The following is a 115,343-nucleotide window of genomic DNA, read 5'->3' on the forward strand; positions in this document are numbered from 1 at the left end:
TTTGAGCCGAAGGCACTCCATTACAAGGAGGAAAAGCGCCGACAAGAAGAAAAAGAAAAAGCCAAAGCGAGTTAGTCTTCGCTTTGACTTTCATTTGGTCCACCAACACTATTTGACATAGAACCGAAATGGTGCATCTTAAAAAACAAGATTTGAAACTGTTTGATTTTATTTATGAAAATCGCCGTGTTTTCTCACTCTGGAAACAATCTGACCTCTCCCAAGACCTCACTATGCGCTGCACGCAAGCTATCTATCAAAAATTATATGGTATCTGGATAGAGAAAAATCCGGACAAAGAACGCCAAGCGGAAAGTGCCAGCCGTATCATGTCCTACCAAATCATGGGCATCATCTATGGATGGCTCATCAACGGGCTGCAAACCGACCCCACCATCATCGCAGACGAATTTATCCAGTTTTATAAAGATCAAGCAAATCATTAATCGAGCAATAATTTATATGAGGACAACTTCGTGGTTGCGGAGTTGTTTTTTTATTTTAAAGTGATTTCCTCCCTTTATTTCTGCAGTAAGTCACTTTAAATTTATTTAAAATGACTTACTCAATATTTTTTGGCCGGAAGTCATTTTAAATAAAAACAAAGTGACTTACTCCTTGAGATTAGGGAGTAAATCACTTTGTTTTGGTTATGCAAGGCGTTTCTTTAGACGCTATTATAAAACCTGTTCAAAAAAGCAGACCCGTTGGTGTTTCGCAAACAACACTCCGGGTCTTAGCGCTTTTTCTCACACTCTATTTAAATCTGTTCAGAAAAGCAGCTCCGACGTCACTTCACGAATAATGCGCGATGGTCTGCGACCATCTTGCGCTTATTCGCTCCAGTGATTCGGAGCTTATCGCTTTTCTTCACACTCTATAAAATTGTATCGCCTTCGCCGTAGCTTGAGCGGCCTGCTTCGATGATTGCTTGGTTGGAACTGTCTCCGTTATAGATGGAGTTTTTAACCAAGACGTAGTCACATTTACGGATTGATGCCAAGTCATTTCCACCTGCGTATGAGATGGAAGATTGCAAGTCTTGTTGCATTTCTGTCAATGTATCGACTAATTTACCTTTGTAAGGTGTCAAAATTTTCTTGCCTTCGACGTTTTTACGTTCACCTTTTTGGTACTCAGATGCGCTACCGAAGTATTCTTTATATTTTTGACCATTGATTTCTTTAATGCCGCCTGGAGATTCATCGTGTCCAGCAAACAGCGAACCGATCATAACCATAGTTGCACCAAAACGTACAGATTTTGCAATGTCACCGTTTGTACGAACGCCACCGTCCGCAATCATTGGTTTGCGTGCAGCTTTTGAGCACCAGCTCACTGCGCCTAATTGCCAACCACCTGTACCGAAACCAGTTTTGATTTTAGTAGTACATACTTTACCAGGTCCGATTCCGACTTTCGTTGCGTCTGCCCCAGCGTTTTCCAACTCACGTACGCCTTCAGGAGTTCCAACGTTACCAGCAATCAAGAATGTTTCTGGCATGACTTTTTTAACGTGTTTAATCATTTTGATAACTTGATCGGAATGACCATGTGCCACGTCAATTGTTGTATATTCAGGGACTGCGCCCTTTTCGACTAATTCGTTCACGAAATCAAATTCAGCTGCTTTGATACCCAAGCTGATTGAAGCAAATAATCCTTTTTCATGCATTCTTTGGATGAACGGCAAACGTGCTGCTTCATCAAAACGATGCATAATATAGAAATAACCTTCTGCCGCTAGCTTCTCAGCCAACGCTTCATCAAGAATTGTCTGCATGTTTGCAGGAACAACAGGCATCTTAAAGGTGCGTCCACCAAACTCCACGGAGGTGTCGCATTCTGACCGACTTTGCACGATACTCTTGTTTGGTATCAGTTGAACGTCTTCGTAATCAAATATTTTCATTTATAAAATTCCTTTCTGTTAGTGCACCACTCTGGCTTTACACAGATATGAGAACTTTGAATATTAAGTCCCTAAGCTACGTTACACCAAGGATACCTTTTTGTCAAAGTATCCGACCACGTAATCATCTGGGTTAATTTTTACTAATTTATTTACTTATATGTTGAGTAACCAAAAGAAAAGGTTTACAATAGAAGAAAATACATGAGGTGATAAAAATATGGAACATTTAAAACAAGCATTCCTTACCCATTTTAACTACGAACCGACCGATTCCTTCTTCTCTCCTGGCCGTATCAATCTAATCGGCGAACATACCGACTACAACGGCGGCCACGTCTTTCCCGCCACGATTACCTTGGGCACCTATGCCGTTGTTGGGAAAAATAAAACCCATGACTTGCGGCTGTATTCCATGAACTTCCCTGAAGTGGGCGTCATTACCGTGGATTTAAACGATTTGGAATTCCGCAAAGAAGATAACTGGGCGAACTACGTGAAAGGTATGGCGAAATATTTGAAAGAAGCCGGCCACACAATAAATACAGGCTTAGATATTGTATTGGAAGGAAATATTCCCAATGGCTCTGGTCTTTCCTCTTCTGCTTCACTGGAAATTTTAGCCGGCATCATTTTTGAAAAAATGAACGGTTTGACTTTGGAACGATTGGACCTGGTTAAACTAGGTAAAAAAGTAGAAAATGATTACTTTGGTTTGAATAGTGGCATCATGGATCAATTTGCGATTGGGATGGGTGAAAAAAACAATGCCCTTCTACTTGATACGAACACACTCGTTTATGAAAAAATCCCGGTTGAACTGGGAGAGCATGTGATTGTCATCATGAACACGAAAAAACGCCGTGAACTGGTTGATTCTAAATATAACGAGCGCTTGGTCGAATGCCGACAAGCCTTGAAAGAATTACAAAAAGAATTGGATATCCAGTCACTGGGTGAACTGGACGAAGCGACTTTTGAAGCACATAAAAACTTGATTTCCAATGACACATTGGTTCGTCGTGCCCGTCACGCGGTCAAAGAAAATCAACGGACTTTGACGGCGGCTGAGCATCTGAAAGTCGGCAATTTGGAAGCATTTGGAAAACTGATGAATGATTCGCACGTTTCTTTACGGGATGATTATGAAGTAAGTGGTGTAGAATTGGACACTTTGGTTGAAACGGCTTGGGAACAACCTGGTGTTCTGGGCGCACGGATGACAGGTGCCGGTTTCGGAGGCTGTGCGATTGCGATTGTAGCGAACGACCAAACAGATGCTTTCATCAAAAATGTTGGTGAAAAATATGAAGTAATTATTGGCTATCCGGGTGAATTCTACATTGCTGAAATCGGGGATGGAGCACGTGCGCTATGAGAAATAAGGTAGAACAAGCCATCACCGATTTGTTGGCGATTGGGGTCGAAAAAGGTTATATCGACCCACTTGATAACATCCTCAAACAAAATCAGTTGTTGGCTTTATTGAAGAAAGAAAGCTTGGGCTCCAGTTTAACCGCATCCCATCCCCTACCGGAAGCAAAATCCTTGTTACCTACTTTTTTGGATTTTGCGGTTGAGACAGGCGTGATCGAAGAGAGCATCACAGAGCAGGCCATTTTCAGCGCTCAAGTCATGGCAATTATCACACCTGATACGTCTGTTGTGAACTGGAAATTTTGGGAAGTTTATGCCCATGATCCCAAAGAAGCCACGGACTGGTTCTATGATCTGAGTAGAGACAATGACTACATCCAAACAGAAGCGATTGCGAAAAACATCGCTTTCGATTATGCATCGGATTATGGCAATCTGGAATTGACGATTAATTTATCAAAACCAGAAAAAGATCCTAAAGCGATTGCGGCTGCGTTGATGACGGAATCAGTCCATTACCCGCTTTGCCAACTGTGTCTGGAAAACGAGGGTTATTTGGGAACGCTGACGCATCCTGCCCGGGCGAATCACCGGATTGTCCGCTTTCCGATGGACGGGGAAACCTGGGGCTTGCAGTATTCCCCTTACGCTTACTATACGGAGCACTGCATTTTCCTGGCATCCGAGCATCGCCCCATGAAAATTGAGGAAAAAACCTTCCAGAATTTATTTGGCATCGTCGAGCAGTTTCCCCATTATTTCGTGGGATCGAATGCAGACTTACCGATTGTGGGCGGTTCGATTTTGTCCCATGACCATTATCAAGGGGGCCGCTACAGCTTTCCAATGGATAAAGCCCCTGTGAAAGAAGGCTTTACTTTAGAAGCTTTTCCCGAGGTTTCTTTTGGAATCGTGAAGTGGCCGATGTCGGTCATTCGCATGGAAAGTGTGGATAAACAGGCCCTGACTCAAGCGGCGGTCCATATCTTGGAACAGTGGCGTGGCTACAGCGATGAAACGGTAGATATTATCGCATTTTCACAAGAAACGCCCCACAATACGATTACGCCGATTGCGCGGCGCGATGGTGATAAGTTTGTCTGTGATTTGGTATTGCGGAATAATCGCACGAGTGATGTTCATCCAGACGGCATTTTCCACCCGCATCGGGATGTGCAACACATCAAGAAAGAGAATATCGGCTTGATAGAGGTAATGGGCTTGGCGATTTTACCGCCTCGTTTGAAAGACGAGTTGGCAGAGGTTGAGAAATATTTGGCCGGTGAAGAGAATGCGCTGGCGGATATGCACCGGGAATGGGCAGATGGGATTGTTGTTTCCGATGGTGATTACCGCCAAGCGATTGAAGATGCGGTCGGAGCTGTTTTCCAACGTGTGTTGGAAGATGCAGGTGTGTATAAAATGACCGCAGAAGGATTGGCTGCTTTCAAGCGCTTTGTGGATAGTCTTTAAGACTGATAATTTATAGCTCTCGGTGCGGCGATTAAAATTTTTCCAAATGCAGAACGCCGCATTTTAGTTGTAAATGCGGCGTTGGCTGTTCCAATTTTTTCTAATCGCCGCATTTTTTCCGAAAGTGCGGCGTTGGTGGCCCTTATTTTTTCTAATCGCCGCATTTACGAAAAAAGTGCGGCGTTCCCAAGCTATTTGTCAGCTTAACGCCGCACTTAAATTTAATTTTAAAAGTGTCCACTCGGGAGAATATTTATTCCCGAGTGGACACTTTTTCCATTTTGCAATGATGTGTTATTAGATGTATCTTTCCAAGAAAACTGCTATTCCATCGTGATCGTTAGAAAGCGTGACCTCATCGGCGATATCCAATATTTCCTGCATGGCATTCCCCATGGCCACACCCATGCCGGCATATTCAATGATGGAACGATCGTTTTGACCATCGCCGAATGAAACGACATTTTCCGGCAGGATACCGTGTGCTGTTAATACTTTGTTCAAAGAGAAAGCTTTATCGATGCCTTGATCCGTCAATTCATAATAAAATGGCGCTGAAAAAACACCGGTTGTTCTGGATTCAAAGGGTGCATGAATATCTTCGAACACACTTTGCAGATATTCCGGGTTTCCAGCAATCAAGATTTTATTTTGTGGCTCATCCACGAATGCTGCCAAGTCTGGTTGTTCACAGATTAAATAACGACACATGCGTGCTTCGTATTCCACAATATTCATGGTTGGTCCATCGACAGTTTCGATTTCGTTATGGTAGACATCTTTTACGTACATGTGGGTGTCCCCGTAAACCATTGGAATAACATCGAATTTCTTCAAATGTTCCAGGATATTTTTACTTAACGCGGTATCAAGTGCCTGGTTAAATAATACTTCTTTCGTTTCGCAGTCCGTTACACGTGCACCGTTAAATGAAACCAAGTAGCCATTGTGTTTGTCCAATTCCAACTCTTCCGCTAAATGCCACATGCCACGCGTTGGGCGTCCGGATGCCAGAATGACCTTGATTCCTTTTTCTTGTGCCTTTATCAAAATGTTCCGTGTTTTTTCGCTGATAACCTTTTCTGACGTAACCAGTGTTCCGTCGATGTCGAGTACGATTGCCTTAATATCCATTGTATTGCCTCCGTTAAATTAATTATGTTTCAAATTTGATTCAATTGATTCGCGCCTGGGTTCCAGGAAACTCGGTAAATAGAGCGGTTGATCCGCGAAGTTTTCTGCTTGACTGCGTTTTGACAATTGCCCCTCTTCCGTTGCAACTTCGATGAGAATGCCGTTCGCTTCGCGGAAATAGGTAGATTTGAAAAACTCACGGTCTTTTATACCCGAGTTCAGGAAATTACGCTCGCGCACCTTTTCATCAATGACTTTCAGTTCTGCTTCGTCTTTTACACTAAGAGCAACGTGATGCGTGCCGCCACTCCCCATGACTTCAAGAGGCGCGTTTTTGTCTTCAATCAGATGAATTTCCTGATTGAAAAGTGCGTTCGGTCTGGAAAGGACTGTTCTGTTTTCGAATCGGTTGGTAACTTCCAAGTTGAAAAGTTCGGTTAATACCGCCTCGGTTGCTTTGGCGTATCGTACGCGTAGATGAACCGAGTGGAGCCCCACTATCGCGTGTTCCAACGGAATGGCTTGCGTTGGTTGGCCGTAAGTTTGCTCCGTTGTTTCTACCGGCACAAGTGCAAGTTGTACGCCATCGGGGTCTTCAAAATGCAGAATGTGGGAGTCATTGTAATTTTCGATTTCACAATTGAAGTAGCCACGTTCGTTTAGGCGTGCTTCCCAAAATACAAGCGAATTTGTTGTGGGTACCGCAAACGCGGTGCAATCGATTGCATTTGTGCCAAACTTACGGTCAACACCAGATTTCATTTCGAACAAAGTAAACTCAGTTCCTGGGCGCCCTTCTGTATCAGAAAAGAAAAGGTGATACATAGCGGTATCATCTTGGTTTACCGTTTTTAAATGCAAGTTCAAGCCGAGTACGCCATGGTAAAATTCGTATGTCTTCTCTGCGTCTCGATTAATGGCGGAAACGTGATGTATAATAGGTGTAACCATATATTCACATCCTTAGTTGTAATGGAGGTTTTCCTTATGAATTATATTACCATACCCGGTAACCCAAAAGAATACTTTGTCCTCTTTCACGGAACCGGCGGAAATGAGTTTAGCCGTCTGGAACAAGCCGGGGATATTGATCCGCATATGTCCGTCATCAGTTTTCTGGGTGATGTCGGCAGGGGTCAAAAACGACGTTATTTTGAGCCGCTAGTAAACGGGAAATTACCGCGTGAAAATATTGACGAGAAAGTAGCGGAATTCTTGACTCTATGGGATGAAATCAAACCGGAAGATGCAACCCTGACTTTTATGGGTCATTCCAACGGAGCTAATTTCATCTTGGCACTTTTGGAAAAACGACCGGATATCGCGGATAATGTTATCTTATTGCATCCAAGCAATCTGGACTTTAATTTCACTAGCGGTTCAGAGGCACGTATTTTTCTAACGATTGGTGCACGTGATACCCTGTCCCTGCCTTCGGAAGGTTTGGCTCTGTCCAAACGTCTAAAAGAAGTGTTTCCCCAGACAGAACATGTGCTGTTGGATACCGGGCATGAAATTACCCCCTTGGAGATAGAAAAAGCGAAGGTTTTTCTAGGTAAATAGGATTTGACGCAAAGGTTGCTTCATTCAAGCCGACCTTTGCGTGAAAAAGAGTATTGCACTGCAAAGGTTTGCGTATGTTAGCTGACCTTTGCATTAGGATAGCTTTCATCGCGCAAAGGACCACATATTTCGGCTGACCTTTGCGTACACACATGAAAAAGCAGCTAAAGCCCCTTTGGCCTTTAGCTGCTTTTTGGTATTTATTAAAGTGCTGCTGATCCACCGTCGATTGAAATGACCGAGCCATGGATGTAAGATGCTTCGTCACTCAACAGGAATGCGACCACGTTCGCCACTTCATGCGGTTGACCCAAACGCCCCATCGGAACACCTTCAGCCATCGCTTTAATGGCTTCAGCCGGGAATGCTTTAACCATTGGCGTTTCGTTTGTGCCAGGGGCAATCGCATTGATACGGATATTGTCGCGACCGTATTCCCCTGCGATTGTTTTCGTCAAGCCGATAATCGCGTGTTTTGTAGCAGAATACACACCCAACGTCGGCATCCCTACTACACCACCCAGTGATGCGGTATTAACAACGGACCCGCCACCCGTTTTCAACATTTCATTCACTACGTATTTCAACCCATAAAAGGCACCCTTCAAGTTCACGTTCACGATTGCATCGAATTCTTCTTCGGAACAATCCAATGTTCGCACACCTGAACCTGAAATACCCGCATTATTGAAAAACATATCTATTTTTCCGAAGCGCGCCATTGTCTCATTTACATAACGTTTCACATCTTCAAGTTTGCTGACATCTGCTTGCACGAAAATGGCTTCCCCGCCAACTTGCTGGCATAATTCTACCGTCTTATTTCCATTTTTTTCAGAAATATCAACGACGCAAATATTTGCCCCTTTTTCTGCCAATTTAACTGCGGTTCCTTGACCGAAGCCACTCCCGCCACCTGTAATAATTGCTGTCTTCCCTTGCATTTATCTCTCTCCTTTAAAAGTTAATGAAAAAGTTAACAAAGTTCTCTTTAATTATACCATTTAATATTTTTTATATAAGGGTTAAAACTTGTTAACAGCTTGTTTACTCATTCTTTTAAATGTTTTCAATTTAGATAAAGCAGCAGATAGTTCAACAGAACTTTCGTACTTATCTGTTTCATTATTCACAACCACGGCTGTTAAAGTTGAAAGCGGGAAACGACGGTTTACGCCAAACCTACTTTTAGCTTCTAGATAACCTTTTTGAATATCGTTATCGTTGTAAAATTTTAAAACTGCAGCATCAAAGCGTTCGCAAATCTCCCTAAAATCTTCTTCGGTTCTATGGCCATAATAAATAACTATAAAATCATCACCACCTATATGACCGATGAACTGATTAACCGGTACACATTCCCGTAAAATATCAGCTACTAAACTAATGACCAAATCCCCATTTTCGAAGCCATAGTAATCGTTATAGACTTTGAAGTTATCAATATCGATATACGCTACCGTATAATCATAGTTATTCTTCACCAGATCATTCAGCCTTTGTTCAATCAAATTGTTGCCTGGCAAGCCCGTTAAAGGATTTAGCTGTTTGGCAGCAATGATTTCTATCTCACTTGATTTCTGTAACAACTTCTTCACTGTAACCGTACCTAAAAATTTTTCCCCACACGTCACCACGATAAAGTCGTACACATTTTCATTGATTCGGTTCATCGCCAATAATGACACATCACTAACCGCCATATCTTTATCCACCGTCAGGAAATCTTTATCCATCAGGGTTGAGATGGCTTTGTTTTGATGTAACGTGAAGCCATATCTCCCGCTTAACTTCAAAGCGAGTTTTTCACGAGTGATAATGCCGACTGGAATATTTTTTCCAATTACCGTTAGCCCAAAGGCAGCCGGATTATTTTTGATGCGGTGGTACACATCAATAACCTTTTCGTCCGGTGCCCCCGTCTCGGTCGTTTCACAAAGAAGCTTGATGGGTAAATGAAAAATACCATATTGATTCTGTTTTTGTTTGAGTTGATTTATTTCCTGGATAGCCTCAATTACCCCGGGGTTAATCTCTCTAGGTTCAGAATGCGGTTCCTGGATAAAAAATCCTTGTGCATAATTGACACCCAAATCGACAACCGTTTTGAGTTCTTCATAACTTTCAATTCCTTCAGCAATCAGCTTGATATTAGAGGCACGCGAAAAAGCCACCAATCCTTTTACAATTGCATTTTTTATACCCTCTTGGTCGATATTACGGATGAGATGCATGTCAAGCTTCACAAAATGTGGTTGCACGTTGGCCACCCGGTTTAATCCTGAATACCCTGCCCCCATATCGTCTATCGCAATTTCAAATCCCATTTCTTTGAAATGACGAATAGTCTCTTCATAATTCTCCATGCGTTCAATACAGCTGCGTTCCGTTATTTCAAAAATAATGGAACGAGGGGATATATTATATTGTTGCACATATTCCTCCGTAAAAGTCTCCTTAAAACGCGGGTCATTTACTGTATTTGGATTAATATTTATCAACAATTTCATATTAGAACCTGGCTTTAAAATGGAACGGGCAGCTTCCAGAGCTCTCCTATGACATAACCTTTCTAATTCTTGAACGCGGTCAAATTCGATAGCTGTCAAACACAATTGCTCGATCGAATCAAATTCGCTTTCACCCACAATTCTACTTAAAGCTTCATATCCCAAAATCCGGCCACTTTTAAGTGAAACCACCGTTTGAAAAACCGGAGTAATACGTTTGTTTATAAGAATATCTTCCAACGATTCCAATCGTTTGTCCATAGTACAGCTCCTGATGTATGTCATTTTCTATTCATTTGATGCCTACCCAAATCCTCATCTCATTATAATATAGTTATTCAAAAATTCATCAAAAAAATAGACTAAGGTGAAAATTCACCTTAGTCTTCTTATTTATTCTAGTTGTCCCATCCAGCTGCCCGTTCCACCCATAACATTGGTTACTTTGTAGCCTTGATTCGAAAGGAATTGTGCTGCCATCGCTGAGCGTGAGCCAGATTGACAAATGACGAAATAATCCGTGTTTTTATCCAATTCTGTGTAAGTTGCTCCCAAATCGCTTAACGGCATACTTTTCGCACCTGGAACGTGTCCTCGTGCATACTCATCCGATTCCCGTACATCGATAATTGGTAATTGATTTCTTTTTGCTTCCTGATAAAATTCAGGCATTCCGCTTGATTTATACATATTCTAACTCCTCCGGTCTAACTGTTTTATAAAGTGCAAAAGCACCATCCAAGTTTTGTGATTTTATGCCAGCTTGTTTCAACTGACGTTCTGCAATATAGCTCCGTTGGCCACTGTGGCAACTCACGATATATTCTTTTGACGGGTCCAGTTCCCCGATACGTCCACGTAATTCATTCAATGGAATGTTCAATGAATGAGGGAATTTACCGTTTGATAATTCACTTTCAGAGCGGACATCCAAAAAGATTTTTCCTTTCGCCAATTCATCATTCAATTCGTGCCATTGAATCGAATCGCTCAAGCCTTCTGCCACATTCATGGCCGCATAACCGATCATATTAACCGGATCTTTGGCTGCACCGAATGGTGGTGCGTAAGTGAATTCCAATTCCGGTAAATCAAAGATAGTTAAGTTACCCTTGATGGCTGTTGCCAAAATATCAATTCGTTTGTCTACGCCTTTTTCCCCAATCCCTTGTGCACCGTAAATCTCACCTGTTTTTGGATTAAAAATCAGTTTCAAAACAACATCCGTTGCGCCTGGATAGTAGCTAGCGTGGTCCTTACCGGAAGTGTGAACAACTGCAACATCCAAACCTGCATTACGGGCAACGCGTTCGCTTAAACCAGTTGACGCAGCCGAAAGGTCAAAGACCCTTACTATGGCTGTTCCGATGCTACCTTTATTAGTGCGATTCATGCCGGCAATAACGTCAGCTACTTGTCTCCCTTGACGGTTAGCTGGTGATGCCAACGAAATCAAAGCATCCTCGCCGGTAATTTGTTGTTTCACGACAATTGCATCCCCGACTGCATAAATATTAGGATTACTTGTTTGATAATGTTCGTTGACAACAAGCCCACCGCGGAATCCAAGTTCCAAACCTGCTTCTTGCGCCATTCTTGTTTCAGGTTTGACGCCTACTGAAAGAATTGTCAAATCGCTTGTCAGAGTGCTGCCATCTTCCAAAATAATGGTGCGGCCTGCATCCTCAAAAGAAGTAGCAGATTGCCCGGTGATGACTTTAACACCGTTTTTTTCCAATTCCTTGGTAACAAAAGCTGCCATTTCTTCATCCAGTGGCGGCAACACGTGCGGTGCTTTTTCAACGATAGTCACATCCAGACCACGGGCATGTAGGTTTTCTGCCATTTCCAAACCAATGAAACCAGCTCCAATAACAACGGCCTCTTTTGCCGCCACTTCTTCCAATTGCTTCATGATTGCATCCAAATCCGGTACATTCCTTAAACTAAATACATTAGTCGCTTCGTCCAAACCGTTCATTGGCGGCACGAATGGGGTTGCACCCGGTGAAAGGATCAATTTATCAAAGGATTCTGTGAACGTGCCTTCTTGATTTTTAACGGTTACGGTTTGGTTCTCAGAATCAACCGCTAATACTTCATGATAAGGGCGAACATCCAGGTTAAAACGTGCACGAAGTGATTCGGGTGTTTGAACCAATAGTTGGTCACGTTCACTGATTTCCCCCGATACATAATATGGTAGTCCACAGTTAGCAAAAGACACATAAGGCCCTTTTTCAAAAATAATGATTTCTGCATCTTCCATTAAACGTCTCAAACGTGTCGCTGCAGACATTCCGCCCGCCACGCCGCCAACAATTACAATTTTTGTCATTTTTATTTTCCTCCTCTAATTTTTCCTGACCATTGATTCATACCGCCACGTACATTGGTTACATCATAGCCTTTTTTCTTTAGTGCTGAAGCCGCCCTTTGGCTGCGTGCACCCGATTGGCAAATCACATATACAGGTTTCTCTTTTTTGCCAGAATAGGTACTAATTTTATCTAAAGGGACATTTTTTGCTTTTGCAATATGCCCTGACCGGTATTCCCCGGTTGTGCGAACGTCAAGCAATTCGATATTTTCGGTTAGCTTCTGTTCTAGTTGTGTGGTTGAAATACTCTGGATTCGATTAAAAAGTCCAAACATGATTATCATTAACCTCCGCTTATTCGAAATATACCTTACGGGGTATATTAAATACTATATGTGATTGTTTGTCAACAACATTGTCTCGCATTTTATCACCTTGACATCTATACCCATACCCGGTATATTATTCATGAAATAAATACAGAAAGGATTCTTGCTATGGAAATTGATAATAAAAATTTGTTGAACCGCTTGAAACGGACCGAGGGCCAAATCAGGGGTATCCAAAGAATGATCGAAGAAGACAAAGAATGTATTGATATCATAACGCAACTTAGTGCCGTTCGTTCCAGTGTGGACCGCGTGATGGGCCTGATTGTAGCTGAAAACTTAAAAGCTTGTTTGGAAAATCCTGAAAAAAATTCTGAAGAACAATCCAAAAAATTGGAACAAGCTATTAATATGATCATCAAAAAATAGGACAACCACCCAGTGTGGCTGTCCTATTTTCTTTTTATCTAGTACCCTTTTCCAAAGCCGGAATTAAAATCACGATTTCAAACTTCTAGTTCCGACTTTATGAAAAACTCGGAACTAGAACTTCATTTCCGGCACCCTAGTTCCTAGTCAGCTGTTCTCTCCTTTTGAAACCAAATAAAAAACCGCACAAATTTCTCTGTGCGGCAATAATTTTTCTATTTAAGCCAACTTTCGACTTTTTCCGGATTCGCTTCGATCCAGTTGCGGGCAGCCGTTTCCGGATCCACTCCTTCACTTAACTCGAACATTACACTTTGCATGTCTTCAAGCGACCAATTGAAATTATCCAAAACTTGGTACACTTCTGGCATATCTTCTTCTAGACCTTGACGAGCCAATGACACAATCGATTCTTCATCGCCCATCGTATTTTCTGGATCTTCCAGCATTTTCAAGTCATAGCGCTCAAACATCCAGTGTGGCGTCCAACCCGTAATGACAATTTCTTCCTGATTCGCAATCGCTTGACCCAATTCAACCGTCATCGCACCCGTAGATGACGTCTTTTGCGTCCAATCACTCATATTAGGATACGTTTCAAGCAAATTCTCCGTCAACCCGGTAATACCCGCTCCTGGTTCAATTCCGGTTATGACTTGACCTGCTTCATTTGATAAATCAGCGATCGAATCCACATCCATATAGGCAGGAACGGTGATGCCATTTTGTGCACCGGTTAAGTTTGGCCCTAAATCCACAACCTTATCCGCATATTTCTCATAAATGGCACCCTGTGTCACAGGTAACCACGGTGAAACCGTACCATCCGCTTCACCATTCGCAACGGAACTGAACATAACAGCCACATCCAAATAACTGATGTTTACGTTATAGCCCAAATCCTCCAACACTGCCTTCACAACGTTTGCCGAAGCAATTTCACTATCCCATTGCACACTACTCAACGTTACATCGCGACTCGTATCTTTGGAAAAAGTATAGTACACCGTACCACCTATCAGCATAACGACAGCCACAACTGCTCCGATGATACTGTTGCGTTTACGTTTCTTGGCTTCTTGTGGCGTTTTGCTATTTTGTGGTTGGTTCAAGTTTTGCGTAATACGGTCGATGATAATGGCCAGTATTACGAGCGATACCCCACTGACGAAACCATTTCCGATTTCGGCACGTTGCAAGGCTGACAATACCCCTTCTCCAAGTCCCGGTGCTCCGATCATTGAAGCCGTCACAACCATGGAAAGAGCGAGCATTGTTGTTTGGTTAATACCAGCAAAAATTGTTTGTTTTGCTAAAGGTAATTCCAACTTGAATAATTTTTGCCAACCCGTGCTCCCGAATGATTCGGCTGCTTCACGTAAATCTTCCGGTACTTGCTTGATTCCCAAATTCGTAAAACGAACAGTCGGTGGTAAGGCAAATATAACAGAGGCGAATACCCCTGGCACCATTCCGATACCGAAGAATGCTACGGCTGGAATCAAATACACAAATGAAGGCATGGTTTGCATGAAGTCCAAAATCGGCGTAATGATTTTATTGGCAACTGAACTCTTTGCCATCAAAATACCCAGTGGAATCCCAATCACAATCGAAATCAAACTTGCAACGATAACTAAAGTGACAGTGTTCATCAAGTTTATCCAAAGGCCCTGATTATAAATAAATAATAAACCAAGGAATGTAAAAATTGACAATCCTAATTTTTTTCTTGAAATAAAATACATCAAAAGAGACAGTAAGGGAATGAATACAAGTGGCGGAACCAGCAATAACATGCCCGTCATACTCGTCATCAACGTTTCTCCAACCGTTTGCATGAAACCAAACAGTCCTGAGAAAGCAGATGTCATCCAACGCGTCAGCTCATCAATCCATTGTGCTACAGGTAATGCTTGTCTTAAAAAATCCATATTAGTTATTCACCCCACTCGTTTTTGCCAATGCATCGATAATTGTTCCGCGACGAATAATGCCAAGGAGACGATTATTATCCACTACCGCAATCGGTGCCGGTGAATCATTCATGATTTCAAACAAGTCTGCTACCAGTGTATCTGGAGCTACCCGGGTCACATTAGTATCAATGATTTCCAGCGGGGATGTGTTATTACGGCGCGCATCCACCAAACGTTCAGCTGGAATATAGCCCAACAATTCACGTTTTTTATTGATTGCCATAACCAAACTGGTTTTTTCATGACGAATTTCATTCAAGATGACATTTGGTCCTTTATTTTCAACGACTGATGCAATCGCTGGAATCATGATATTGGCTGCTGTCAATACTTTTGAACGGTCTACTTCTTCAACGAATTCACGCACATACTCGTTAGCTGGATTGGTCAAAATCTCTTCCCCTGTTCCAATCTGCACGATTTCGCCATCTTTCATGATTGCGATCCGGTCGCCAATACGCAAGGCTTCGTTCAAGTCATGGGTAATAAAAATAATCGTTTTTTGAACGGTATTTTGCAGTTCAATCAATTCATCCTGCATTTCCCGACGAATCAATGGATCCAATGCCGAGAAGGCCTCATCCATCAACAAGATTTCTGGATCATTGGCCAAAGCTCTGGCCAAGCCTACCCGTTGCTGCATCCCACCAGAAAGTTGGTTGGGATATTGGTCCTTGAATGAAAGCAATCCTGAGTTTTCCAAAGCTTTTTCCGCACGCTTACGGCGCTCATCTTTATCGACATCCCGTACTTCCAAACCGAATTCGGTATTTTCTAGAATTGTACGATGTGGGAATAAGGCGAAATTTTGGAAAACCATATTGATTTTCTCACGTCTCACTTGACGCAATCCTTCGCTATCTAATTCTGCAATGTTTTCACCATCTATATAAATGGCACCCGATGTTGGCTCAATCAAACGATTCAACAAACGAATCAAAGTCGATTTCCCACTTCCGGACAAGCCCATAATAACGAACAATTCATTCTCATTGATTTCTAGGTTAACGTTATTGACACCCACAGTTGCGCCTGTTTTCTCTAAAATCTTTGTTTTAGGTTCGTTATTTTTCACCATTTCCAAAGCTTGTTTTGTTTTCCTGCCAAAAATTTTGGTTAAGTTTTCTACTTTTAACTTCGTCAAAATCTCTCACACTCCTTTAGTTGAATTTTACATTTTCTGAAAAGTGACTATAACACAATAACACGAATAGTCACTTATGTAAAATTATAAGCTCGGAATGCGCAAGAAATGGCTAGTAGTTTTCGTAGAAGAAATTACGCATACGCTGCAAGGAGTACTCATTTCCTACAAAATAAATCGTATCTCCAACATTAAGTTTGGCATAAGGTCCGGGAGATAGTAGTAATTTTTCATCCTGCAAAAGGGCTACAATCGTTGCGCCTGTAGCTTGCCAGACATTGATTTCTGCGATGGTTTCGCCTAGATGGCGCGCTTCTTTGGTTAAGACAAGTTCATAAGGTATAAACGGATTAAGATCATAAGATTGACGGGTGTGTGCCACGAGCTCATTTAACAACACATTGAATGTCTGCCACTCTTGTTGCTGACGCGCCACACTCTCTTTTAATTTCCCCCGAACATTCTCGATGGTCTCTTTGTCCTGGAATTGACGCACATACTGCGCAGCTTTTTCCTGAGAGGCTACATAAGTGCCACTTCCGTGGTAAGAATCCATGATACCTAGATCGTCCAAAACTTGGACAGCTTTGCGGGCAGTTTCCGGAGAGACGCCGAAAGCTTTGGCCAGTGTTGACCGGGCATGAAGCTTGTCACCTTCTCGGTACGTGCCTTCAGCCACGCGTTGAGCTAATTTTAATGCGATTTGTTGATAAACAGGGCGTTCGATTTTATTTTTCAAATGTAAGACTCCTTTTAATTTTTTGGATACAAAAAAGATTGGCAAACAGAATGAATCGAACTGTTTCCCAATCTATTGATGAGATTCTATTCCTAATCAGTCTATGTGGTAGATTAGGCTTTCGTCAAGTAAAACCTTAGAATGCTGCTGTCCAGCCACCGTCTGCCACAATAATAGCACCGTTGACGAATGATGTATCGTCGGAAGCGAGGAATACCGCCACTGCACCGATATCCTCGGCTTTACCTGTGCTCGGGATGACACCGTGAGCAATTTTTGCCCTGGAGAAACCAAATTCGCTCATATCCGTAATACTGGATCCGATATTGGTATCAACGGCTCCTGGAGCGATTCCGTTTACCCGAATATTTTTTTGTGCATACATAAAAGCTGAATTTTTGGTTAAGGCTACTACCGCGTGTTTGGATGCGCCATAGGCCACACCCGCATGCGCACCGTTCAAGCCACCGGTTGAAATAATATTGATGATGTTGCCTGCTTGATTATTGTCCAACCAGTAATTGATGGCCTCGCGCATGGCTCGCATCACGCCTTTCGTGTTGACTTCAAAAATATGGTCCCACTTTTCATCGGTGATTTCCCCAACAGGTTCAAAGCCATCCATGATTCCAGCATTATTTACCAAAATGTCCAGCGTTCCATATTCTGAAATAGCGGTATCAATCATATGTGTGATGTCATGCGAATTGGAAACATCTGCCTTAACAGCTACTGCCTTCCCACCATTTGCGACGATAGCATCCGTTGCGGTTTGAGCCCCTGCAAGATTGTAATCCGCCAAAACAACCTTTGCCCCTTCTTTGGCATACATTTCAGCGATTGCTTTTCCCATTCCCGACGCCGCTCCTGTGACGACTGCTACTTTTCCAGCTAATTTACCCATCTCAAGTCCTCCTGTCATGTTTTACTAATTATATGATAGCGCTTTTATAGTGAAAATGACAGTTTTTTGTGAATTCCTTCACCAGTATCATGACGTTTTAATTGCGGAAGGGATTGGGTTACCGCTACAATAAACCTAAGAATGGATAAATGGGAGGAAATGAAATGGATCTAAATAAATACAAAGTTGCTCCAGATAAGGCTGTTGATTTGGCAAATATCGGTACCTTTGAAGAAACCGGGTTGAAAGAGGAAGAAGTCAAAGAGAAATTCATTCCTGATAGTATTGACCGGTTGCGTGAGTTGCAGACCAAGCTCTTTGCCGAGGAGAAAAAAGGTATTTTAGTTGTGCTTCAAGCGATCGATGCCGCCGGTAAAGACGAAATCATCACCTTCATTTTTTCACACCTTCTGGCTCAGGGACTGAAAGTAACCTCCGTGAAAGAACCGACGAAAGAAGAAGCTGCCCACGATTTATTTTGGCGCATTCATGATGGACTTCCCGAGCGGGGTCAAGTAGCGATTCTTAACCGTTCTTACTACGAAGATTTGATTCAGCCGATTGTGAGTGATGGTGAGTCCGGCATACCGATGCCTGCATCGGTTGAAGGTAACGAATCCCCTTGGGAAACACGGGCTCGTCACATCAATCAATTTGAAAAATATTTAGTTGAAAATGGTTTTCCAGTCGTAAAAATATTTTTGTCAGTCTCCAAAGAGGAACAACGTAAACGTCTGTTGGAGCGAATGAAAAATGAAGAGAAACATTGGGAGTTCTCCTTTAGCGACATGGTGGACCGTGACAAATGGGATAAATTCCAGGAGGCCTTTGAGAAAATGTTGAATCATACTTCAACACCTTATGCGCCCTGGTATGCCCTTCCAGCTGATAACGAATGGTTCAACCGTTACGTGGCTTCCGAAATCGTGATCGATGTACTTGAAAAAATCGACCCACACTATCCTGTAATGTCCGGTGAAGACAAGCAGAAACTAGAAGAAGCAATTGAGAAACTGGAGAAAGAATAGAAACAAGCCGCACGCTTCATAGATGCGGCTTTCATTGTATTTTATATTTATAAACGCTCCACTTCAGCTTAATTTACATGAATAGCAGATAACTTGCAGAAAGGAGTAATAGGATCCCTGTCATATAACAAGCTTTCGAAGCAGCTTTCGTTGTGTCAGCATACGTGACGGATAAAACTAGCGCTATCATCACCGGCATAACAATATAGACAAGTGTTTGGTAGAGCCAAGCATACATCAAAAAATGAACGGCCCCAGCCGCACTAAAAACAAAAGGTATGAGCGTATAGTTTTTCTTGCGAAAAAATGCCACCAGTAAAGGCAACACCAATAACTGACTCATAGCTACAATAATAACCAAGTCATTCAAAATACCGAGTCCCGGCCTGTCCTTAAAAGCCCCGATGAGGCCCATAAGTAATAGCGCGAACGGCAAAGCCACCATGCCTTGAAAAAGAGTTGCTAACGCAGCTGGTGCAGGTTTTAGTTTCGTCCACAAAACACCGCAAATAATCCAAGTTAATCCATAGGCAAACAGGAATGGCGCACCTCCATAATTCGTTTCTGAAAGTTGTAGCAGTAAATTTCCCATAGTGTCCTCCTAACTTAAGTTGTCCCATTTCCTCACCTTTATCTTACCGGAATTCCCCTGAAAAGAATAATTGCTGAGGCTATTCTCTAGACTTTGAAATCCAAATTTTATACGAATGAAATGATTAAACCATTTGGGCCTTAATTTTTACCCCAAATGGTTTAATTATGGAGAATTAAACCATTTCATCCTAATTTTTTACTTCAAATGGTTTAATTAACCATTATTAGACCATTTTAATCTAAATTTAGTGGGCAAATGGTTTAATTAACCAAAAAAAGCCGGGAAACCCTCCCGGCTCAATACATTATTTGTTCAATGCTTTCTTGGCCAACAAATCCGCCATCTCATTGTACTCTACCCCAGTGTGGGCTTTTTCTTTTTGGAAATGAACCGCGATTTGTGAGGCAAGTTCCTTGAACTGCGCCACATAATCCTTTGAAACAGGTTTGTTTGTTTTCCACATACCCGTCGCCCATTGCTTAATGCCTAAATAATCATAACGAATGTTGATGGCTTTAAATCCCCGGTCAATCGCCCAACGAATGGCAGCCAGCGCGCCGAAAACTTCGCCTGCTATTTGGAAACTTTCCACATAACGGGAATCGTTATCTGATTTGTTAAAGGTTTCTACAATGTCGCCATCCTTAACAATGACCACACCGTAAGCATAGCGCCCACCTAACCTATCAAACGATCCATCCACATAAGCTTCGATCGTATCATCAGCTTGCCAATCGACAGCGGGCTTAGCTGGTGGTTCGATAAAATCACGCGCTTCTTTTTCGGTTGCAAAAGATTTAAACTGCGCCCCCGAAAAACCTGCCACTTGTTTTTGGGCATCCGGCCAAGTCATGTAAATTCCCGGCTGGCGGCCCTTCTTTACTGCATAAAACTTACTCGCCATCTTCTTCTCCTTTTTCCTGGAAAGTTTGCAATTGATACATATCATGGTAAACGCCACGCTCCGCAATCAAACTTTCATGGTTTCCTGCTTCAATAATGCGCCCATGACGCAATACGTAAATCTTGTCCGCATCACGAATTGTGGATAAACGGTGGGCAATGATGATTGTTGTACGCCCTTTTCGCATATTTTGAAGACCTAGCTGGATTTTCTTTTCCGTCTCCGTATCGATGTTCGCGGTCGCTTCATCCAGAATCAAAATCTTCGGATCGCGTAAAATCGTCCGTGCGAAACTCAGTAGCTGTTTCTCACCTGTGGAAAAGGTATTTCCGCCCTCAATCACTTTGGCATCATAGCCACCTTCGAGCTCGGAAATAAAGCCATCCGCGTTAACGAACTCAGCTGCCGCTCGTACTTCTGCTTCGGTATAATCCCCATGCAAACGAATATTATCCGCGATATTACCAAAGAACATGAAACTATCCTGCAGTACCAAGCCCATTTTTTCACGCAAACTCTCCAACGGGATGTCACGAATCGACTTTCCATCCAGTAAAATTTCCCCACGGTGATAATCATAAAAACGCATCAAAACATTAATGATCGAGCTCTTGCCTGAACCCGTTTGACCCACCAAGGCAATGGTTTCCCCTGGATTGGCTGTGATTGAAATGTCGTGCAAGACATCATTTTCGTTATCGTACGAGAATGATAAATCCTTGATTTCGATTTTTCCGTTTGTTATTTGGCCTTCTGCTCCCGTAACTGCTTGCGGTGCATCATCTTCTCGGTCAAGGATAGCCAGTACCCGTGAACCAGAAACCAAACCATCCTGGAAAACACTCAAACTATCAAGCATATTTCCAATTGGATGGAAGAATGATTTTGAGTAGGATGTGAAGGCATAAACGACTCCGACATCGGTAACAGTCATGTCTAAAAATTGAATCCCGAAAACCCATAGGACGATAAACAAAGCGACTGCTTCAATCAAATTCACAGCCGGCATCAACAGTAAAGCGTTCATACGGAACATACTGATCCGCGCTGAAACATACTCCTGATTCACCCCGTCAAACTCTTCCTTCATACGTTTCTCTTGATGAAAGTGTTGAATAATTGCCATACCCGTGATGGACTCGCTCAGTTTGGCATTCACTTGACCAAGTGCTTCCCGCATCCGGCCATAGATGATGGTACTGTACTTTTGATAGAGATACATCAGTACAATCACAATAGGAATAAAGCCCATAAAAATCCAGGCCAAGCGTGCGTTCAACGCAAACATTGCAATCCCGATCGAAACAGCATTTAACAAACCATCCAGGAACGTCAAGAACACGTTCCAGAATTCCTTGATTGTTTCTGTATCATTCGTTACCCGCGAAACAACCGAACCAGTCGGCGTCTGGTCAAAATAACGCATTCCCAGGTGAACAACCTTGTGATAGACCCGGTTCCGCATACTTCCTACGGTTTTTTCCGAAGCAATCTTAAACGCATAATCTTTAATATAAACCAACAGTAATTTTAAAATGACAAAACCCAGATAAAACAAGGAAATCCGTATTGTTATCTCTAGAGTAGCCTCATCAACGGCCAAGTAATTATCAATGTAGCGTTGAATCATCACCGGCAAATAGGCATTGATTGCTGAAACAGCCGTCATACCCAATACCGATAGGGCAAATGGTTGCCAATAATTTTTCGTGAAAGAAAGCAGTCCTTTGAGGATATGCGCTTGTTCATTCATTGTAAAATTTGTTCTTCTCTCAGCCAAGCGTTTCGCCTCCTTGGTCCACTTTTTGTTGCAATTGTTGTTCTTCATACATTTCACTGTACCAGCCTTGATTTGCCAATAGTTGCGCATGTGTACCACGTTCTACTATCCGGCCTTTATCCAAAACAATAATCTCATCGGCATGCATAATTGAACTGATACGATGCGTCGCAATAATTGTTGATTCATTACGACGAATTTCGCGCAAATTATCCAATATGCGTGATTCGGTTTGTGCATCCACCGCAGACAAAGCATCATCCAAAATCAAGAATTCCGCTTGTGTCGCTAATGCCCGTGCAATCGCAATCCGCTGTTTCTGCCCACCCGATAATGAAACCCCACGTTCACCTACTTGCGTATCATAGCCTTCGGGGAATTGCCTGATATCATCGTGAATATCTGCCAATTTCGCAAAATTTTCTACTTCTTCTTGTGTTAACTGTGGGTTAACGAAGCGAATATTTTCACGTACGGTTGTGGAAAACAGAAACGTTCCCTGTGGCACATAACCAAATCCATGTGATACTGCATCCAGACTGTATTGCTTGATATCTTTTTTGTCATAGGAAATTTTTCCGTCATAACCATCATAATCCCTTAACAACAACTTAAAGATTGTACTCTTACCAGAACCGGTATGGCCCACAATCCCCAATGTATTTCCTGAATCCAGATGGAAGTGTGCATTCTCCAAGACAACATTTTTCCCATCCGGGTAAGTAAAGGAATCAATCATAAAATCTATATCCCCTGTGACAGGTGTTGTGATTGGGTTTTTAGCTTCTTTTAAAGCTGAAGTTTGTGATAATAAATCCGTAACCCGATTATAGCTGGCATTCCCACGTTCCAATGTATTCGCAACCCGACCGATTGCCAATAATGGCCAAGTCATCATTGATAAATAACTGAAATAAGCAATCAATTGCCCGATGGAAATCCGGTCAATAGAAATAAAATACGTTCCGAAAAAGAGCGTCAATACATAGGTCAAACCGGTAATCCCCTCGATGATGGGCGAATAAGCGGAATCTACTTGGTAAACAGCTCGGTTCTTCGCAATAACATTATCAATATCAGCTGTGAAGTCATCGTAATGCGCATCTTCTTCACCGAAAGTCTTGATTACTTTCATACCGCCAACACTTTCCTGGACGCGGTTATTCATTTGCGAAAAAGATTCCAACGATTTACGATAGCGTTTGTTGATCGCTTTCCCCATATAACGTGCTGCTACAATCAATAATGGGAACGGCAATGTTGTCAGGAGTGTTAGTTGCCAGTCTACGAAAAAGACCATACTGAATAACGTTGTTCCGCCAATGAAAATGGAGTCTGTGATGGAAAGAATTCCCCCACCCGCTACAAAACGCAATGCTGCCAAGTCATTGGTCGCATGCGCCATCAGGTCACCGGTACGGTACTTATGGAAAAACTGGCTATCCATTTTTGTAAAATGCGAGAACAACCGGTTCCGCATGATGGATTCCAGTAACGTCGAATTACCGAAAATCGCAACCCGCCAACCATAACGTAAGCCATACATGGCAATCGCAAATACCAATATCATCCCTGATTGAAGTGCCAAACTTTGAAAAGTCAAACTACCATTTACCATTTGGTCAATGATACTTCCCAGTACCAACGGTGTAACGGCCGACAGAATAGCCACGGCAATTAAGCCGAACACCCCAAATGCATAACTCTTCCAGCGAAGCTTAAAGAACCAGCCTAATTTTTTTAATATTGCAAACATAATTTCCCCCTCTTACTCACCAAAAGAAACTTTCCAAAGGAGCGGAAAGTTTCCAAGTTAGTACAAAACTTATTTTTGTTTATGATAATTAATGTGGTCATATTTATCCGGTTGTTGCTCGAATTTACGTACGACATACGGACACAAGGGCAGAATTTTTTTACCTTCTTTTTCCATCTCCATCACAAGATGATCTAAGAGTTTCCCTGCAATTCCTTGCCCTTCCAAGTGCTCCGCCACCAAGGTATGATCCGCGATAACGAATTTATCGTTGGCTGGTGAATAAGTAATTTCCGCGACTTGCGTACCATTTTCGTCATTCAGCACATAACCATTTCCAACTTTTAAAAAATCCATCTCGTTAAATCCCTTCTATAATTGACTAATGACAGCTTTTTCTTCTTCCGTCAAAGAAAAATCAAAAATATCAAGATTCTTTTGTTGGCGTCCGGCATTGTGGGATTTAGGTATCACGACTACGCCCCGCTCAATCTGGTAACGCAACGTGACTTGCGCCCATGTTTTTCCGTATTTTTTAGCGATTTCGCCCAATTTATGGCGGGCTTCATCTTTAACACGGGAAAGTGGTCCCCATGCGACCGGAACAACTCCCTTATCTTGACAGAACTCTATTATACCATGATTCCATTTGCCTGGGTGTGATTGAATTTGATTAACTGCGGGTTTGATGCGCGCATGATCAAGAATATATTGCAGTTGCGTTTCATCAAAGTTTGAGACACCAATCGCTCGCAATACGCCTTCATCCACATAGTTTTCCAGTATTTTCCAAACATAAACCATTTCATCCAGGTCTTCCCAAGGATGATGGATAAGATAAAGGTCAATATGGTCCGTTCTCAAGGCATTTAGACTATGCTTGACGGAGTTATGAACAGCTTCATCGGTCCCCACATATTCCGGTTTACCAGGAATTTTTGAGGTCAAGAAAAATTCATCACGATCAATACCACTTTTTGCTACAGCATCTCCTACTACCGTTTCGTTGCGGTAAGAAATAGCAGTATCAATATGACGGTACCCTGCCGCAATTGCGCTATCTAATTCTGTAGTTTCGCCAGTGATGGCGCCATCGTATTTGTTGTTTTCTTTCCCATAAGTATTCGTGCCTGTTCCAATAATCGGCATTTCTACGTCGCCTCTTAATGTAATTGTTTCCATTATCTCGCCTCCAAAAGTCAGATGTTGCTTCCATTATAACATTGACACGGGAATAGCTCATGGATTCTGACTTCCATAAAAACTACTTCATAAATCATTTATAAAAGCAATCAATAGGCTGGACTTTAACTATTTGTTCTAAATACTAGCTTTTAAAGTCATTTTGATGCAGTTTTTATCCAAAAAATCGTGCTAATATATGATGTAAGGACTTTCTAAGGAGGAATAAATTTGAGTCAATTACTTTTGAAACGGGTTACATTATATATCGTTGGTCTCTTTATGCTGGCGATGGGCGTTAGTTTATCTATTTATGCAAATCTAGGTGTATCCCCGGTTTCTTCGCTTTCTTACGCTTTTTCACTCGTTAGTGGCTTGTCAGTGGGAGCAACTACTATTTTTGCTCATGTACTTTTCATCGCTATTCAAATCATTATCATAAAACGTCTGGATTTAAAAAATATTTTCGTACAGCTTGTTATTGCCTTTCTATTCGGTTTCTTTGTAGATACAGCAATGTTCATAGCTACGAACCTGTTCCCTGTCCCATCGACCGTAATCTTGCAATGGTTTTACTTGATTCTGAGCTTGTTCACTGTTGCGTTTGGATTGTTTGGCTATTCAAATGCACAGTTCACGTTGATGCCCTACGATGAACTGACAAAAGTAATCAGTCGTGAATACAAGATGCCCTTTGGTAAAGCTAAAATAACAGGTGATATTTCAAACGTTATTGTTGCGACCATTATTTGTTTAGCCTACCTGGGTTCTTTAGGTTCGATTGGACTCGGAACCATTATTGCTTCCGTATCGATTGGAAAAATCATTGGATGGGTTTCTAAAAATTTCCAAAAATATATGACTGCCTTTTTGCAGGAAGAGGAGTTAGTGTAAAAATTTGTGACGCAAGCCCTTTTGATTCAGGTGCGGCGTTGAGACTGAACAAATTTTTAAACGCCGCATTTTGTGCCTGTAGTGCGGCGATTAAAATTTTTCCAATCGCTAAACGCCCCATTTGAGGTGAAAATGCGGCGTTCGTGGTCCCTATTTTTTCTAATCGCCGCATTTCGCGCAAAAAAGCGGCGTTCCCATAATTTTTTATGCTGAACGCCGCACCTAGGACAAAAAACGACGATTAGCTTTTTATAAAATTGCTAATCGTCGTCCACACTAAAAAAAAGAACCGGTTAAAGTCTATAAAGACTTCAATCGGTTCTTTTCGTCTATTCATTATCTTTCAGACTTAATCTTAATCATTTCATCGGCTACAAATTGGACTTCAGTTCCGACAATAACTTGTAGGTTATGTTCGCCAACTTTGTTCAAACCTGGTACACCAGCTGATTTGATTTTAGCTTCATTGATTTTATCCATGTCTTCAATTTCAAGACGCAGACGTGTTGCACAGTTATCGATTGAACGAACGTTTTCAGGACCACCCAAACCTGCCAAAATAGTTTCGGCTTGTTGATGGAATCGTGCTTCTTTAGAGGAAACTGGTGCTGCTGTTCCCGTTGCGACTGTAGAATCGTCAGCAAATGATTCGCCTTCCAATACCTCATCGCCACGACCTGGTGTCAGCAAATTGAATTTCGTGATCATGAAACGGAACAAGAAGTAGTAAAGTGCTGCAAATACCAAACCTTGTAGCAATAACATAAACGGTTTATTCGCCAGTGGTAGGTTGAAAGATAGAATGTAGTCAACCAAACCTGCTGAGAAACCAAAACCTGCTGTCCATTGGAATGTTGCAGCGATGAACAAGGATATACCTGTCAAAACAGCATGTGCCAGATACAATGCCGGTGCCACGAACATGAATGCAAACTCAAGTGGTTCCGTAACCCCTGTAAAGAATGAAGCGAAGGAAGCAGCTATCATCAAGGATGCTGTGTATTTCTTCTTATCTTCTTTAGCTGTGTGATACATTGCCAACGCTCCAGCTGGCAAACCGAACATCATAACCGGGAAGAACCCAGCTTGATACATACCTGTTACCCCAAGTTCCCCTGTACCAGCCCAGAAGTTACCAATATCATTAATACCAGCAACATCAAACCAGAATACCGAGTTCAAAGCGTGATGCAATCCTGTTGGAATCAACAAACGGTTGAAGAATCCATACAACCCAGCCCCCAGTGCTCCCAATCCGGAGATTGAAGTACCAAAGGTCACAAGTGCATTATATACAGGTGGCCATACAAACATCAATACAAGGGATACTGCCATCATAACGAATGACGTTACAATTGGTACCAGACGTTTGCCACTGAAAAACGCCAATGCTTGCGGTAACGTTACCTTGTGGAATCTGTTATATAAAGCTCCAGCTATCAATCCACAAAGTATCCCGATAAATTGGGTTTGGATTCTACCGAATGACGGATCCACATCTTCTATCGCGATACTTTGTAACATCGAAACGGATGCTGGCGACAAAAGCGTCGTAACAATCTGCCATGCCACCAACCCACTGATTGCGGCTGCGCCATCACGGTCTTTGGCCATACCCAAAGCAACCCCGACAGCAAATAAAATCCCCATATTATCAATAAGTGCTCCACCGGATTTAATTAAAAATGCCGCAACGACACTTTCGCCACCCCAACCGCTAGGGTCAATCCAGTACCCGATTCCCATCAAAATAGCCGCTGCTGGCAATACCGCAACTGGCAACATGAGGGATCTACCTAAACGCTGAAAATAAGTCTTCACTTTTGTTTCCTCCAATCTATTTTATAAAAAAGTGAAACCGATTTCAAAACACGACAAACAAACAATCCTCCTTCCCTTGCATAAGTTAATTTTATCAATAGCGTGTCCGTCTAGTCAACTAATTGACCGACTTTTGTTTATGTGATTTCTGCCAATCAATTCTCTTTAATGTAAAAAGTTCCACGAAAAAGATGCAATGTGTAAGCGTCGGTCCCTAACTCCCTGGCAACAAACCTCTGCACAAAAGCCAGTGGCAAATCATACATTACTGCAATTTCCTTGGCAAAAATAATAGGCTGTTCCTTTAACCAATCTCGCAACGAAGGAACCGGTTTTGGTTTCAGTTCTGTTACACGCAGCGCACGCTTCAATGCCTTCTCATATTCACGGACGCTGAAGTTTCCAACCTTGCGGACTTTCTTACCATCCTTATTGATGAAAATGAGTGCTGGTGTTACGAATGCTCCCAAACTTTTCATCTTTTCGCGGTCCACCCACACTTTCGCTTCATAGTCCTTGGTCAAAGCTTGGGAAACGACTCCCGGATCGATCAATTTTGACAGAACAAAAGCATCGGAAATATTTTGGTTCTGGACGAAGACAGCTTCACGGACCGAACGTAAAAAAAGGTTCGCTTTTTTTGTATCTTTTTCCTGAAGTTTTTTAAAGACTTGGCTTGCCGGAAAGGAGGAGGCGACCGGGTCATCCTGCATGAGAGATCCATCAATCGGCATCCCGCTTGTTTCCGCATACTCACGCCAATGTTCAATCGTGTCTTTTTCCTCATAAATACCATTCCGTTCATCCCCCGGGAACGTTTTCCAAGAAGGCAAAATGCCTCCCATCAACACGTGTAAATCCATATAGTCCCCATACTGAGCGAAAAATCTATTCAATTGTGGTTCTAGCCCCCAGCAATGCGAACAAATCGGATCCGAGATATAATAGACTTTCACTTTTTCATGTACCATGACGGCATCCCCTTTCCACGAAAAAAAGCAAGAGCTCGAGGGTTATTCCCCCGCTGCCATTGCTTTCATTTGTAGTCTCTTGTGTGTCAAAATCCCGACCACTTGATAGACGGTCGCGAAAGTCGGTACTCCCAGGAGCATCCCGGCAAGCCCTCCTAAACCGCCACCGATCGTGATGGCAACCAATACCCATATTCCTGGAATACCGATACTTGTCCCCACCACCCGTGGGTAAATCAAGTTCGTTTCCAACTGCTGCAAAACGATGATAAAAATGATGAACAGCAATGCTTGGGTAATGCTTTGGGAAGCAATCAATAGAAATCCTACTGCTGCACCAATCAACGCCCCAAACAGGGGAATCAACGCAGTGAAACCGATAAAGGTTCCAATCGTTAAAGCAAACGGGAATCGCAACAGCAACATCCCTATGGTGCACAAGCTCCCCAAAATTACTGCCTCAATCGTCTGGCCAACGAAGAAACTTGAAAATGTCTGATTGGTAATCGTCATCAAAACCGCAATGCGCCGATAGGTAGTTGAAGACAAGAATGCTTGTCCCAACGTACTGACTTGATGGAGCAGTCGCTCTTTACCAAACAACACATACAAAGCGAAAGAAAATGCAATAACTAACGAAAACAGGCCACTTGTCGCCCCACCGATGACTTGTACGAACGAAGTCAAAAACTGGCTGACACTGTTTGTAGCGAAATTCAGGATGCGTTGGCTGTAATCATTGAAATCTGCAATCAAATTTTCGCCGAAATAGTTGAAGACTTCTGAGGCTAAGCTGCTATCTTCAATAAAAGTTTGGATTTGGGTCACCAACAACGGCAACCCTCGGATCAGCCCCGTTATAATGGTCGAAACCTGTGGCACAATTAGCTTAATAATTAAATAAATAACCAATCCTATGATGAAAATAGCGGAAACAACACTGAGCGCCCGAGCCAAATAGGTGCTTCTGGCCTGCAGCCTGCGCAAGACCGTGCGCTCCAATCGGACAACAATAATATTCAATAAATAGGCAATCAGCCCACCAAAAATGAGGGGTTCCACCACCGAAATCATCATCCGCACCCAATTGATGATGGTCTCTGAATAATTGTAAACCATCAAGAAAATAAATATGACCAATAAATACATCAGGATTTTAGCATCCAGTTTTTTATTCATAACACACTCCACTTATCACTTAAATTCATCACGCATCAATCCAACCGCGCGACGGGTTTCCTACTTGGATAGATTAACTATAGCAATCAAGCCCTGAGCCGTCAAAGGCTGGACAAAAAAAGTTTCCCCAAGTTACACCGGGGAAACTTTTTGATTAATTTTGTGGTTCCAATTCACTTTCAATAAACCATTTGTGGTTTTTGACGGTTTCACTACCATCTGTTGGCTCATAATCCAGCATATAGACGGTTGTTTCCTCAACCGCATCGATCGTCGCGGTCGCACCTTCCATGCCTTCCATATGGTGTGCTTCCAACTGGACCTCTGAACCGGCTTCCAAAGCTTCGTCTGAGTCTTTTGCTTCGGTTATTTCTTCCTGGACAACCCACCGGTGGTTCTCAACTTTTTCACTGCCATCGGTCGGTTCATATGTAACTTCATAGGCGATCGTATCGAACGATCCGACGATTGTGGCCGTTGCCCCTTCCATCCCGGGCATGTGATCATTCAACAGGGTAACTTTGTCTCCGACCTCATAGGTGGGAGCGGCCGCTTCTTCCAATCCTGCTGGAAGTTCGCCCGAATCATCATGCACCATATCATGACTGGCCATACTGCTTTCAGTCTCCACCATACTACTCTCGGAAACCGTGGTTGAATCTTGGCTCGTTTGTTCGGTTGAACAAGCTGACAGGACGGTAACGGATGTCAGCAATGCCAATAAGGATAATTTCCTTTCCATTACTTTTTCCTCCTTTAATTTGGTGTTTCTAATTTAGATGACAATATCAGTGTAGTTGATTTTGTCCGCCTAATTCAAATGATAACCTTTTTAGCGGTTGATTGAACGTGCCATGCGCGACACAGCATGCCGCTGCCCGCGAATCGCCTTGCTGAGGGCAAAAATATTTTCTACCGGTGCCAGACCACCATAACCCGAATCACCAATATGGTGCATATCCACCCCGCATATCTTGTTGCGGATGGCAATTTCCCGCACCGTTGCCTCATCGGAGCTTTCTTGACTCGTTCCCATTGCGCTGAGGACAAGCCCGCCTTGTTTATGCACTTCCTTGACGATTGCTTTCATATCCGCCTCGTCAAACCCTGGAACCGTCCCTACTGCGGGTGCCAAAATGATGTCCGCACCTGCTGCCAGGAATTTTTGGACATCCACCAGCGTCACCACTGGTTCATTGACACCGGAACTGTGCATCTTCCCGGCAATCACAATGCCCGAGAAATGGGCTTTCGCCAGTTTAATGGCAGCAATAATCTGAGAGTTGCTGACACCAGTCGCCGGATTTCCGGTCAAACAAACGAAATCATAACCATCTGTTTCGATTTTTTTGAAGGCTTCTGCAGTGGCCTGACGTCCTGTTTCAATTTTCAGGGCTTCTTCTGTCATGTCGGCATCCAAGTCAATTGGCTCCAAATTCACACCAATCGGGCAGCCAACAAGGTGATGCAATTTTTCAACGACAGTCCCACCCTCCAGATCCAAAGCAAAAACAAAGGGCTCCAAAACATCCAGCCCGTTCAATAATATCATGTCAGCTCCGAACGCTTTGGCGATTTCCGCATTGGTGACATCGCCGATGAAGGTCTCACGCGTGACAATATTTTCCGACACGATGACCCGACCATCACTCGCCCAGATGCTTTGTTTCAATTCTTCCGTCGACATCGCCATGATTTCCGATGTGTTCGCACTAATCAACCTTTTTACCATCATCATCCCTCATTTCCAATAATTGTGAGTGTACTATCCCAATCTTATCATTTTATCAATAGAACGGGAAAAAGAAAGAAACGCGCTTGGTACACGTCGTTTCTTTCTCCTCAAATTGGCTTGCTTTATTCGACCAGGATTTGTCCCATCATCCCGTTGTCTTCATGTTCCAGGATGTGACAATGCATCATGAAGATACCGGTTTGTTCGAACGTGACCGCGATACGGACCACTTCCCCAGGACTGACAGCGATGGTATCTTTCCAGCCTCTCTCATTCAAAGGCGGAGGATTGCCATCACGGGACAGGACGCGGAACTGAACGCCATGGATATGGAATGGGTGAAGCATGCCGCCCATCATCATCGGTACGTTCGTTACTTCCCAGATTTCGGTCTGCCCCTGTTGCACAGTAAAATCAATCCGTTCCATGTCAAACTGCCGACCGTTTAAGGTTACCATGGGTCCGATACCGGACATTTCTACATACTGATCAGTCTGGCCAGTATCTGCCAACTCCGGCAAATCATTCAGCGCATTTGGCAAGGTCGTTACTTGTCCCTCTTGTTCCCTTCTTATCCGCAGCGAAAGGATTTCAACATTCCCGTCCATCAACAAAAGATTTTCTCCTTCTTGATAAACCTGCATATCCAAAAGAATCTCGGCACGTTCCCCGGGCGAGAGAAACAGTGACTCCAGTTTCACTGCTTCATTCAAAAAACCGCCATCACTGGCAATTTGGAAGAAAGAAGCATTTTCAGAGAGATGGAAGTTATAGTTCCGGGCATTAGACCCATTGACCAAACGGAGACGAATCCATTCATTTTCCACCTCGACATAGGGCTGAATCGTACCGTTCACCATCACGGTATCCCCCGTCGTGCCATTAATGTTGAAAATTTCTTGGTAATTGAATTGATTTTCTTTATCCAGGAAGCGGTCCTGGATGATTAATGGGAAGTCGTTCACTCCGTATTCTGCGGGGAGCTTCAGCCCCGCGGCATGGTCATCATCTATGAACAGCAGACCGGCCAATCCATTGTAGACCTGTTCCGCTGATTTCTCATGGGCGTGGGAATGAAACCAGAGTGTGGCCGCTTCTTGCGTCACGGTAAAATCTATTTCCGCACTCCCACCCGGTTCGATCGGATTATGGGGTCCTCCATCCACATTGGACGGAATCTTCAAGCCATGCCAATGGAAAGTCGTTTCCTCGCGCAGCTCGTTGTTTAAGTTGATATGGACCTTCTGCCCTTCGCGTATGCGCAGGACAGGGCCCAAATAGAAACCGTTGTAGCCGTATGTCCGTGTGAGCGGTCCCTCCCTGAAGGGCGTTTCTCCTTCCTGGGCAGTGACCGTGTAGGAAATCGTGTCGGCTGTTTCATAATCGCTCTCCAGTAATGGTGGGAGGCGCAATCGTGAACGATTGCCTCCATTAGCCATCAACTCTTCAGAGCTTTTATTCTGCCCGATATTTCCCATCCTATCTTCCGATATGTTGCTGTCTCCAGGAAAGGCAATTTTGAAGATGACGGCAACGAGTAATCCCAGTGAAAGCAGCAACGCACCGGAAAGGAGGAGAATAGTGATTAATCGTTTTTTACTCATGAAAATCATCCTTATCTCATTTAGCCCGAAAATCCTCAGATATTCCCGTGATCATCCTCCAGAATCTTCTTGCGACGGAGATACTCTTCTTCTGATATTTCACCTTGTGCATAGCGCTTCCTCAGTATTTCAAGCGCTTCTTGTGTCCCCCGGTCAGAATGGTCTGGCCGGTTAGAGGTTTGGATTTGCCGCACCAAAGCATAAATCAGTAAGCCAATAAGTACTAACAGAAAAAAACCAATGATCCACAACCACGTCATTCCCATACCATCCCGAAAATAATGCATTTTCTATGTCCCCTTCCATGATAAATACCTTCGCACCTGTTTCTGTTCTCTCCCCCATTATACTGCCAACAGTGCAGCATCTGCACTGTTCCAACTCCAAAAATACTTTTATGGGTATTTATTTTATTTTTCACAATGAGATACCTTTAATATCAGTTTTTATAAAACTTTTTTTCACAATAAGCATCCTGAAATCGGCTCAACTGTTGTAAAAACCATCGAAATACCTTGCGGGGTATACAAAAATATTATATACTCTCCTTACAGTCCATTTGGCAAAGCCATTTGTGAGTTTTTAAACAGCGAAAAGGAGAATAACTATATATGTCCAAGAAAATACTGATTATTGGTGGTGTAGCAGGCGGGGCCACAGCAGCTACCAGATTACGCCGTCTCAACGAGGAAGATGAAATCATTTTGTTCGAGAAAGGCGAATACATTTCTTTTGCCAACTGCGGTCTGCCGTACCATATCGGTGGTACCATCAAGGAAAGAGAGAGCCTATTGCTTCAGACCGTTGAAGGAATGGAACAACAATATGCACTTGATATCCGGAATTTTTCTGAAATCACTGCTATTGATCCTAACCAAAAAATGGTGACTGTATATAATCACCAAACTACTGAAACATACACAGAATCTTTTGATAAGCTGATTATTTCAACAGGTGCTAAACCGATCACCCCTGCCATTCCAGGTCTTGAAAAAGCCAAGAATGTCTTCTCTTTACGTAACATTCCAGATATGGATCAAATCAAGCTTTATTTGGAAAAGAATGACATTCAAACAGCGACCATCATCGGTGGTGGATTCATTGGCTTGGAAGTTATGGAGAACTTGAGCGAATTGGGAATTCAAGTTCAATTGGTAGAAATGGCACCACAAGTGATGCCGAATATCGATTTTGAAATGGCACAACAATTACACACGCAAATTGACATGCATGGGGTTAACCTCATCTTGAATGATGGATTAAAAGAAATCCAGGATAATGGGACAAAATTGATTTTAACAAGTGGCAAAGAATTGACGACTGACATGACGGTTCTATCCATTGGGGTTACCCCAGAAAATAGTTTAGCCAAGGCATCTGGTATTGAACTTGGTTTTAAAGGTGCCATCAAAGTAAACGAACAACTTGAAACCAACTTCCCTGATATTTATGCTATTGGCGATGTCATCGAGGTCAAAGACTTTGTGGATCAAAGTCCGACCAATATTCCCTTAGCTTGGCCAGCAAACCGTCAAGGTCGCTTGGTTGCGGATATCATCAATGGGATTCCCGCAGAATATCCCGGCACACAAGGAACGTCCGTTGCCAAAGTTTTTGAATTAACAGCTGCTTCAACCGGTAACAGCGAACGTCTTTTGAAGTCAAAAGGTATTCCTTTTGATGTCATTCATATCCACCCTAATTCACATGCTGGCTATTACCCGGGTGCAAGTCCGATCCATTTGAAATTGCTATTTGGAAAAGACGGCAAAATCCTGGGAGCGCAAGGCGTTGGTTCAGAAGGTGTCGAGAAACGCATTGATGTTATTGCGACGGCGATGAAACTAGGTGCAACAGCCGAGCAATTGGCTGGTTTGGAACTTGCTTATGCACCCCCTTATTCAAGTGCAAAAGATCCCGTTAATATGCTTGGTTATACAGCTGATAATATGCAAAACCACAAAATCGAGACCATACAATGGCATGAAGTCGATGCTTTGTTGGATAAAGACGCCTTTTTCCTCGATGTCCGTGAAGATTTTGAACTTGCTACCGGATCATTACCTAAAGGCGTTCAAATTCCATTAAACCAGTTGCGAAACCGTTTGGAAGAATTACCAAAAGATCAAACGATCTATATCTATTGCCAAGTTGGATTGCGTGGTTACAATGCAGCCCGCGTGCTTATGCACCATGGCTTTACTGTTAAAAATATCGACGGTGGCTACAAGACTTATAAATTCGCTAAATACGCAGTCAAGGAACGTACAGTCAATAAAGCACCTAAAAAAGAGGTTGTGCAAACATTGGATACCAAGAAATTACAAATGATTGAAGTGGATGCATGTGGCTTACAGTGTCCAGGTCCGATATTAAAAGTTAAAGAACAAATGGATAAAATGGAACCCGGTCAAACAATGGTTGTTCAAGCAAGCGACTTCGGCTTCAGCGCTGATATCGAAGCGTGGACAAAAAATACCGGTAATACCCTGGTAACCAATGAAATCCAAGGAAATAAGGTCGTAGCGACTTTGACTAAAGGTCAAGAGGGTTCAGTCTTGCCACAAGAAGGTATTTTAACCGAGACTAAAGACGGGGCAACGATGGTTGTATTCAGCGGGGATTTGGACAAGGCTGTCGCTTCCATGATCATTGCATCTGGCGCCGCAGCAATGGGCAAAAAAGTGACAATCTTCTTCACCTTCTGGGGATTGAGTATTTTGAAAAAACAAAAAATCCAAAAAACAGGCTTGGCGAAACTGTTCGATATCATGTTGCCAAACAACGCTAACAGTCTGCCAATTTCAGCAATGAATATGGGCGGAATGGGCTCAAAAATGATTAAAACGGTCATGAAGCAAAAGAATGTGGATGCTTTACCGGACATGATCGAAAAGGCAAATGAATTAGGCGTTAAATTTATCGCTTGTACCATGAGTATGGATATCATGGGAATTGAAAAAGAAGAATTATTCGATTTTGTCGAATATGGTGGTGTAGCTACTTATCTGGGCGACACTGAAAATGCAAATATGAATCTTTTTATCTAAAGAAAAAGCGCAAACTCAAAGTTTGCGCTTTTTTTATAATCATTCAAAATCTTGGTGAAGTGATTTTTCTTCGTATACGCAATTGATGGCATACGCCAACAAATCAGCCACACTTACCTGTATCACTTTATCGATTTGCTTTTCTTCAGGCAGGTAAATGGAATCAGTCACAATTATTTTTTCAATCACCGAACTCTCTAAAAGTTCAGTCGCTCCCTTAGAAAATACAGCATGCGTTGCGGCAACATAGATTTCTTTAGCACCTTTTTCCTTTAAGGCCAAGGCTGCAATTGCCACCGTCGTTCCGGTATCCACTAAATCATCGAATAAAATACATATTTTTCCTGCAACGTCCCCAATAACATTAAGTCTCTCAGGTATTTTTGTCGCTTTCGTTCGCTTGTCCACAATTGCAAGGGGAACTTTCAAAACTTCTGCCAGTTTACGGCCCCGGCTCACGCCACTGTGATTTGGTGCAACCACAACGGTCCCTTCTCCACCAATTCCACGTTCCAAAAATCCCTCAGCTAACAATGACGTCGCTGATAAGTGATCAACAGGAATGTCGAAGAATCCCTGTATCTGTGGTGCATGTAAATCCAAGGCAATTACTCGGTCCGCACCAGCCGTCTGCAATAAATCAGCTACCAATTTTGCGGTAATGGGTTCACGGGGTTGGGCTTTGCGGTCTTGTCGGGCGTATGCATAGTACGGCAAAACAATATTAATCGTCAGAGCACTTGCACGCTTCAAAGCATCCATCATGATGAGTGTTTCCATAATATTCTCATTCACTCTACCAGTGGTTGATTGAATCAAAAAGACGTGTTTCCCACGAACACTCTCTTGAATCGTAATCTTTGTTTCTCCATCGCTATGCTCAACGATTGACGCTTTACCCAATTCAATATTGAGACTTTTCGCAACCTTTTCTGCTAAAGGCCGATTTGAATTAAGTGAAAATACGGTAAATTCTGGTTTTTCTTCTATATTCAATTGTGACTCCCCCAAACTCCTCTTTGTACCCCCTAGTTTATCACGTTCACGTAAATTGTATAGCATTTATATTACATGCTTTACCTTGAATATATCGGAAATTCTTGTTGAATACGCTATAATTGGTTTAAAAACAGTCATTTGGAGGACTCTATGAATATCCAGCATAAAGACATATTAAAAGAAAATGCCTATTTAAAAAGATTGAACAAGGAATTGCTTGAACAAATTTTTCATGATGACTTTACTCAGTTTCCTTGGTTGGGTAATCTAGGTCGTTGGTTTTGGGATGTATCAGAAAACGTGGTAACTTTTAACCCACTCAAAAGCGAAGCGATTGGTTATAGCCGTGATGAATTACCTGATGAGATTGGATTTGAATTTTTCACGGAAAAGCTTCATCCCGAAGATTATGACCATGTGATGGATTTGATGACTGCTCATTTAAAAGGTGAAGCGCCCGTTTGGGAAGTGAAGTATCGGATTAAAGCCAAAGACGGTTCCTGGAAAGTTTTTTACGATAGAGGTCTGGTAACGAAGCGCGATGCTGAAGGCAAACCGCTGTTTTTATCCGGTAATGTTTTCGATGTCACGGTTGATGCGTTTGACCGGCAAGAGAGCATTCAAAAAACGCGCTATTGGAAACAACAAGCTCAATATGATCGCCTCACCAACCTTTATTCTCGTAAAGAGCTCGAACGTCAGTTACACATTATAGAGAAAAACGGTGAAAACTATAGCCTGATGGTTATAGATATTGATTATTTCAAAAATATTAATGATTCATATGGACACTTAGCAGGAGACAGTGTACTGAAACAAATCGGAGGTATTATCAAAAGTTGCGCACGAGAAACAGACATCTCGGGCCGTTTCGGTGGAGATGAATTTATCATCGCCTTTCCCCAGACAACCAAAGAGCAGGCTCACGCAGTTAGTTTGCGACTTCAAGATGAAATAGACGACCTAACATTCGACCTTCCTTCAAAACCAACACTCAGTATCGGTATTGCGTCCCGTTTTGAAGCAGACGACTTCACCGGTGTTTTCGAGCTAGCGGATAATCGCCTTTATCAAGCAAAGAATGCCGGCCGTAACCAAGTTGTTTTCAAATAAACGCAAAGGTTGGCCAGATTCTTTAAACCTTTGCGTTGCTATCTTATTTATGAAGCAAAAGTATGGAAAATTTAACCAACCTTTGCGTCCTGATGCACTTTAATACGCAAAAGTTGACTCTATTTTTAATACATTTGCGTAATGAATCGAAAACGACTCCCCTTTTTAATCATGGAGAGTCGTTTTTTGACTTAATTCTTTAAAATAGCGAAATTCATGGAATCTGATTCCTAATTAAGAGCACCGGAACTACTTGAAGCTGAAAAAATAACCCTACAGCTTTATAGTGCTGGCGATCCTTTCGAAATAAACTTAAAAATGCACCTCCCGGAATAAAGCGGGACGTGCATTTTTCTTACTTAGACAAATCGTACTTAACAACCTTCCGTGCCTGTTTCATCAGAAGATGTGCGTTATTTCCATACTGTAGCCCGATTACCAGTTGGCCGTGAACATAGAAATTATCCAGCACACCATAACGTTGACTCACAGCCTCAGCACTTGGCCACAATACTTGTACGCCACCGAACGCTTCCGGCTGAAGGATGCGTTCATTCATTAATTGTCCCAATAAATCGGAATTCATCTGACTAATCTTTAAGTTTTGATTTTGACCGGTCGCATTTACCAAGTAATCGACCGCAACGTTCTCACTCTGCAGTTGGACTACAAACCCATTTTCCAAAGCATCTACTGCCTTCATCTTATCCCAGACCTTGATTTCGCCGGCATTCCAGGCTCTCATCAATTTTTCCAGTGATTCTTTTGGCATCGGGGTCCGAAAATGACGGAACAAAGGCTCATAGTGCGAATAAAACAAATCCCGATCCGCTTCGGTTAATGCAGCCATAAAATCAGCCAAATAGAAATCCATTTTGTGGATAATCCCTTGCAAGATGCCCAAATCCGTCTCTTCCCGCAACTGTTCGTTCAACTGTTCCTTACTGCCTTTGCCAAAGCGATAATTCAAATCATTGAAGTTGATTTCCTTGTCTTCACATTCCAAATAAAACCATTCCACCATTTTTTTAAAAGGAACAAAGCCACCATGTAATTTCTTTTCGCGCTCCAAATTTTCGAGCGTCAAATATTTCAAATCCGCATCCAGTTCCAAACCACGATACAGGGAAAAATGCGCGTTCCGCGCAAAAAAACCAAGTTTATAATTTTTGCCCTGATTCCTTAAAAAACGCATTAAGTCTATGGAAGTTAAACCTGTTCCAATGATTCCGATGCGACTGCCTTCGGGAAAACCAGCCAGTTTCTCTTCAACCGGATAGGGATGAAGAATGAAATGCGGATGATTTTTTAATTGGTATGGGTCTTGATAAGGCAATTGTCCCATACAGAGATGTACTTTATCAAAAACGGTTTTGGTTGTTGCCGTCTCTACCTGGTACGTCCTATCCGCTAAAACACGAATTGCTGTTACATTTTCTTTAACTACTTTTGGTTTCAATATCTGCACGGCTTGGTCCAATTTTGTCTGCAAGTATTCTCCGTACCATTTCCGCGGAATAAAATCTTTATTCCCGGCAGATGCATCTTTATGCGCTCTGACCCAACTCACGAAATCATACTTGTCATCTTCTTCCAGACTCATAGTATCCGCAGTTTGGTTGATCAATAATAATTCCGAATCATCTTGATAAGGAATACCGGTCCCGAATGTTTTCGACTCATTAAATAATACAATTTCAAAATATTGGTAATCATCATACTCCGCCATTGCTTTTAATACACTGATGCCGGTAACTCCTACACCAACGATGGCAATTTTCTTCATAGTCCTGAATCTCCTTACAAATAACAGTTCTTATTTTGTAATTATTCTAATGTATATAAATACATTATACATCAGATAAGTCTCAATAGTCAGCAAAAAGAGACCGGATTACTCCGATCTCTTTTTCCGCTATTCTGTTTTTCCATGACTATAAAAAATTACGTTAAACGAGCCTGTGTAGCGACCTTCACTATTTTTTTCAAAGCTAAATGTCTGAATGTTCCATACGCGTTCCATTCCTGACAAAGTTTCCAATAATGCCACCATATTATCTGGTGTATCGCTTGTCATGGTTACTTGATAAACACTTTCACGGTAAGCTTCATCCATGCCTTCAATGGCTTGTGGTTCCAAACTACGAGAGAAACTATTGATGGTCACGGAATTTTGAGCAGCTGCCTTTTCCAAATCAACCACGTCTTTATTGACTTTCTCACCTTCTGGCAAGAAAGCTTGTGTGGCTTCATATTCCGTTTCGATTTCTTCCAATAAAGTTTCATCAGGCGGATAGGATTCCAGCAACGTTTTTTGTTCTTCGACCAGATTTGCCGTGATAGCGGTTCGTTCCTTGACAGGATCGATAAGGTAAACTGTGCCATAAACGAGGCCACCCAATACCATCGCGACCATGATAAACAAAATCGAAAAAGCGGTTCGGTTCCATTCTAATTTCATGGCTGGACCTCCCCTCGCAAAGCATCTTCATCAAGCGTTAGCCATATTTCAGCCAAAGAACCAGCTTCCTCGGCTTGGTTTTCCACACGTATTAATTGAACATTCGTAACGTAAGCTTGTTGGCGATATTTCAAAATCGTTTCATCTATTTCCTTCACAGATAAATCGTTCAAAACCAGCGTTACTTGGTTGGTTTCATCCAAACTGAAGGTTATGATAGTTGCCGAACCGCCTGGAATAATAGAAATGATTGCCTCTGCAGCAGTCGCCATCGGATATTGTCTTTCTTCGAATAGTACTTTATCTTCATTAAGTTGCGCTGCCGTTTGCTGATAGTGCTTCATTTGCCTTGAAATGGTTATCCGATTCGCTTCATCCGCTAGCCAAGTACGATTTCTGTCATATGAATTATTTTTTTGTCCAAAGCTATGACATCTTATAATATCGGCAATAAGTTAATAAAATTAACAGTAAACTACCATAAAACGGCAAAAAAATAAGACCCTTTTCGGATGAAAAGGGTCTTATTAAGGCTCTATAATAAATGGTGTTGGTAGGTATTCTTCTCGGAAATCCCGAAGGACGGTGGGGTTGCTTGTGGCCGTGTCAAGGATGCAATGCGAAAGTAGGGACCGTTGGCGCTTCAGCGTCTACGGTCCCTTTGAGGCTTGCAAGCCCGGAGACTACAGGCTCAGGGCGGTCCCACGGCAGTACACAAGCAAACACGCAGGCCGAAGGGCATTTCCTTCACCAACACCAGATAACCAAGAACCCTTATTAATATAATAATATCAACTTTCAATAATTTTCTGGAAAAATGGCACATCTAAATATTCGACCGATTTGCGCGTCATCGAAATTTTCTTTTCTTCTGTCAGCATCTTCACGACCCGGCTGGCTGTTTCCCGGGTCGTACCTGCGACGATGCCTAAATCACTGATAGTCATGGGGTAATTAATAATGCGCTTGTTCCCTCTCTCCAAGCTTAAATCTTCCATCCAGATAGCCAATGTATGAATAACTTTTTGAGTTGCGTTTGGTATAGTCGTCATCTGAATCCGTTTCTCCAGAAAACGGATTATTTTCGTGGCTTGCTGGTACATAAATATCAATTGTTCGGCATTTTGTTTTACAAGGTCATTGATAACAGCTTGCGGTATCAACATCAAATCAACATCTGTCTGTGCATAGCCCGTATAATTATAGTATTTCCCCCGTAATACCCCACCGTAAGGAAAAAATGTATGATCGGAAACATAATCCACGTAGGCATATTCTCCCGAATCATCCATCTTTTCCAGCTTGATCAATCCTTTAAACAGATAATACGCGTACTGATTCGGATCTTCCTGGAAAAAAATTATTTGGCCTTTCTGGTACTGGTGAAAAATAGAGGTCGATGCAATAGTCAGGATTTCCTCGTTCGAAAAACGCCGGAAAAATTCCTCCTCCTGGATATTTGAAAGGTATAATTCTAAGTCACGGTTAACCACTAGGTGCCTCCTTACTGTATGAAGCGAGTGCTCTTACATTTTTTCAGGAACCTCGATACCCAGTAAATGCAAACCATCTTTCAAGACGATTGACGTTGCTTCCACTAATGCCATCCGCGATTCCAATTGCTCATTCTGTTCTAAAATACGCGTATTACCATAGTATTTATTAAATACTTGAGCCACTTGGATTAAGTATTTCGTCAAAACGGATGGCTCATATCCGGCTGCTGCTTGCTTGATTATTTTGCCATAATCTTCTATTTTTTTGATGATTTCCCAGCTATAGTCATCTTCCAAACCAAAAGTTTTTTCAGGATTTATTTTCTTGGCATATTTTTCCAAAAGACTGCGCGCCCGCACATAGGAATATTGTACATATGGCCCGGTTTCACCTTCAAATTGAACAATTTCTTCAATCTTGAAATCGAAACTGTTCAGACGGTCTTTTTTCAAATCATGGAAAATAACGGCACCCACCCCTACTTGACGTGCAACTTCATCCTGATTTTCCAACTCAGGGTTTTTCTGTAATATTTGTTCCTTTGCCAATTTCATCGCTTCATTTAAAACATCTTCGAGCAGGATAATTTTACCTTTACGTGTTGATAATTTCTTGCCACCTAGCGTAATCAATCCAAAAGGTACATGATGCATGTTATCTGCCCATTCATGACCAAGGCGTTTCAAAACAGCTTTAAGTTGCTTAAAGTGATTGGCTTGTTCATTTCCAACGACATAGACACTTTCCACAAAATCGTAGGTACGTTTCCGATAGTAAGCAGTCGCCAAGTCACGTGTTAAGTACAACGTTGCCCCATCCGATTTTTTTATCAAGGCTGGAGGTAAACCCTCCTCATCCAAACGCACAATGGTCGCACCATTTTCAACAGTCGAGATATTTCCTTTTTCCAAGTCGTCAAGTATTTCCTGCATCTTATCGTTGTAAAATGACTCTCCGTTGTAAGAGTCAAACGCTATCCCCAAGATTGCATAGATTTTATTAAATTCCTGTAGCGACTCTTCCTTAAACCAGTTCCACAGCTTGTACATTTCTTCGTCGCCCTCTTCGAGCTTCTTGAAAGCTACACGAGCGTCTTCTTCCAAGGTGGGATCCAAATCAGCTTTGTCGTGGAAATCAACATATAATTTAACCAATTCATTAACTGGATCACGTTTGATGACTTCTTCATCGCCCCATTTTTTGTAGGCTACGATTAACTTTCCAAATTGTGTTCCCCAGTCTCCTAAGTGGTTAATCCGGATAACATTATAATTCAATTTCTCCATAATATTCCCTACGGCATTGCCGATAACAGTCGAGCGCAAGTGCCCCATCGACATGGGTTTGGCAATATTCGGGGATGACATATCAACCGGTACGTTCCCGCCTTTACCTAAATCCTGATAACCATAGTGTTCACGCTGTGTCAGTACGTTATTTAAAACGATGTTACTGAATGTTTTTCGATTGAACTTGAAATTGATATAAGGACCAATCGTCTGAACCGACTCAAAGAAGTCGGTATTCATTTTCTCAACCAGTTCTTTGGCGATTTGGTTGGGTGCTTGGTGGTATATTTTTGCCAATGCAAAAACAGGAAATGCTAAATCACCAAATTCCGGGTTACTCGGAACCTCAATCAAATCGGTTATTTCCTCTTCTGACAAGTGGTCCCCTACCAAAGGAAATAGCGCTTTCAAAATATTTTCCTTAAAATCCATGAAAAGAACCCTCTCTCTACTCATAATACCAATAACCCCTAGAAACTTCCATTTATTTCTGGGAGGGTTCTAGGGGTTTGATTGATATTTGCTATTTTGTAATAATAGTTCCGGCATTTGAATCAATCAAACGGCCAATATTCTCCAACGACGTAATGATTGCGGTATTAGTTTCACCACTTGTGGCAAAATCGATAGCCGCTTCCACTTTCGGCAACATACTACCAGGAGCAAATTGTTTTTCTTCGATGTAGGCTTTTAGTTCGGAAACCGTCACATGCTCTAGTTTCTTTTGATCTGGTTTATTAAAGTTGACGAACACATAATCCACACCGGTTAAAACTACAAATAAATCAGCTTTTAGCTGGCTGGCTAACTGTTGGGAAGCAAAGTCCTTGTCAATGACAGCCTCCACACCTTCTAGGTGCCCGTTCGCTTTTTCAATGACAGGAATACCACCACCACCACCGGCAATCACGATTTGGCCTGTTTCCACCAAGCTGGAAATGGTGTCGATTTCTTTGATAGCAACCGGTTTTGGCGATGGTACGACTTTACGCCAACCGCGGTTCGAATCTTCCTTGAAAGTTCCTTTACCTTTGGCCATTTCATTTTTGGCTTCTTCTTCACTATAAAACGGTCCAATTGGTTTAGTGGGATTTTGAAAGGCTGGATCGGCTTCATCAACAATCACTTGTGTCACGATGGTCGCGACATTTTTATTTATTTTCCTATCAGTCAATGCGTTTTGTAGCGCATTTTGTAACCAGTAACCAATACTCCCTTCAGTCATGGCGACTAAGCTATCAAGCGGGAAAGCCGGATTTTTAGCGGAATCAGCTTCCAAGTTTTGTAATAAGAGGTTTCCTACTTGTGGGCCGTTACCATGTGTAATGATTAACTCATCACCATTTTCGATAAATTTGACCAGATGCTCAGCAGTTTGCCAAACCGCTTTTTTTTGTGCTTCTGCAGATGGGTTATCCACCAGAATGGCATTTCCCCCAAGTGCTACTACAATTTTACGTCCCATATGTTTTCTCCTTTTTGATACCAAAGAAATTCTGGCATCAGCATTTCTGAATATTATAACAAAATTGAGAGCTTAGTAAATGAATATTTACCAACCTAACATGGCAAAGATTACCAATAGTAAGATGGTGACCACGAAAACAATACCGAGTAACTTGGCCATGAACTTCCACCAAGTCGTAATTTCCAATCCTGCAATCGCCATTGCCCCCATTACAACCCCAGAAGTTGGTGTAATCAAGTTGACAATACCGGAAGCGGATTGATAAGCGGTGATTACTAAACTTTCTGAAACACCGGCAAAGTTTCCTAACGGTGCCATGATGCCCATCGTCGCTGCTGCAAGTCCGGAAGTAGATGGGATCAGGATGGATAGCGGGATATAGAAAATGTAGGTCATGGCGATAAAGATACTTTCAGATAAACCACTCAACGCTTGTTCACCCCAGTAAAGAACCGTTGCCGTAATTTGACCATCATTCATCACAACCTGAATACCACGCGCAATCGCAACAACCAAAGCAACACTTAAAAGATCTTTTGTTCCTTCAAGGAAAACATGGATATAACGTGGTTCTGAAATACCATAGACCATCGCGATAATAATAGACATGATAAAGAATAGCACCGTGATCTCGTTTAAATACCACCAGCCAAACGGAAGGAAGCTTTGCCCAACTAGTGGACCAAGGATTGGTGTTTCACTGATAGTCGTATAGATGTCTTCAAAGAAGGTAAAGCCTGGGAACAAATCACTCCATGGAATCAAGCCGATAATCATGATTACAAATGACAAAGCGAATAAAATCAAGACTGTTCTTTGTTTGCTTGTCATTTCACCGATATTTTCTTTTACGGCGAATGTTTTTTTCTGCTCATCCATAATGTCGGAAATATAGGAATTTTTTTTGTCTTCTTGTACGCGCTTGGCATAACGGGAGACATACACTGCCCCAATCACATACATGACGATGAAAAAGATTACCCGGGGAACAATACCGTCCGCCAAGTTAATACCAGCCATCGCTGAAGCAATACCGGTCGCAAATGGGTTAACTGTTGAAGACAAAACGCCCAGACCGGAGCCCACCAGAATAACCGCAACCGCCGACAGTGAGTCAAACCCTACCGTTACCATCAACGGAATCAACAGTGCATAGAAAGCCATCGTTTCCTCCGCCATCCCATAGGTTGATCCACCCAGGGCAAAAATAAACATCAAGATCCAAATGAGCCGTGACATGTTTTTTTCGTTCTTTTTGATAACAGCGGAAATACCGGCGTCAATGGCACCCGTCTCCGTAACGATCGCCAGGAATCCACCAATCACTAAAATAAAGAGGGAAATTTCAATTGCACCCTGCGTTGCATCCGTCCCGACCATTCCTTTGAATGGTGCTGAGAGGATATCCCAGATTCCTTGTGGTGTTGCCTCAACCGCATGGTAGGTACCACTTAATACCTCACCGTCAGCATTTAAATCGTATTGGCCTGCAGGGATAATCCACGTCAAAATAGCAGTAAGTATGATGATAATAAACAATATTGTATAGGAAGTTGGCATCTTAAACTTTTTCTTATTCGTTTCGGCCATTTTTTTCACATCCCCATAAATCCAGGATTGAGAAGGCTAACGCTCAATCCTGGTTTTTATTTGTCCTAAACCCGTGGAATGAAGAGGTTGCCGTTTGTGACTGCCATAATTGCCTTGATGGAATGCATCCGGTTTTCCGCTTGCTGGAATTGACGTGCTTGTGGTCCCCGGAATACTTCGTCGGTTACTTCCATTTCACTAACACCATATTTTGCCGCAACGTCCTTGCCGTAGACCGTTTCGGTATCATGGAATGCTGGCAAACAGTGCAACAAAATCCAGTCGCCTTCGATATGATCGGTTAATTCTTTATTGATTTGATACGGAGTAAGGAGTTTAACCCGCTCTTCGAATTTCGCTTCTTCTCCCATCGAAACCCATACGTCGGTGTATAGTGCATCGGCATCTTTGACGGCAGCATGTGTCTCACTGGTGATTTCAATGACCGCTCCTGATTCTTCAGCATATTTTTTGGCCATTTCCACCAATTTTTCATCAGGGAACAATGATTCAGGTGTTGAAATTGTAATATTGACACCCAAGATGGCGCCGGTGATCAGTAAACTGTTTGCAACGTTGTTACGTCCATCGCCCAAATAAACTAACTTTTTGCCTTTGATTTCACCGAATTCTTCTTTTAATGTCATAAAGTCAGCAATCATTTGCGTTGGGTGCCACGCATCCGTCAGTCCGTTCCAAACTGGAACACCCGCATATTTACCCAAATCCTCTACCATTTCTTGGCTGAAGCCCCGGAATTCAATCCCATCGAACATACTTCCCAGTACTTTAGCAGTGTCTTCAACCGATTCTTTTTTACCCAGTTGAATATCATTTGCACCCAGGAATTCTGGAGATGCTCCTAGATCATTCGTTGCCACAGTAAAGGCAGCACGCGTCCGGGTTGATGTTTTTTCGAACAGTAAGGCGATGTTTTGCCCTTTCAGGTATTGGTGTGGAATTCCTCTTTTTTTCATGTCTTTCAAATGAATAGAGAAATCTATCAAATAGTTTAGTTCATCTTTCGAAAAGTCGATTTCTTTCAAAAAGTTTCTTCCTTGGAACATGTGAATTTCCCCTTTTATATTTTATTTAAATATTTTCTCTGTAAACCGGCATACTCATGCAGCGCGGACCCCCACGACCCCGTACAAGTTCACTGCCATCAAATTCATAGACTTTAACCCCTGCCTCACGTAACAATTGATTCGTGACCGTATTACGGTTATAGACAATCACCTCACCCGGTGCAATTGCCAAAGTATTGGAACCATCATTCCATTGTTCCCGGGCTGCTACAACCGGGTCTCCCCCGCCACAACGAATGAGGGTGACAGCTTCAACGCCTAGGGCTTCGGCCAAAATATGATCAATCGTATCAACTTTTTCCTCAATCTTAACTTCATCGCCATCTTTTGTGACTGAAAATACTTGTAGGTCTCCTTCAATCTCTGGATGGATGGTGAATTTGTCGTAATCAACCATTGTAAACACGGTATCCAGATGCATGAATTTACGATTTTCCGCAATCAGGAATGCGAGCACTTCATCGAAATCGGTATCCTTGAATATATTTTTGGCAAGCTTTTCAATGGAACGGGCATCCGTACGTTGAGAAATTCCGACCGCCAAAGTCTTCTCGGACAGGATGAGAATGTCCCCACCTTCAATCCGCGTTTCTGATTCCCGGTTATAATAGGTTTCAGTCGCTTTTAAATGCGGATGGTAGTCAAATATGTATTTCCCATATAGCGTTTCCCGGTTCCTGGTTTCTGCATACATACGGTTAATGGAAACGCCATGACCTATCGTCGCAAATGGGTCACGGGTAAAATAGAGATTCGGCATTGGGTCTACCAAGAAAGGATAAGTCTCGTTGACTGAGTTAGACAAGGTTGTTGTTTCTGGAATGCTTAGTTCCTGTTTGGTATAGCCTTCCATTGTCTTTAATACCATTTCAAAAGTATCATCATAATTCAATAAATCCTGACGAATCGCTTCATAACTTGGACCTTCTGATAATCCGGATTCGGATAACCACTCATCCACAAACTGTTCTTTTACCCCTGCATCATCAATGGCCTCTGCGACGAGTTTTTCCAAATAAAGGACCTCTACGCCATGATCAGTTAATATTTTTGCGAATTCATCGTGCTCTTTTTGCGCTGCTTCAAGAAAAGGAATATCATCAAAAAGCAAACGATCTAAATAGTCGGGAACAAGGTTTTCCAGTTCACGTCCTGGACGATGCAAAATAACTTGTTTCAATCTTCCGATTTCGGAAAAGATATTTACGGCTTTATTTGTACTTGTTGTCATCTGTTGTTTCCTCCTTGTTTTTTCTTAACCTCACTATAGCACGACGAGAAAACGCTTTCTTGTGATTAGTCACAACAATTATGTGACAATAATCACATTCGTTATAGTTTATAACACCTTTTAATCTAATCATAATAATAAATTTACAATAAATCACGTTATTACACGTTTCGTTGTATTTCTATCTCGACACATGAAAATATGATAAAAAATTAAAGTGCAATAGCCTTCCATGAATACCCAAGCCAGGCAATGAATTTTAAAACATCCTGGGTTTCAAGGAATATCGTTTGAGTATTAATGTTAGGATGGAAACTCATTCGCTGTTCAGTGAGAATCGCTTGATCGAAATAGACCTGAATATCTCTTTCAGTATTGTTTATCAAGCCAAAAATCGATACTGATCCTGGTTCCAGTTTCATTTTTTCCATGAGTCTATCCGGTGAGGCCATTTTCACACGATTAGTTTGGACGGTTGTTTGAAACTTTGACATATCAAGTTTCTTGGAGTCATCCAGAATAACGAGGTAGAAGGCAGATTTTTTCTTGTTCGTCAGAAACAATGATTTGGTACGTACGCCCTCGATGCCTTCAATATAGCGATTCGCTTCTTCGGTTGTGAAAACGGGCGGATGTTTTATCGTTTCATAGTGAATATATAATTGCTCTAACAAGCCAAATATTGCTTTTGACATTTCTGCACCTTCTTCATTTTTTTTAATTATATCGAATAGGAAGAACAAAGGCACTTTCCGCATTTGGAAAGTGCCTTTGTTTATGCGTTTTTAGCGATGAAACGAACCAGTTCTTCTGTTTTGTCCCAACCAATACATGGATCGGTTATGGATTGTCCGAATTCTGTTCCGCCTGGTTCCTGGCGTCCGTCTTTCAAATAGCTCTCAATCATGAAGCCACGCACATAATTGTGGATATCTTCATTCCACTTCCGGTTCATCAATACTTCCTGGACAATACGGAATTGTTCCAAATATTGCTTGCCGGAGTTGTCATGATTTGTATCAACCATGACAAACGGATTTTGCAAAACGCTACTCTTGTAGAGATTGATCGTCTTCATCAAATCTTCGAAGTGATAATTTGGCACGATTTCCCCACTCTCCATTGAACCACCACGTAAAATAACGTGAGCCAAGGGATTCGAACTTGTTTCCACATCCAGACCGTTGTACATCAATTCTTGTTTTTGTTGGGCAGCGTAAACGGAATTGAACATAACTTTCAAATTGCCGCTGGTTGGATTTTTCATGCCGGTTGGATGATCAATACCACTTGCAACAAAACGGTGTTGTTGGTTTTCAACAGAGCGTGCCCCTACTGCGTGGTAACTGACTAAATCATCGATAAATAATAGATTGTCCGGGTAAAGCATTTCATCCGCAGTTGTCAGTCCGGTTTCTGTAATGACACGATTATGCATACGACGAACGGCAACCATGCCGCGGATAATATCAACATCACCACTTGGATCCGCTTGATGCATCATACCCTTGTAACCATCTCCGTTAGTCCGTGGTTTATTCGTATACACACGTTGGACCATGAAAATTTTATCTTTTACTTCCTCTTGTAATTTCGCCAGACGTCTCGCATATTCAAGTACGGCTTCTTCATTGTCCGCTGAGCAAGGTCCGATAACCAAAAGAATACGTTTGTCTTCACCTTCTATAATTGCCTTTAATTCAGCGTCGCGTGCTACTTTATGAGCGGCTGCTTCTTCTGATAATTTTGTGATTGATTTAATTGTCGCAATGTTAATATGTTTGCTTAATGCATTGAAACTCAATTCAGACCCTCCTTCAAGAAAACTTTTATCCATCTTACCAGATTTTAATGAAGTTTTGGGATTTATTTTGGTTATTTCAGATTTATCATTTTCCGCCAGAAGACTTCCCCCTCAAGAAATGAAATGGGCATCGCCCAATGAGTAGGCGGGAGAGGAATGGCGGTAGGCGTTAGCCTACGTTTTTCTAAGCTATTCTTTGCGTGCTGCACACCTTCCCGCTTGATAAAGAACTTACGTTCGCGTATCATGGGCTATAAAGAAGGTGAAAAAAATGCGCATCCACAAAGCCTACAAATTCCGTCTCTACCCCACCAAAGAGCAACAAATATTGATCGCGAAGACCATCGGCTGTTCCCGTTTTGTGTTCAACCATTTCCTGTCCGAATGGAACAATGTCTACAAAGACACGGGAATGGGACTGAGCTACGGCACCTGTTCCGCCGGGCTGCCTGCGTTGAAGAAAGACCCGGCAACCGCCTGGTTGCAGGAGGTGGACAGCGTCGCCCTGCAATCAGCCGTGCGGAACGTGAGTGATGCTTACGACCGCTTCTTCAAAAAACAGAACGCCGTCCCGCGGTTCAAGAGCAAGCGGAATCCGGTCCAGTCCTACACGACCAGACAGACCAATGGGAACATCGCCGTTTTGGCGAACAGGCTGAAGCTGCCCAAGTTGGGGCTGATCCGGTTCGCCAAGTCCAAGGAAGTCGCCGGCCGGATCTTGAGCGCCACTGTTCGGCGGAACCCGTCGGGCAACTACTCTGTTTCCCTTTTGGTTGAGACGGAGGTTCAGCCCTTGCCGAAAACGGGTTCCGTTTGCGGGGTCGATGTCGGCTTAAAGGCTTTTGCCGTCATTTCCGACGAGACCGTCTACGGAAACCCAAGGGTTTCCCACAAACTGGAGCGGAAACTGGCCAGAGGGCAGAAAATCCTTTCCCGGCGCAGGGGACAGGCCAAAAAGGACGGACGTAAGCTTTCCGAATCGAAAAACTATCAGAAGCAGCGTGTCAAGGTCGCCCGGATCCATGAACGAATCAGTCATGCCAGAGCCGATTACCTGCAAAAGATTTCGACCGAAATCGTCAAAAACCACGACGTCATCGGGATCGAAGACCTGCAGGTGTCCGACATGCTGAAGAATAAAAGGCTTTCCAAAGGAATAGCAGAAGCATCCTGGGCGCAGTTCCGGACGATGCTGGAATACAAAGCGAAATGGTACGGCAAGCAAGTCGTCGCCGTCGCCCGGAACTTCCCTTCCAGCCAACTCTGTTCGTGCTGCGGCTACCAAAACAAAGACGTGAAGAATCTCCGGGTGCGCGAGTGGGATTGCCCGCAATGCAATGCCCACCATGACCGGGATCTGAACGCAAGCATCAATCTCAAAAACGAAGCCATGAGGCTTCTAACCGCAGGAAGCTGCGGGGATAGCCTATTAAGATAACCGGGGGATACCCTGGTGTTCGTAGGAATCCCCCACCTCTAAGCGATAGCGTAGGTGGGGGTAGTTCAAGCGAGGATATTCAGACTTCTCATTGCGACTGAGAGAATTAGAATAATCCAAATAACACGTGTAGAGTTCAATTCTTTTCTACCTAACATCCAATATGTTAGAGCAACCAATAAAGCAGGCACCAAGCCTGGCATGATTGCATCCACTGTGTCTTGTAAAACAAGCTCGACACCTTGATTTTCATAAACATAAGGGACAGATGCTCGAACAACTGTTGGAATTAAAGCACCAATGACTGTAATACCTAAGACTGTAGCAGCATTCGTAAATGAAGTGAGTTTATCTTTTAAGGTCGTAACCAATTTCACACCTTGTTTATATCCAAGTGGCAGTAACAACGAACGGCCATACATCAAGATCATGTTCGCAACAATCCACATGATAACGCCGGCTGCACTCCCTTGTTGTGCCAAACTCGCTGCGATGGATCCGAATATCGTGCCCCAGATAACGTGGAAAAGTGAATCCCCAACACCAGCTAATGAACCCATCAAGGCTGTTTTCAATGCAACAATAGTTTCTTTTGATTCATACCCGTCTTGTTCTTCAATCGCAATATCGATACCCAAAATCAAGTTACCGAAGTTTGCATTTGTGTTAAAGAATTGGTTATGGGTTTCCATCATATCCTGGTACTGTTCCGGTTTGTCGCCATATATTTTCTTCAATGCCGGTAGAATCGCATAGAGGTAACCTGAACTCATCATTCGTTCGTAGTTCCAATTCAACTGACTTCCTAAGATATATCTCCAGCTCATTTTATTTAGATCTTTTTTGGTGATTTTGTTATCCATTGTATTATTCATCCCCATCGAATCCTCCTTCAAAAGTACCTTGTGTAGCTGTTTGAACACTTCCTTGTGTGTGCGCCACTTGATTATTGTCACTGTTATAAACGAACAGCGCCGCCACTAAACCAATCATTGAAATTCCCAACATTGGGATGTTTAAGTATGCAGCCAAGAAGAAGCCAATCAGTAGGTATGGCATATAGCTTTTAGTTGGCATGTAGCGGAGTAAAATCGCAACCCCGACTACCGGTAGCACACCACCAGCTGTCTTCAAGCCGTTCATTAACCACATTGGAATGTTTTCAGTAATGGTAATAACCACAGAATCGCCAACAACTAGCATTAAGAAAATGGGTAAAGCACGGCTCAATCCCCAGAAGATTGATCCCGCTAAAACTAGGCCAGGAATCTTTTTATCTTGCATCTTTTCAATAGCAGCATCCACACGGTGTAATAGGAATACGTTACCGAGACGTGCTACAACATCCAATTGCAGCATTAAGAGTGAAACAGGAACAGCAAGTCCAATTCCGAACTCAGCCCCTTCTCCTGAGATAATTGCAAAAACCGTACCGATAACAGCACCTGTAAAGTAGTCCGGAATACTCGCCCCACCGAAAGCAGCGATTCCCAGTTGCATCAATTGCAAAGTTCCTCCGACCATCAAACCAACTGTTGTATCTCCCATAATAAGTCCGGTAACAAAACCTGCAATGACAGGTTGCGTCAAAGTGTTGGATATTAATGAATCGTTAATTGCCCAGAATGAAAATATAGTAAGTAATAGTATTTGAAAGAATTCGAGTTGCATAAGCTTATTTCTCCTTATTCGTTAGTTTTTTCATGAAATCTGTTGCTGGTTCATTTGGAACCAATTGCGCTGTTATTGAAACACCACTGTTTGAAATAGCTGTAAATACTTGTTCTTCTTCTTTTGTAATGTAAATGTTTTTCGTAATTTCGCGGTTTCCTGTTTCGAAACTCATATTTCCTACTGTTAAACACTCCAAGCTGCCACCTAAATCAATAAATTTTAGAACATCAGTCGGATTTTTGAAAATTAAGAATAGTCTTTGTTTCCCATATTTACCGCCATTAATATTCTTAACTGCATCTTGAACAGTCAATACCGATAAACGCATTGATTTCGGTGCAGCCATGCGTAAGGATGATTTTTGCAATACATTTTCTGCAGCTGTGTCATTAATCACTAGTAAGCGTTGCGTTTTCAGAGTACTGGACCAAATTCCGGCAACCTGTCCGTGAATCAAACGCTCGTCAATACGGGCATTGACAATATTTGCTTGTCCGGCAAAAGCTTGATATTTTTCAAGTGCATCATCGTTAGACTTGGGTGTATGCACTACTTCTTTTGAAGATGCTTTTAAATCCACCATTGTTTCTTTTGCCGATGCTAAAATCGCATCTGGCGAACGATTGCTTCCCAATACACATTCCAATGCCACTGGTAAAGACAAACCACTAATAATTTCAACGTCCGGATTATCCCTGTACATTTGTAACGAAACGTTCGCAGGAGTGCCGCCCAATAGATCCGCAATAATGATTGTTTTACCTGTAAAGGTTTTCATTTTGTGTTCTAATTCTTCGCCAAATTGTAGGTTATCGCCATCCGGAGTTAGGGAAATGGTGTGGAGATTGGGTTGTTTACCCGCAATCATTTCTAATGAAGATTTCACACCCTCTGCCAATAATCCATGGCTTACTAAAACGATATTTTTCATGTGTTCCTCCATAATTATTTAATTTATTTTGATAACTTAGTCGGTTAAGTTATCAAGAAATTCGTTAATTATCTTACTAAACTGCATTTTTCGAGCTTCTCACAATATTGATTAACGTAAGTTAACATGGTATCCTTGGATAAAATCATCAGCCCCAATGATAAAAGAAGGGAACGTTTCTATGACATTACCGAAATACGAACTCATTAAACAAGACTTATTGAAAGAAATTCAAGAACATAAATTCTCTCCCGGGGATAAATTCTATTCTGAATCCGAGTTGAAAGCACGTTATAACGTCAGCTCTATTACAGTTGTCAAAGCGTTAAATGAACTTGCTGCGGCTGGTTACTTGTATCGTGTCCAAGGGAAAGGTACTTTTGTTTCAAAAGCAAAAATCGGTGCTACTGTTAAATTTTCAGATATTGAAAACCACCCGTTGGATACAGAATCCGTGACCGTCTTATCTATTGAAGAAAAGAATGACGCGGATATTTTGAAAGAGCTCGGCCTATCTGTTGATCAATCTTATATACAGATTGTACGGGTAAGGAAAACATTGAACCAGCCCTTCCTCATCCACTTTACTCATTTGCCGCTTAACCTGGTTAAGATGCCAGTTAAGAATAAAGCACATTACGCAAGTATTTACGAAAAAGTAAGAAAAGACTTTGACATTGACATGTACGCACTCGCTTCAACTGAAACGAATGAAATTATTTTCCCTGAAGATCCAGAAATTTTGAACAGTCTTACCTTAAGTTTCCGTGAACCGGTTGTGGTACAAAAGAAACATTCATACCTCAGTGATGGTACGGTAGCTGAGTACGTTGTCAGTTATAAACATTGGAAATATTTCAAAACGAAAATTGAAGTAGAAGCTTTAATTTAACTCGATAGCCGCGAAAGCTTCTATCGAGCTTTTTTATATATAAACAGGTTTTTCAACAAACTGAAGGCTTTCGATTAATACACCTTCTGTTTCAAATACCACAATTTCGTTCTTGCCCGGTTTTAGTAAATCTTTCGGACAATACAAGGATAGATGTGGTCCCCTTTCCCAATATCTCCCCAGATTAAAACCATTTACAAAAATCACACCTTTTCCGTATTTTGAACAGTCAATAAACGTATCGGCTACTTCGGTGATTTCCGGTGTAAACTTATAGAACGAAGGAGCAGAGTGGTTACTTTCTTGCGTATAATCAATTAGCGCCAGTTGGTCAGCATCTAATTCCAAGGTGAATTGCTCATAGACTTGGTGGAAATGAATGTCGTACATCACACCGCCACGAATTCCTTTTGACTGTGTCGGTGCATTTAACTTATGACCATAGTTCACTCTTCCTTGGTTTTCCAAAAGAATCGTAACCTCTAAGTCGTTGTCGCCCGCCATTTCTTCGAGAATAATATCTTCCCCGATTTCATGTTGTTTTTGTATTTTGATCTTTTCTTCATTCAAGTAAACATGAATCCGGTCACTCGCCTCAACCACACGCAAGCGATTTTCACGGTGATAATTCTTAAGTGTCATTTTGTATAACATATACCCATAGCCACTGCCCGCTTCTTCCATGCGCAAAGGGTATGTGGACTTAATTGGTTTCGCAATCGTATCTAAGGTGTTAAACAAACCAACTGCATTAGCTACTGGGAATTCCCCCAAAGCTTTCAGCGTTTTACGTCGCGGTTCTGCTTGCCAAACATCCGGACAAACTTCTTTAATCACACGTTGAACGGCAAAGTACTTTTCAGTTGGTTGTCCATCTTCAGTTAAAAGTGCGTCGTAATCATAGCTGGTAACTTGCGGTAAATCAGTCATTCCACGTGCTGAGCAACCATTATTGAAACCGAAGTTCGTGCCGCCATGAAACATATATAAGTTCAATGAGCCCAGTTCCAGCATTTCTTTCACATCATGTGCCAAGTCTTCCGCATCCCGACGAATAATTTCTTCGCCCCAACGGTTGAACCAACCGTCCCAGAATTCCATACACATCAGTGGCCATTTTTTATTGTGGCGCTCCATGAAAGCTTTTAGAACAGCTGTATTTTCTTTTGATTTGCTCCCAAAGTTACCCGTAACGAACACGTCATCTTCAATCATACTGCCTGAATCCAAGACTTCATTCCAAGTGCCATCTGCTGTAAACAGTGGCACACTAACCCCGCAATTTTGCATAATCGTTTTTGTCTGGCGTAAATACTCTTTCTCCATCCCATATGAACCGTATTCATTTTCGATTTGCATCATGATGACCGGGCCACCCGCTGTCACTTGATATGGCGCTAATTTTGGTAATAAATGACTAAAGTAGTTTTCCACTTTTTCAATGAAACGACTGTCTGTTGAACGTAGACGGATATTTGGAATATTTAGTAGCCAAGCCGGCATACCGCCGAATTCCCATTCCGCACAAATATATACGGATGGACGTAAGATAACCAGAAGTCCTAGCTCTTCTGCTTTTTCGATAAACTCAAAAATATTTTTTTCACTTTTAAAATCAAATTGCCCTTCCACTGGTTCGTGGATATTCCAAGGGATGTAGGTTTCTACCGTGTTTGCTCCTAAGGCCTTCAGGTTGTATAAACTGTCTTCCCATTGGCTTGGCATCATCCGGAAATAATGAATGGCTCCACTTATTAATTTAATTGGTTTACCGTTCAAGATAAATTCTTCTTTAATCTCAAAAGTCTTCATTTTACTTCCTTTCTACAACGTCTCCAGAAAAGCCCTTACATTTAGAATGAAAAATGAATGGTTGTTTCAATTGTTTGGAAACCTTTGTGGGTTCTTTAATACCTTTTTAGACTTGATATGTTAACATGTCAAGTTCCATGTTTTTATTATACTTAACACATCAAATATTGCAACACTTAATTTTATTATTTATTTTCTATTTGCTACAATAGCTTTAAAAGGTGGTGGATACCAAATGATTAGTGATAATGATTTAAAGTATTTAACACGCTGTTTGGAATTAGCGCAAGAAGCTTTGGATAAAGGGGACGAACCTTTTGGCTCAGTATTGGTTAGTGAGAATGGAGAAATTTTGTTTGAAGATCACAATCATGTCGCAGGTGGTGACCATACCCAACACCCAGAATTTGCAATTGCACGTTGGGCAGCCCAAAATCTTTCTTCCGAAGAACGTCAAAAAGCTACAGTCTATACATCCGGAGAACATTGTCCCATGTGTGCGGCAGCTCACGGGTGGGTCGGTTTAGGCCGGATTGTTTATGCCAGTTCATCCCAACAACTCGTACAATGGCATAAGGAGCTGGGTCTGCCACCCTCACCGGTTTATAACTTATCTGTTCAGGAAATTATCCGCAATGCAGTAGTGGATGGCCCCGTTCCGGAGCTGGCAGAAAAGATTAAGGGTATGCATCACAAATTGCATGCAAAAAAACGATAAGTCTCAAGTAAAATGATGATTTGGCTGTTCTACTTGATTGTTTTTCCGATAAGTCTCAAGTAAAATTTGTTTTTCAGAAATCTACTTTACCCTTTATGGGCAAAAATAAAGACGATGCGGATTGCCCGCATCGTCTTATTTAACTTCTTCAATCAGCTTTCTGCCTGCATTTATCATCAGGTTCGTGTCCATGCCGAAAGTAACCGCGTGGAAGCCTTTTTGATAGTACTGCTTCGTATCTTCCACATCCATACTGAAGGTGATGATAAACTTTCCATTGTCGTTTACCGCTTTTTGGATGCGTTCGACCGCCTCCAAAAATTTCGGATGATCAAATTGTGTCGGAATTCCCATTGCAATCGATAGATCATAAGGCCCCAAGAATATTCCTGCCACGCCCTCCATTGCCACAATTTCCTCGATGTTTTCAAGCGACTCCACCGTTTCACACTGTGGGATAATCAACGTATTTTCGTTCATGTCCGCAAATAACGTCTCAATGTCTTTCACTCTTTCATCAAACCCAAAATCCGTCAAGCGTGATGTGAAAAACCCCCGCTGTCCCAGCGGCGGATACTTGCCCCAATTTACAATCCGCCTCACTTCTTCCACTGACCGCACATTCGGAATCACCAAACCCTGAATTCCGATATCAAGCGCACGCAAGATATTTTCCCGTGAGATATCCGATATTCTTAAAAGCGGTGTGATATTACGATAATCGGCCGTTTGAACCAGTTCTTTCAACGAACTTATGGGAGTTGTACTATGCTCTAAATCGACAATAAAATAATCAAAACCTGCCACGCTCAGTGCCTCAATAATCAAGGTGTCATTCGTTTCCACAAAAGTACCCAGCAACTTTTCATCATTTTTAAGCTTTGAAATCATATTATTCTGTAACATCCCTACACCTCTCCCTCTGTGAAAACGATACCATAATAATCTGTTATTTTCACCTTGGTGTTGCACGGAGGGGAACTTAACAAAATATTTTAGATAGCTTCCGATATTTCTTTTTTAGCTTTTCGGGTCATTAAGGTTAATAAAGAGATATTAAATACGTTTACCACCAGGGTCAATAGTAACGCAGGTGAATAGGACCCTGCAAAATCAAACAAATATCCTATTAAAGATATCGATGCTGCGCCACTAGTCGAAACGCCAAAAGAAATTAATGGGAAAAATTTATTGAAATAGTGATTTCCCAACTGCTCCTTTGCCAAGAGTGTTATCCCTACAGCAGGAATCGCAAAAGCAGAACCATATAAAAATGCCCCCAGTATCAAAAACGAAGGACTTGGGGTGGTCAACACGATCCCCACCGCAAAGGAATTGATCACAAGCATGATGAGGTTTGCCACTGTTGGGTTTAACCGGTCACTTATTGCCCCGATCATCATTTTGAAAAGGATGCTGCCTATCATCGTCCCTGACAACATCATTGCCCCTATCCCGGCACTATACCCATTTGCTTCCGAGAAGCTTGGGAAATGCTGGACAATCCCGCCAACCGAAGTATGCGCGACTGCTACTACCATAATCGACAAGAACAGGTGCTTACTAAAGGTTTTTTCCGATACCTGAACCTTTTCCTTAAACTTGTTCGTTTGGATCACTTCTCCGGCACCGAACGGCAATAACCCTTCAGACTGTGGCTCTACAGCAAACGGTATAATGATTCCAGGAAGTAACAGCAAAATAATCAAAGCACCTGATATAAAATAACTATATCGCCAACCCACTTGTCCAATCAAGCCAGCAAAAATAGGCGTGAGCAAGGCACCTGATAAGCCAGTAAAACTTACTATGACACTCGTCACCAACCCATGATGCTTGTGAAACCAATGATTGATGACAATGGCAATGGGAACCATCGAAATAAGTCCGGCCCCGACGCCTCTGATACTGCCCCATAAATTAAACTGCCATAAGTGATGGGACAATCCCATCATGATATTCGGAACACTCGTCAACAGCGCTGCTGCTATCAATAGATACTTAAAATGATACTTTTCCATTAATCTCGGAACATATAAAGCGACAATAGCGGAAATAAATAACGTGAGCGTTGTATGCAGCGAGAAATCACCGCGTTGAAACCCAAGATCGATTGCCACCGGGGATAAAAATACCCCACCCAAGTTTATGGGAATACTAAAACTGGCGATTAAACCACACAATATCGCAACTACGAGCCAGTGTTTTTTACTATTATTTTTTTTATTCACTGTGTCCACCTCTATACATGATATCGAAAAAAACCGTTTAAATTTATGTCCTCTTTCCAATTGTTGTGTGCATCTCACCATACTATCTCAATTATATATTTTAACCGCTTTCATAACCATGACTACCGATGTGCTGTTTAGTTTATAATTGACTGTAAAGGTGTTTTTGATGATAATTTTTCAAAAAAAAAGAGAGACATCTGGTTTGATGTCTCTCTAGTACTATCTCGTTTCTACAAAATTCGCAAGATTTTCTAAGGTGGAGCTTAATCCATCAATATGATCGCTCTTACGGATTCCTTCGGGTACGTTTTCCGCAATAATCGTCACTTTTGTTCCTTCCAATACTTCTTCGAAATACCAAATCATGATCATTTCTCCGGCAAAAGAAGCATCCTCGGAATCAAAAATGCCCGCCTCTGCGATTTTCTGATTTGGAATCAACTCCAAGAATGTCCCACGAATTGTATCAGTGTCAGTCGTCGTTTTTCCAGCGTTGGTGTCTTTTTCGTTGTAAGTGAGGGTAAGTTCATACCTCCCCCCAACATGTGGCTCAAAACGGCATATTTCGCCCGTCATGCCTTCAGGTGGTAACCACTGTACTAACGCATTTGGATTCATATAGGCTTCATAGAGAATATGCGGTGCGGCAGTAATAACTTTTAAGACAGTGTCGATTCTTCCCTGAGTTTGATTTTCCATCATAAACTCCCCTTTCAGGATGAAAGTAATGGTTTTATCGCTTTAAGTATACCACCACCGCAATAAAAAAAAGACATCTCCCAACTGGAAAACGTCTTTACTCTCTGCTACTTATGCAATACGGGTCTCGGACGCATAAACTTACCGTCGTTTTTTGCGACTGTTTTTTGGTCGGATTTTCCGCCTGATTGTTTGTTTTTGATGATTTCCATCATTTTTTCTTTTGCATTCATCTTCTTACCTTCTTTCTACTTTACTTGTCGAGGAGCTTATCGGGTATTGGACATAACAGTTCTGGTTATTTGAAGTTATGTCCAAAAATTATCCCGAATGGTCATAACTTGAGGTAGTCTAAATAGTTATGTCCACATTTTAATTGAAACGGACATAACTATCTTTTTAGAGAAAAATTATGTCCATTTTTATAAAACCATTATTTTCTGGTTTGTATCAGTGTGCAAGGAACTGTTATTCAAAAAAAGACACTTCCCATATAAGTGAGAAGTGTCCTGAAACATTGATATGTAATATATTAACGTTTTGAGAATTGAGCTGCTTTACGCGCTTTCTTCAAACCTGGTTTCTTACGTTCAACCATACGAGGGTCACGAGTAAGAAGTCCAGCAGCTTTTAGAGGTGCGCGGAAATCTGGGTCTACTGAAAGTAGAGCGCGAGAAATTCCGTGACGAGCTGCTCCAGCTTGTCCAGTGAAGCCACCGCCGTTAACGTTAACGTAGATGTCATAGCTTCCTAGAGTGTCTGTAATGTTCAATGGTTGTTTGATTACTTCGTACAAGTAAGGGAATGGAATGTAATCTTCCATGTCTTTCTTGTTGAAGACAATTTTACCTGTTCCGGGTACTAAACGTACGCGAGCAGTTGAGTTTTTACGGCGACCAGTGCCGATATATTGTGCTTGTGCCAATGTTATTCCCTCCTTAAATTAGGTTAGTGATATCTAAAACTTCTGGTTTTTGAGCTGCATGTGGGTGAGTTGCTTCACCGTAAACATGTAGTTTTCTGAATTGGTCAGAACCTAGTGCACCTTTTGGAAGCATACCTTTGATTGAGTATTCCATTAGACGACGAGAGTTCTTAGCACGCAATTCTCCAGCAGTAACCTGTTTTAGACCACCGATATAGCCTGAGTGGCGAGAATAGATTTTGTCTGATGCTTTTTTACCTGTCAATTTAACTTTGTCTGCATTAATAATAATAACGAAGTCACCAGTATCCACATGTGGTGTGTAAGTTGGTTTGTTTTTTCCACGCAAGATTGATGCAGCGATTGATGAAATACGTCCCATAGGAACATCTGTTGCATCGATAACGTACCATTTGCGTTCGATTTCGTTGGTTTTAGCCATGTATGTTGTACGCACGTTCTTTTCCTCCATATTCTTATCTGAATGTTTGATCCATCTGAGTTTCCGGGGCTCTTGTGGGGCAAACAATACCGTCTTATATAATACAACACCCCCGAGCGTTTGTCAAATTTTTTTGAAAAAAATAACCGCTTTTTATAAGCGGTCAAATTTTTCTTTGAATGTGTTGTCGTAATAGACATCTACTAAGTACAAACCTTTACCTGATGCGGTCGGACCAGCTTCGTTACGATCCTTTACTTCAAGCAGGCGATCGATTTCTTCCGGCTTTTTCAAACCATCCGCAATCTGTAAACAGGTCCCGACGAAAATACGAATCTGGTTGTATAAAAAACCGTTTCCGATAAAGGTAAACACGAGCTCATTCGCTGCTTCGTCTATCTCATATTTCGCGACATACACGGTCCGCACTAAGTTTTCTTTATCCGTTTTGGTGGAACAAAAACTGGTAAAATCGTGTTCCCCGATTAACTTATCTAAGGACTCTTTCAGAGCAACCAAGTTCATTCGGTAAGGATGATGCAACGTGTAGAACCGTTTAAAGGGATCCGCAAAGCGGTTCAAATCCACCCGGTACACATATTTCTTCCCCACCGCCGAATAGCGGGCGTGGAAATCATCAGAAACTTTCTCTACCTGTTTGATGGAAATATCAGCCGGTAACATACTGTTCAGGGCCAATCGCAATGATTCGGGCTTAATCTGAATCGGCAAGTTGAAGTGAATCACCTGGCCCAGAGCATGGACGCCGGAATCAGTTCGGCCAGACGCATCGATTTTGATGGTCTGGCCTTTCATCATCTTTTTCAAAGCTTTTTCAAGTTCCTTTTGAATACTGTTGCCGTTTGTTTGCACTTGGTAGCCGACGTAATTCGTCCCGTCATACTGGACAATGCATTTATAGCGTTGTGTAAGCATTATCCACCTACCCTTTCAAATTATTAATTTCTTAGGAAAATCAAAAGCAGCGTTAAAGCCAGAAATGTAACCATCGCGATGGTATCGCGTGCTTGCCAGTTCAATTCCCGATACTTCGTCCGCCCCTCGCCCCCTTGATACCCACGTGCTTCCATGGCATTTGCCAGTTCATCGGCACGGTTAAAGGAACTTACAAACAACGGGACCAGAATCGGTGTGACAGCCTTCATTTGCTGAATGATATTTCCCTCACCAAAGTCGACCCCACGCGCACGTTGTGCATTCATGATTTTGGAAGCTTCATCCATCAACGTTGGTACAAAACGTAAAGCAATGGATAGCATCAAAGCCAATTCATGGACGGGTACTTTGAAGCGTTTCAAAGGTCCCAACAAGGACTCAATGGCATCCGTCAAAGATAACGGCATCGTCGTCAACGTCAATAACGTCGACATAAAAATGATCAAGACAAAACGCATGAAGATAAAGGCCCCATTGATTAATCCAAATGAGGTCACACGAATGATCCCAAAACTGAAGTAGGTTTCCCCACCTGTTGTAAATAAAATTTGTAAAATCACAGTGAATGAAATCAACCAAATCAGTGGTTTAACCCCGTTAATAAATACTTTCAATGGAATATCGGACAAGTAAACACACAAGATGGTAAAGAGTGTCATTGCCAAATAGGTCCACCAGTTATTTGCCAAAAAGATAATGACGATAAAGTAAAAGGCACCAATCAATTTAGCACGCGGATCCATTTTATGGATGAAGGAATCACCTTGAATGTAACGACCGAACAGTAATTTCTCAAGCATCCAAGCCACCTTCTTTCAGCTTTTGAATGATTGCAGCAGCTAAACGTGAGGTACCAAGCGGACGCTCGTCACCAAAGTCGATGCCTGTTTTTTGTGAAAATTCCTGTAGAAATTGCAGGGATGCTGGTAGACCCAGTTGTTTTTCTTGTAGCCATTCTGCATCAAGGAAAATTTCTGCCGGTGATCCCATTTTCACAACCGTTCCTTTTTCCATAATGATGACGTGGTCTGCATAAGTTGCCACATCATCCATTTGGTGCGTAACCAAAACGATGGAAATCCCCTGTTGTTCGTGTAAGTTATTAAACATGGTCATGATTTCGCGACGTCCTGCTGGATCAAGTCCGGCTGTCGGTTCATCTAGAATCAAGACTTCGGGTTTCATTGCCAACACACCCGCAATCGCAACCCGGCGCATCTGCCCTCCGGATAAATCGAACGGTGAGCGGTCCATGAATGTTTCATCCAGGCCGACTAGCGGTAATGTTTCTTTGGCCAAAGCGAGCGCTTCTTCTTCTGAAACACCGAAGTTCATCGGTCCAAAAGCGATGTCTTTAGCAATTGTTTCTTCAAACAACTGTGATTCCGGAAATTGGAAAACAATCCCCACTTTTTTACGGATGAATTTAAGATTTTTATTGTTGGTTTTGTTGTCAATGACACGGTCGCCGATGGTTACGGTCCCCGTGGTCGGTTTCAACAAGGCATTCAAGTGTTGGGTAACGGTTGATTTACCGCTGCCGGTATGGCCGATTAGAGCCGTGTAGCTGCCTTCCGGAATAGCCAGGTTGACATCATAGAGGGCCCGGCTTTCGAATGGTGTGCCGGCTCCGTATGAATACCCTACATCTTTGAGAATAATGTCCATAGCCATTCCACCATCCTTTCTTCGGTTAAGTATTCGGCTGGAACTTCCAGTCCTTGACGAGATAACTGGAACTTCAATTTTTCAGGGAACGGGATATCCAAGCCCATATCGATGATTTCTGCACCGACGGAGAAAATTTCTTCGGGTGTTCCGATGCGTTTCAGTTCCCCGGCCTGCATTACGAAAATGCGGTTTGCTTGTGCCGCCTCGTCAATGTCATGCGTGATGGAAATAACAGTTAAATCGCGTTCTTTTTTCAATTGGCGGATTGTTTCGATTACTTCTTTCCGGCCTTTCGGATCCAGCATCGTTGTCGCTTCATCCAAAATAATGATACCTGGAGCCAAGGCAATGATCCCGGCAATCGCAACCCGTTGTTTTTGACCACCCGATAGACGTGCGGGTTCCTTATCCATGAAATCGTGCATGTTAACGGCTTTGACGGCACTAGCCACACGTTCATGCATTTCCTCACGCGGAACACCAATGTTTTCCAAACCAAATGCCACGTCGTCCTGAACGGTTGAACCAACAAACTGGTTGTCCGGATTTTGGAAAACCATACCGACTTTGCGACGGACATCCCATACTGTTTCTTCAGTTAATTTTGTGCCACCGATGATAACTTCCCCTGCATCTGCTTCAATCAAACCATTGATGGTTTTAGCAAGTGTGGATTTCCCTGAACCATTTGGGCCAATAACGGCAATCCATTCTCCTTTGTTGATTGAAAGCGAAACGTCATTAAGGGCTGGGCGGATGTCATCTTCAGAATATGTAAATGAGATGTTTTTTAATTGAACCATTTCTTCCATAAATAACCCTACTTCCTTCGAACTTCACTTAAGCTTATTATATGATAATCAAATATTTTAATATATAAAAGTGCATGGTTGACAATGATTTTGTCACTTATCTAGTATACTTGAAATAGAGTGAAATTGCATTAGGTGTCTTGACACTTTTTTAGGAAATGGAGGAATGAGAATGGGCGTCGTGAATGGAACGATGTGGTCGGATGCTCTGGGGATTAAGGTTGGATACACAGCCGTTTTACCGGAAGGAATCAAGGGACCTTATGAGGTTCTTTATCTGTTACATGGTCATTCTGATGATCAACATGCTTGGCTTTATAACACAGGATTGACACGATATTTAGGGGAGCGTAATCTGGCGGTATTCATGCCACAAGTACATTTGAGTTTTTATACTGATATGGTGTCTGGCGGAAATTACTGGACATTTATCAGTGAGGAATTTCCCCAGAAGTTACATCACATGTTTCGTTTGTCAGATAAACGGGAAGAAAATTTTGTGGCGGGCTTGTCGATGGGTGGCTATGGGGCGTTTAAATTAGGTCTACGTCATCCGGAACGTTTCCGCGGTGCGGCCTCTTTTTCAGGTGCAGTGGATATTGTTTCACTATGGGAAGCCGACACCAACCGCAATCAAACCTTCACGCTCTCTTTTGGGTCCTTGGAGGCTTTACGGGGCTCCGATGATGACTTAGTTGCTTTAATTGAGAAGCTCTCACCTGAGGACGTTTTGCCATCTTTTTACCAATCATGTGGGACCGAAGATTTTTTGATAGAAAATAACCGATTGTTTAAAAAGTTGCTGGAGCCTTTTGATTTAGTATACAAGGAACGACCCGGCACTCACAATTGGGATTTTTGGGACGGTGAATTGGTGGAATTATTTAAATGGATGGATGGGATAAAAAATGATAATGCATAAATGTGAATTAAAGGATTTAGAAGCACTCCGAGAAATTAGCATCGAGACGTTTTCTGATACGTTTGCGGCGGACAATACCCCAGAAGATTTAAAAACCTATTTAGATCGCGCGTACAACAAGGAACAGTTGTTGACGGAATTAAAAAATCCAAACTCTTTTTTCTATTTTATTTATATGGATGGAAATCTGGCTGGATACTTGAAGTTGAATACAGGTTTAGCCCAGACTGAGGAAATGGGAGCTGAGTCTCTTGAAGTTGAACGCATTTATGTGCGGACAGCATTCAAGCGCCGTGGTTTAGGAAAAAAGTTGATTGATTTCGCTATTGAAACAGCACGTGAGTTGAATAAACAAGCAATTTGGTTAGGTGTTTGGGAACATAATGATAAGGCATTGGCTTTTTATAAATCATTGGGATTCGAACAGACCGGTGCGCATTCATTTTTCATGGGTGATGACGAACAAACCGATTTCGTGATGACAAAAAGACTAGGAGATTAATCCTAGTCTTCTTTTATGCCTTTAAGTGGGTTTAATTTCCCCATTATTTCATCGCGTTGTGGTTCAAGAAACGGCGGTAAATCGAGGATTGTACCTAATTCCTCCGGTTTTTGGTCGACGGTAAAGCCCGGACCATCAGTTGCCAATTCGAACATGATGTCGTTATGGTCCCGGAAATATAAACTTTCGAAGTAATAGCGATCGTGTCGTGCGACGACTTCGTAGCCGTGTTGGGTTATTTTTTCATGCCACTCATTTAAAGCTTCATGGTCCGCTACGCGAATGGCAAGGTGGTGGGTGCTGCCACGCCCGGGACGTTCTTTTGGCCCTTCTTTTTCCGTAACGAGAATTTCACCCGTTTGGTCGCCTTCTACGGCTTGGTAGAGGGCTTCTTTGCCGTTGTTGTAAACTTCATGATAGTTGAAAAGGTCTACGAGTGTTTTTTTGGATTCAGCTAAATCACGGACGACAAATTCAACAGGCCCCATCCCTTTGATTTGTTGATTCAATGGAATCGGTGAATCTGGCCATGGTTCGAAAAATGGTGCATGTGTCCCGTTGCTGGCAATAAGTGCCAATTGGACCGTGTCGTTGTCCTGAAATAGAATAGCCGGATATTTTGCGTAAGTGCCTACCTCGTATTTAATTTTGTAATCGGTTAGTCGTTTCTGCCAATACGGGAAGCTGTCTTCGCTATCAAGTAGTAGACCCACAGTCGTAATGGCATTCGTTCCTCGTTTGGTATTCCCTAGACGCTGGTTTTCAAAAAAGGTCAGGTCGAAACCTGGACTTCCGGTATTATCACCGTAAAACAGGTGGTATTGATAGGGATCGTTTTGGTTTACGCTGACTTTGACGCGTTTTAAACCAAGGATATCCCGGTAAAAACGCGTATTATCGTCTCCTGATTTGGTTCGCATCGAAATGTGATGATGTCCCAAGATTTGTGTCATAGAATCACTCCTTAAAAATAATTTTAACATATTTAAAGCTTTTAAGGATTTTTTGCGTATATATATGTGAGAGGAGGTTTCCAAATGAAACCTATAACGTTGAGAATGATGGAAGCTTTGGCTGATCGGATGGTGCTTGATAAAGAATGCGTTATATATTTGCAGAATATGCGGAATGGTTACGAAGGTGAATGTGAGTTTGGGGTATTGATGGAGTCATTGAAGTCTCCACATTTACTATTACATGATTTGTATTTTGAACCAAAATTCTCGGGTTCAATACAGATTGACTTTCTGCTGTTGATTGGAAATTCGATTATCGTTTATGAAGTTAAGAATTATTCGGGTGTGTGGATTTATGGTGAAGAAGTTTATCGACAAGGCAATATGGAAAGGTCCAATCCGTTGATCCAATTAGCACGGACGAAAAACAACTTCAAAAGTTTGTTGCGTGAAATGGGCTATTCCCATATAACGGTTGAAGCAGTCGTCCTTCACATCGGAAAGAGTTTTACGTTATTGCAAGCACCAGATAATCGGAATGTGGTGTTACCTACCCAGATCTCTGATCATTTGGCGAAGTTGAATAGCTATCAATATCCCATTTCAGAGCAGTTAGCTAATTTGGCACAAGTATTACCTAAAAGGACGATGGATCCCCCACCGTTTACAAAAATGATTCCAGAGTATAGTTTCGAAGCGCTGAGGAAGGGTTTGCGGTGTGAGCAGTGTGGGGAACTAGCGGTTCGATTTTCGCAACGCATCTATCATTGTCAATCATGCAATTATAAAGGGAGGAACCGCACAGCAATTAAGTCGGCAATCGATGAGTTTAAACTGTTGTTTCCCGATCAGGTATTATCAGGTTTCACTCTTTCGAAGTGGTGCGATGGGACAATTTCGCCTTCTCATTGTAGAAAAATATTACGCAAGTGATTACTCAGATTGAATTTCCTTCTTGAGTAATCACATTAGGTTGAAAAACGATTACTCAAGTCGATATTTTTCGCTGAGTAATCACTTTGATGGAAAAAGTGATTACTCAGACCGGAAAATGCGTCTGAGTAATCACCCTGTCTCTCATTAAGGTTCTATTATTTATGGTATTGGTAGGTATTCTTCTCGGAAATCCCGCAGGACGGTGGGGTTCTTGTGGCCGGGTCAAGGATGCAAGCCCGGAGACTACAGGCTCAGGGCGGTCCCACGGCAGTACACAAGCAAACACGCTAGCCGAAAGGCATTTCCTTCACCAACACCAGATAACCAAGAACCCTAATTAAACACAAAAAAAAGAGGCCTACGCCTCTTAAATGAAACCTATTTGAACGGTATTTGGTGCTTAGAAAAAAAAATAGAGCTGAACTTCAGTGTTCATCTCTTCGCATAAACAAATGGTGAGCCGCTTACGGAAATCGGAAATTTCCGTAAGGGTCCACGAGCTAGACTAGTTTCTCTACCTTGCGGGAGAAACAACCATCATAGCGCTCTTTTCATCTGAAAATGGTTGTTAATTAAACTAATTCAATGATAACCATTGGAGCTGCGTCACCGCGGCGTGGTTCTGTTTTAAGAATACGAGTGTATCCACCTTGACGTTCAGCATAACGCTCAGCCAAGCCACTGAAAAGTTTTTGCAATGCAGTTTCAACAACGATTGCTTCGCCATCTTCACGTACATCTGCTACTTCGTTACGAACATATTCTGCTGCCAAACGGCGTGCTGCTAAGTCGCCACGTTTTCCTAGTGTAATCATTTTCTCAGTCGTTTTACGGATTTCTTTAGCGCGAGCTTCAGTTGTCACGATACGTTCGTTAATGATTAGGTCAGTAGTCAAATCGCGGAGCATAGCTTTTCTTTGTGAACTTGAACGTCCTAATTTACGATAAGCCATTTCTGGTAATCCTCCTTTGTTGCAGTACTAGTCATCTTGACGTAAGGATAGCTCTAGGTCAGAAAGTTTGTTTTTAACTTCCTCTAGAGATTTACGTCCCAGATTACGTACTTTTATCATTTCTGCTTCTGACTTTTCAGTCAGTTCTTGGATTGTGTTGATTCCTGCGCGTTTCAAACAGTTGTATGAACGAACAGAAAGATCAAGTTCTTCGATTGTCATTTCAAGCATTTTCTCTTTTTGAGTTTCCTCTTTTTCAACCATAACTTCAGCCTTGCGAGCTTCGTCAGTCAGGTTAACGAAAATGTTCAAATGTTCAGTAAGGATTTTAGCTGCCAAGCTGACTGCTTCTTCCGGACTGACAGAACCATCTGTCCAAACATCCAATGTTAATTTGTCATATATATTTTTTTGACCGATACGTGTATTTTCAACTTGGTAGTTAACTTTGTTAACAGGAGTGAAAATCGAATCGACTGGAATAACACCAATTGGCATATTTTCCGTTTTGTTGTGTTCAGAGCGAACGTAACCGCGGCCGTTCTTTGCGTCCATGCGCACGTGGAAATGTGCACCTTCAGCTACTGTACAAATATATAAATCAGGGTTTAAAACTTCTACATCACTATCATGATTGATGTCTGCAGCAGTTACGACTGCAGGACCTTTCACATCGATTTCGATTGTTTTATCTTCTTCGGAGAAGAATTTCAAAGCCAATTGTTTAATGTTTAGGACGATTTGAGTAACGTCTTCTAAAACACCTTCAATTGCTGAAAATTCGTGTAGTACACCATCGATTTGAAGTGTAGTTACAGCTGTACCTGGAAGTGAAGACAATAGAATACGACGTAATGAGTTACCAAGCGTTGTCCCATATCCCCGTTCAAGTGGTTCCACAACGAATTTGCCGAATGTAGCATCCTCGCTGATCTCAATCGTTTCAATTCTTGGTTTTTCAATTTCGATCATATGTCAATTTACCCCTTTCAAAACGGTTCGTTCATCCTAGTGAGGCCATTGCGTTACAACAACATCAAGATATAAAAATTATACCCGACGACGTTTTGGTGGACGGCATCCATTGTGAGGAATAGGAGTAACGTCACGAATTGCGCTAACTTCCAAACCAGCTGCTTGTAGAGAACGGATTGCAGCTTCACGTCCTGAACCAGGACCTTTAACTGAAACTTCAACAGATTTCATTCCGTGTTCCATAGAAACTTTAGCAGCAGCTTCTGCAGCCATTTGAGCAGCAAAAGGTGTTGATTTACGAGAACCTCTAAAACCTAATGCACCAGCAGAAGACCATGAAATAGCATTTCCATGAACATCAGTAATCATAACAATTGTATTATTAAATGTAGAACGGATATGTGCTACTCCGGATTCAATATTCTTTTTCACACGACGTTTACGTGATACTTTTTTAGCCATGAAGTTTTAACCTCCTTCACTTAATTATTATTTTTTCTTACCAGCGATTGCTTTTGCGCGTCCCTTACGAGTGCGAGCGTTGTTCTTAGTATTTTGACCACGAACAGGCAATCCACGACGGTGACGAATTCCTCTGTATGAACCGATTTCCATCAAACGTTTGATGTTCAAATTCACTTCACGACGTAGGTCACCTTCGATTTTTAATTTGTCAACTTCTGCACGGATACGATCTAATTCATCGTTTGTTAAATCGCGTACACGTGTTTCTTCAGAAACTTCTGCAGATGCAAGTACTTGCTTAGCAGTTGTACTACCGATTCCGAAAATATAAGTTAATGAGATAACGATGCGTTTATCACGCGGAATATCTACCCCAGCGATACGAGCCATAAATTGGCACCTCCTTGTTATTATCCTTGGCGTTGTTTGTGTTTAGGATTTTCGCAAATCACCATAACACGGCCGTTTCTGCGAATGACTTTACATTTCTCGCAAATAGGCTTTACTGATGCTCTAACTTTCATTCTAAAATTCCTCCTTTTAAATGATGGAGTGGCATTATTTGAAACGATATGTGATACGGCCGCGTGTTAAATCGTACGGTGATAATTCAACCGTTACTTTATCACCTGGTAGAATGCGGATGTAGTTCATCCGGATTTTGCCTGATACATGCGCGAGCACAATATGGCCGTTTTCAAGTTCTACCTTAAACATTGCGTTTGGCAAAGTTTCAGCGACTATTCCTTCAATTTCAATGACATCATCTTTCGCCATCTATATACCTCCTCACATTCTGCTGACCTGATTGAGTATGACTTGTCTTTGCATTTATTTTACACTAACTGCTACATTATACCATAACGACAAGCTTTTGCAAAGAAAATACTTATATAAAACAAGTACTTTTTTCAGATCAATCGATGATGTTTTGGACTTCAGAAAACACGTTCTCAATTCCAATTTCACCATCTACAGTGTGAAGCAATCCTTTATTAGAGTAATACGCTAATATTGGTGCAGATTGTTCTTGGTTGATGCGAATACGATTTTCCACTGTTTCAGGTTTGTCATCTTCTCTTTGGTACAAATCTGTACTGCCGCATTTATCGCAAACACCTTCCACTTTTGGTGGATGATTTACTTTGTGATAAGTAGCGCCACAATTACGGCAAATAATACGACCTGTCAAACGAGACATTAGTACTTCGGGATTCACATCAATGTTAATGACCGCGTCGATCTCACGACCTAAGTCAGTCATAATTTGATCCAAAGCATCAGCTTGGTCCATTGTTCTTGGAAATCCATCAAGTAAAAAGCCATTTTTTGTATCTTCTTCTTGCAAACGTTCTTTAACAATCCCGTTTGTCACTTCATCAGGAACTAACTCGCCTTTATCCATAAAGGATTTAGCTTCAAGTCCTAATTGCGTTTCATTTTTGATTGCTGAACGGAACATATCACCAGTCGAAATGTGGGGAACCCCATATTTCTCAATAATACGCTCTGCTTGTGTTCCTTTTCCAGCACCGGGAAGTCCAGTAATAATTAGGTTCTTCTTCATGTCCTCGTCTCCTTATGCAAGCGCAAGATGCTTGTGGGGAAAAACCCCACATACAGCTTACTTTTGAATAAATCCTTGATAATTGCGTTTCACCATTCGACCTTCAACTTGTTTAGCAGTATCCAATGCGGTACCAACAACGATGAGAAGGCTTGTTCCCCCTAGAGCTAGTGAGTCTGGGAGATTCCATAATGCCGAAGCAATGATAGGCAACAGGGCAATCAAGCCGAGGAACAAAGCACCAACTGTACTTAAACGCATCAGCATACCCGTAATGTAATCTTCTGTACCTTTTCCGGGTCTCACACTTGGGATATAAGCTCCAGACTTTTGTAAATTTTCTGCCATTTTTTCAGGATTAATCTGAATCAAGGCATAGAAATACGTAAAGGTTACAATCAAGATTGTATAGATTACAGCACCGATTGGCTCACGGAAGTTAAATAATGTATTTAACACGTTATACCAAGTCGCTTCACTATGGTTCGCTGCAAAAAATCCAAGGATTGTCTGCGGCGTCATCATGAAGGAGCTGGCGAATATTACCGGAATAACTCCAGCAGAGTTAATCTTTAATGGTAAATGCGCCGCTTGATTGGAACCAGTAGCTCTTTTTGAATATTGGATCGGAATTCTGCGTTCCGCTTGTTGAATAAACACAACAAAAATTACCAGCAATACCATTGCGATTAGCAACGCTACTGCGAAGATAATGTTTGAGGTTAGCTTATCTCCTGCATCAGCAAATCGATCTTGGTAGAATGTCACCAAATCTGCAGGAATACGAGCAACAATACCGGAAAAGATAATAAGAGAAGTCCCATTTCCAATCCCGTGCTGCGTAATGGAGTCACCAATGAAGATGACAAACATTGAACCAGCAGTCATTATCAAAGCGATAATGAGATAAGTTGTGATTCCCGGGTCTCTGATCAAGCCCAAATTGGACAATTGATTGAAACCGATCGAAATACCAATTGATTGCACGAATGCAAGAAATACAGCCAAGTATTTAGTTACTTGATTCAACTTTCTTCTACCGACTTCCCCTTGCTTGGACCATTCCGTGAATTTCGGAATAATGTCCATTTGCAATAGTTGAACTACGATAGAAGCAGTAATATATGGCGAGACACCCAAAGCGAAAATCGAATACTGACTCAGCGCTCCACCACCGAATGTGTTCAGCAAGCTGAACAATCCGGTTGATGCTAGATTTTGAATGGCTGCCGCGTCAACACCTGGAACGGTGATGTGTGTTCCGATACGGAATACAATCAACATTGCCAAAGTGAAGAAAATTCGGCTTCTAATGTCTTTTGTCTGAAATGCTTCTTTCAGAAGTTTAAACATTAGATCACCTCAACAGTTCCACCTGCAGCTTCAATAGCTTCTTTCGCTGCTTCGGAGAATTTATGAGCTTTAACAGTCAATTTCTTCTCTACCGCACCTTTAGCAAGAACTTTGATGCCGGATTTTTCGTTGCGAACAACTCCGCTTTCAACAAGCAAAGCTGGTGTAACTTCTGTACCTTCTTCGAAACGGTTCAATGTATCCAAGTTAACAACTGCGTAGTCTTTACGGTTGATGTTTGAGAAACCACGTTTTGGAATACGACGGAACAATGGTTGTTGTCCACCTTCAAAACCTAGTCTAACTCCACCACCTGAACGAGCTTTTTGACCTTTGTGTCCACGTCCAGCAGTTTTACCATTACCGGATGAAGAACCACGGCCAACGCGGTTGCGTACTTTACGAGAACCTTCTGTAGGTTGCAATTCATGAAGTTTCATATTAAATGGGCACCTCCTTCATTTTTGATTCTATTATTTAACTTCTTCTACTTCAATTAAGTGGCTGATTGTATTAACCATACCGTTGATAGCTTCGTTAGCTGGTTTAACAACTGATTTATTGATTTTAGTCAAACCCAAAGCTTTTGCAGTATCTTTTTGGTTTTGAGGACGTCCAATCAAGCTACGCTTTAAAGTGATCTTTAATTCTGCCATTATGTGTATCCTCCTTAACCTAAGATTTCTTCTACGGACTTGCCACGTAATGCAGCAACATCCTCAGCTTTTTTCAATTGTGTCAAACCATCAACAGTAGCGCGAACCATGTTGATTGGCGTGCTTGATCCTAGAGATTTAGATGTAATGTCCGCAATACCTGCCAATTCGATGATAGCACGTACAGGACCACCCGCAGAAACTCCAGAACCGGATAGAGCTGGTTTCAACATTACGTTACCGCCGTTGAAACGACCAATAACGTGGTGAGGGATTGTTGTTCCAGTAATAGGAACTTCAATCAAGTTTTTCTTAGCAGATTCGATAGCTTTACGAATTGCTTCAGGAACTTCGTTTGCTTTACCAGTACCAAAACCAACGTGTCCGTTTTTATCTCCGACTACTACTAAAGCAGCGAAACGTAAACGACGTCCACCTTTAACAACTTTAGTAACACGATTAATCGCAACAACGCGATCTTCTAATTCTAAATTAGTTGGGTCAATAAATACCATGTGTGGTTATCCTCCTTTTCCTAGAAATCTAGTCCATTTTCACGTGCAGCTTCAGCTAATGCTTGTACACGGCCATGGTATAGATATCCACCACGGTCAAATACGACTTTCTTCAAACCTTTTTCAAGACCGCGTTCAGCAATCAATTTACCTACAACTGCTGCACTGTCTGATTTAGTAACATTTTCAGTTACATCTTTTTTGCTAGAGGCACTTGCCAGCGTCACACCCGCTACGTCATCAATTAATTGAGCGTAGATGTGTTTGTTAGAACGGAATACGTTCAAGCGTGGGCACTCTGCAGTTCCAGAAATTTTTCTTCTTACACGTGCATGTCTGGACTGACGTGTTTTATTTTTATCTGGTTTATTAATCACAATTGTCACCTCTTTATATGGATTGGTTATGCTGCAAAAAGGAATAACTGGTTATTATTTACCAGTTTTACCTTCTTTGCGGCGGATGATTTCGTTAGAGTATTTAATACCTTTGCCTTTGTATGGCTCTGGTGGACGTACGCCACGAATGTTAGCTGCTAATGCGCCAACGTGTTCTTTGTTGTAACCAGATACGATAATTTTCGTATTTGAAGGAACTTCAACAGTTACGCCTTCTTCTGGAGTGAACTCTACTGGATGAGAGTAACCAACGTTCAATACAAGTTTGTTTCCTTGTAGTTGAGCACGGTAACCAACACCGACTAGATCAAGTTCTTTTTTGAATCCTTCAGATACACCAACAACCATGTTGCTGAACAAAGCACGTGTTGTACCATGAATAGATTTTGTGAACTTTTCTTCGTTAGAACGAGAGAAAGTTGCGATATTGCCTTCGATATTCATTGTAATCAAGTCACTGAATGTTTGAGTTAATTCGCCTTTAGGACCTTTAACTGATACAGTGTTTCCCTCTTGAGTTACGGTTACGCCAGCTGGGATTTCGACTAGTTTATTACCAATACGACTCACAGGGCTGCACCTCCTTTAGTTTTTAGAATATAGTAGAAATTTGTATTACCAAACGTAAGCTAATACTTCTCCACCAACGTTTTTAGCTCTTGCTTCTTTATCAGTTACTACACCTTCTGATGTAGATACGATAGCGATTCCTAGTCCGTTCAATACACGGGGAACTTCGCCAGTTTTAGCGAAAACACGCAAACCTGGTTTAGAGATGCGTTTCAAGCCTGTGATAACGCGTTCGTTGTTAGCACCGTATTTCAAGAAAACACGGATAACGTTTTGTTTGTCATCTTCGATAACTTCGTAGTTTTTGATAAATCCTTCATTTTTAAGGATTTTAGCAATTTCCAATTTCATGTTAGAAGCAGGAACTTCCAAGCTTGCATGGCGAACCATGTTAGCGTTACGAATACGAGTTAGGAAATCTGCGATTGGGTCTGTCATAACCATTAACTTTTACCTCCTTCTTACGGGTATGGCTGATTACCAGCTTGCTTTCTTCATGCCAGGGATTTGTCCTTTATAAGCTAGTTCACGCAAACAAATACGGCACAATTTGAACTTGCGGTAAACAGAATGTGGACGGCCACAACGTTCACAGCGTGTATACTCTTGAGTTGAGAACTTAGCTGGACGTTTGTTTTTTGCGATCATTGATTTCTTAGCCACTTATCTTTGCTCCCTTCGCTTATTTTTGGAATGGCATTCCAAGTTGTGTCAATAATTCTTTTGATTCTTCATCAGATTTTGCAGTTGTTACGATAACAATATCCATACCGCGAACTTTATCAACTCTATCATAGTCGATTTCTGGGAAAATCAATTGTTCTTTAACGCCTAGTGTGTAGTTTCCACGTCCATCAAAAGAACGTTTGCTGATACCACGGAAGTCACGTACACGTGGTAATGAAACAGTAACTAGTTTGTCTAGGAAATCGTACATTCTTTCGCCACGTAGAGTAACTTTTGTTCCAATAGCCATACCTTCACGTAGACGGAATGCAGCGATTGATTTTTTCGCGTGAGTGATAACTGGTTTTTGACCAGAGATCAATGTTAGTTCTTCAACAGCTTTTTCTAAAGTTTTAGCGTTAGCAACTGCGTCACCAACACCCATGTTGATAACAATCTTTTCAACTTTAGGTACTTGCATCACTGAAGTATATTCAAATTTTTCCATCAATGATGGTGTAATTTCTTTAGTGTATTTTTCTTTCAATCGGTTCATTTAACGAAATCCTCCCTTCTTCAATAATTAGTCGATAATTTCGCCAGTCTTCTTAGCGAAGCGAACTTTTTTACCGTCTTCAACTTTGTAACCAACTTTAGTAGGTTCACCAGTTTTAGGGTCGATTAGCATCACGTTTGATACGTGAACGGAAGCTTCTTCTTCAAGAATGCCACCAGTCAAATTTGTTTGTGAAGCTTTACGGTGCTTCTTAACAATGTTGATGCCTTCTACGATGACACGGTCTTTCTTAGGCAAAGTTTTTAGGACAACGCCTTCTTTACCTTTGTCTTTACCAGTAATGATTTTAACTTTATCGCCAGTTTTTACGTGCATGAGTTGTTGCACCTCCTTCAATAATACGGTTTGTTATAACACTTCTGGAGCAAGGGAAACAATCTTCATGTAGTTGTTGTCACGCAATTCACGGGCAACAGGTCCAAAGATACGTGTTCCACGTGGGCTCTTGTCGTCACGGATGATTACACATGCATTTTCATCAAATTTAATGTATGAACCATCTTTACGGTGTGCACCAGATTTAGTACGCACGATAACGGCTTTAACAACTTCACCTTTTTTGACAACACCACCGGGTGTAGCTTGTTTAACTGTTGCGACAATTACGTCGCCGATGCTAGCAAACTTGCGGCCTGAACCACCTAGTACTTTAATAGCTAGAACTTCTTTCGCACCAGAGTTATCAGCAACTTTCAAACGAGATTCTGTTTGTATCACTTCAGTTTCCTCCTTCCGGATCAGGAATAATTTCTTATTTTATTAGATAATTACGGATTCTTCAACGATATCCAGCAAACGGAAATGTTTCGTTGCTGACAACGGACGAGTTTCCATAATTTTAACGATATCACCAAGTTTAGCTTGATTGTTTTCATCATGTGCTTTGTACTTTTTAGAGTAACGCACACGTTTGCCGTATGTAGGATGTGTTTTGTATGTAGATACTTCTACAACAATTGTTTTATCCATTTTATCGGAAACAACTTTTCCTTGGTAGACTTTACGTTGATTACGTTGTTCAGTCATTTATAAGTCTCCTCCTTTGCTGAATTACTGATTTTGCAATTCTTGCTGACGCAATACTGTTTTAATGCGCGCAATTGATTTGCGAACTTCTTTAAGGCGGGCAGTATTTTCAAGTTGCCCTGTAGCAAGTTGGAATCGTAGATTGAAAAGCTCTTCTTTAAAAGCTTGTTCCTTTTCAATCATTTCAGCAGTGGATAATTCTTTGATTTCATTAGCCTTCATTCGATTCACCACCAATTTCTGTACGTTTTACGATTTTAGTTTTGATTGGCAATTTGTGTGATGCCAAACGCAAAGCTTCGCGTGCTACTTCCTCAGGAACGCCGCCAACTTCAAACATGATTTTGCCGCGTTTTACTGGAGATACCCAACCTTCAGGTGCCCCTTTACCTTTACCCATACGAACGCCGATAGCTTTGGATGTGTAAGATTTGTGAGGGAAGATTTTAATCCAAACTTTCCCACCACGTTTCATGTAACGAGTCATAGCAATACGAGCTGCTTCGATTTGACGGTTAGTGATCCATTTTGAATCAACTGCTTGCAAACCATATTCGCCGAAGACGATTTCTTTTCCGCCTTTAGCTTCTCCGCGCATTTTTCCACGGAATTCACGACGGTGTTTTACACGTTTAGGTACTAACATTGGTTATTTCCCTCCTTTCTCTGATTCTTTACGAGCTGGTAATACCTCTCCACGAGAAATCCAAACTTTAACGCCTAGTTTTCCGTAAGTTGTATCAGCTTCTTCCCATGCATAGTCAATGTCCGCACGCAATGTATGCAATGGAACAGTTCCTTCTGAATGGATTTCTTTACGAGCCATATCTGCACCGTTCAAACGACCTGAAACCATAGTTTTGATACCATGTGCTCCAGCTCTCATTGTACGTTGGATAGCTTGTTTTTGTGCACGACGGAAAGCAACACGATTTTCCAATTGTTTTGCAATTCCTTCAGCAACAAGTTTAGCGTCCAAATCAGCTCTTTTAATTTCTACGATGTTGATGTGAACACGTTTGTTAGTTAAAGCGTTAAGGTTTTTACGTAGTTTTTCAACTTCGGAACCACCTTTACCGATAACCATACCAGGTTTTGCAGTGTGAACAGATACGTTAACACGGCTAGCTGCACGTTCAATTTCTACACGAGAAACTGAAGCTTCGCTTAGGTTTTTAGCGATATATTCACGGATTTTCAAATCTTCATGCAAGAAATCAGCGAAATCTTTTTCTGCGTACCATTTAGCATCCCAGTCGCGGATAATGCCTACACGCATTCCGATTGGATTAATTTTTTGACCCACAGATTATCCCTCCTTCTTTTCTGATACCACGATAGTGATGTGGCTCGTACGTTTTAAGATTGGTGAAGCAGATCCTTTTGCACGAGGACGGAACCGTTTCATTGTTGGTCCTTCGTTAACATAAGCTTCGCTTACTACCAAGTTTTCGATGTCTAAATCATAGTTATGTTCTGCATTCGCAATAGCTGACATTAACACTTTTTCTACTGCTGGTGAAGCAGCACGTGGTGTGAATTTCAAGATGGAGATTGCTTCTCCAATGCTCTTGCCTCTGATAAGATCGACTACAAGACGAACCTTCCGAGGTGCGATGCGAACAGTATTAGCAGTTGCTCTCGCAGCTGTGATTTGTTCTGCCATTATTATTCCTCCCCTCGTAATTAACGACGTCCTGTTTTCTTATCGTCTGCCGCGTGTCCGCGGTATGTTCTTGTAGGAGCGAACTCCCCTAATTTGTGTCCAACCATATCTTCTTGAATATAAACTGGAACGTGTTTTCTTCCGTCATATACTGCGATTGTTTGGCCGATGAATTGTGGGAAGATTGTAGAACGACGTGACCAAGTTTTGATAACTTGTTTTTTCTCGCTCTTAGATGCAACTTCCACTTTTTTCATAAGATGCTCATCGACGAAAGGTCCTTTTTTCAAGCTACGACTCATGGTGAAGCCTCCTTTCGAATCTCTTCGGTTTCATGTCTAATTTAATGATTATTTTTTACGTCCACGTACGATTAACTTGCTTGATTTAGCTTTCTTGTTACGAGTTTTCAAGCCAAGTGCAGGTTTACCCCATGGAGTCATAGGTGATTTACGTCCGATTGGTGCTTTACCTTCACCACCACCGTGTGGGTGATCGTTAGGGTTCATTACAGAACCACGAACTGTAGGTCTTTTACCTAACCAGCGGTTACGTCCTGCTTTACCAATGTTAATCAATTCGTGTTGTTCATTACCTACTGTACCGATTGTTGCACGGCAAGTTGAAAGAATCATACGAACTTCGCCTGAGTTCAAACGAACTAGCGTGTATTTTTCTTCTTGTCCTAAAACTTGGGCAGAAGTACCAGCTGAACGGATCAATTGACCGCCTTTGCCTGGTTTCATTTCAATGTTGTGGATGAAAGTACCAACTGGAATGTTTTTCAATGGTAAAGCATTCCCTACTTGGATATCAACATTGTCCCCTGATTCAATTTTTTGGCCAACTTGAATGCCTTTAGGTGCGATGATGTAAGTTTTAACACCGTTTGTATAATGGATTAGTGCGATGTTAGCTGTACGGTTTGGATCGTACTCGATAGCAGCAACAGTTCCAACTAGTCCGTCAGTGTTACGTTTGAAATCGATAATACGGTATGCACGTTTGTGTCCACCAGCTTGGTGACGCACTGTGATTTTACCTTGGTTGTTACGACCAGCGTGTTTGTTGTTTTTTTCCAACAAAGTTTTTTCAGGTGTTGTTTTCGTAATTTCTGCGAAATCAGAACCTGTCATATTACGACGGCCGTTTGTGGTAGGTTTGTATTTCTTGATCGCCACGTTGTTTTCCCTCCTATATATTAATGTGGGTTTTTAAATGGTTCTTATTCTTCGTCGAATAATTGAATTGCGTTTGATTTTTCAGTCAAAGTCACAATTGCTTTACGGCGTTTTTTAGTATAACCGGAGTAACGGCCCATACGTTTAAGTTTACCGCGAACGTTCATGATGTTAACTTTCTCAACTTCTACATCAAACAATTTTTCAATTGCTTGTTTTACGTGAGTTTTGTTAGCACGAACATCTACTTCAAAAGTATATTTCTTGTCGTCCATTACCAGCATTGAAGCCTCAGTAATCACTGGACGTAGAATAATATCATGTAATTCCATTATTGAAGTGCCTCCTCTACTTTAGAAAGAGCAGCTTGTGTTAGAACCACTTTGTTGTAAGATACGATATCCAAGACATTCAATCCGTCTTCTCCGATAACTTTTACAGTTGGAAGATTACGTGCAGCCAATGCTGCGAAGTCGTTGTCGTTTTCTAGAACTACCAATACTTTGGAGTCAACATTTAAGTTAGTTAACACTTTTGCGAATTCTTTTGTTTTTGGTGCATCGAAAGCTAATTGGTCAACTACGATCAAGTTTCCTTCAGCAACTTTTTCTGAAAGAACTGATTTAAGAGCTAAGCGACGAACTTTCTTGTTTAGTTTATATTTGTAAGAACGAGGTGTTGGTCCAAAAACCACTCCACCGCCAACCCATTGTGGTGAACGGATAGATCCTTGACGAGCACGACCTGTTCCTTTTTGACGCCAAGGTTTACGACCGCCACCGCGAACTGCACTACGGTTTTTAACAGCGTGTGTTCCTTGTCTTAATGAAGCACGTTGCATAATGATTGCATCAAATACAACACTTTCGTTTGTTTCAATTCCGAAGATTTCTTCGTTTAAAGTTACTTCGCCAATTGTTGTTCCATCTTGTTTAAATAGGCTTACGTTAGGCATATTTCTCGTTCCTCCTTTCTATGATACTTATTTAGCAGCTTTACGAGCTGAACGAATTTCAATCAATGATTTTTTAGATCCAGGTACGTTTCCTTTAATAAGGATTACGTTTTTCTCTAGGTCGACTTTAACAATTTCAAGGTTTTGGATTGTAATACGATCCCCACCCATTTGTCCAGCCAATTTTTTGCCTTTAAATACGCGTGACGCATCAGAAGCAGATCCCATTGAACCAGGACGACGGTGGTAACGAGAACCGTGAGACATTGGTCCACGAGATTGTCCGTGACGTTTGATTACGCCTTGGAAACCGTGTCCTTTAGATGTACCAGTGACATCAATGATGTCGCCTGCTTGAAATACATCTACTGTAATTTCATTTCCTACTTCGTACTCTCCCAGCTCAACATCTTTGAATTCCTTAATGAAGCGCTTAGGAGCAGTTTTTGCTTTTGCTGCATGACCCTTAGCAGGTTTGTTTGACAATACTTCACGTTTGTCTTGGTAACCTAATTGAACTGCTTCGTATCCGTCAGTTTCTACAGTTTTAACTTGTAGAACTACGTTAGGAGTAGCTTCAATAACTGTTACTGGTACTAATTCACCATTTTCAGTAAAGAATTGTGTCATACCTACTTTTTTGCCTAAGATTCCTTTGGTCATGGTAACACCTCCGTTGTTTTATTAGTTTTTTTATTATTTGGGTTAACGATAAATTATAGTTTGATTTCGATGTCTACGCCAGATGGTAGATCCAATTTCATCAAAGCATCAACAGTTTTGCTTGTTGGGTTAATGATGTCGATCAAACGTTTATGAGTACGCATTTCGAATTGTTCACGAGAATCTTTGTATTTATGTGGTGAACGAATTACTGTGTACAAGTTTCTTTCAGTCGGCAATGGAATTGGACCTGAAACAGACGCTCCTGTTCTTTTTGCCGTTTCCACGATTTTATCTGCTGATTGATCTAGTGCACGATGCTCGTAAGCTTTCAAACGAATACGAATCTTTTGTTTTGCCATGTTATTTCCCTCCTTCGTCAAATGTAAATCATAAGACTAGCTCCACGAAAATTTCCGGCCTCACCCGCCGTGGCAAAGCGTCCGGGCGTGTCGCAACCTCTCGTTTCTTAGCTAGGTCCCTTATACAGGGTACCCATGTGTTATTGCTTCTGCAATTTCACACTTGATTAGTATACAGGTTCCTGAAAATAAATGCAAGTCATTTTCTGAAAAAAATCCGATATTTTTTTATTTTTTTGCGAGTAACAGATTTTGTTAGTTTTCCAACAAAAAAGAGACTATTTTCTATCACTAGAAATAATCTCTTCCTATTATATATTACTTTTTTAACTCACCTACAGCTTTGAACCCCATACACCACCCTTACAGACAAAAATAACCCCCCAACAAAATGTAGGGGGTTATCTAGATTTAACAATTATTGAAACGGATCCATTTTTTTCTCTGCTTCCGTTTTGTTTGCTGTACCTGGCATCTTGTTTGCTTCTTCTTGGATTTTGCGGTCAAAACGATCCAATTGGTGTTTAGCAAAGTCCCGTCCGCCTAAACCAAATGCTAGAGCGAAAGCGACTGCCAAACCACCAATGACAAATAGGAAAGCTGTATTGACAATGCTTGATGCAAATTGTAATTGATCAAGTGTCATGAAAACTGCCATCACATAAACGATGTATTTAACGATTTCACCAGTCAATTGGCTTCCAGTTGAATCCTTGATGAAGGAGGATAATGCATTTCCTCCGAAGATTCCAATCCCTAAAATCACGATGGCAATCAAAACGGATGGTAGATATGCAATGATCGCAATACCGATTCTATTGAGAATCTCAAGATTCAGAACGTTCAACGCTTCAACAACGAAGAATATCATTAAAACTGTTTGAACGATGCGCGTAATGATTGTTGATAACTGCATCTGTGGCGAATTTTTAGATAAATATCTAGAATATTTATTTATACCGGAACTCGCCAACAGGCCTTCTAGTAAATCACCTAACAATTTGGCAATTAATCCTCCGGCAATCAATAAGATGATCGCAACGAGAACGTTAGGTATTGCTGCTAAAACTTGATTTAAGACATTTACAATTGGTTCGGAAATTGATCTAATTTCCAATGTTTCAAGCGCAATTGTAATAACTGGTATAAGAATTACCACGAATACTGTATTGGCCAAAACGCGGGCAATCGTAAAACGATTGCTTTCTACTTCAGCAGCAGACGTTTGACCTGTTTTTTCAACATACTTTTTCAAATAACGGTCGATGTTGACTGTTTCCAACAGATTTTGGACAAGTTCTTTAACGAACTTAGCAACAAAGTAACCGATAGCCAATATGACAATTGCGGCGAATAACTTCGGCAAGAATGCCAAGAAGCCATCAAACATGTTCGTGATCGGAACTGCGATATTGGATAACCCGATTCGAGCGAGGATACCTGGAATAAAGAATAACCAAATCAGATAATAAAGAACTAAACCGATTGACTCAATCATCCGATCACCATCATCAGATGTATTTACTACACCCCACTTCATCAATTTCTGATTAAAGTTGATGGCGTGCAATCCTTTAGTAACACCTTTTTTTACTAAAGTAGCAAGAACCCAAGCTAGTACAAGTAGCAAAATGGCGCCTAATATACTCGGGAGAAATGCAACAAATGATGTCCAGATACCTTCCAATGAATTTGTAAATTGATTCATGGCTTTCTTCCTCCTTAAATAATTTTAATAAATACTTATTACAAGTGTATTGTAACGAAAAAATAAATGAAAATGAAATAATAACCCTTTATCTAAAAAGCATCAGGAAGCATAAATTCCTGACGCAAGTATTACCATCCATTATGGAAGATTGCGCGGATCGCGGTCTACGAAATCATCATTTTCTAACGGAGGATCCGTTCTCATGTCATTCGTCGTTAGGTCCGGTGTTGTTGCATTTCGCATATTATCATTTCTCATAAGTGGATCCATCGGCACATTGTCTTTTAGAATTGGATCAGTCGGGGGAATATGTTTACCATCATCATCTTCTACCAATACCACAACCTTGCCAGCAGCTAAGTCGTTTCGATATTCTTGTAAAGGATCATCGGCATCTTCCATAGTTGGATCACTGTAGCCTTCATCTGTGTACTCATTAAAAGTGAAAGCATCTTTTAATTTTTCCCAGAAGGAACGCTCATCGTCCCTCATCTCTTCTTTAGCTTCTTCGGTGGAAACCACTTCAGCGTCCATAGTGAACGGTATCGAATTTCTGACGGCCTTGTCCGCTACGACTTCGATATCATCACGTCCATAGCCTTGATCTTTTAGCCTTTCGACTTCCCTCATCGCTTCGTCGACACTTACATACGTTCCTACTAATCTTTTACTCATGAAGATTACCTCCTTGGTTATTAAAAGTTTAAGCTCCTGGAACACTTTTAGTATAGCGAGTATTCGACTCCGTTTGCAAGCGATACCACTTAGTTACCCTTTTCGCTTTCATAGAAAAATGCACAAAAAAAGAAAGCAAAGAGCGAACTCTTTGCTTTCTTTTGGAATTAGCGAATGAATTATCCTTCGATTGAAGAAACAACGCCGGATCCAACTGTACGTCCACCTTCACGAATTGAGAAACGAGTTCCGTCTTCAATAGCGATTGGGTGAATCAATTCTACAGTCATTTTAACGTTATCCCCAGGCATAACCATTTCCACGCCTTCTGGCAATTGAACAACACCAGTTACGTCAGTTGTACGGAAATAGAATTGTGGGCGGTAGTTAGTAAAGAATGGAGTATGACGTCCACCTTCTTCTTTAGACAATACGTAAACTTCAGCAGTGAAGTTAGTATGAGGTGTGATTGTACCTGGTTTAGCAAGTACTTGACCACGTTGGATATCATCACGTTGAACACCACGTAGCAATGCACCAATGTTGTCGCCAGCTTCAGCGTAATCCAACAATTTACGGAACATTTCAACACCAGTTACAGTTGATTTCATAGTTTCTTCTTCAATACCAACGATTTCGATTTCATCGCCGACTTTGATTTGTCCACGTTCAACACGACCTGTAGCAACAGTACCACGACCAGTGATTGAGAATACGTCCTCAACTGGCATCATGAATGGTTTGTCAGTGTCACGAGTTGGAGTTGGGATGTAAGTATCTACAGCTTCCATCAAGTCCAAGATTTTTTGTTCGTATTCTTCAACGCCTTCAAGAGCTTTCAAAGCAGAACCTGCGATAACTGGAGTGTCATCACCAGGGAAGTCGTATTCTGACAATAGGTCACGAACTTCCATTTCTACCAATTCAAGCAATTCTTCGTCGTCAACCATATCCATTTTGTTCAAGAAAACAACGATGTATGGAACACCAACGTTACGAGACAATAGGATATGCTCGCGTGTTTGTGGCATTGGGCCGTCAGCAGCAGATACTACCAAGATAGCACCGTCCATTTGAGCAGCACCAGTGATCATGTTTTTAACGTAGTCCGCGTGACCTGGGCAGTCCACGTGAGCGTAGTGACGGTTAGCTGTTTCGTATTCTACGTGAGAAGTGTTGATAGTGATTCCACGTTCTCTTTCTTCTGGAGCGTTGTCTACTGAAGCGTAGTCAACTGCTGCTCCACCGAAGTGTTTTGCCAAAACAGTTGTGATTGCTGCTGTTAGAGTTGTTTTACCGTGGTCAACGTGTCCAATAGTACCAACGTTAACGTGTGGCTTGGAACGGTCAAATTTTTCTTTTGCCATTATTGATTTCCTCCTCGAAAAGGGTGTTTTTATTTTTTATAGACTTCTGCAATTTCAGAGTCGCCTAACAATATAAAGTATACCGATTGCGACCCAAAATTGCAATATTTCAAACTAGTTAAGGAAATGATTACTCAGCGTTTTTACCACTTTTAGCAATAATTTCTTCTTGTATAGCTTTAGGAACAGCTTCATAATGATCAAATGTCATTGTAAATGTTCCACGTCCTTGTGTAGCGGAACGAAGTGTTGTTGCGTAACCGAACATTTCTGACAAAGGAATAGTTCCTTTAACGATTTGTGCGTTACCACGTGCAACCGTACCTTCGATACGTCCACGACGTGCACTTACGTGTCCCATAACATCTCCTAAATATTCTTCAGGAACTGTTACTTCTACAGCCATCATTGGTTCCAAAATAGCAGGGTCAGCTTTCTTAGCAGCGTTACGCAATGCTAGGGAAGCAGCAACCTTAAATGCTGTTTCAGAAGAATCGACGTCATGGTAAGAACCATCATATAGTTTAGCCTTAACGTCAACCAATGGATAACCAGCAAGAACACCGTTTTCCATTGAGTCTTTCAAACCTGCTTCAACTGCTGGAATGTATTCACGAGGAACAACCCCACCAACGATAGCATTTTCGAATTCAAAGCCAGCGCCTTCTTCGTTAGGTGAAAATTCAATCCAAACGTGTCCGAATTGTCCTTTACCACCTGATTGACGAACGAATTTACCTTCTGCTTCAACGCTCTTACGGAATGCTTCACGGTAAGATACTTGTGGTGCACCAACTGTAGCTTCAACCTTGAATTCACGTTTCATACGGTCAACAATGATATCCAAATGCAATTCACCCATACCAGCGATAACTGTTTGACCAGTTTCTACGTTTGTAGAAGCGCGGAAGGTTGGATCTTCTTCAGATAGTTTTTGTAGAGCGACACCCATTTTATCTTGGTCAGCTTTTGATTTAGGCTCAATAGCAACTTCGATAACTGGTTCCGGGAATTCCATTGATTCTAGGATAATTGGGCGTTTTTCGTCACACAATGTATCACCAGTTGTTGTATCTTTCAAACCAACTGCTGCTGCGATATCACCGGAGAATACTTCGGAGATTTCGCTACGGCTGTTCGCATGCATTTGTAGGATACGTCCTACACGCTCACGTTTACCTTTTGTAGCATTTCGGATGTAAGATCCTGATTGCAATGTACCTGAGTAAACACGGAAGAATGTTAGACGACCAACAAATGGGTCTGTCATAACTTTAAATGCTAGAGCTGAAAACGGCTCTGAATCATCTGAATGAACAGCAATTTCTTCGTCAGTATCAGGAATTGTACCTGTAATAGCAGCAACATCAGTTGGTGCTGGTAGGTAATCAATAACAGCATCCAACAATAGTTGAACACCTTTGTTCTTGAACGCTGATCCACATAGTACTGGATAGAACTCAACATTGATTGTTGCTTTACGGATTGCAGCTTTTAACTCAGGAATTGAAATCTCTTCACCTTCAAGGTAACGTTCCATCAATTCTTCGTCTGTTTCTGCAACAGCTTCGATCAATTTTAGGTTCCATTCTTCAGCTAGTTCTTGGTACTCAGCTGGAATGTCTTCTTCGTGGTAATCAGTACCATCTTCAGAGTCATAAATTTCAGCTTTCATTTCTACCAAGTCAATGATACCCGTGAAGTTATCTTCAGCTCCAATAGGTAATTGGATTGGGTGAGCATTAGCTTGTAGACGTTCATGAAGCGTACCATTTGAGTACAAGAAGTCAGCACCAATTTTGTCCATTTTGTTAATGAAAACAACACGAGGAACACCGTATGTAGTTGCTTGACGCCAAACTGTTTCAGTTTGAGGTTCAACACCAGATTGTGCATCCAACAATGCTACTGCACCATCAAGAACACGTAGAGAACGTTCTACTTCAACCGTGAAGTCCACGTGACCAGGAGTATCGATGATGTTTACACGATAGTCTCTCCATTGTGCTGTTGTTGCAGCAGAAGTAATTGTAATACCACGTTCTTGCTCTTGTTCCATCCAGTCCATTTGCGCCCCACCATCGTGAGTTTCACCAATTTTATGGATTTTACCAGTGTAATAAAGGATACGTTCAGTTGTCGTTGTTTTACCAGCGTCAATATGAGCCATAATCCCTATGTTTCTTGTTTTATCAAGAGTGAATTCTCTTTTTCCCATCTGCTTCATACACCTCTTTCAGTTAGTATTTTACAAACTATACTTTACATGAAATGGGTAGATATTACCAACGATAGTGAGCGAAAGCTCTGTTAGCGTCTGCCATTTTATGTGTGTCTTCACGTTTCTTAACTGAAGCACCTGTATTGTTTGCTGCATCCATGATTTCTTTAGCTAATCTTTCTTCCATGGTATCTTCACCACGTAGACGAGAGTAGTTAACTAACCAACGTAGTGCTAGAGCTGTACGACGTTCTGGACGAACTTCAACAGGCACTTGGTAGTTAGAACCCCCTACACGACGAGCTTTTACTTCCAAAACAGGCATGATGTTTTTCATAGCTTGTTCATAAACTTCAATTGGTTCATTACCAGTTGATTCTTTGATGATGTCAAATGCATTATATAAAATAGTAGCTGCTTTTCCACGTTTACCATCAACCATCAAGCGGTTGATTGTGCGAGTAACCAATTTAGAGTTGTAAATTGGATCTGGCATTACTTCACGTTTAGCGACTGGACCTTTACGAGGCATACTGACTCCTCCTTTCTCGAATATATTAATTTTTTAGGTTTTTAGATTATTTTTTTGCTGCTTTAGGTTTTTTAGCACCGTATTTAGAACGTGATTGCATACGACCGTTTACACCAGCTGTATCCAAAGCACCACGAACGATATGGTAACGAACCCCTGGTAAGTCTTTTACACGTCCACCGCGGATAAGTACCACGCTATGTTCTTGTAAGTTGTGACCAATACCTGGAATGTAAGCTGTCACTTCTAGAAGGTTTGACAAACGTACACGCGCATATTTACGCAAAGCCGAGTTAGGTTTCTTAGGAGTCATAGTACCAACACGCGTACATACACCACGTTTTTGAGGTGAGTTAGTGTTAGTAGCTGATTTCTTGAAGCTATTATATCCTCTTCCCAAAGCAGGAGAGTTAGATTTTTCAATAGCAGATTTACGAGGTTTGCGAACTAATTGATTAATTGTAGGCATTATTTTTCCTCCTTCCTCAATTCATAATTTTTCTTGGTCCACACATCCAGGTGGTCCATTTTTGTTAAAAAATAAATAATCGAATGGAAATTCGACTTTACAAGTGTGTGTGAATGGATGCCGTCAGTCAGCACGACTGAAGTTTGCTTTCAGGAAACTGCGCATAAATTCACCTTTGCAATAATAACACGAAAAAATAGGTTCGTCAACAAAACCTGAAACTTTTTTTACAAAAAAAACTGCCACTTCACGTGACAGTCTTTTTAAGGTGACTATTAGCCTTCAATGTTACGCATAGTTGGGAATAGTAAAACGTCACGGATTGATTGGCTGTCTGTTAACAGCATAACCATCCGGTCGATACCAATTCCTAAACCGCCTGTCGGTGGCATACCATGTTCCAATGCTTCAAGGAATTCCTCATCCACGCCATGCGCTTCATCGTTTCCTTGTTCTTTTTCAACAGCTTGCGCTTCGAAGCGTTCGCGTTGGTCGATTGGATCTGTCAGCTCTGTAAAGGCATTTCCATATTCTTTACCCATAATGAAGAACTCAAAACGATCAGTGAAACGACCATCTTCTTCGTTTTTACGTGCCAATGGTGAAATAGAAGTTGGATGTCCGTAAACGAATGTTGGTTGAACCAAGGTATCTTCTACAAACATTTCAAAGAACTCATTGACTACGTGGCCAAATGTCATATGTTCAGTTACTTCAACATTATGTTCTTTGGCAAGTGCACGTGCTTCCTCATCAGTCATTTCTTGCCAGAAGTCTACACCTGTTTGTTCTTTAATTGCGTCAACCATGTGTTTACGCGCATAAGGTCCTGCCATGTTCAGTTCAATGCCATCATAAGAGATGCTCGTTGTTCCTTTAACGGTTTGCGTAACTTCTTCGAACAAACCTTCTACCAATTCCATTACATCATAATAATCCGTGTAAGCCGTATACACTTCAATCATTGTAAATTCTGGGTTGTGTGTTGTATCGATTCCTTCATTACGGAAAACGCGGCCGATTTCATAAACTTTTTCCATCCCACCGATAACAAGACGCTTCAAATGCAATTCCAGTGCGATACGCATATACAATTCCATATCCAAAGCGTTATGGTGTGTGATAAATGGTTTTGCTGTTGCTCCACCTGCCAAGTTGTGAAGAACCGGTGTTTCAACTTCCAAGTATCCACGGTCATCTAGATAGTGACGGATTTCAGAAATGACACGGCTACGTGTTACAAAACGATCAAAACTGTCTTTATTACTGATTAAGTCTAAGTAACGTTGACGGTATTTTTGTTCCACGTTTGTTAAACCGTGGAATTTATCTGGTAGTGGACGCAGTGCTTTAGTCAAATGAACAAATTTAGTTGGTTTAACAGTTACTTCACCCGTATTTGTCTTCATTACTTGACCTACTACCCCAACAATATCGCCTAGGTCGGCGTGGTCAAACACGTCATAGTCCGCTTCACCGACTGTATCTTTACGGACATAGATTTGGATGCGGCCTTGGCTATCTTGAAGATGAGCAAAACCAACTTTTCCTTTTCCACGTTTTGTAACGATACGGCCTGCGATAGCCACTTCCACGTCTTGTTCTTCGATTTCTTCTTTTGATAAACCATCGTATGTGTCATGCAATTCTTGGGACAAGTGTGTCCGTTTGAAACCATTGCTGAAAGGTTCGTTCCCTTGTTCACGCAAATTTTGCATTTTTTCACGGCGGATGATTAATTGGTCATTCATTTCTTCGAGATTTTTTTCTTGACTCAAAAAGGTCACTCCGTTCTAACTTTCGTTTTCTGTCTAATCTATATTGCCAAGAAATGATTCAAATTGCAAGATGTCTGGCAAAATTATCATCATTCTTTTTGGTGAATCACCGTTTTACTGAAAAAATGTCGATGAATCAATCTGATCCATCGACATCTTACCGTCTATTCCTTAAATTGCTACAACCGTCTTGCCTCGACCAAGTCGTTTGGCAATCTCTATGGCACCTGCAACAGCAGCTCCGGTAGCATCACTAACCAACAACCCTTCTTCTCGGGCCAATCGTTCAACAATCTCGTGGGCTTCATCCGCTTTGATGCGAATCACGCCGTTATAAAGTGTTAACTCCAATAGTGGCGGAATAAAGCCATACCCCATACCTACAAGTGTATGTTCACCTTCTACCCCGCCACTCAGTGATTGGGACTCTTCTGGTTCAACAGCGAAAATTTCCACATTTGGATTTTCTGTACGTAGAGCCCGCCCTACTCCTGTCAACGTGCCGCCGGTTCCAACGGATGCAACGAAAGCATCCACCGATTTTGCACCTAAAGCGTCAATAATTTCAGGTCCCGTGGTAGCTTCATGCATCGACGGATTCCCTTGGTTGGTAAACTGAGCTAGATAATAGTAATTTTCGTTCTTGGCAATTTCTTCAGCTTTTTTGATTGCCCCTGACATCCCTTCTGTAGCGGGTGTGTACAGAAGTTCGGAACCATACTTCATGACTATGGCTTCAATAGCGGGACTCAATCCTTCCGGCGTGACCAAGATACTGCGGTATCCTTTTGTTGTAGCCAACATGGCCAAGGAAATAGCAGCATGCTGATCAACCGCGTCCACAATAGTAGAATCTGGACCTATTGCCCCTGCTTCTTCAGCTATTTCCAATAAATTCAACATCACGCGATCTTTGGAACTGCCTGCAGGGTTTTGGGACTCCAGTTTCAAATAAATAGTAGCTGCTCCTTGTGGTACAACCGATTTCAGTTGAATAAGTGGTGTTTCGCCAATTTGTGACGTCAAAGACTTGATAATCACTGCCATCCGAATTCCTCCTTACTAATTTGCGTTCAGTAATTCAGTCAACTCTTCTTCAGAATAATTGTATTTCGTTTCGCAGAATTGACAAACAACTTCTGCACCATGATCTTCTTCGATAATAACCTGCAATTCCTCTTTACCAATCGCAGCAAGGCCATTTTTGAAGCGCTCGTGTGAGCAATCGCATTTAAATTGTACTGGCATCTTTTCAATGAAATGGACATTTTCTTCCCCTACAATACGGTGTAGGATGTCTTCAGGCTTAGCACCTTTTTCCATTAAACGGGAAACAAGCGGCAAATCAGCAAGGTTTTTCTCAATGGATGCAATGGCTTGGTCTGATGCATCCGGCATTACTTGAATCATGAATCCTCCTGCCACTTTAATGGAATCATCCGTATCAACCAGCACACTCAACCCCACTGCTGAAGGAATCTGTTCCGAGTTCGCCATATAATAGGTGAAATCTTCACCAAGTTCACCACTCACAATCGGTACTTGGCCAGAGAAAGGTTCTTTTAATCCTAAGTCTTTGATAACGGTCATCGTACCTTCTGTACCCACTACTGCGCGTACATCCAATTTACCATTTTCGTTCAACGGAAGGCTAACATGAGGATTTTGGATGTAGGCTTTTACATTACCACTACCATTTGCATCGGCAATGATCCGACCACCCAAACCATTCCCATTAATAATTACCGTCATTTTTTGATCGCCTTTCAAACCTGTTGTTGCAACCAACAGTGAGCCGACCATTGTTCTTCCTAATGCTGCTGAAGATGCACTCCACGTATCATGGCGTCTCTGCGCTTCGGCAACCGTTTCTGTTGCGTCAAGAGCGTAAACCCGGAATTGACCTTCGTAAGCCAATCCTTTAATTAAATAATCCGACATTATATACCTCCAAAATTGCGATTCTATATTTATTTTACTATAGGCCGAACAAATAAAAAACATATCCGCTCGATTCAAAAATAAATGGAGCTGGGAAATAACTCCCAGCCCCCTCTATTTAACCGAATATTTGCTTCGTAAACGTGCTCAAAAGGCAGCCCCGGCGTCACTTCACGAATAATGCTCAGATGGTCCGGGGCTAAAAGCCTTTTTCCCACTCTCAACTTTTTTATTTTTCTTCTGAATTTGCTTCTTCCTCAGGAGTTGCTTCTTCACTTAATTCTTCACGTTTTTCAGCCACTTCTTCTTGGTGTTCAGCTCTTTCAGCTTCTTTCTTTTCACGTTGACGTTTCGTCTCTTCAAAAGATGCTGCTGTTTCACTTGGGTATTCTTCACTGCTGTTTTTAGCAGGCATTTCGCCTGTTTCAAAAAGACTCTTGATTGTTTTCTCATCCAATGTTTCAAGCTCCAGCAGTTTTTCAGCAATCAGATTCAGTTGTGAACGGTGTTCAGTAATAAGTTCACGTGCTTTATCGTGTGCCTCACCCATGATACGGCGTACTTCTGAATCGATTTGGTAGGCGATATCTTCTGAGTAAGCACGTTTGGAACCATAATCACGCCCAACGAATACTTGGCTATTGCCTTCATATTGGACCGTACCTAATTTATCGCTCATTCCATATTCCGTTACCATGCTGCGAACTAGGGCTGTAGCTTGTTGGAAGTCATTACTTGCTCCAGTTGTTTGTGCATTGAAAACAATCTCCTCTGCCAAACGCCCACCGAGTAACCCAACAACTTGTTCAAACAGTTCTTCTTTCGTCATTAAGAAACGGTCTTCTTTAGGAAGCATGATGGCATAACCACCAGCACGACCACGAGGAACAATCGTAACCTTATGCACAGTACGAGCATCGCTCAAGACCATCCCAACAACCGTATGACCCGCTTCATGGTAGGCTACCATCTCACGTTCACGTTTGCTGATGACTTTGTCTTTCTTGGCAGGACCAGCAATAACGCGGTCATGCGCTTCGTCAATATCCAACGCATCGATTTTCACTTTGTTGCGACGAGCAGCTACTAGAGCAGATTCGTTCAACAAGTTTTCCAAATCCGCACCTGAGAAACCAGGTGTCTGTTGCGCAACAATTTTCAAATCAACATCATTTGCTAGTGGTTTGTTACGTGCATGAACTTTAAGTATTGCTTCACGGCCCTTAACATCCGGACGACCAACCAAAATTTGACGGTCAAAACGGCCAGGACGAAGTAAAGCAGGATCCAGAACATCAGAACGGTTAGTTGCGGCAATAACGATGATTCCTTCATTTCCTTGGAAACCATCCATCTCCACCAACAATTGGTTCAGGGTTTGTTCACGTTCATCATGACCCCCGCCCATTCCGGCTCCACGTTGACGACCCACTGCATCAATTTCATCAATAAAGATGATGGCTGGAGCAGCTTTTTTAGCATTTTCGAATAAATCACGGACACGGCTCGCACCGACACCAACGAACATTTCCACAAATTCTGACCCGGAAATTGAGAAGAAAGGTACGCCAGCTTCACCAGCTACTGCTTTAGCAAGCAATGTTTTACCAGTTCCTGGAGGTCCTTCCAAAAGAACACCCGCTGGGATACGCGCTCCCAAAGCGGTAAAACGACGTGGATCTTTCAAGAACTCAACAACTTCAACAAGTTCTTGTTTTTCTTCATCGGCACCAGCAACATCAGAAAAACGAACTTTAACATTTTTCTTGGACATATCTTCAGACTTCGTTTTACCAAAGTTCATGACATTACGTCCACCGCCACCTTGGTTACCACCTTGTCCCATCATCATGTACATAAAGAATACAAAAATAATCAATGGTAGAATTGTGAATAAAAGGCTGATCCAAGCTCCAGATTGATCTTGTTCCAAAATGGTAAGATCAGTATCCGTTTGTTCCGCTAAATCACCGATTTTGCTAAGGGTTGTATCATTCGGTAATACACGCGTACGGAATGTTGTCGTGGACAAGTTTGTATCATCAAACAAAATCAAGTCACTTGCACTTGATTCACTTGTCACTTCTCGCTCTTCGCGATACTCACCGACGATATCCCAAACACCGGCACCTGGTTGCATCGTGAAGTCCTTGATTTCTTCATTTTCTAAATCACGGATAAATTCCGATGATGTGACTGCTTGGTTCGTCTGGTTCCCGACACCTCTGGTCATCATTGTGACAACACCGATGACTGCCAGGAAGATTAGAATCCAAAAGCCACTACTTTTGAAAAAATTACTGTTTTTTTTCATTTGACCCTCCTTGCAGATACTATGCCTAGCAGGCGTATATCTAATTTTCTGTAATCATTCAATTTCTTTATAAATGTATCTAGGTCATCATATCATAACTGACCTATTTTAACTATCGATTTTACTTGTAAACTTCTTCTTTTAATACACCTACATAAGGAAGGTTTCTGAATCTTTCGATATAATCCAAACCGTAGCCAACTACAAACTCATTTGGCACATGAATCCCTACCCAATCCGCTTCTAAATCAACAGCACGGCGCTCTTTCTTGTCCAAAAGCGTTACGATTTTAATGGATTTTGCTTTACGATAACGGAAAATATCAATTAAATAACTCAATGTACGGCCAGTATCGATAATGTCTTCCACGATCAAAACATCGCGGCCTTCAACGGAAGTATCCAAATCCTTGATGATTTTAACATCACCACTGGATTCCATTTCTGCACCGTAGCTGGTAACGTCCATAAAGTCCAATTCCAAATCGCATTCCATCGCACGGGACAAATCAGTCATGAACATGACGGCACCTTTTAAAATACCAATAACCAAAGGGTACTTATCTTTGTATTCCTCTGTTAAAGTCTTCCCTAATTCTTTCGTTACCTTGGCAATTTCTTCTTCTGTGTATAATACTTCTTTAATATCTGGATGTATCATGTCGCACCTCGTTTATATTTATTTTTTTAAGTCGTAATCGCCGATTTCATGGAGCCAAATTGAGGTGGCGTAACCGGGTACGAGTAAAATCTTACCGCTATAATCAGTTACTACCCACGCTTGGTCCCTATCTTCGTTCGGAATTTTGTTATCGATGAAAATTCTGGCTATTTTTTTTGTAAAAGGCTGTTTTTTGTTTAGTTGAATGGCGTCCCCATGCTGCCAATTTCGAACGATCAAGGGAAGTACCACTTCTTCTGCTTTTAGTCGTGCGATGGTTCCATTTTCCGACGCATATGTAGAAGATAAAAACAAACCTATTTTACCATTAAATGGTAATTCTAACCATTTATTTAGTTCCAATTCTTGATTAAATTGTAATTTGTTTAATTTAGCCGTTTCAGTCAATTTAAAAGTGATTAAATCATAGCGTCTCTGAACAGTACCACCAATAAGTGCGATTTCCGCTTGTGGTTTTCCTGCCACCATCAAATCCAGGAGTTGCTGGGTATGTTGCCGTTGTGTCGTCGCTTCCCACACATTGGTCAAAAAATAACTGAGAACCAAGCGCTGCATTGCTGGTGGTTGCTCAAGGAATGCCTGGATGGATAACACCCAATCCTTTCCGTTTTTCTGAAAAAGTTGTTTAGATGCTTCTTTTATAACTGGTGTTGCAACGCTCAGTAAATCCGATAATTCATCCGAAAATTCACCAAAGTGGCGCGCAGCCTGTTCATTCTCCTGCTTCAACAAAGGGACGATGGTATTACGGAAGCGGTTGCGGGTATAGTCCGAGCTGAAATTGCTCTCATCCTCCCGGAATGGAACCGCATGTTCCGCACAGTACGCATACAGTTCCTTTTTCTCAAAGGCAAGTAAAGGTCTTACCAAATGACCAGTCGCAAAAGAACGAATTCTTTGAATGCCCGCATAGCCCGGTAAGGTACTTCCTCTTGCCAGTCGCATCAAAATGGTTTCCATCTGGTCGTCCGCATGATGTGCGGTTAAAAGGAGTTTGCTGTTTGTGGTTGCCATTTGTTCTTTGAAAAACTCATAACGGAATGCCCGCGCTGCTGCTTCGATGTTACTTTCGGGATGCTCAGTCCAGTGTTTGACTTCAAGTTTCAAATGGTGTTCTTCACAATAATTGTGCACCAGTTGATAATCTTTTTCCGCTTCCGTCCGCAAGTGATGGTGGATATGGAGCACGGTCATTTCCGGTCTTTCATTAAATGGTAACTGTTGCATGGCATGCAGCAAGGCCATTGAATCCACACCACCGGAAACAGCCAACAATACTTGGTCCCCTGCTTGCCAATAACCATGGAAAGCATTGGCTGTTCGAAGTACTTGCGTAAGAGTCATCCTGCCCACCTTCCTTTCGTCAGTTGCTGAAAAAGAAAAAAGAGGCGGAACAAATAGGCTTTCACCCTCGTTCATCCTCTTGTTATAGACTTAATTAGTTACGTCTACCGCCACGTCCGCCACGTTTACCTTCAGTGTTGCGTTTCAATGAAGTCAAGCGATCGTCGCTCTCTTTCAAAAAGGCGCTCATTAAAGAATCAAAGCCTTCTTTTTTAGGTTCTTTGGCCTGTGGTGCACGATCACGGTAGTCTCTTCCTTTATTGTATGAAGGACGGTCTTCTCTTGGTTTGTTATAAGATGACGTGCTGCGTGGAGCTGGTTTGTGTTCACGTTGTGGTTGAGAACCTTCTTCTGTATTTTCTTGCGCCTTGCGAATTGATAATCCAATCTTTCCATCTGGTGCAATAGTTAACACTTTAACGTTTACTTCATCTCCAACACTTAGGACATCATTAATATCCTTTATGTAGCTATCGGAAATTTCACTGATATGGACAAGTCCTGTCTTTCTATCTCCTAAATCGATGAATGCTCCAAAATTTGTAATACCAGTTACTTTCCCTGCTACAATCGTACCAACCTCAATTGACATAAAAAAAGTGTTCCTCCTTAGATTTTTGTATGCTTATTATAGCATGTTACTTCTTTAAATAGTAGTTGCGAAATCAGTTTTCGCCTTCAACTTGGCTTGCTGCCTTGCTTTGGTTGTCTTCAGGCAAACTAAAGATGATTTCATTGTCTTTACTGAAATAATAGCGACTACGTGCTAATTTAGCAACGTATTCATCATCCTGCAACAGCCCCACCTGGACATTCAAGCTTTGGTTTTCTTTTTCCAATGCTTTTTTTTCTTTTTTAGCAACTGCAATTTGATCTTCCACTTCGCGAATATGTTCAATATTACCCATCAAGTTATAGCCCAATGGTAGTAATAATCCCGCTGCAAAAATGGCCAAACCAGTTTTTCTTCTTCTGGCTTTTTTGGATTGTAAGGTTGTCTGTTGTTTCTCTAAACTTTTTTCAAGCGTATAGTCATTATAAATTTGCGTAATGTTTTGTTGTATCGGTTCATTCTTTTTCCTGTTTCCTAGCATGGTATGATCCCTCCAAGCTGACCGTATACTGTTTTAAGTATAGAAGAAAACTGGGAGAAAGTCACGCTTCATTTCGCAATTTTTTTATAATGTTCCTATTCAATCTTCTTCAGGTTTGACTGCAGTCTCACTGATGATGGTATACATCTCTTGTGCTTCATCTTTTTTAGTGGTGTCGACGATTTTATCAATGCTGACGACCAGTGTTTTATTTCCGAATTGAATCGTCATTTCATCACCGACTTTTACGTCTGTACTTGATTTCGCTTGACGACCGTTAATGGAAATACGACCTTTATCACTCACTTCTTTTGCAACCGTACGACGTTTAATGATACGGGATACTTTCAAAAATTTATCAAGTCTCATTGTTATTCTCCTTTTCTTGCTTCTTGATTTTTTGCCACATGGCATCGATATCTTCAATCGTTTCGACTGGATAACCGTCGAAAACATGGGGATGGCGACGGCGAAGCTTAAGGTTGAGTGTTTCCAGTATATCTTCCAGGTTAAAATAGCCTTCTTGCTCAGCATGCCCGGCATGGTATATGACCTGGAGCAAAACGTCCCCTAATTCTTCTATGAGGTTTTCGACATCCTTATTCGCGATTGCTTCTGCTACTTCTTCGCTTTCTTCCCGCAAGTACGGCATCAAACTCTCATGGGTTTGTTCTTGTACCCACATATCGCCATCTTGAATCGCATCCATATAATATTGGGTCGTTGCAAAGCTTCTCGTTCTTGCATCCAACTCCAAAGGGTGGACATAGAGATAAAATTCAGACGCCATCTTTTCCATTTGGTCCATTTCAAATAGGGACATATGCTTAATAGTAGCATTATTCCCGGATGTAACGGTCACGTTATGCTCGTCTGGATACTTTTCCATCAACTTAAGCTTCACTTCACTGGCCGTGAATTCGCCTTTTATGTGCATAATCACGAGGTGGCTTCCCAAGTCAAGCCGGTCTGCATCAAGCTCCTCCCCGCTAATCACTTGAAGTCCTTCTGAGGGATTAATCTGAAACGCGTCAATCAAGTCATCAATTTTTATCTTTCCCATCTGAAGTACCCCTTTTATTTACTAATTTTTTCATTAATTTCTTACCATAAGGAATGGACAACCATTCTCGGGTTGTAAAAAGTTGGAAACGGACAATGTAAATAAAAAATAATATAACGCCTACTCCAACTGTCACCAAAGCCACTACCGTTGCATTTGTCCTGCCTGGTTCCAACAATAGCCACAAAAGATGCTTGGTAACCGTCGCGCCAATGTATAAAATGCCGGCACCCCCCATTAATTTCACCAGGAAACGATCTCTTTTCCAAACGTTTCTTAATGGCAAAGGCAATTGCACGTTCATGAATATCACCATCGCCAATAAGCCCGCTATTGTAGCCACACTTGCTCCAAGTGTATCCCACCAAGGGACGAAGATGGTATTGGCAATAAATTTAACGCTTAAACCAAGGGCCAATGCTACCAATGTTAAAGCATATTGGTTAAAACTTTGAAAAATGGAGTGGTATGCCATCATGATTGAAGCCACCGCAATCGCAATAATATAGACCGATAGAACGGTGTTCCCACTACTATCGCCAAACAACATTTGGTTCACTTCCGGCAAAATAGCCAACAATCCCGCCACAGCCGCAAATGAAAAAGCAGCTGTCATCCGTATGAGTGATTTAGCGGCACGATGAAAAGATTCCATTTGGCCCATGGCGTGCGAACGACTCATCAGAGGAATGAATCCCGCTGAAAAGCCGGCCCCCACTACCATTCCCAACTGAACTAATGGCTGGCCGCGGTCATAAATACCTTTCAAGGATTTGGCCGCATCGGCGGCTATCCCGTTTTCTACCAACCCTTTATAAAGCGTAAAGGAATCAACCAACTGAAACAAAACCAGCATTGAGGTCAACAGACAGATTGTGATTCCTTCCGTCGCATAACGATACGCCAATTCTTTAAACGATAAAGGTGTTAATTCTTTTGAAGAAGGGGAAAGCGGAACAGCTTTTTTTCTTAAATAAACCAGCAGTATCCCTGTCGCCATCACGGCACCCCATGTTGCGCCACTCATAGCTTGGGCACCCATTGCGTACATATTATTGCCGTTTTTTGTAAATAGCCACGCCGCCAAGAGAATGATTCCTACCCGAATCAGTTGTTCCGCTACTTGTGAAACAGCGGTGGGTTGCATCCGGTAAGTACCTTGAAAATAACCCCGTAACGTCGCCAAAACAGGCATGAAGAGGAACATCCAGGATACTGCCCTAATGATCGGCATCAAGGCTGCATCTCCCATCGCTTGTGCGATTGTTCCAGCAAATCCGTAAATGCCCGCAAACAAAACCAAGGAAAAAAGCGTAAGGATCAGCACACTGTTTCGGATAAGACGGCGGTGCTCCTCTTCGGAGCCAGCCTGGGCAATCGTTTTTGAAAAGAAAACCGGGAAACCGGACAAGGCAAACGTCATGCCGATTCCATAAATCGGATAGATCTGTTGATACACGTATAGTCCCGTATTTCCCACCATGTTTTGAAAAGGCACGCGATAAACCGCACTTAATACCTTGGCAATCAAAGAGGCAATCGAAAGGAGCACTGCCCCATTCATCATTGTTTTAAGTTGTTCATTTTTCATCGGCAGCTACCTTTTTGTCTTCACATGCTTCCAGGAACAATTTAACGTAATCCATCCATGCTTGCGGTTCCAACTTCCGGATTTGCAATGAGATGGCCAACTTGCCTTTTTTCATGTTCACTTGCGCACGTAACGGCATACTGCTCAATGCTTCAAAAATAGCTGCTCCTTGCAGACGTTCTGTCGCTGCATCATTCATCGTCACCACAACTGCTTCATCTTGACGCTTAATGGACTCCACTTGTGCAAGTTCGGCAAAATGTTTAATCAGACCCACTTGTGCAAGCTGCGTGACTTCAACAGGTGGTTCCCCGAACCGATCCCGGAAGTCATCGAGAATATCGAAGTAATTATCTTCACCGGAAATTTGCTGGATACGTTTATATAAATCAATTTTTTGTTTTTCATCTGATACATAGGTGTTTGGAATGTAAGCATCCACTCCCAAATCTATCTCGACAGTGATTCGTTTCCGTTTTGTTCCAACCCCGCGTTTACGTTCAACTGCTTCGCTCAGCATTTCAGAGTACAAATCGAAACCGACTGAGTCGATGAAGCCGTGTTGTTGGGCCCCCAATAAATTTCCAGCCCCACGAATTGCCAAGTCACGCATGGCAATTTTGAACCCAGAACCGAGTTCCGTAAAATCTTTGACGGCTTTCAGACGCTTTTCACTCACTTCACTCAAGGTTTTGTTCGGTTGATACATGAAGTACGCATAGGCAATCCGATTCGTACGCCCCACCCGTCCTCTTAATTGATACAATTGGGACAGACCCATGTAATCGGAATTCTCGATGAAGAGGGTATTGGCATTAGGGATGTCTACACCCGTTTCAATAATCGTTGTTGTCACAAGGACATCATAGTTACCTTCCACGAAATCCATCATGATATTTTCCAATTGGACTTCAGTCATTTGGCCATGTGCGATGCCTACCCGGGCATCCGGGACCAACATGCGAATTTCATCCGCTTTACGTTCGATGGTTTCAACCCGGTTATAAACATAGAATGTTTGCCCACCACGTGCCATTTCCCGTTCGATGCCATCCTTGATGGCACCCGTATTTTGTTCCATGACGTAGGTTTGAACCGGATAACGGTTAGCCGGTGGCGTTTCGATAACGGATAAATCGCGGACACCCAGCATTGACATATGCAAAGTCCTGGGAATTGGTGTAGCCGTCAAGGTCAACACATCGACGGAAGCTTTTAATTTCTTCAATGACTCTTTGTGCTTCACACCGAACCGCTGCTCTTCATCGACAACCAAGAGCCCCAAATCCAAAAACTGCACGTCTTTTGATAACATACGGTGCGTTCCGACCACTATATCCACGCTACCTTTACGCAGGCCATTAATGGTTTCTTCTTGCTGTTTCTTTGTTCGGAAACGACTCAACAAGCCAATTTCGAATGGCAACTCATCGAACCGCTGCATCAGCGATTCATAGTGCTGCTGTGCCAGAATGGTTGTTGGCACCAGAAAAGCCGCTTGTTTGCCTTCGATCACGGCTTTAAAAATTGCCCGCATCGCTACTTCTGTTTTTCCATAGCCCACATCACCAACCAAGAGACGATCCATCGGTTTCGCTTTTTCCATGTCGGCCTTGATCTCCTGCGTACTACGCAGTTGGTCTTCGGTTTCCGTGAAAGGGAAGCGGTTTTCAAAATCGATTTGATCCGGGGTATCAGGCGGATAAGCATAACCTTTTTCAGATTCACGTTTCGCATACAATTCAATCAGTTCATCTGCGATATCTTCTACTTTGGAAGCAACTTTATTCTTGGTCTTCGCCCACTCTGTTCCACCTAATTTATTGATTTTAGGTGTTTTGGATTCTGATGAAACATATTTCTGTACCAAGTGCAGTTGCGTAACCGGGATGAATAATTTCGCACCGTCCTGGTAGACGATAGAGATGTAATCCTGATGGGCCCCATCCACAACAATGGTTTCCATCCCAGTATATTTCCCAATACCATGGTTAACGTGTACGACGTAGTCGCCCGGCGATAATTCGGTATAACTCTTCAAACGTTCCGCATTGGTCATTTTTTGACGACGCGGTTGTTTTTTCTTTGTTTTATTGAACAATTCTTTTTCTGTAATAAAGACCACTTTTTCCATCGGCATTTCAAATCCGCTTGCCATGGCACCGACAACGATATTCACATGTCCCGGTGTAACGGCATCATGTCCTTTAATGACGCTATCGATTTGGAAATCGGCAAAAGTCTGGTGTACTTTTTCCGCGCGTTCCTGATCGGGAACAATCGTGAAAATTGTCATGTCCTGCCGCAACCAACGTTCCATTTCGATTTTAACCATATTCATTTGACTAAAGAATTGAACAATCCCGCGGTACTGCAAGTTATGAATATCCGTAAAACGAATATTACCCAGTCCCTTTTGAAACAAAGAATAAAATATTTTGTTGTGGTTACTCTTCTTAACGACTTCACGTACTTCTACTGTCATTTTTTGTTTGGGTAGAATGGTTCCTTCATATTGTTTAGCGGCTTGCCAATCGGCTGCTTCCATATCTTGATTCTTATCTGATTCCAAAGTACGCCCATACTCATCCATAATCAACAAAGCATTTTCAGGAATATAATCCATAATGGTTGTTTCTTCTTGATAAAGGAGGGATGTATACATACGTGGGTTTTCCGGTAAATCACCAAGCTCCAGTTTCTCCACCATATCGGTAAAATGCGTGGATAGTCGGTCCCGGACGCTTTCGTCTTTCACAGATTTAATGGCTTTTTTGATATTCTTCTCGATTTCCAGACTGCGCTTCGTGATGGTTGCTACTGGAAACACTGAATCTTGCGCTGGCAGAATAAGTACTTCATCAATCGGGTTCTCGAATGATTTCTGAGTAGAAGGCTCGAAAAAGGCCATGCGATCCACTTCTGCATCAAATAACTCAATTCGAACCGGCTGTTCTTCATTCAAGGCGTAAATGTCGATGATATCACCACGAATACTGAATTCTCCTGGTGAAGCAACCATCGATTCGCGTTCATAGCCCATCGCCACCAATTTTTCAGGCAACTTGTCATACTCCAGTTCATCACCAATTTTGAACGTCAAGTTATGGTCTTTCCAGACGGAAACCGGTGACAATAATTTCTTGAACCCTGCCGTTGGGATAATCACAATCCCCTTTTGGCCGGTTGTCAGGAAATGCATGGCCTCCACCCGTTGGCTACGGAATTCCGGCGATGAAAAAGCGAGTTCAACGGCCAGGGATTCTTCAACTGGGAAAAGGAAGACTGGTAAATCTTCTGCAATTTGGGTTAAATCCTCATAGATTTGGGTCGCCTGTAATAAATTGGGCGCCCAAACGACAATTGGATTTTTGATATTACGGTAAATAATGGATGTCAACAAGTTACGTGATGAACTGCTGATACCCGTTACCAATTGATTGCCATCATAACTAATTTGTTCAATTATCTTTTTGATGGCCGGTGACTGCTGCAGATAATTTTCTATATCTCTCATATCGTACTCCTTAATAGTGCGTAAATAGGCTCAGCCAGGGCTGAACCTATTTCTTGCGATTAAATTTATTCATCGTATTTAAAAAGTCATCATTTTGGATGAAATCGTCGATTGCCGTTACGCTATCTTTAACTGCGAACAACATATCTTCATGCACTTCTTTTGGAAAGGGGCTCAATACGTGCTGCACCACGGTCATATTTGGTGCCGGTCTCCCAACCCCAATGCGGATGCGGTTAAAGTCTTGGGTGCCGAGGTGTTGAATCAAACTTTTGATTCCGTTATGGCCACCGGCACTCCCTTTTTGACGAAGACGGATCCGCCCTGGTGGCATATCCATATCATCATATACCACTACTATGTCTTCTATTTCTACGCCGTAATAATCCATCAAAGGTCTGACGGCACGGCCGGAATCATTCATATACGTCATCGGTTTTACAAAGAGTACTTTCTCTCCATTGATGCGTTCTTCGGCATAGAAAGCATCGAATTTTGATTTATTAAAGGCTGCTTTATTTTGGTGCGCCCATTCATCAAGGGCAATGAACCCAATATTATGTTTGGTGTCGCTATACTTCGGTCCTGGATTTCCTAATCCAATGATCATTTTCATCTCTTTCACCTTTTCTCTAGAAAGTGGAAAAAGCTGGACGCAAGTCGTCCAGTCATCAATATAGTATATCATATCTGGTCTGAAAGCAAAAAGGAAAAACAATGGTCATAGCTGTCCGTCCGAATGAAATAAATGCTATAATAAAGATAGTATTCAAGAAATTGTTTAATGGAGGGAATGTTATGTCAAGAGAAGAAAGAAAGTTTGGTCAAAAAATCATTTTAATCGGTGATGGTGCTGTTGGATCAAGCTACGCCTTTGCGCTTGTGACGCAAAATGTTGGCCGCGAATTAGGAATCATTGACATGAACACCGCTAAAACCGAAGGAGACGCAATCGATTTGTCCGATGCGTTGGCATATACAAGTCCAAAGAAAATTTATGCAGCTACTTACGATGATTGTGGGGATGCCGATTTGGTTGTATTGACAGCTGGTGCTGCTCAAAAACCTGGTGAAACCCGTTTGGACCTTATCAACAAAAACTTAAAAATCTTCAAGAGTATCGTTGACCAAGTTATGGCAAGTGGTTTCAATGGTATCTTCTTGGTAGCAACGAATCCGGTTGATATTCTAACCTATGCAACCTGGAAGTTCTCTGGTTTGCCTACGAATCAAGTCATTGGTTCTGGAACATCGTTGGATAGCGCACGTTTCCGTCAAGAAATTGCAAAATTGGTGAACGTGGATGCGCGTAACGTTCATGCCTATATTTTAGGTGAACACGGCGACACTGAATTTCCAGTTTGGTCACACGCAAATGTGGGTGGTTTGCAAATGTATGAATGGATCAAACAAAATGGCACAGCTGTTGATGAAGAAGCATTAATTGACGCCTTTTATACGGTTCGCGATGCTGCTTACCGTATCATTGAGAAAAAAGGCGCAACTTACTATGGTATTGCTGCCTCACTGGTTCGCATTACGAAAGCTATCTTCAATGATGAAAATGCGATTTTACCGCTATCCGTTCATTTAGCGGGAGAATATAAACAAAAAGATGTTTTCATTGGTGTACCGGCTATCATTAACCGTGAAGGCGTCCGTGGGGTTATCGAAATTCCATTGAATGAAGTCGAACAAGTCAACATGCAACTATCAGCTGATACTTTGAGAAAAGTAATCGAAGATTCATTTGCGAATTTGGATGCGTAAGAGTAATCAGATATGAACGGCCCAGTTTCCTGGGCCGTTCTTTTTGAGCTCTTGGAATTAAACCATTTGAATCTCATTATTTTCTTTAAATGGTTTAATTGAGCAGAATTAAACCATTTCATTACAATTTTCTACTTCAAATGGTTTAATTGTTCATTATTAAACCATTTCACTCTAAATTTAGTGGGCAAATGGTTTAATTAATTCACATTCATTTGTTTTTACTCAAAAAAAGAGGTTGAGCGCTAAATGCTCAACCTCTTTTAATCGAATTAATTAATCAATCAATGTGAATTTTTCTTGGAACAATGGACTTACAGAACGGTTTTCGTGGATCCGTTTGATTGCTTCAGCAATCAGTTGGGATACAGATACTTGAACGATTTTTTTACTATTTTTTTCTTCTGGTAACTGAATGGAATCTGTTACGATTACTTCTTGGATAACAGAATTTTCCAGACGTTCGATTGCTGGTCCTGAAAGAACTGCATGTGTACAGCAAGCAAAAACTGCAGTTGCGCCAGCATCTTGTAATGCTTGAGCTGCTAGAGTAATTGTTCCGGCTGTATCGATCATATCGTCAATCAGAATTGCTTTCTTGCCTTTTACATCACCGATGATGTTCATAACTTCTGCCACGTTTGCTTTTGGACGACGTTTGTCGATAATAGCAATCGGTGCATGGATAAATTCAGCCAATTTACGTGCACGTGTTACCCCACCGTGGTCTGGTGAAACAACAACGATGTCATTTTGAAGCATTTCATTATCCAAGAAGTAGTTTGCCAATAATGGCGCACCCAACAAGTGGTCAACTGGAATATCGAAGAAACCTTGGATTTGCGGTGCATGCAAATCAAGAGCCAACACGCGGTCAGCACCTGCATCTGTAATCATGTTTGCAACCAATTTAGCTGTGATAGGTTCACGTGATTGTGCTTTACGATCTTGACGTGCATATCCATAGTAAGGAATAACCACATTGATTGTTTTAGCACTCGCACGTTTCAAAGCATCAATCATAATCAACAATTCCATCAAATGGTCGTTTACTGGGAAACTTGTTGATTGGATGACGTATACATGAGCTCCACGGATACTTTCATCGATATTGATTTTGATTTCGCCATCACTGAATTGTGTAGAAGACACAATTCCAAGTTCTACGCCAACTTCCGCTGCAATTTTTTCTGCCAATGGACGGTTGGAACTTAGAGAAAAAATTTTCAATTTCGGGTCTTTGTAGTGTTCTGTAGTCATATTTTTTCCACTCACCAATCTGTTTTTTTTACGTACATACTCTCACCTAATATTTTAGGCATTTATTCATTTATTTCAATAAAAGAATTACTTATTTTTTGATGGTGGTAATTTATCCCAATAGCCATCTTTATTTTCTTGACGGCAACGTGCAATCCCCATTGCTTCCTCTGGCACATCTTTTGTAATGGTAGATCCAGCAGCCAAGAAAGCATTTTTCCCTACGTTAACTGGCGCAATCAAATTTACATTACAACCGATGAAACTATTGTCACCCACTGTAGCACGATGTTTGTTCTTGCCGTCGTAGTTTACGAAAATAGTCCCGCAACCTACATTGATGTTTTCGCCTAAATCAGCATCACCAACATATGTTAAATGACCTACTTTCGTATCTTTACCAAGGTTGGAATTTTTAATTTCAACAAAGTTTCCGATATGAACTTTTTCGCCTACCGTACTATTGGGACGTAAATGGCTGTAAGGACCAATGTTGCTATCGTCTGCCATTGTTGATTCTTCAATATTTGAACTTGTAACGCGTACGCGGTTGCCAATGATGGCATCGCGGATTTCAGAGTTTGCCCCGATGAAGCAATCTTCACCAATTCGGGTCATGCCCTTTAGGACAACACCTGGCTCAACAATTGTATCCGATCCGATAACTACTGTTGATTCGATGTATGTGTTTTCTGGATCCAACATCGTTACACCATTACGCATATGCATTTCATTGATACGTTTCTTCATAGTTGTGCTTGCTTCCGCTAAAGCAACACGGTCGTTAACTCCCAAAGCTTCGGCCATATCAGCCATTTGATAAGCTGTGACAATTTCACCCTGGTTTTTCAAAATTTCAATAACATCCGGTAAATAGTACTCACCTTGGGAATTATCATTTTTAACCAAAGCCAACACTTCGAATAAAGCCTTGTTGTCAAAAACATAAGTTCCGGTATTGATTTCCTGTACTGCTGCTTCTGTTTCAGAAGCATCTTTTTGCTCAACAATTTTTTCAACTAGATTTTCAGCGTTGCGAATAATACGTCCATAACCAAATGGATTTTCCGCATGAGCAGTCAAAATGGTTGCCTTTGCAGATTCAGTTTCATGATGTTTCACTAAAGCCGCAAGTGTTTCACTCGTCAACAAAGGTGTATCGCCACAAATAACAAGGGTTGTACCAGCTTTTCCACCTAACGCTTCTTGCGCTTGAAGTACCGCATGACCTGTCCCTAATTGTTCCTCTTGCAGAACATATTCAGAACGATCCCCGATGACTTCTTTGACAGCTTCCGCGCCATGACCCACAATTGTCACAACGTGATCAAAACCAGCTTCTTCCACTTGATCAATGACATGCTCAACCATTGCTTTACCGCAAACTTTGTGCAGAACTTTGTACAACTTACTTTTCATTCTTGTGCCTTGACCGGCAGCAAGAACTACTGCAAAACGATTAGCCATTTTTTAGTTTCTCCTTCGCTCTCTTATGAAATCACACAAAAATAATCGTACCCGAAATTCAATAATCCCGCAACTATTGTAAGGGCTTAGATACGTATTTTTCCTTATTTTCTCATATTCATCCCTACACTTACAAGGGAAATTCAAAAAAAGACTGAGCAACCTGCCCCAGTCTCCATTTTTTAGTCAAAATAACTGCCTAATCCCACTGACATGGTGCGATTACGCATATCCACTTCGTTCACGCGAATGAGTGACGTGTAGTTTTCGGTTTCTTTTGCTGTATAAGCGGCTTCAGCAAAAACTGTCACACCAGCAATTTCTGAATCGAATTCTTCAATGATACTGCGCATACCGTTTACCGTACCGCCGCCCTTCATGAAATCATCCACAACCAGAACGCGGGAACCGCTTGGCAAGCTACGTTTTGAAAGTTCCATTTTTTCAACACGATCAGATGACCCAGACACATAGTTGATACTGACAGTCGAACCTTCTGTTACTTTAGAATCACGGCGCACAATTACAAAGGGAACGTTTAAATACGTTGCAACAGCCTGCGCTATTGGAACACCTTTTGTCGCCACAGTCATAACTGCTGTTACTTTTTCTTCTTTATACTGGGAAGCAATCATGCGTCCAACTTGGTTCAAAACTTGTGGGTCGCCTAATAAATCTGAAAGATACACATACCCGCCTGGTAAAATGCGCTCCTTTGAATCCATTTTACGACAAATATTTTCAATGAATGCTTGAGCATCCTTGTTTCCCACAGAAGGAATATATTTAACACCACCTGCTGCTCCTGGCAAAGTCTCTACAATCCCGAAACCATTCTCTTCAAATGCACGTTTAACAATCGTTAAGTCTTCACTAATAGAAGATTTTGCAGATTCATATTTTTTTGAAAAATAAGTTAAAGAAACCAATGTATGTGGGTGGTTTAATAAATAATGTGTCATATCTACTAAACGATCACTACGTTTAATTTTCATCAGTTGACAATCCCCCTAAAAATTAATTACGGATAGTATAACGAGAATTACTTAAAAATGAAAGTCTTTTTTAGCTTATTGTTCGCTTTTGAAAATTTAATTTAAAAAAACAAGCATCGAAGCACGATACTTGTTCACAATATTATGTTTTATCTTAATCTTCGGTTTTTTGTAAATGATTTTACGACGCTACTGATAATGAATAGTGTGGCAAACATCAACGTAATGGTTGCTCCCGGTGGTGTCCCTAGTTCGTAGGATGCGAAAAGCCCACCGTACATACCTAATAAAGCAATGATTGTACCTACCCAGATAACCGTTTTAAAACTCGTTACCAAGCGCATTGCGATAGCCGCTGGAAGAACCAGGATTGCCGACACAAGTAAGGACCCTGTAATTGGCATAATCAAGCTAATTGCTACACCAGTAATGATGGAGATGAACAAGGAAATACCACGTACAGGCAAACCTGCGGTTGCAGCTGTGTCCTCATCGAAAAGCAAAACATAAAGGGGACGTCTGAAAATAACAAACAAGGCTACAATAAGAATCGTTAAAATCAAAAGCGTCCAGATTTGTTGTTCATCAATCGTTACAATAGATCCAAACAAGAATTGCTCGATGCTCTTCGTTTGTTGGCCAGAAACGAAACTCATCAATACCAAAGCAACTGCCATACCCGTTGACATTAAAATGGCGATAGAAATTTCCGAATATCCCCGGAAAACATCTTGTAAATACTCAATCCCAATGGCTACTAAAATAACGACCAAGACTGTCGTCAGTGTCGGGTTCACTCCAATCAAGAATCCTAGTGCAATACCCGCCAAAGACACGTGTGATAGAGTATCCGCCAATAAAGATTGTCGACGTAGAATAAGGGTTAAGCCAAGTATTGGGGCAATAATCGCAATCAGTGTTGATGCTTGGAATGCCCGTTGCATGAATCCATAGAAAAACATCTCCATGGCGAATCCTCCTTTCTTCTTAAAGTAATTTGACGGTCCATGTAATCTTTAATATCTTCATGTTCATGGGTTACCATCAAAATCGCTTTATTATGGACCCTGGAATTGTGACGCAGCAAACGATAGAAACGTTCCCGTGATTCTTTATCCATCCCTGTTGTTGGTTCATCCAGCACAAACAAATCTGGATCTGTTGCAAAGATACGCGCTAATGCGATTCTTTGTTTTTGTCCACCGGAAAGCTCGCCAATTTTTTTGTTGCGTAATTCCCACATTCCCACTGATTCCAATGCTTTTTTAACGTGTTCGTGATCTTCCGCATCCAATCGTTTAAACCAGCGATTGTTTTGGTAACGTCCAGATTGAACAAATTCAAGCACTTTACTTGGGAAACCAATGTTAAATGAAGAAATTTGTTGTGGTGCATAACCTACCATCAACTTGCTACCACGTTCATTCGTCGGTGAAATAGTGGCAGAGCCATCTTGTGGTGTGAGGAGACCCAGAACACTTTTTAACAATGTCGATTTTGCCGCCCCATTCTCTCCAGTCAAGATGACAAATTCTCCCGGTTTGACAGTAAAGTTTATGTCCTGCAAAACCGGTTCATCATCATATGAAAATGATAGATTCTCGACGGTAATATAGTCCATTAGGCTTCCTCCTTTTTAGTTAATTGTCAGTTTTAGAGCTTCCAAATTTTCGCGCATAGTCGTCAAATAATCAACACCCGCTGCTTGGTCCTCAGCTGTTATACCCTCGATTGCACTCAAAACACCCAGCTCTATACCTGTTTCATTTGCCAAAGTTTGAGCCAAATCATTATTGCCAGAATCTTGGTAATAAATGACTTCTATATCATTTTCATTGATGTATTTTCCAATTTCCGCCAATTTTGCCGGACTCACTTCTTGATTGGATGTCAGCGCAGAAATGGAAACCTCTTCTAATTCATAGCGTCTTGCCAAATAGCCAAAAGCTGCATGCTGTACTACAAAAACGCGATTCTCAGCATCCGCGAATGCAGTTTGAAATTCCTGGTTCAATGCTTCCAGTTCTTTTACATATTCCTCCGTGTTGGCTTGGTATGCTGCTGCATTTTCTGCATCCACTTCCTGGATGCCTGAAGAAATAGTTTCTACCATTTGTTTAGCGTAGACAGGGTCCAACCACACATGTGGATCAACCGCATGGTTATGACCATCACCTTCATAGTGTTCTTCTTCGTCCTCGTCATGACTCTCGTCTTCATCATGACTATCTCCTTCATAAAAAGGGATGCCTTCAGAAGCGTTTATAACTGTTACATCGCTGTCTACCAAAGTATCCAATACTGCTGGCACCCATGTTTCCATGTATTCACTGCTGTAAACGAACACGTCTGCTTCTGCAACTGCAGCCATATCTTTTGGAGTTGGTTCATAGCCATGTGTATCTTGACCCGCTTCTAACAAAGCCGTCACAGTTCCATTTTCCCCTACTACATTTTGCGTAAAATCATACATAGGATAAAAAGTGGTAACAACATTTAAATCCTCGTTAGTTGCTTGATCTGCATTTGGTGCTCCGCAGGCAACCAACAATACCGCAAGTAGCGGTAATAATTTCTTAAAGAGATTCATAAATAATTTTCCTTCCTTCTGTAAATCGAAATGATTCCTATTTGGGGACTAAATTACTTTAGCACAAGATTTGCAGAGTCGTCAATATATTTGTTGCTTTAGATATATTGCTTTTAGTAAATTCGGCATTTTTTCTAAAATCTATTAATATCAGTGTTAAGAAAGATCCAAACGTATGAATTCCTATTCATGATACATTGTCAATATATTTACTTTCATCATTTCAGTTTAAAAGGATCAACTGCGGTGAATAAAATAAACGAGCCGTGCCATTATTTGGCATAGCTCGTTTATTTTAAAGTTCGGGTAATATACACTTCTTCGCAAAATCCTCTCAGACTATTGTAAACCCGTTTGGCCCGGGAATAATTTTGGCTGAAGCCAATAATCGTGGGACCGCTCCCACTCATGGTTACCCCATCCAATCCATAGCGCTCCATCCGCTCACTCAGTTGTTTAAGCTTGGGATGCCGTTCAAAAGTGACTGCCTCCAAGGTATTGCTGAGATTATTGACCATCTTATAGTAGTCGCCATCATTGATTGCTTCCGCCACGATGCGGGATTTAGGTGTGTAATTCAGTTGTTCAACTTCCAAAGCCCGAAAAACAGTCTTGGTAGAAACACTTATGCGCGGTTTCGCCAATACTACCCAGCAGGGAGGCATTGGTTTAATAGGCTGAACTTTTTCTCCTCTACCAGATACAAAGGCTGTTCCACCCATGATGGAGTAAGGAACATCCGTTCCAACTCTCATCCCCAACTCAATCATCTCGTCCGTGCTCATATTCAAGTTCCATATCTTGTTCAAAGCCCGCAAGGTCGCCGCAGCGTCCGTACTGCCGCCACCTAACCCTGCAGCTACTGGTATTTTCTTCTCTATCTCCACCAACATTCCCTCGCGGATACCGAAACGATCTTTTACTAACTTGATGATTTGGTAAACATGATTGCGACGGTCAACCGGTAAAAAAGCTTTATTAGTATACACCTCTATTTTGTTCTCGACTAGGGGAGTAAACGTTAAGTAATCGGCAAGATCA

123 protein-coding genes (1 of these 123 running past the window's edge) are annotated in these 115,343 nt (G+C 41.7%); 16 read left to right on the forward strand and 107 right to left on the reverse strand.

Annotated elements, in window-relative coordinates:
• Nucleotides 1-131 precede the first annotated feature (131 nt).
• Nucleotides 132-446, forward strand: a complete 315-nt coding sequence (locus ACTU7M_RS00005; protein ID WP_443472314.1) for a TetR-like C-terminal domain-containing protein — start codon at nt 132-134, stop codon at nt 444-446.
• A gap of 431 nt (nt 447-877) precedes the next feature.
• Here the strand turns inward: ACTU7M_RS00005 and guaC are convergent, their stop codons facing one another.
• Nucleotides 878-1,912, reverse strand: a complete 1,035-nt coding sequence (gene guaC / locus ACTU7M_RS00010) for a GMP reductase (protein WP_443472315.1) — start codon at nt 1,910-1,912, stop codon at nt 878-880.
• A gap of 220 nt (nt 1,913-2,132) precedes the next feature.
• Here guaC and ACTU7M_RS00015 point away from each other — a divergent pair, with 220 nt between their 5' ends.
• Together ACTU7M_RS00015 and galT are read left to right on the forward strand one after the other, a co-directional pair.
• Nucleotides 2,133-3,290: a galactokinase gene (locus ACTU7M_RS00015; protein WP_443472316.1), complete on the forward strand. Its 1,158-nt coding sequence runs from the start codon at nt 2,133-2,135 to the stop codon at nt 3,288-3,290.
• On the forward strand, nt 3,287-4,762 hold the full coding sequence (galT, locus tag ACTU7M_RS00020; protein ID WP_443472317.1) for a UDP-glucose--hexose-1-phosphate uridylyltransferase: 1,476 nt from the start codon (nt 3,287-3,289) through the stop codon (nt 4,760-4,762). Before ACTU7M_RS00015 ends, galT begins: the two co-directional genes overlap by 4 nt.
• Nucleotides 4,763-5,059: 297 nt before the next feature.
• Here the strand turns inward: galT and ACTU7M_RS00025 are convergent, their stop codons facing one another.
• Together ACTU7M_RS00025 and ACTU7M_RS00030 are read right to left on the reverse strand one after the other, a co-directional pair.
• Nucleotides 5,060-5,896, reverse strand: a complete 837-nt coding sequence (locus ACTU7M_RS00025; RefSeq protein WP_443472318.1) for a Cof-type HAD-IIB family hydrolase — start codon at nt 5,894-5,896, stop codon at nt 5,060-5,062.
• An 18-nt stretch (nt 5,897-5,914) separates the two neighbouring features.
• Entirely contained in the window at nt 5,915-6,847 is a 933-nt protein-coding gene (locus ACTU7M_RS00030) for a VOC family protein (RefSeq protein WP_443472319.1), read from the reverse strand.
• 36 nt (nt 6,848-6,883) lie between these two features.
• Between ACTU7M_RS00030 and ACTU7M_RS00035 the strand changes: the two genes are divergently transcribed.
• Nucleotides 6,884-7,459, forward strand: a complete 576-nt coding sequence (locus ACTU7M_RS00035) for an alpha/beta hydrolase (RefSeq protein WP_443472320.1) — start codon at nt 6,884-6,886, stop codon at nt 7,457-7,459.
• A 203-nt stretch (nt 7,460-7,662) separates the two neighbouring features.
• Here ACTU7M_RS00035 and ACTU7M_RS00040 read toward each other — a convergent pair whose 3' ends face one another.
• The 5 genes from ACTU7M_RS00040 to ACTU7M_RS00060 form a co-directional block, all read right to left on the reverse strand.
• The gene (locus tag ACTU7M_RS00040) at nt 7,663-8,403 is read right to left on the reverse strand and encodes an SDR family NAD(P)-dependent oxidoreductase (RefSeq protein WP_443472321.1); all 741 of its coding nucleotides are present in this window, start codon (nt 8,401-8,403) and stop codon (nt 7,663-7,665) included.
• A gap of 81 nt (nt 8,404-8,484) precedes the next feature.
• Nucleotides 8,485-10,230 (reverse strand): GGDEF domain-containing protein, encoded by a 1,746-nt coding sequence (locus ACTU7M_RS00045; RefSeq protein ID WP_443472322.1) that lies wholly within the window; start codon nt 10,228-10,230, stop codon nt 8,485-8,487.
• Nucleotides 10,231-10,362: 132 nt separating this feature from the next.
• Nucleotides 10,363-10,659: a rhodanese-like domain-containing protein gene (locus ACTU7M_RS00050; protein WP_443472323.1), complete on the reverse strand. Its 297-nt coding sequence runs from the start codon at nt 10,657-10,659 to the stop codon at nt 10,363-10,365.
• Nucleotides 10,652-12,307, reverse strand: a complete 1,656-nt coding sequence (locus ACTU7M_RS00055) for an FAD-dependent oxidoreductase (RefSeq protein ID WP_443472324.1) — start codon at nt 12,305-12,307, stop codon at nt 10,652-10,654. The genes ACTU7M_RS00050 and ACTU7M_RS00055 overlap by 8 nt, the downstream gene beginning before the upstream one ends.
• A gap of 2 nt (nt 12,308-12,309) precedes the next feature.
• The gene (locus tag ACTU7M_RS00060; RefSeq protein WP_443472325.1) at nt 12,310-12,624 is read right to left on the reverse strand and encodes a rhodanese-like domain-containing protein; all 315 of its coding nucleotides are present in this window, start codon (nt 12,622-12,624) and stop codon (nt 12,310-12,312) included.
• Between the two features lie 162 nt (nt 12,625-12,786).
• Here ACTU7M_RS00060 and ACTU7M_RS00065 point away from each other — a divergent pair, with 162 nt between their 5' ends.
• Complete coding sequence (locus tag ACTU7M_RS00065) at nt 12,787-13,047, forward strand: metal-sensitive transcriptional regulator (RefSeq protein WP_443472326.1); 261 nt, start codon at nt 12,787-12,789, stop codon at nt 13,045-13,047.
• A 215-nt stretch (nt 13,048-13,262) separates the two neighbouring features.
• On the opposite strand, the gene ACTU7M_RS00070 is transcribed toward ACTU7M_RS00065, so the two are convergent.
• The 4 genes from ACTU7M_RS00070 to ACTU7M_RS00085 form a co-directional block, all read right to left on the reverse strand.
• A complete protein-coding gene (locus ACTU7M_RS00070; RefSeq protein ID WP_443472327.1) occupies nt 13,263-14,981 on the reverse strand; it encodes an ABC transporter permease/substrate binding protein in 1,719 nt (572 codons plus the stop codon).
• Nucleotide 14,982: 1 nt separating this feature from the next.
• Nucleotides 14,983-16,170 (reverse strand): quaternary amine ABC transporter ATP-binding protein, encoded by a 1,188-nt coding sequence (locus ACTU7M_RS00075; RefSeq protein ID WP_443472328.1) that lies wholly within the window; start codon nt 16,168-16,170, stop codon nt 14,983-14,985.
• 112 nt (nt 16,171-16,282) lie between these two features.
• Entirely contained in the window at nt 16,283-16,909 is a 627-nt protein-coding gene (locus ACTU7M_RS00080) for a GntR family transcriptional regulator (RefSeq protein WP_443472329.1), read from the reverse strand.
• Nucleotides 16,910-17,045: 136 nt separating this feature from the next.
• Nucleotides 17,046-17,813, reverse strand: a complete 768-nt coding sequence (locus ACTU7M_RS00085; protein WP_443472330.1) for a glucose 1-dehydrogenase — start codon at nt 17,811-17,813, stop codon at nt 17,046-17,048.
• Between the two features lie 164 nt (nt 17,814-17,977).
• Here ACTU7M_RS00085 and ACTU7M_RS00090 point away from each other — a divergent pair, with 164 nt between their 5' ends.
• Entirely contained in the window at nt 17,978-18,841 is an 864-nt protein-coding gene (locus tag ACTU7M_RS00090; protein ID WP_443472331.1) for a PPK2 family polyphosphate kinase, read from the forward strand.
• Nucleotides 18,842-18,914: 73 nt separating this feature from the next.
• On the opposite strand, the gene ACTU7M_RS00095 is transcribed toward ACTU7M_RS00090, so the two are convergent.
• The 6 genes from ACTU7M_RS00095 to ACTU7M_RS00120 form a co-directional block, all read right to left on the reverse strand.
• Nucleotides 18,915-19,433 carry a DUF7010 family protein gene (locus tag ACTU7M_RS00095; protein WP_443472332.1) on the reverse strand — a complete coding sequence of 173 codons (519 nt, stop codon included), beginning with the start codon at nt 19,431-19,433 and terminating at the stop codon, nt 18,915-18,917.
• A 307-nt stretch (nt 19,434-19,740) separates the two neighbouring features.
• Entirely contained in the window at nt 19,741-20,340 is a 600-nt protein-coding gene (locus tag ACTU7M_RS00100) for a ribonuclease H1 domain-containing protein (protein WP_443472333.1), read from the reverse strand.
• Nucleotides 20,330-22,168, reverse strand: a complete 1,839-nt coding sequence (locus ACTU7M_RS00105) for an ABC transporter ATP-binding protein (protein ID WP_443472809.1) — start codon at nt 22,166-22,168, stop codon at nt 20,330-20,332. Before ACTU7M_RS00105 ends, ACTU7M_RS00100 begins: the two co-directional genes overlap by 11 nt.
• Nucleotides 22,113-23,876 (reverse strand): ABC transporter ATP-binding protein, encoded by a 1,764-nt coding sequence (locus ACTU7M_RS00110; protein WP_443472334.1) that lies wholly within the window; start codon nt 23,874-23,876, stop codon nt 22,113-22,115. The genes ACTU7M_RS00105 and ACTU7M_RS00110 overlap by 56 nt, the downstream gene beginning before the upstream one ends.
• A 69-nt stretch (nt 23,877-23,945) precedes the next feature.
• On the reverse strand, nt 23,946-24,233 hold the full coding sequence (locus ACTU7M_RS00115; protein ID WP_443472335.1) for a GNAT family N-acetyltransferase: 288 nt from the start codon (nt 24,231-24,233) through the stop codon (nt 23,946-23,948).
• Nucleotides 24,234-24,248: 15 nt separating this feature from the next.
• Nucleotides 24,249-25,058 carry an aldo/keto reductase family protein gene (locus tag ACTU7M_RS00120; protein WP_443472336.1) on the reverse strand — a complete coding sequence of 270 codons (810 nt, stop codon included), beginning with the start codon at nt 25,056-25,058 and terminating at the stop codon, nt 24,249-24,251.
• A gap of 231 nt (nt 25,059-25,289) precedes the next feature.
• On the opposite strand from ACTU7M_RS00120, the gene ACTU7M_RS00125 reads away from it, so the two are divergent.
• Nucleotides 25,290-25,952, forward strand: a complete 663-nt coding sequence (locus ACTU7M_RS00125; RefSeq protein WP_443472337.1) for a YczE/YyaS/YitT family protein — start codon at nt 25,290-25,292, stop codon at nt 25,950-25,952.
• A 336-nt stretch (nt 25,953-26,288) separates the two neighbouring features.
• Here ACTU7M_RS00125 and nagE read toward each other — a convergent pair whose 3' ends face one another.
• The 7 genes from nagE to ACTU7M_RS00160 all read right to left on the reverse strand — a co-directional run bounded on the left by nagE (nt 26,289) and on the right by ACTU7M_RS00160 (nt 33,549).
• Nucleotides 26,289-27,773 (reverse strand): N-acetylglucosamine-specific PTS transporter subunit IIBC, encoded by a 1,485-nt coding sequence (nagE, locus tag ACTU7M_RS00130; RefSeq protein ID WP_443472338.1) that lies wholly within the window; start codon nt 27,771-27,773, stop codon nt 26,289-26,291.
• 155 nt (nt 27,774-27,928) lie between these two features.
• The gene (locus ACTU7M_RS00135) at nt 27,929-28,744 is read right to left on the reverse strand and encodes a DsbA family protein (protein ID WP_443472339.1); all 816 of its coding nucleotides are present in this window, start codon (nt 28,742-28,744) and stop codon (nt 27,929-27,931) included.
• A gap of 42 nt (nt 28,745-28,786) precedes the next feature.
• Nucleotides 28,787-29,923, reverse strand: a complete 1,137-nt coding sequence (locus ACTU7M_RS00140) for an AI-2E family transporter (protein WP_443472340.1) — start codon at nt 29,921-29,923, stop codon at nt 28,787-28,789.
• Between the two features lie 154 nt (nt 29,924-30,077).
• Nucleotides 30,078-30,665 carry a YdhK family protein gene (locus ACTU7M_RS00145; RefSeq protein ID WP_443472341.1) on the reverse strand — a complete coding sequence of 196 codons (588 nt, stop codon included), beginning with the start codon at nt 30,663-30,665 and terminating at the stop codon, nt 30,078-30,080.
• A 90-nt stretch (nt 30,666-30,755) separates the two neighbouring features.
• A complete protein-coding gene (locus tag ACTU7M_RS00150; RefSeq protein WP_443472342.1) occupies nt 30,756-31,655 on the reverse strand; it encodes a DUF7916 family protein in 900 nt (299 codons plus the stop codon).
• Between the two features lie 125 nt (nt 31,656-31,780).
• The gene (locus tag ACTU7M_RS00155; RefSeq protein WP_443472343.1) at nt 31,781-33,262 is read right to left on the reverse strand and encodes a multicopper oxidase family protein; all 1,482 of its coding nucleotides are present in this window, start codon (nt 33,260-33,262) and stop codon (nt 31,781-31,783) included.
• A 35-nt stretch (nt 33,263-33,297) separates the two neighbouring features.
• The gene (locus tag ACTU7M_RS00160; protein WP_443472344.1) at nt 33,298-33,549 is read right to left on the reverse strand and encodes an SHOCT domain-containing protein; all 252 of its coding nucleotides are present in this window, start codon (nt 33,547-33,549) and stop codon (nt 33,298-33,300) included.
• A gap of 324 nt (nt 33,550-33,873) precedes the next feature.
• Here ACTU7M_RS00160 and ACTU7M_RS00165 point away from each other — a divergent pair, with 324 nt between their 5' ends.
• A complete protein-coding gene (locus ACTU7M_RS00165) occupies nt 33,874-36,312 on the forward strand; it encodes an FAD-dependent oxidoreductase (RefSeq protein ID WP_443472345.1) in 2,439 nt (812 codons plus the stop codon).
• A 39-nt stretch (nt 36,313-36,351) separates the two neighbouring features.
• Here ACTU7M_RS00165 and ACTU7M_RS00170 read toward each other — a convergent pair whose 3' ends face one another.
• Entirely contained in the window at nt 36,352-37,308 is a 957-nt protein-coding gene (locus ACTU7M_RS00170) for a ribose-phosphate diphosphokinase (RefSeq protein ID WP_443472346.1), read from the reverse strand.
• A gap of 153 nt (nt 37,309-37,461) precedes the next feature.
• Here ACTU7M_RS00170 and ACTU7M_RS00175 point away from each other — a divergent pair, with 153 nt between their 5' ends.
• Nucleotides 37,462-38,424, forward strand: coding sequence for a sensor domain-containing diguanylate cyclase (locus ACTU7M_RS00175; RefSeq protein ID WP_443472347.1), 963 nt, complete (start codon nt 37,462-37,464; stop codon nt 38,422-38,424).
• A 355-nt stretch (nt 38,425-38,779) separates the two neighbouring features.
• Here the strand turns inward: ACTU7M_RS00175 and ACTU7M_RS00180 are convergent, their stop codons facing one another.
• The 11 genes from ACTU7M_RS00180 to ACTU7M_RS00230 form a co-directional block, all read right to left on the reverse strand.
• Nucleotides 38,780-40,210, reverse strand: coding sequence for an FAD/NAD(P)-binding protein (locus tag ACTU7M_RS00180; RefSeq protein WP_443472348.1), 1,431 nt, complete (start codon nt 40,208-40,210; stop codon nt 38,780-38,782).
• Nucleotides 40,211-40,339: 129 nt separating this feature from the next.
• Nucleotides 40,340-40,885, reverse strand: coding sequence for a hypothetical protein (locus tag ACTU7M_RS00185; protein ID WP_443472349.1), 546 nt, complete (start codon nt 40,883-40,885; stop codon nt 40,340-40,342).
• The gene (locus ACTU7M_RS00190) at nt 40,882-41,229 is read right to left on the reverse strand and encodes a hypothetical protein (protein WP_443472350.1); all 348 of its coding nucleotides are present in this window, start codon (nt 41,227-41,229) and stop codon (nt 40,882-40,884) included. Before ACTU7M_RS00190 ends, ACTU7M_RS00185 begins: the two co-directional genes overlap by 4 nt.
• A 447-nt stretch (nt 41,230-41,676) precedes the next feature.
• Nucleotides 41,677-42,378 carry a Crp/Fnr family transcriptional regulator gene (locus ACTU7M_RS00195; RefSeq protein ID WP_443472351.1) on the reverse strand — a complete coding sequence of 234 codons (702 nt, stop codon included), beginning with the start codon at nt 42,376-42,378 and terminating at the stop codon, nt 41,677-41,679.
• A gap of 33 nt (nt 42,379-42,411) precedes the next feature.
• Nucleotides 42,412-44,103 carry an arginine--tRNA ligase gene (argS, locus tag ACTU7M_RS00200; RefSeq protein WP_443472352.1) on the reverse strand — a complete coding sequence of 564 codons (1,692 nt, stop codon included), beginning with the start codon at nt 44,101-44,103 and terminating at the stop codon, nt 42,412-42,414.
• Nucleotides 44,104-44,194: 91 nt separating this feature from the next.
• Entirely contained in the window at nt 44,195-45,136 is a 942-nt protein-coding gene (gene arcC, locus ACTU7M_RS00205) for a carbamate kinase (RefSeq protein WP_443472353.1), read from the reverse strand.
• Between the two features lie 87 nt (nt 45,137-45,223).
• Nucleotides 45,224-46,729, reverse strand: a complete 1,506-nt coding sequence (locus tag ACTU7M_RS00210; protein WP_443472354.1) for a YfcC family protein — start codon at nt 46,727-46,729, stop codon at nt 45,224-45,226.
• A gap of 65 nt (nt 46,730-46,794) precedes the next feature.
• A complete protein-coding gene (gene argF / locus ACTU7M_RS00215) occupies nt 46,795-47,796 on the reverse strand; it encodes an ornithine carbamoyltransferase (RefSeq protein ID WP_443472355.1) in 1,002 nt (333 codons plus the stop codon).
• Nucleotides 47,797-47,821: 25 nt separating this feature from the next.
• Nucleotides 47,822-49,048: an arginine deiminase gene (gene arcA / locus ACTU7M_RS00220; RefSeq protein WP_443472356.1), complete on the reverse strand. Its 1,227-nt coding sequence runs from the start codon at nt 49,046-49,048 to the stop codon at nt 47,822-47,824.
• A gap of 212 nt (nt 49,049-49,260) precedes the next feature.
• Nucleotides 49,261-49,743 carry a prolyl-tRNA synthetase associated domain-containing protein gene (locus tag ACTU7M_RS00225; RefSeq protein WP_443472357.1) on the reverse strand — a complete coding sequence of 161 codons (483 nt, stop codon included), beginning with the start codon at nt 49,741-49,743 and terminating at the stop codon, nt 49,261-49,263.
• Between the two features lie 80 nt (nt 49,744-49,823).
• On the reverse strand, nt 49,824-50,852 hold the full coding sequence (locus ACTU7M_RS00230) for a 3-deoxy-7-phosphoheptulonate synthase (RefSeq protein ID WP_443472358.1): 1,029 nt from the start codon (nt 50,850-50,852) through the stop codon (nt 49,824-49,826).
• A 271-nt stretch (nt 50,853-51,123) separates the two neighbouring features.
• Between ACTU7M_RS00230 and tnpB the strand changes: the two genes are divergently transcribed.
• Nucleotides 51,124-52,290 carry an IS200/IS605 family element RNA-guided endonuclease TnpB gene (tnpB, locus tag ACTU7M_RS00235; protein WP_443472359.1) on the forward strand — a complete coding sequence of 389 codons (1,167 nt, stop codon included), beginning with the start codon at nt 51,124-51,126 and terminating at the stop codon, nt 52,288-52,290.
• A gap of 65 nt (nt 52,291-52,355) precedes the next feature.
• Here tnpB and ACTU7M_RS00240 read toward each other — a convergent pair whose 3' ends face one another.
• From ACTU7M_RS00240 to ACTU7M_RS00250, 3 genes are read right to left on the reverse strand one after another with little or no spacing between them, the layout of a single operon-like run.
• Nucleotides 52,356-53,171, reverse strand: coding sequence for a PTS system mannose/fructose/sorbose family transporter subunit IID (locus ACTU7M_RS00240; RefSeq protein ID WP_443472360.1), 816 nt, complete (start codon nt 53,169-53,171; stop codon nt 52,356-52,358).
• Complete coding sequence (locus ACTU7M_RS00245; protein ID WP_443472361.1) at nt 53,158-53,961, reverse strand: PTS mannose/fructose/sorbose/N-acetylgalactosamine transporter subunit IIC; 804 nt, start codon at nt 53,959-53,961, stop codon at nt 53,158-53,160. The genes ACTU7M_RS00240 and ACTU7M_RS00245 overlap by 14 nt, the downstream gene beginning before the upstream one ends.
• A 4-nt stretch (nt 53,962-53,965) precedes the next feature.
• On the reverse strand, nt 53,966-54,895 hold the full coding sequence (locus tag ACTU7M_RS00250) for a PTS mannose/fructose/sorbose transporter subunit IIAB (protein WP_443472362.1): 930 nt from the start codon (nt 54,893-54,895) through the stop codon (nt 53,966-53,968).
• 181 nt (nt 54,896-55,076) lie between these two features.
• Between ACTU7M_RS00250 and ACTU7M_RS00255 the strand changes: the two genes are divergently transcribed.
• Nucleotides 55,077-55,787, forward strand: a complete 711-nt coding sequence (locus ACTU7M_RS00255; RefSeq protein ID WP_443472363.1) for a GntR family transcriptional regulator — start codon at nt 55,077-55,079, stop codon at nt 55,785-55,787.
• A 33-nt stretch (nt 55,788-55,820) separates the two neighbouring features.
• On the opposite strand, the gene ACTU7M_RS00260 is transcribed toward ACTU7M_RS00255, so the two are convergent.
• Nucleotides 55,821-57,599 (reverse strand): glycoside hydrolase family 35 protein, encoded by a 1,779-nt coding sequence (locus ACTU7M_RS00260; protein WP_443472364.1) that lies wholly within the window; start codon nt 57,597-57,599, stop codon nt 55,821-55,823.
• Nucleotides 57,600-57,834: 235 nt separating this feature from the next.
• Between ACTU7M_RS00260 and ACTU7M_RS00265 the strand changes: the two genes are divergently transcribed.
• On the forward strand, nt 57,835-58,317 hold the full coding sequence (locus ACTU7M_RS00265) for a nucleoside deaminase (RefSeq protein ID WP_443472365.1): 483 nt from the start codon (nt 57,835-57,837) through the stop codon (nt 58,315-58,317).
• 135 nt (nt 58,318-58,452) lie between these two features.
• On the opposite strand, the gene ACTU7M_RS00270 is transcribed toward ACTU7M_RS00265, so the two are convergent.
• From ACTU7M_RS00270 to ACTU7M_RS00315, 10 genes are all read right to left on the reverse strand, one after another.
• Entirely contained in the window at nt 58,453-59,223 is a 771-nt protein-coding gene (locus ACTU7M_RS00270; protein ID WP_443472366.1) for an HpcH/HpaI aldolase family protein, read from the reverse strand.
• An 89-nt stretch (nt 59,224-59,312) separates the two neighbouring features.
• Nucleotides 59,313-60,548 carry an MFS transporter gene (locus tag ACTU7M_RS00275; RefSeq protein WP_443472367.1) on the reverse strand — a complete coding sequence of 412 codons (1,236 nt, stop codon included), beginning with the start codon at nt 60,546-60,548 and terminating at the stop codon, nt 59,313-59,315.
• Between the two features lie 222 nt (nt 60,549-60,770).
• Nucleotides 60,771-61,250, reverse strand: a complete 480-nt coding sequence (locus tag ACTU7M_RS00280) for an SRPBCC domain-containing protein (protein ID WP_443472368.1) — start codon at nt 61,248-61,250, stop codon at nt 60,771-60,773.
• A gap of 107 nt (nt 61,251-61,357) precedes the next feature.
• The gene (locus tag ACTU7M_RS00285; protein ID WP_443472369.1) at nt 61,358-61,483 is read right to left on the reverse strand and encodes a hypothetical protein; all 126 of its coding nucleotides are present in this window, start codon (nt 61,481-61,483) and stop codon (nt 61,358-61,360) included.
• Nucleotides 61,484-61,782: 299 nt separating this feature from the next.
• Entirely contained in the window at nt 61,783-62,175 is a 393-nt protein-coding gene (gene rpsI / locus ACTU7M_RS00290) for a 30S ribosomal protein S9 (protein ID WP_443472370.1), read from the reverse strand.
• 13 nt (nt 62,176-62,188) lie between these two features.
• On the reverse strand, nt 62,189-62,632 hold the full coding sequence (gene rplM, locus ACTU7M_RS00295; protein WP_443472371.1) for a 50S ribosomal protein L13: 444 nt from the start codon (nt 62,630-62,632) through the stop codon (nt 62,189-62,191).
• A 138-nt stretch (nt 62,633-62,770) separates the two neighbouring features.
• The gene (truA, locus tag ACTU7M_RS00300) at nt 62,771-63,553 is read right to left on the reverse strand and encodes a tRNA pseudouridine(38-40) synthase TruA (RefSeq protein ID WP_443472372.1); all 783 of its coding nucleotides are present in this window, start codon (nt 63,551-63,553) and stop codon (nt 62,771-62,773) included.
• A gap of 23 nt (nt 63,554-63,576) precedes the next feature.
• A complete protein-coding gene (locus ACTU7M_RS00305) occupies nt 63,577-64,374 on the reverse strand; it encodes an energy-coupling factor transporter transmembrane component T family protein (protein WP_443472373.1) in 798 nt (265 codons plus the stop codon).
• The gene (locus tag ACTU7M_RS00310; RefSeq protein WP_443472374.1) at nt 64,367-65,242 is read right to left on the reverse strand and encodes an energy-coupling factor ABC transporter ATP-binding protein; all 876 of its coding nucleotides are present in this window, start codon (nt 65,240-65,242) and stop codon (nt 64,367-64,369) included. Before ACTU7M_RS00310 ends, ACTU7M_RS00305 begins: the two co-directional genes overlap by 8 nt.
• A complete protein-coding gene (locus ACTU7M_RS00315; protein WP_443472375.1) occupies nt 65,218-66,057 on the reverse strand; it encodes an energy-coupling factor ABC transporter ATP-binding protein in 840 nt (279 codons plus the stop codon). The genes ACTU7M_RS00310 and ACTU7M_RS00315 overlap by 25 nt, the downstream gene beginning before the upstream one ends.
• 172 nt (nt 66,058-66,229) lie before the next feature.
• Here ACTU7M_RS00315 and ACTU7M_RS00320 point away from each other — a divergent pair, with 172 nt between their 5' ends.
• A complete protein-coding gene (locus tag ACTU7M_RS00320; RefSeq protein WP_443472376.1) occupies nt 66,230-66,979 on the forward strand; it encodes an alpha/beta hydrolase in 750 nt (249 codons plus the stop codon).
• Nucleotides 66,966-67,481 (forward strand): GNAT family N-acetyltransferase, encoded by a 516-nt coding sequence (locus ACTU7M_RS00325; RefSeq protein ID WP_443472377.1) that lies wholly within the window; start codon nt 66,966-66,968, stop codon nt 67,479-67,481. Before ACTU7M_RS00320 ends, ACTU7M_RS00325 begins: the two co-directional genes overlap by 14 nt.
• A 2-nt stretch (nt 67,482-67,483) precedes the next feature.
• On the opposite strand, the gene ACTU7M_RS00330 is transcribed toward ACTU7M_RS00325, so the two are convergent.
• Nucleotides 67,484-68,434 (reverse strand): ring-cleaving dioxygenase, encoded by a 951-nt coding sequence (locus ACTU7M_RS00330; protein WP_443472378.1) that lies wholly within the window; start codon nt 68,432-68,434, stop codon nt 67,484-67,486.
• An 84-nt stretch (nt 68,435-68,518) separates the two neighbouring features.
• Here ACTU7M_RS00330 and ACTU7M_RS00335 point away from each other — a divergent pair, with 84 nt between their 5' ends.
• The gene (locus tag ACTU7M_RS00335; RefSeq protein ID WP_443472379.1) at nt 68,519-69,370 is read left to right on the forward strand and encodes a nuclease-related domain-containing protein; all 852 of its coding nucleotides are present in this window, start codon (nt 68,519-68,521) and stop codon (nt 69,368-69,370) included.
• Between the two features lie 575 nt (nt 69,371-69,945).
• On the opposite strand, the gene rplQ is transcribed toward ACTU7M_RS00335, so the two are convergent.
• The 48 genes from rplQ to pth all read right to left on the reverse strand — a co-directional run bounded on the left by rplQ (nt 69,946) and on the right by pth (nt 106,836).
• Nucleotides 69,946-70,326: a 50S ribosomal protein L17 gene (gene rplQ / locus ACTU7M_RS00340; protein ID WP_443472380.1), complete on the reverse strand. Its 381-nt coding sequence runs from the start codon at nt 70,324-70,326 to the stop codon at nt 69,946-69,948.
• A 27-nt stretch (nt 70,327-70,353) separates the two neighbouring features.
• Nucleotides 70,354-71,298, reverse strand: coding sequence for a DNA-directed RNA polymerase subunit alpha (locus ACTU7M_RS00345; RefSeq protein ID WP_443472381.1), 945 nt, complete (start codon nt 71,296-71,298; stop codon nt 70,354-70,356).
• 78 nt (nt 71,299-71,376) lie between these two features.
• Complete coding sequence (gene rpsK / locus ACTU7M_RS00350) at nt 71,377-71,763, reverse strand: 30S ribosomal protein S11 (protein WP_443472382.1); 387 nt, start codon at nt 71,761-71,763, stop codon at nt 71,377-71,379.
• Between the two features lie 27 nt (nt 71,764-71,790).
• Entirely contained in the window at nt 71,791-72,156 is a 366-nt protein-coding gene (gene rpsM / locus ACTU7M_RS00355; RefSeq protein WP_443472383.1) for a 30S ribosomal protein S13, read from the reverse strand.
• A gap of 20 nt (nt 72,157-72,176) precedes the next feature.
• A complete protein-coding gene (rpmJ, locus tag ACTU7M_RS00360; protein ID WP_062470716.1) occupies nt 72,177-72,290 on the reverse strand; it encodes a 50S ribosomal protein L36 in 114 nt (37 codons plus the stop codon).
• A gap of 34 nt (nt 72,291-72,324) precedes the next feature.
• Nucleotides 72,325-72,543 carry a translation initiation factor IF-1 gene (gene infA / locus ACTU7M_RS00365; RefSeq protein ID WP_062470719.1) on the reverse strand — a complete coding sequence of 73 codons (219 nt, stop codon included), beginning with the start codon at nt 72,541-72,543 and terminating at the stop codon, nt 72,325-72,327.
• 139 nt (nt 72,544-72,682) lie between these two features.
• The gene (locus tag ACTU7M_RS00370) at nt 72,683-73,333 is read right to left on the reverse strand and encodes an adenylate kinase (protein ID WP_443472384.1); all 651 of its coding nucleotides are present in this window, start codon (nt 73,331-73,333) and stop codon (nt 72,683-72,685) included.
• A 57-nt stretch (nt 73,334-73,390) separates the two neighbouring features.
• The gene (gene secY / locus ACTU7M_RS00375) at nt 73,391-74,686 is read right to left on the reverse strand and encodes a preprotein translocase subunit SecY (RefSeq protein ID WP_443472385.1); all 1,296 of its coding nucleotides are present in this window, start codon (nt 74,684-74,686) and stop codon (nt 73,391-73,393) included.
• The gene (gene rplO / locus ACTU7M_RS00380) at nt 74,686-75,126 is read right to left on the reverse strand and encodes a 50S ribosomal protein L15 (RefSeq protein ID WP_443472386.1); all 441 of its coding nucleotides are present in this window, start codon (nt 75,124-75,126) and stop codon (nt 74,686-74,688) included. The genes secY and rplO overlap by 1 nt, the downstream gene beginning before the upstream one ends.
• Before the next feature lie 33 nt (nt 75,127-75,159).
• Nucleotides 75,160-75,342, reverse strand: coding sequence for a 50S ribosomal protein L30 (rpmD, locus tag ACTU7M_RS00385; RefSeq protein ID WP_443472387.1), 183 nt, complete (start codon nt 75,340-75,342; stop codon nt 75,160-75,162).
• A 14-nt stretch (nt 75,343-75,356) separates the two neighbouring features.
• Nucleotides 75,357-75,857 (reverse strand): 30S ribosomal protein S5, encoded by a 501-nt coding sequence (rpsE, locus tag ACTU7M_RS00390; protein WP_443472388.1) that lies wholly within the window; start codon nt 75,855-75,857, stop codon nt 75,357-75,359.
• Between the two features lie 20 nt (nt 75,858-75,877).
• Nucleotides 75,878-76,243 (reverse strand): 50S ribosomal protein L18, encoded by a 366-nt coding sequence (rplR, locus tag ACTU7M_RS00395; RefSeq protein ID WP_443472389.1) that lies wholly within the window; start codon nt 76,241-76,243, stop codon nt 75,878-75,880.
• A 45-nt stretch (nt 76,244-76,288) separates the two neighbouring features.
• A complete protein-coding gene (gene rplF, locus ACTU7M_RS00400; protein ID WP_443472390.1) occupies nt 76,289-76,825 on the reverse strand; it encodes a 50S ribosomal protein L6 in 537 nt (178 codons plus the stop codon).
• Nucleotides 76,826-76,870: 45 nt separating this feature from the next.
• On the reverse strand, nt 76,871-77,269 hold the full coding sequence (gene rpsH, locus ACTU7M_RS00405; RefSeq protein WP_443472391.1) for a 30S ribosomal protein S8: 399 nt from the start codon (nt 77,267-77,269) through the stop codon (nt 76,871-76,873).
• 33 nt (nt 77,270-77,302) lie between these two features.
• On the reverse strand, nt 77,303-77,488 hold the full coding sequence (locus tag ACTU7M_RS00410; protein WP_076768503.1) for a type Z 30S ribosomal protein S14: 186 nt from the start codon (nt 77,486-77,488) through the stop codon (nt 77,303-77,305).
• Nucleotides 77,489-77,507: 19 nt separating this feature from the next.
• Entirely contained in the window at nt 77,508-78,047 is a 540-nt protein-coding gene (rplE, locus tag ACTU7M_RS00415; protein ID WP_443472392.1) for a 50S ribosomal protein L5, read from the reverse strand.
• Between the two features lie 27 nt (nt 78,048-78,074).
• Complete coding sequence (gene rplX, locus ACTU7M_RS00420; RefSeq protein ID WP_443472393.1) at nt 78,075-78,383, reverse strand: 50S ribosomal protein L24; 309 nt, start codon at nt 78,381-78,383, stop codon at nt 78,075-78,077.
• 33 nt (nt 78,384-78,416) lie between these two features.
• A complete protein-coding gene (gene rplN / locus ACTU7M_RS00425; protein WP_443472394.1) occupies nt 78,417-78,785 on the reverse strand; it encodes a 50S ribosomal protein L14 in 369 nt (122 codons plus the stop codon).
• A 42-nt stretch (nt 78,786-78,827) separates the two neighbouring features.
• On the reverse strand, nt 78,828-79,094 hold the full coding sequence (rpsQ, locus tag ACTU7M_RS00430; protein WP_443472395.1) for a 30S ribosomal protein S17: 267 nt from the start codon (nt 79,092-79,094) through the stop codon (nt 78,828-78,830).
• Between the two features lie 24 nt (nt 79,095-79,118).
• Nucleotides 79,119-79,316, reverse strand: coding sequence for a 50S ribosomal protein L29 (gene rpmC / locus ACTU7M_RS00435; protein ID WP_443472396.1), 198 nt, complete (start codon nt 79,314-79,316; stop codon nt 79,119-79,121).
• Nucleotides 79,306-79,740: a 50S ribosomal protein L16 gene (gene rplP, locus ACTU7M_RS00440; protein ID WP_443472397.1), complete on the reverse strand. Its 435-nt coding sequence runs from the start codon at nt 79,738-79,740 to the stop codon at nt 79,306-79,308. The genes rpmC and rplP overlap by 11 nt, the downstream gene beginning before the upstream one ends.
• 3 nt (nt 79,741-79,743) lie before the next feature.
• Nucleotides 79,744-80,400, reverse strand: a complete 657-nt coding sequence (gene rpsC, locus ACTU7M_RS00445) for a 30S ribosomal protein S3 (RefSeq protein ID WP_443472398.1) — start codon at nt 80,398-80,400, stop codon at nt 79,744-79,746.
• 3 nt (nt 80,401-80,403) lie between these two features.
• Nucleotides 80,404-80,760, reverse strand: a complete 357-nt coding sequence (gene rplV, locus ACTU7M_RS00450; RefSeq protein ID WP_443472399.1) for a 50S ribosomal protein L22 — start codon at nt 80,758-80,760, stop codon at nt 80,404-80,406.
• Nucleotides 80,761-80,780: 20 nt separating this feature from the next.
• The gene (gene rpsS / locus ACTU7M_RS00455; protein ID WP_443472400.1) at nt 80,781-81,062 is read right to left on the reverse strand and encodes a 30S ribosomal protein S19; all 282 of its coding nucleotides are present in this window, start codon (nt 81,060-81,062) and stop codon (nt 80,781-80,783) included.
• A 48-nt stretch (nt 81,063-81,110) separates the two neighbouring features.
• The gene (gene rplB, locus ACTU7M_RS00460) at nt 81,111-81,941 is read right to left on the reverse strand and encodes a 50S ribosomal protein L2 (RefSeq protein WP_443472401.1); all 831 of its coding nucleotides are present in this window, start codon (nt 81,939-81,941) and stop codon (nt 81,111-81,113) included.
• A gap of 44 nt (nt 81,942-81,985) precedes the next feature.
• Entirely contained in the window at nt 81,986-82,273 is a 288-nt protein-coding gene (gene rplW / locus ACTU7M_RS00465) for a 50S ribosomal protein L23 (RefSeq protein WP_443472402.1), read from the reverse strand.
• Nucleotides 82,273-82,896, reverse strand: coding sequence for a 50S ribosomal protein L4 (gene rplD / locus ACTU7M_RS00470; protein WP_443472403.1), 624 nt, complete (start codon nt 82,894-82,896; stop codon nt 82,273-82,275). Before rplD ends, rplW begins: the two co-directional genes overlap by 1 nt.
• 27 nt (nt 82,897-82,923) lie before the next feature.
• Nucleotides 82,924-83,559, reverse strand: a complete 636-nt coding sequence (gene rplC, locus ACTU7M_RS00475; RefSeq protein ID WP_443472404.1) for a 50S ribosomal protein L3 — start codon at nt 83,557-83,559, stop codon at nt 82,924-82,926.
• Nucleotides 83,560-83,612: 53 nt separating this feature from the next.
• Entirely contained in the window at nt 83,613-83,921 is a 309-nt protein-coding gene (gene rpsJ / locus ACTU7M_RS00480; RefSeq protein WP_166063120.1) for a 30S ribosomal protein S10, read from the reverse strand.
• A gap of 418 nt (nt 83,922-84,339) precedes the next feature.
• Nucleotides 84,340-85,629 (reverse strand): mechanosensitive ion channel, encoded by a 1,290-nt coding sequence (locus tag ACTU7M_RS00485; protein ID WP_443472405.1) that lies wholly within the window; start codon nt 85,627-85,629, stop codon nt 84,340-84,342.
• A 141-nt stretch (nt 85,630-85,770) separates the two neighbouring features.
• Nucleotides 85,771-86,307, reverse strand: coding sequence for a general stress protein (locus ACTU7M_RS00490; RefSeq protein ID WP_443472406.1), 537 nt, complete (start codon nt 86,305-86,307; stop codon nt 85,771-85,773).
• Between the two features lie 179 nt (nt 86,308-86,486).
• Nucleotides 86,487-87,674 carry an elongation factor Tu gene (gene tuf, locus ACTU7M_RS00495; RefSeq protein WP_443472407.1) on the reverse strand — a complete coding sequence of 396 codons (1,188 nt, stop codon included), beginning with the start codon at nt 87,672-87,674 and terminating at the stop codon, nt 86,487-86,489.
• A gap of 130 nt (nt 87,675-87,804) precedes the next feature.
• Entirely contained in the window at nt 87,805-89,892 is a 2,088-nt protein-coding gene (gene fusA, locus ACTU7M_RS00500; protein WP_443472408.1) for an elongation factor G, read from the reverse strand.
• A gap of 64 nt (nt 89,893-89,956) precedes the next feature.
• Nucleotides 89,957-90,427: a 30S ribosomal protein S7 gene (gene rpsG / locus ACTU7M_RS00505; protein ID WP_443472409.1), complete on the reverse strand. Its 471-nt coding sequence runs from the start codon at nt 90,425-90,427 to the stop codon at nt 89,957-89,959.
• A 46-nt stretch (nt 90,428-90,473) separates the two neighbouring features.
• Nucleotides 90,474-90,896, reverse strand: a complete 423-nt coding sequence (rpsL, locus tag ACTU7M_RS00510) for a 30S ribosomal protein S12 (RefSeq protein WP_443472410.1) — start codon at nt 90,894-90,896, stop codon at nt 90,474-90,476.
• A 275-nt stretch (nt 90,897-91,171) separates the two neighbouring features.
• Nucleotides 91,172-92,647, reverse strand: coding sequence for a lysine--tRNA ligase (lysS, locus tag ACTU7M_RS00515; protein ID WP_443472810.1), 1,476 nt, complete (start codon nt 92,645-92,647; stop codon nt 91,172-91,174).
• 198 nt (nt 92,648-92,845) lie between these two features.
• Nucleotides 92,846-93,721 (reverse strand): PLP-dependent cysteine synthase family protein, encoded by an 876-nt coding sequence (locus tag ACTU7M_RS00520; protein ID WP_443472411.1) that lies wholly within the window; start codon nt 93,719-93,721, stop codon nt 92,846-92,848.
• A 15-nt stretch (nt 93,722-93,736) separates the two neighbouring features.
• Entirely contained in the window at nt 93,737-94,615 is an 879-nt protein-coding gene (hslO, locus tag ACTU7M_RS00525) for an Hsp33 family molecular chaperone HslO (RefSeq protein ID WP_443472412.1), read from the reverse strand.
• 229 nt (nt 94,616-94,844) lie between these two features.
• The gene (gene ftsH / locus ACTU7M_RS00530; protein ID WP_443472413.1) at nt 94,845-96,929 is read right to left on the reverse strand and encodes an ATP-dependent zinc metalloprotease FtsH; all 2,085 of its coding nucleotides are present in this window, start codon (nt 96,927-96,929) and stop codon (nt 94,845-94,847) included.
• A 121-nt stretch (nt 96,930-97,050) separates the two neighbouring features.
• The gene (hpt, locus tag ACTU7M_RS00535; RefSeq protein ID WP_443472414.1) at nt 97,051-97,590 is read right to left on the reverse strand and encodes a hypoxanthine phosphoribosyltransferase; all 540 of its coding nucleotides are present in this window, start codon (nt 97,588-97,590) and stop codon (nt 97,051-97,053) included.
• An 18-nt stretch (nt 97,591-97,608) separates the two neighbouring features.
• Complete coding sequence (gene tilS / locus ACTU7M_RS00540; protein WP_443472415.1) at nt 97,609-98,955, reverse strand: tRNA lysidine(34) synthetase TilS; 1,347 nt, start codon at nt 98,953-98,955, stop codon at nt 97,609-97,611.
• 94 nt (nt 98,956-99,049) lie between these two features.
• Nucleotides 99,050-99,547, reverse strand: a complete 498-nt coding sequence (locus ACTU7M_RS00545) for a S1 domain-containing RNA-binding protein (RefSeq protein WP_443472416.1) — start codon at nt 99,545-99,547, stop codon at nt 99,050-99,052.
• Between the two features lie 73 nt (nt 99,548-99,620).
• A complete protein-coding gene (locus tag ACTU7M_RS00550) occupies nt 99,621-100,049 on the reverse strand; it encodes an FtsB family cell division protein (RefSeq protein WP_443472417.1) in 429 nt (142 codons plus the stop codon).
• Between the two features lie 99 nt (nt 100,050-100,148).
• Nucleotides 100,149-100,418 carry an RNA-binding S4 domain-containing protein gene (locus ACTU7M_RS00555; RefSeq protein WP_443472418.1) on the reverse strand — a complete coding sequence of 90 codons (270 nt, stop codon included), beginning with the start codon at nt 100,416-100,418 and terminating at the stop codon, nt 100,149-100,151.
• Nucleotides 100,408-101,112: a MazG nucleotide pyrophosphohydrolase domain-containing protein gene (locus ACTU7M_RS00560; protein WP_443472419.1), complete on the reverse strand. Its 705-nt coding sequence runs from the start codon at nt 101,110-101,112 to the stop codon at nt 100,408-100,410. Before ACTU7M_RS00560 ends, ACTU7M_RS00555 begins: the two co-directional genes overlap by 11 nt.
• Nucleotides 101,093-102,703 carry a putative polysaccharide biosynthesis protein gene (locus tag ACTU7M_RS00565; protein WP_443472420.1) on the reverse strand — a complete coding sequence of 537 codons (1,611 nt, stop codon included), beginning with the start codon at nt 102,701-102,703 and terminating at the stop codon, nt 101,093-101,095. Before ACTU7M_RS00565 ends, ACTU7M_RS00560 begins: the two co-directional genes overlap by 20 nt.
• Nucleotides 102,693-106,220, reverse strand: coding sequence for a transcription-repair coupling factor (gene mfd, locus ACTU7M_RS00570; RefSeq protein ID WP_443472421.1), 3,528 nt, complete (start codon nt 106,218-106,220; stop codon nt 102,693-102,695). Before mfd ends, ACTU7M_RS00565 begins: the two co-directional genes overlap by 11 nt.
• A gap of 46 nt (nt 106,221-106,266) precedes the next feature.
• Nucleotides 106,267-106,836 (reverse strand): aminoacyl-tRNA hydrolase, encoded by a 570-nt coding sequence (gene pth / locus ACTU7M_RS00575; RefSeq protein ID WP_443472422.1) that lies wholly within the window; start codon nt 106,834-106,836, stop codon nt 106,267-106,269.
• Nucleotides 106,837-107,018: 182 nt separating this feature from the next.
• Here pth and ACTU7M_RS00580 point away from each other — a divergent pair, with 182 nt between their 5' ends.
• Nucleotides 107,019-107,990, forward strand: coding sequence for an L-lactate dehydrogenase (locus tag ACTU7M_RS00580; RefSeq protein ID WP_443472423.1), 972 nt, complete (start codon nt 107,019-107,021; stop codon nt 107,988-107,990).
• Nucleotides 107,991-108,266: 276 nt separating this feature from the next.
• Here the strand turns inward: ACTU7M_RS00580 and ACTU7M_RS00585 are convergent, their stop codons facing one another.
• The 7 genes from ACTU7M_RS00585 to ispE form a co-directional block, all read right to left on the reverse strand.
• Nucleotides 108,267-109,250 carry a ribose-phosphate diphosphokinase gene (locus tag ACTU7M_RS00585; protein ID WP_443472424.1) on the reverse strand — a complete coding sequence of 328 codons (984 nt, stop codon included), beginning with the start codon at nt 109,248-109,250 and terminating at the stop codon, nt 108,267-108,269.
• Nucleotides 109,251-109,337: 87 nt separating this feature from the next.
• Complete coding sequence (gene glmU / locus ACTU7M_RS00590) at nt 109,338-110,717, reverse strand: bifunctional UDP-N-acetylglucosamine diphosphorylase/glucosamine-1-phosphate N-acetyltransferase GlmU (protein ID WP_443472425.1); 1,380 nt, start codon at nt 110,715-110,717, stop codon at nt 109,338-109,340.
• A gap of 182 nt (nt 110,718-110,899) precedes the next feature.
• Nucleotides 110,900-111,712 carry a pur operon repressor gene (gene purR, locus ACTU7M_RS00595; RefSeq protein ID WP_443472426.1) on the reverse strand — a complete coding sequence of 271 codons (813 nt, stop codon included), beginning with the start codon at nt 111,710-111,712 and terminating at the stop codon, nt 110,900-110,902.
• 149 nt (nt 111,713-111,861) lie between these two features.
• Nucleotides 111,862-112,680 carry a metal ABC transporter permease gene (locus tag ACTU7M_RS00600; protein ID WP_443472427.1) on the reverse strand — a complete coding sequence of 273 codons (819 nt, stop codon included), beginning with the start codon at nt 112,678-112,680 and terminating at the stop codon, nt 111,862-111,864.
• The gene (locus ACTU7M_RS00605) at nt 112,626-113,333 is read right to left on the reverse strand and encodes a metal ABC transporter ATP-binding protein (RefSeq protein WP_443472428.1); all 708 of its coding nucleotides are present in this window, start codon (nt 113,331-113,333) and stop codon (nt 112,626-112,628) included. The genes ACTU7M_RS00600 and ACTU7M_RS00605 overlap by 55 nt, the downstream gene beginning before the upstream one ends.
• A 15-nt stretch (nt 113,334-113,348) precedes the next feature.
• The gene (locus ACTU7M_RS00610; protein WP_443472429.1) at nt 113,349-114,302 is read right to left on the reverse strand and encodes a metal ABC transporter solute-binding protein, Zn/Mn family; all 954 of its coding nucleotides are present in this window, start codon (nt 114,300-114,302) and stop codon (nt 113,349-113,351) included.
• Between the two features lie 290 nt (nt 114,303-114,592).
• Nucleotides 114,593-115,343, reverse strand: the 3' portion of a protein-coding gene (gene ispE / locus ACTU7M_RS00615; RefSeq protein WP_443472430.1) for a 4-(cytidine 5'-diphospho)-2-C-methyl-D-erythritol kinase. Its footprint extends 104 nt past the window's final position; the window shows 751 of its 855 coding nt (coding positions 105-855); its start codon lies beyond the right edge, outside the window — the gene reads right to left on this strand; the stop codon is at nt 114,593-114,595.

It is taken from the genome of Jeotgalibaca sp. A122 (genome assembly GCF_052266715.1).
Lineage (GTDB): Bacteria > Bacillota > Bacilli > Lactobacillales > Aerococcaceae > Jeotgalibaca.

Excerpts from the sequence above, each read along its gene's own strand:
- ACTU7M_RS00155 (WP_443472343.1), bottom strand. The coding sequence starts at position 33,262 with ATGAGTAAAAAACGATTAATCACTATTCTCCTCCTTTCCGGTGCGTTG.
- ACTU7M_RS00265 (WP_443472365.1), top strand. The coding sequence starts at position 57,835 with ATGATTAGTGATAATGATTTAAAGTATTTAACACGCTGTTTGGAATTA.
- rpmC (WP_443472396.1), bottom strand. The coding sequence starts at position 79,316 with ATGAAGGCTAATGAAATCAAAGAATTATCCACTGCTGAAATGATTGAA.
- rpsG (WP_443472409.1), bottom strand. The coding sequence starts at position 90,427 with ATGCCTCGTAAAGGTCCAGTCGCTAAACGTGAAGTAATGCCAGATCCA.
- rpsM (WP_443472383.1), bottom strand. The coding sequence starts at position 72,156 with ATGGCTCGTATCGCTGGGGTAGATATTCCGCGTGATAAACGCATCGTT.
- ACTU7M_RS00255 (WP_443472363.1), top strand. The coding sequence starts at position 55,077 with ATGACATTACCGAAATACGAACTCATTAAACAAGACTTATTGAAAGAA.
- ACTU7M_RS00345 (WP_443472381.1), bottom strand. The coding sequence starts at position 71,298 with ATGATCGAAATTGAAAAACCAAGAATTGAAACGATTGAGATCAGCGAG.
- rpsE (WP_443472388.1), bottom strand. The coding sequence starts at position 75,857 with ATGGTATTTATTGACCCAACTAATTTAGAATTAGAAGATCGCGTTGTT.
- rplD (WP_443472403.1), bottom strand. The coding sequence starts at position 82,896 with ATGCCTAACGTAAGCCTATTTAAACAAGATGGAACAACAATTGGCGAA.
- ACTU7M_RS00305 (WP_443472373.1), bottom strand. The coding sequence starts at position 64,374 with ATGCTTGAGAAATTACTGTTCGGTCGTTACATTCAAGGTGATTCCTTC.
- rplW (WP_443472402.1), bottom strand. The coding sequence starts at position 82,273 with ATGGAATTACATGATATTATTCTACGTCCAGTGATTACTGAGGCTTCA.
- ACTU7M_RS00555 (WP_443472418.1), bottom strand. The coding sequence starts at position 100,418 with ATGAGACTTGATAAATTTTTGAAAGTATCCCGTATCATTAAACGTCGT.
- galT (WP_443472317.1), top strand. The coding sequence starts at position 3,287 with ATGAGAAATAAGGTAGAACAAGCCATCACCGATTTGTTGGCGATTGGG.
- ACTU7M_RS00545 (WP_443472416.1), bottom strand. The coding sequence starts at position 99,547 with ATGTCAATTGAGGTTGGTACGATTGTAGCAGGGAAAGTAACTGGTATT.
- ACTU7M_RS00315 (WP_443472375.1), bottom strand. The coding sequence starts at position 66,057 with ATGGAAGAAATGGTTCAATTAAAAAACATCTCATTTACATATTCTGAA.
- ACTU7M_RS00190 (WP_443472350.1), bottom strand. The coding sequence starts at position 41,229 with ATGAAGCACTATCAGCAAACGGCAGCGCAACTTAATGAAGATAAAGTA.
- ACTU7M_RS00095 (WP_443472332.1), bottom strand. The coding sequence starts at position 19,433 with ATGGGAAATTTACTGCTACAACTTTCAGAAACGAATTATGGAGGTGCG.
- ACTU7M_RS00310 (WP_443472374.1), bottom strand. The coding sequence starts at position 65,242 with ATGGACATTATTCTCAAAGATGTAGGGTATTCATACGGAGCCGGCACA.
- guaC (WP_443472315.1), bottom strand. The coding sequence starts at position 1,912 with ATGAAAATATTTGATTACGAAGACGTTCAACTGATACCAAACAAGAGT.
- ACTU7M_RS00115 (WP_443472335.1), bottom strand. The coding sequence starts at position 24,233 with ATGGATTTTTTAAAAGTTGGAAATGGTTATGTGCTGAATGACGAAAAT.
- ACTU7M_RS00035 (WP_443472320.1), top strand. The coding sequence starts at position 6,884 with ATGAATTATATTACCATACCCGGTAACCCAAAAGAATACTTTGTCCTC.
- ACTU7M_RS00025 (WP_443472318.1), bottom strand. The coding sequence starts at position 5,896 with ATGGATATTAAGGCAATCGTACTCGACATCGACGGAACACTGGTTACG.
- ACTU7M_RS00250 (WP_443472362.1), bottom strand. The coding sequence starts at position 54,895 with ATGAAAAATATCGTTTTAGTAAGCCATGGATTATTGGCAGAGGGTGTG.
- rpsH (WP_443472391.1), bottom strand. The coding sequence starts at position 77,269 with ATGGTTATGACAGACCCAATCGCAGATTTCCTAACTCGTATTCGTAAC.
- ACTU7M_RS00100 (WP_443472333.1), bottom strand. The coding sequence starts at position 20,340 with ATGGCGAGTAAGTTTTATGCAGTAAAGAAGGGCCGCCAGCCGGGAATT.
- hslO (WP_443472412.1), bottom strand. The coding sequence starts at position 94,615 with ATGTCGGATTATTTAATTAAAGGATTGGCTTACGAAGGTCAATTCCGG.
- rpmJ (WP_062470716.1), bottom strand. The coding sequence starts at position 72,290 with ATGAAAGTTAGAGCATCAGTAAAGCCTATTTGCGAGAAATGTAAAGTC.
- ACTU7M_RS00160 (WP_443472344.1), bottom strand. The coding sequence starts at position 33,549 with ATGCATTATTTTCGGGATGGTATGGGAATGACGTGGTTGTGGATCATT.
- tnpB (WP_443472359.1), top strand. The coding sequence starts at position 51,124 with ATGCGCATCCACAAAGCCTACAAATTCCGTCTCTACCCCACCAAAGAG.
- infA (WP_062470719.1), bottom strand. The coding sequence starts at position 72,543 with ATGGCGAAAGATGATGTCATTGAAATTGAAGGAATAGTCGCTGAAACT.
- argF (WP_443472355.1), bottom strand. The coding sequence starts at position 47,796 with ATGTTCCAAGGAAGAAACTTTTTGAAAGAAATCGACTTTTCGAAAGAT.
- ACTU7M_RS00550 (WP_443472417.1), bottom strand. The coding sequence starts at position 100,049 with ATGCTAGGAAACAGGAAAAAGAATGAACCGATACAACAAAACATTACG.
- ACTU7M_RS00605 (WP_443472428.1), bottom strand. The coding sequence starts at position 113,333 with ATGGACTATATTACCGTCGAGAATCTATCATTTTCATATGATGATGAA.
- ACTU7M_RS00140 (WP_443472340.1), bottom strand. The coding sequence starts at position 29,923 with ATGAATAAAAAACTGGATGCTAAAATCCTGATGTATTTATTGGTCATA.
- arcA (WP_443472356.1), bottom strand. The coding sequence starts at position 49,048 with ATGACAACAAGTACAAATAAAGCCGTAAATATCTTTTCCGAAATCGGA.
- ACTU7M_RS00280 (WP_443472368.1), bottom strand. The coding sequence starts at position 61,250 with ATGGAAAATCAAACTCAGGGAAGAATCGACACTGTCTTAAAAGTTATT.
- truA (WP_443472372.1), bottom strand. The coding sequence starts at position 63,553 with ATGCTTACACAACGCTATAAATGCATTGTCCAGTATGACGGGACGAAT.
- ACTU7M_RS00050 (WP_443472323.1), bottom strand. The coding sequence starts at position 10,659 with ATGTATAAATCAAGCGGAATGCCTGAATTTTATCAGGAAGCAAAAAGA.
- secY (WP_443472385.1), bottom strand. The coding sequence starts at position 74,686 with ATGTTTAAACTTCTGAAAGAAGCATTTCAGACAAAAGACATTAGAAGC.
- rplO (WP_443472386.1), bottom strand. The coding sequence starts at position 75,126 with ATGAAACTTCATGAATTGCAACCTACAGAAGGTTCTCGTAAAGTACGC.
- ACTU7M_RS00225 (WP_443472357.1), bottom strand. The coding sequence starts at position 49,743 with ATGTCAAAAGCAATATTTGGCTTGTTAGAGCAATTATATATTCACTAT.
- ACTU7M_RS00070 (WP_443472327.1), bottom strand. The coding sequence starts at position 14,981 with ATGGATTTTTTAAGACAAGCATTACCTGTAGCACAATGGATTGATGAG.
- ACTU7M_RS00285 (WP_443472369.1), bottom strand. The coding sequence starts at position 61,483 with ATGAATGCAAAAGAAAAAATGATGGAAATCATCAAAAACAAACAATCA.
- ACTU7M_RS00335 (WP_443472379.1), top strand. The coding sequence starts at position 68,519 with ATGAAACCTATAACGTTGAGAATGATGGAAGCTTTGGCTGATCGGATG.
- ACTU7M_RS00165 (WP_443472345.1), top strand. The coding sequence starts at position 33,874 with ATGTCCAAGAAAATACTGATTATTGGTGGTGTAGCAGGCGGGGCCACA.
- ACTU7M_RS00110 (WP_443472334.1), bottom strand. The coding sequence starts at position 23,876 with ATGTTTGCAATATTAAAAAAATTAGGCTGGTTCTTTAAGCTTCGCTGG.
- ACTU7M_RS00065 (WP_443472326.1), top strand. The coding sequence starts at position 12,787 with ATGGAAATTGATAATAAAAATTTGTTGAACCGCTTGAAACGGACCGAG.
- ACTU7M_RS00600 (WP_443472427.1), bottom strand. The coding sequence starts at position 112,680 with ATGGAGATGTTTTTCTATGGATTCATGCAACGGGCATTCCAAGCATCA.
- ACTU7M_RS00060 (WP_443472325.1), bottom strand. The coding sequence starts at position 12,624 with ATGTTTGGACTTTTTAATCGAATCCAGAGTATTTCAACCACACAACTA.
- ACTU7M_RS00260 (WP_443472364.1), bottom strand. The coding sequence starts at position 57,599 with ATGAAGACTTTTGAGATTAAAGAAGAATTTATCTTGAACGGTAAACCA.
- ACTU7M_RS00565 (WP_443472420.1), bottom strand. The coding sequence starts at position 102,703 with ATGAAAAATGAACAACTTAAAACAATGATGAATGGGGCAGTGCTCCTT.
- argS (WP_443472352.1), bottom strand. The coding sequence starts at position 44,103 with ATGGATTTTAAGGAAAATATTTTGAAAGCGCTATTTCCTTTGGTAGGG.
- mfd (WP_443472421.1), bottom strand. The coding sequence starts at position 106,220 with ATGAGAGATATAGAAAATTATCTGCAGCAGTCACCGGCCATCAAAAAG.
- ACTU7M_RS00175 (WP_443472347.1), top strand. The coding sequence starts at position 37,462 with ATGAATATCCAGCATAAAGACATATTAAAAGAAAATGCCTATTTAAAA.
- ACTU7M_RS00330 (WP_443472378.1), bottom strand. The coding sequence starts at position 68,434 with ATGACACAAATCTTGGGACATCATCACATTTCGATGCGAACCAAATCA.
- lysS (WP_443472810.1), bottom strand. The coding sequence starts at position 92,647 with ATGAATGACCAATTAATCATCCGCCGTGAAAAAATGCAAAATTTGCGT.
- purR (WP_443472426.1), bottom strand. The coding sequence starts at position 111,712 with ATGAAAATTAAACGTAGTGATCGTTTAGTAGATATGACACATTATTTA.
- fusA (WP_443472408.1), bottom strand. The coding sequence starts at position 89,892 with ATGGGAAAAAGAGAATTCACTCTTGATAAAACAAGAAACATAGGGATT.
- ACTU7M_RS00580 (WP_443472423.1), top strand. The coding sequence starts at position 107,019 with ATGTCAAGAGAAGAAAGAAAGTTTGGTCAAAAAATCATTTTAATCGGT.
- ACTU7M_RS00105 (WP_443472809.1), bottom strand. The coding sequence starts at position 22,168 with ATGAAGAACAACAATTGCAACAAAAAGTGGACCAAGGAGGCGAAACGC.
- arcC (WP_443472353.1), bottom strand. The coding sequence starts at position 45,136 with ATGGGACGTAAAATTGTAGTAGCACTTGGGGGAAATGCCATTCTGGTG.
- ACTU7M_RS00150 (WP_443472342.1), bottom strand. The coding sequence starts at position 31,655 with ATGGTAAAAAGGTTGATTAGTGCGAACACATCGGAAATCATGGCGATG.
- ftsH (WP_443472413.1), bottom strand. The coding sequence starts at position 96,929 with ATGAAAAAAAACAGTAATTTTTTCAAAAGTAGTGGCTTTTGGATTCTA.
- hpt (WP_443472414.1), bottom strand. The coding sequence starts at position 97,590 with ATGATACATCCAGATATTAAAGAAGTATTATACACAGAAGAAGAAATT.
- rpsJ (WP_166063120.1), bottom strand. The coding sequence starts at position 83,921 with ATGGCAAAACAAAAGATTCGTATTCGTTTGAAAGCTTACGAGCATCGT.
- ACTU7M_RS00180 (WP_443472348.1), bottom strand. The coding sequence starts at position 40,210 with ATGAAGAAAATTGCCATCGTTGGTGTAGGAGTTACCGGCATCAGTGTA.
- rpsL (WP_443472410.1), bottom strand. The coding sequence starts at position 90,896 with ATGCCTACAATTAATCAATTAGTTCGCAAACCTCGTAAATCTGCTATT.
- ACTU7M_RS00135 (WP_443472339.1), bottom strand. The coding sequence starts at position 28,744 with ATGGTACATGAAAAAGTGAAAGTCTATTATATCTCGGATCCGATTTGT.
- rplC (WP_443472404.1), bottom strand. The coding sequence starts at position 83,559 with ATGACCAAAGGAATCTTAGGCAAAAAAGTAGGTATGACACAATTCTTT.
- ACTU7M_RS00210 (WP_443472354.1), bottom strand. The coding sequence starts at position 46,729 with ATGGCCGAAACGAATAAGAAAAAGTTTAAGATGCCAACTTCCTATACA.
- tuf (WP_443472407.1), bottom strand. The coding sequence starts at position 87,674 with ATGGCAAAAGAAAAATTTGACCGTTCCAAGCCACACGTTAACGTTGGT.
- ACTU7M_RS00240 (WP_443472360.1), bottom strand. The coding sequence starts at position 53,171 with ATGGGGATGAATAATACAATGGATAACAAAATCACCAAAAAAGATCTA.
- rplQ (WP_443472380.1), bottom strand. The coding sequence starts at position 70,326 with ATGGCTTATCGTAAATTAGGACGTTCAAGTTCACAAAGAAAAGCTATG.
- ACTU7M_RS00585 (WP_443472424.1), bottom strand. The coding sequence starts at position 109,250 with ATGACTACAGAACACTACAAAGACCCGAAATTGAAAATTTTTTCTCTA.
- ACTU7M_RS00185 (WP_443472349.1), bottom strand. The coding sequence starts at position 40,885 with ATGAAATTAGAATGGAACCGAACCGCTTTTTCGATTTTGTTTATCATG.
- ACTU7M_RS00325 (WP_443472377.1), top strand. The coding sequence starts at position 66,966 with ATGATAATGCATAAATGTGAATTAAAGGATTTAGAAGCACTCCGAGAA.
- rpmD (WP_443472387.1), bottom strand. The coding sequence starts at position 75,342 with ATGGCAGAATTAAAGATCACTTTAAAGCGTAGCTTGATTGGACGTCCT.
- ACTU7M_RS00485 (WP_443472405.1), bottom strand. The coding sequence starts at position 85,629 with ATGAATCAATTTACAAATTCATTGGAAGGTATCTGGACATCATTTGTT.
- glmU (WP_443472425.1), bottom strand. The coding sequence starts at position 110,717 with ATGGCTAATCGTTTTGCAGTAGTTCTTGCTGCCGGTCAAGGCACAAGA.
- ACTU7M_RS00015 (WP_443472316.1), top strand. The coding sequence starts at position 2,133 with ATGGAACATTTAAAACAAGCATTCCTTACCCATTTTAACTACGAACCG.
- ACTU7M_RS00040 (WP_443472321.1), bottom strand. The coding sequence starts at position 8,403 with ATGCAAGGGAAGACAGCAATTATTACAGGTGGCGGGAGTGGCTTCGGT.
- ACTU7M_RS00055 (WP_443472324.1), bottom strand. The coding sequence starts at position 12,307 with ATGACAAAAATTGTAATTGTTGGCGGCGTGGCGGGCGGAATGTCTGCA.
- ACTU7M_RS00270 (WP_443472366.1), bottom strand. The coding sequence starts at position 59,223 with ATGTTACAGAATAATATGATTTCAAAGCTTAAAAATGATGAAAAGTTG.
- ACTU7M_RS00560 (WP_443472419.1), bottom strand. The coding sequence starts at position 101,112 with ATGGGAAAGATAAAAATTGATGACTTGATTGACGCGTTTCAGATTAAT.
- rplV (WP_443472399.1), bottom strand. The coding sequence starts at position 80,760 with ATGGCAGAACAAATCACAGCTGCGAGAGCAACTGCTAATACTGTTCGC.
- ACTU7M_RS00145 (WP_443472341.1), bottom strand. The coding sequence starts at position 30,665 with ATGGAAAGGAAATTATCCTTATTGGCATTGCTGACATCCGTTACCGTC.
- rplP (WP_443472397.1), bottom strand. The coding sequence starts at position 79,740 with ATGTTAGTACCTAAACGTGTAAAACACCGTCGTGAATTCCGTGGAAAA.
- ACTU7M_RS00490 (WP_443472406.1), bottom strand. The coding sequence starts at position 86,307 with ATGAGTAAAAGATTAGTAGGAACGTATGTAAGTGTCGACGAAGCGATG.
- rpsQ (WP_443472395.1), bottom strand. The coding sequence starts at position 79,094 with ATGACTGAACAACGTAATCAACGTAAAGTCTACCAAGGAAAAGTTGTT.
- ACTU7M_RS00090 (WP_443472331.1), top strand. The coding sequence starts at position 17,978 with ATGGATCTAAATAAATACAAAGTTGCTCCAGATAAGGCTGTTGATTTG.
- rpsS (WP_443472400.1), bottom strand. The coding sequence starts at position 81,062 with ATGAGTCGTAGCTTGAAAAAAGGACCTTTCGTCGATGAGCATCTTATG.
- ACTU7M_RS00610 (WP_443472429.1), bottom strand. The coding sequence starts at position 114,302 with ATGAATCTCTTTAAGAAATTATTACCGCTACTTGCGGTATTGTTGGTT.
- tilS (WP_443472415.1), bottom strand. The coding sequence starts at position 98,955 with ATGACTCTTACGCAAGTACTTCGAACAGCCAATGCTTTCCATGGTTAT.
- ACTU7M_RS00245 (WP_443472361.1), bottom strand. The coding sequence starts at position 53,961 with ATGCAACTCGAATTCTTTCAAATACTATTACTTACTATATTTTCATTC.
- rplE (WP_443472392.1), bottom strand. The coding sequence starts at position 78,047 with ATGAACCGATTGAAAGAAAAATACACTAAAGAAATTACACCATCATTG.
- ACTU7M_RS00120 (WP_443472336.1), bottom strand. The coding sequence starts at position 25,058 with ATGGAAACAATTACATTAAGAGGCGACGTAGAAATGCCGATTATTGGA.
- ACTU7M_RS00045 (WP_443472322.1), bottom strand. The coding sequence starts at position 10,230 with ATGGACAAACGATTGGAATCGTTGGAAGATATTCTTATAAACAAACGT.
- ACTU7M_RS00320 (WP_443472376.1), top strand. The coding sequence starts at position 66,230 with ATGGGCGTCGTGAATGGAACGATGTGGTCGGATGCTCTGGGGATTAAG.
- rpsK (WP_443472382.1), bottom strand. The coding sequence starts at position 71,763 with ATGGCTAAAAAAGTATCACGTAAACGTCGTGTGAAAAAGAATATTGAA.
- ACTU7M_RS00085 (WP_443472330.1), bottom strand. The coding sequence starts at position 17,813 with ATGGGTAAATTAGCTGGAAAAGTAGCAGTCGTCACAGGAGCGGCGTCG.
- ACTU7M_RS00520 (WP_443472411.1), bottom strand. The coding sequence starts at position 93,721 with ATGGCAGTGATTATCAAGTCTTTGACGTCACAAATTGGCGAAACACCA.
- ACTU7M_RS00030 (WP_443472319.1), bottom strand. The coding sequence starts at position 6,847 with ATGGTTACACCTATTATACATCACGTTTCCGCCATTAATCGAGACGCA.
- ACTU7M_RS00370 (WP_443472384.1), bottom strand. The coding sequence starts at position 73,333 with ATGAAGAAGAACCTAATTATTACTGGACTTCCCGGTGCTGGAAAAGGA.
- pth (WP_443472422.1), bottom strand. The coding sequence starts at position 106,836 with ATGAAAATGATCATTGGATTAGGAAATCCAGGACCGAAGTATAGCGAC.
- rplX (WP_443472393.1), bottom strand. The coding sequence starts at position 78,383 with ATGCACGTAAAAACTGGCGATAAAGTTAAAATCATTACTGGTAAAGAC.